This window comes from Streptomyces sp. NPDC001415 (assembly GCF_053597395.1).
The window spans coordinates 227,311-340,798 of the sequence record NZ_JBSFIE010000007.1 but is presented as its reverse complement, the minus strand read 5'-3'; the positions used below and the strand labels follow the sequence as shown (position 1 = coordinate 340,798).

Genomic DNA, 113,488 nt, shown 5'->3' with positions numbered 1-113,488 from the left:
CGGGGCCGGCGGTGGCGGCCTCGCAGCGTATGAGCTCGGCCAACACCTCTTCGTCCCGGGGCAGTTCGCGGGCGAGCTGAGCCAGGGGCCTGACCGCGTCCGCCCGCCTGCCGACCCGGGCGAGGGCGAGCGCCCGGGCCCGCACGAGCGTGCGGTGCGCTCCGGCCCGGGCGAGGCACAGGGCGGCGACAGGATCCCGCAGGTCCTCCCCGTCCCCGCTCGCGACGGCTCCGTCCCACAGCGCGAGCCCGGCCTCGGCCTCGGCCAGCGCCTCGCCGTGCTCACCGGCCCGGGCCCGCGCCTCGCTCGCCGCGGCGTGCAGCAGCAGGGCGGAACTGTCGACCTGGTCCTCGGCGAGCGCGAGCCGGTACCCGGCCGGGGTGCTGGCGATCACGTCCGCGCCGAGCTGCGCCCGCGCCCGCGACACCAGGACCTGCACCGCCTTGCCCGGCCGCTCGGGCTGCTCCTCGGGCCACAGCCCCTCAACCAGCCGCCCGGTGCTGCAGCCCGCCCGCAGATCTTCGGCAAGCAGCGCGAGGAGGCCGCGCAGCCGGGGCGCGGTCACTTCCTGGCCCCGGTAGGCGACGCGCGTAAGCAAGGTCAACTCGGTGGTCACCCGTGCAGAGTAGCCACCGGCGGGGTTTTGAGCCCCCACCCCACCCCTTCCCGCTGTGACACTCTGCGGCTCCGCCACGTGGCCTCCGGGGGTGGGGAGGGGTGAAGCCGGATCTCCTGGGGCTCCGCCCCAGACCCGGTGCGGGCCAGCATCGACGCTGTTAGGGGCGCGGGGAACTGCGCGACCAGCCGACCACGGCCCGAGGCCGAAAGCGGGTTAAGGGGCGCGGGGAACTGCGCGAAGTGGCCGTGCTCGGCATGGGCGGCACTCGGGGACCCGATCGGGGCGGGCACAGAATGTCGGGTCGGGCAGGGTGGGCCGCTCCTAGCGTGGAGCGCGTAAGGAAGGAAGGGGGCCGGGATGCTGAAGCGGCTCAACCAGGCCATGGAGCACATCGAGGACCGGCTCGACGGGGACATCGACGTGGGCGAACTCGCCCGCATCGCGATGACGTCGGAGTATCACCTCCGGCGGCTGTTCTCCGCGCTCGCCGGGATGCCGCTGTCGGAGTACGTGCGGCGCAGGCGGCTGACCGTCGCGGGCGCCGAGGTGCTCGCCGGGCAGCGCACGCTGCTCGATGTCGCGGTGCGGTACGGCTACACGTCGGGGGAGGCGTTCGCGCGGGCCTTCCGTGCCGTGCACGGCGTCGGCCCGGGCGAGGCCCGCCGCACCGGCGCGGCCCTGCGGTCCCAGCCCCGGATGTCCTTCCGCCTCGTCGTCGAAGGGAGTACCAGCATGCGGTACCAGGTCGTGGAGAAGGAAGCGTTCTACCTGGTGGGGAGGAAGGCGCGGGTTCCGCTCGTGCACGCGGGGGTCAACCCGTCCATCGCCGAGTTCATCCGGAGCATCGGGCCGGAGACGGCGCGGCGCATCCACCAGCTGTCCGACCAGGAGCCGGAGGGCATCGTCTCGGCCTGCGACGACCTCGACCCCAGCCGGGCCGAGGGCACCGAACTCGACTACTGGCACGCCGCGTTGACCCAGGAGGCCCCGCCCGAGGACCTCGACTCGCTCCTCGTGCCCGCGGGCACCTGGGCCGTCTTCGAGAACACCGGCCCGTTCCCGGAGGCGCTCCAGCACCTGTGGCGGGACGTGTTCACGGAGTGGTTCCCGTCCAACCCGTACCAGAGCCGCCCGGGCCCGGAGATCCTGCGCACCCGGCCGACGGAGGTGGGCGACACCACGGACGCGGTGCTGTGGATCCCGATCGAGCGGACCGGATCCTAGGACTCGTGACGGGACCGAGAGCGGGACCCATCAGCGAGACGGGCTCAGCGGCTCGCGCCCAGGCGGCGCTTCGGCTTCGGCTCCGCGGCCTCGCTCCGCGCCCACAGGGAGCGGACGTGGCCGAGGTGGCGGGTCATGCACTTCTCGGCGGCCCGGGCGTCGCCGGCCAGCATGAGGTCGAGGAGTTCGACGTGCTCCTCGGCGGAGGGGATGAGCTCGTCGCGCTGGTCGAGGGCGGTCAGACCGTACAGGCGGGAACGCTTGCGCAGGTCGCCGACGGTTTCCACCAGGCGCTCGTTGCCGCCCAGGGCGAGCAGCGAGAGATGGAACTGCCGGTCTGCCTCCAGGTAGCCGATGAGGTCGTGGTCGCGGGCGGCCCGCACGATCTCCTCGGCGACCGGCCGCAGGGCTTCGAGGTCGGCGCGCTCCGCGCTGCGGGTGATGCGGCCGACCATGGGGACCTCGATCAGTGCCCGGATCTCGGTGTACTGGTCGAGGTCGCGCTCGTTGACCTCGGTGACCCGGAAGCCCTTGTTGCGGACCGGCTCCACCAGGCCCTCGCGCGCGAGGTCGAGCATGGCCTCGCGCACGGGGGTCGCGGAGATCCCGAAGTCCTCGGCGAGGCCGGGCGCCGAGTAGACCTGGCCGGGGCGGAGCTCGCCGGAGATCAGGGCGGCACGCAGCGCGTGGGCGACCTGGTCGCGCAGGCGCTCGGTGGTGGTGATGACCTTGCTCTGCTTCAGGTGACCCATGCTGCTGTTCCTCCGTACCGAGCGGAGACCCAGAGTACAATGTCACGTTGCTTTTTAGAGCCTGTGTCTGCCCCGCACTCCGCCGGGGGGGGCCGGCACAACCCCCGCACTTACCCGTCGGCCCCCTCCTGATCGGCATCCGGCGCCATCGCCGCCAGCACGCCCAACGGGACCGGCGTCGCGAACGGGCGGCGTTCCGCCGGGGGTTCGGCGCCGCCCGCCAGGCAGGACACCGCCGTTCCGCACGTGCGGCCCTGGCACCAGCCCATGCCGGCCCGGGTCAGCAGTTTGACCGTACGGGCATCCCGGGCGCCGTAGTCCTGGACCGCCTCGCGGATGCGGCCCGCGGTCACCTCTTCGCAGCGGCACACCTCGGTGTCGTCGGGGAGCCAGTCGGTCCAGCCGGGGCCCGGCGCGTGCGTGGCTGCCATGGCTTCGGCGAAGGTGCGCAGTCTCGTGCGGCGGGACTTCAACTGCCGCACGCGCCCGCCCGGTCCGGGCTTCCTGCCGAGCCGCGCCGCGATCGCTCGCGCCGCCAACTCGCCTTCCGTGCAGGCGAGTTGGGCGCCGCCGATGCCACCGGGTTCACCCGCCGCCCAGAGTCCGCGTACGGAGGTTTCCTGGCGGGCGTCCAGGACCAGCGCGAGGGCGCCGTCGGGGGTGCGGCGGGTGGCGCAGCCGAGGGTGGTGGCGAGTTCGATGCCGGGGACGAGGCCATGGCCGACGGCCAGCGCGTCGCAGGCGATCCTGCGCCCCGTGCCCGGCACCGGCCGCCACTGGCCGTCAAGCCGCGCGACGGTGACGGCCTCGACGCGCTCGGCGCCGTGCACCTCGGTCACCGCGCTGCGGGTGTGCAGCGCGACGCGGTGGCGCAGCAGTACCGAGCCATGCGTCACGGCCTCGGCGAGCTTGTGCGGGTTGGCGGCGAGCGCGCGGGGATGGTGGGCGTACCCCAGATATCCGGACGCCTCGATCACGGCCGGCACCTCGGCGCCGGCCTCGGCGAGCGAGGAGGCGGCGGCCAGGAGCAGCGGCCCGCTCCCCGCGACGACCACCCGCTTCCCGGGCAGCACGAGCCCACCCTTGAGCATGGCCTGCGCCCCGCCCGCTCCGACCACGCCGGGCAACGTCCAGCCGGGAAAGGGAAGTTGACGCTCGTAGGCCCCGGTGGCGAGCAGCACGGCCCGCGCCCGGACCCGCACCGGCCGCCCCTCCCCGCCGTCGGCCCCGGTCAGGGCGTGCACCGCCCACTCCGCACCGTCGCCCCCTCGCTCGACGGTCCACACGTGGTGCCCGGCGAGGTGCGCGACCTCGCTCGCCTCCAGGCGCCCGCGCAGGTCCGCGAACGCCTTCCAGTCGTGGTGCAGCCGCTCGGGGTGCGCGGCACGCAGCGCGGGCGCGGGCTGCCGGTAGAACTGCCCGCCGATCCGGTCGGAGAGGTCCAACAGGGCGACGCGCAGGCCGAGTTCCGATGCGGTGACGGCCCCGGCGAGCCCGGCGGGCCCGGCTCCGATGACGGCGAGGTCGTACGGTTCGGCCGGCTCCGCCGAGCGCGCTCCGGGCCCCGCGGGGTTGTCCTGCGGCTCCGCCGTCGAAGCGGACGGTTCAGACGCCAAGTCCGCCACGGCCGTGCCCTCCCTGCGTGCTGATCTCGTCGCCGGGGCCCGCCGGCACCAGGCAGGCCCGCCGGTTGGGCACCCCGTTGATCACCGCGAGGCACTCGTAGCACTGCCCGATCCCGCAGAACGCGCCCCTGGGCCGGCCCTCCTCGCGGGTCGTCCGCCAGGCCAGGATGCCCGCGGCCCACAGCGCGGCGGCGACGGACTGGCCGGGCAGCGCGGACACCGGGCGGCCGTCGAGCGTGATCTCGAACGCCGGGCCTGGCGGCGCCCCGGCCAGTTCCCTGGGGGTTCGGGCCACCGTGGGCCTCCTCTCGTAAAACTCGTAAAAGTCGTAACAGGTCAGGTCAAGTGCCGGTGTCGAACCGCGCCGGGTCGAACGATGCGATTTCCAAAGGGAGTTGGCCATCCGTCAGACACTCCGCGATGATCCGGCCCGTCGCCGGGGCGAGCCCGATCCCCGCCCCCTCGTGCCCGCACGCGTGCAGGAGTCCGGGCACGCGCGGGTCGGGCCCGATCGCCGGGAGGTGGTCCGGCAGATACGGGCGGAAGCCCGCGTACGTACGCATCGTCCGGACGTCGGCCAGTGCGGGGAAGAGTGCTGTCGCCCCGGCCGCCAGACGGCGCAGGACCTCGACGGACAGGGTGCGGTCGAAGCCGACGCGTTCGCGGCTCGCGCCGATCAGGACCGGGCCCGCCGGGGTGCCCTCGACCACCGCCGAGGTCTGGAGCGCGGCCGAACCGCTGGCCACGTCGGCGACGTAGTCCGCCGCGTACACCTTGTGCCGCACCACCCGCGGCAGCGGCTCGGTGACCAGGACGAAGCCGCGCCGGGGCAGCACGGGCAGCAACACCCCGGCCAGGCGGGCGAGTTCACCGCCCCAGGTGCCGGCCGCGTTCACCACGTGCGGGGCGTACAGCGCACCGGAAGCGGTCCGCACCCCCCGCACCGCGCCGCCGGGCCCGGTGAGCAGACCGGTGACCTCCTCGCCGGGCCCGAGCCGGACCTCGGCGCCCGACGCGCGCAGCAGATGGGCGGCGGCGAGGGCGGGCATGACCTGGGCGTCCTGCGGATAGTGGAAGCCCCCCGCGAGACCCGACGCCAGGTGCGGCTCCAGGTCGTGCAGCCGGTCGGCCGCCACCTCGCGTACGGTCACGCCCGCCTTCTCCTGGCCCGCCGCGAAGGTACGCAGCGCGGCCAGCCCCGCCTCGTCGGAGGCGACCACGAGCCCGCCCTTGGGCTCGTACTCGACCCCGCGCGGCAGCAGCTCGGCGAGCTCCTGCCACAACTGGGCGGAGAACAGGGCGAGTTCGAGCTCGGGTCCCGGTTCCTTGTCGGAGACGAGGAGGTTGCCCTCGCCCGATCCCGTGGTGCCGCCCGCCACCGGGCCCCGGTCGAGCACGGTGACGCTCAGACCGGCCCGGGCCGCGTAGTAGGCACAGGCGGCCCCCACGACCCCCGCCCCGACGACGATGACGTCCGAGGCGCTCCTCGTGAAGCTCGCGCTGCTCGCGCTGCTCGCGCTGCTCGCGCTGCTCGTGGAGGTCGTGGAGCCGGCAGATCTGGCCGGTCCCGTCGCTCTAGCCGATCTCTTGGAACTCATGGATCCCGTGGGCACCTCGGTAATATTTCACATGGCACTGCCTCTGCCAAGGAGTCGCCCGGATCGGATACCGGATCGGGTACGCATCGGATAAAAGAGTCCCCGACACCTTGTCAGTGCAATTTCACATTACTATGTTACGGGTCACATTCCAGCCGCTTCAGGCTGCCGAACGCTCACGGAGTGACCGCCAATGAACAAGCGCACCTGCACCGCCCTCGCCATCGCCCTCACGGCGACGCTCACCCTCGGAGCGGCCGGCTGTTCCGGGGGAAAGCACACCGGCGCGGGCGCGGGGGGCGGCAAGAACCCGGCCGTCGCGAACGTGGGCAAGGTCGTCGGCGGCACCCCGGTCAAGGGCGGCACCCTCACCGTCCTGTCCAACCAGGACTTCACCCACCTCGACCCGGCCCGCAACTGGGTCATGAGCGACATGGACTTCGGCACCCGGCTGCTCTACCGCACCCTGGTGACCTACAAGGCGGTCCCCGGCGTCGGCGGCGGCGAGCTGACGCCCGACCTCGCCACCGACCTCGGCACCCCCTCCAACGGAGCCCGCACCTGGACGTTCCACCTCAAACAGGGCCTCACCTACGAGGACGGCTCGCCCATCACCGCGCAGGACGTCAAGTACAACGTCGAGCGGTCCTTCTCCCCCGACCTGCCCGGCGGCTCCGACTACGCGGCCCGCTACCTCACCGGCGCCGAGGGCTACCAGGGCCCCGCCCAGGGCAAGCACCTCGACTCCGTCAAGACGCCCGACGACCACACGATCGTCTTCGAACTCCGCAAGCCCTTCGCCGAGTTCCCCAACGCCACCGTCATGCCGACCTTCGCGCCCGTGCCCAAGGCGCAGGACAACGGCCCCAAGTACGACAACAGACCGTTCTCGTCAGGCCCGTACAAGGTCGAGTCGTACCAGCGGAACAAGCAGCTCACCCTGGTCCGCAACACCCACTGGGACCCCGGCAGCGACCAGGTCCGCAAGGCCTACCCGGACCGCATCGTCGTGACGATGGGGCTCAAGGCCACCCAGATCGACGACCGCCTCATCGCCAGCCAGGGCGCCGACGCCTCCGCCGTCTCCTGGGGTGCGCTGCGCCCCGAGAGCGCGCCCAAGGTCCTGACGAACACAGCCGTACGCGAGCGCCTCCTCGCCGAGTCCACCAACTGCACGGACATGATCCAGATGCACACCGGACGCGCCCCGTTCACCGATGTGAAGGTGCGTCAGGCGGTGATGTACGCGCTCGACAAGGACGCGGTACTCACCTCGTCCGGCGGGCCCGCGTTCAACGACCTGTCCACCGCGTACATGCCGGCCACCCTCTTCGACGGCAAGCAGCCCGACACCCTCAAGATCCCCACCACCGGAGACGTCGCCAAGGCCAAGGAGCTCCTCAAGGAGGCGGGCAAGCCCGGCGGGTTCGAGACCAAGATGACCGTCTCCACCGGCGACAAGGGCCGCGCCGAGGCCATCCAGGAATCCCTCGCCAAGGCCGGGATCAAGGTCACCATCGAGACCGTCGACCCGTCCGCGTTCTACGCCACCATCGGCGACGTCAAGAACCGCACCGACATCCTCTACACGGGCTGGTGCCCGGACTACCCGTCCGGCTCCACGTTCCTGCCGTTCGTCTTCGACGGCCGCTACATCAAGGAGAAGGGCAACCAGGGCAACCACTCCGTCTTCCGCGACGACGCGACCATGAAGCGGATCGACGAGATCTCCGCCATGACCGACGTCAAGGCCGCGGCCCAGGCCTGGCAGCAGCTCGACGGCGAGATCCTCGCCAAGGCCCCCGCCGTGCCCGTCCTGGTCCGGCGCTGGCCGCTGGTGCTCGGCACCAACATCGCGGGCGGCTACGGCCAGACGTCCTTCGGCGGCCAGCTCGACTACGCCACCGTCGGGCTCAAGAACCCCGCCCAGAGCGGGAACTGAGGCCCGCCCGACCATGACCACTCCCCTGACCGCTCCGGCGAAACCACCGGTAGCAGTGACCGGCCGCGGGCCCTGGCAGCTCGCCCGCGCGGAACTGCGCCGCCGTACCTCCGTGAAGATCTCCCTCGCCGTCGTCGTCCTCTTCCTGTTCATGGCGGCCGGCGCCCCGCTGCTCGGCGCGCTCGGCGGCTGGTCCCCCGAAGAGTTCGACAAGACCGCCATCGACCCCTACCTCGGCGGCCAGCCGCTCGGCCCGCTCGGCGGGATCTCCGCCGACCACTGGCTCGGCGTCGAACCCGTCACCGGCCGCGACCTGTTCGCCCGCGTCGTGTACGGCGCCCAGGTCTCGCTGCTCATCGCCCTGACCGCGACCGCCATCGTCGTGGTCGCGGGCACGGCGGCCGGGATCGCGGCCGGCTACTTCGGCGGCCGCACCGACACGGTCCTGTCCCGGCTGATGGACCTCACCATGTCCTTCCCGTCCCTCATCTTCATGATCGCGATGATGTCGGTGGCCAAGGACGTCAACCGCATCCTGCTGATGACCGCCGTCATCGGCCTGTTCGGCTGGCCCGGAATCGCCCGCGTCGTACGCGGCCAGACCCTCTCGCTCAAACACCGCGAGTACGTGGACGCCGCCCGCGTCGGCGGCTCAGGCCCCTGGCGCATCCTGACCCGCGACATCCTGCCCGGGGTCGCCGGTCCCGTCATCGCGTACACCACGCTCATCGTCCCCGGCATGATCGCCACCGAGGCCGCACTCAGCTACCTCGGCGTCGGCGTGCGCCCGCCCACCCCGTCCTGGGGTCAGATGATCGCCGAGAGCGTGTCGTTCTACGACACCGACCCGATGTACTTCATCATCCCGAGCACCTGCCTCTTCCTCACCGTGCTCGCGTTCACCCTGCTCGGCGACGCGCTGCGCGACGTCCTCGACCCGAGGGGCAGCCGCACATGACCCGCTACCTCGCCCGCCGGATCCTCGGCGTGATCGGCGTGCTCATCGCGATCGCCGCGGTCACCTTCACCATCTTCTACGTCCTGCCGTCCGACCCGGCCGCCGCAGCCTGCGGCAAGTCGTGCAGCACCGAACGCCTGGAGGCGATCCGCGCCCACATGGGCCTGGACCAGCCGCTGTGGCGCCAGTTCTGGGACTTCGCCTCCGGGATCTTCACCGGCCGCACCATGGGCACCGGCCAGTACGCGCTGCACTGCGACTTCCCGTGCCTGGGCTACTCGTACGAGAACAGCGAGTCGGTCTGGGCCCTCCTCATGGACCGCCTCCCCGTCTCCGCCTCCCTGGCCCTCGGCGCGGCGGTGCTGTGGCTGGCGCTCGGCCTGACCGCCGGCGTCGCCGCCGCCCTGCGCAAGGACACCTTCACCGACCGCGCCCTGATGGTCGGCGCGGTCGCGGCGGCCTCCATGCCGGTCTACTTCACGTCGGTGATGCTGATCTACGGCCTGATCCGGGTGGCGGGCCTGCTCCCCTACCCCCAGTACGTCGCGTTCGGCTCCGACCCCGTGCACTGGGCGTCCAACCTGCTGCTCCCCTGGATCGCGCTCGCCATCCTGTACGCCGCCATGTACGCCCGCCAGAGCCGCAGTTCCATGATCGAGACCATGGCGGAGCCGTACATCCGCACCGCCCGCGCCAAGGGCCTGCCGCGCCGCACGGTCGTCGTCAAACACGGCCTGCGCTCCGCGATGACCCCGATCCTGACCCTGTTCGGCATGGATCTGGGCGGGCTGCTCGCGGGCGCGGTCATCACCGAGTCCATCTTCGGCCTGCCCGGCATCGGCCGGCTCTTCTACGGCGCCCTGTCCACCGGCGACCAGCCCGTCATCCTCGGCGTGACCCTGCTCGCCGCCGCTTTCATCGTCGTCGCCAACCTGGCGGTCGACCTTCTGTACGCGGTGGTCGACCCGCGGGTGAGGCTGTGATGACCGAGATGACTAAGGATCAACTCCTGTTGTCCGTACGTGACTTGAGCGTCACCTTCCCCACGGAGCGAGGTCCGGTACGGGCCGTGGACACGCTCTCCTTCGACGTACACCGGGGCCGCACCCTGGGCATCGTCGGCGAATCCGGGTCCGGCAAGTCCGTCACCTCGATGGCCGTGCTCGGCCTGCACACCGGCGCCGAGGTCACCGGCTCCATCACCCTGGACGGGCAGGAACTGGTGGGCCTGCCCGAACGCGCCCTGAACCGGGTGCGCGGCCGCCGCATCGCGATGATCTTCCAGGACCCGCTGTCCAGCCTCCACCCGTACTACACGGTCGGCGAGCAGATCGCGGAGCACCACCGGGTGCACTTCAACTCCCGGCGCGCACAAGCCCGCAAGCGGGCCGTGGAGATGCTCGCCGAGGTGGGCATCCCGGAGCCGGCGCGGCGGGCGGGCGAATACCCGCACCAGTTCTCCGGCGGCATGCGCCAGCGGGCGATGATCGCGATGGCGCTGGCCTGCGAGCCGGAGCTCCTCATAGCGGACGAGCCGACCACGGCCCTCGACGTAACCGTCCAGGCCCAGATCCTGGAACTGCTCGCCCGGTTGCAGCAGGAGCGCGGCCTGGCGGTCGTGATGATCACCCACGACCTGGGGGTGGTAGCCCGGGTCGCCCACGAGGTCCTGGTGATGTACGGGGGCCGGGCGGCCGAACAGGCCCCGGTGGACGACCTGTTCGCCATGCCCGCGCACCCCTACACCCGGGGCCTCCTCGACTCCCTGCCCCGTCTGGACGACAGCGACGACGCGCCCCTGCGGGCCATCCCGGGCAGCCCGCCCTCGCTGCTCGACCCCACCCCGGGCTGCGCGTTCGCACCCCGCTGCCCGCGCGCGGCCACCGCGAGCACCGAGCTGCGGGACCGCTGCGAGAGCGAACGCCCCTTGCTCGGCGGCCCGACGGGCCACCCGGTCGCCTGCCACCTCCCCGCGTACGAAGGCGTAGCGTCATGAGCTTTGTTCCGGCTGCCGAAGCACTCTCCGAACCCCTGTTGTCCGTACGGGAGTTGAGGATGCACTTCCCCGGCCGCGGCCACCGCTCGGCACCCGTGCGGGCCGTCGACGGCGTCAGCTTCGACGTGGCGGCGGGCGAGACGCTGGGCCTGGTCGGCGAATCCGGCTGCGGCAAGTCGACGACGGGCCGCGTGATCGTGCGCCTCCTTGAGCCCACCTCGGGGACGATCGCGTACGAGGGCCGCGACATCAGCCGCCTGAACCGGCGCGAGCTGCGACCGGTGCGCAAGGACCTCCAGATGGTCTTCCAGGACCCGCACTCCTCCCTGAACCCGCGCCAGACGGTGGCCCGCATCATCTCGGACCCGCTGCTCGCCCACGGCAGTTCGGAGTCGTCGGCGCGCGCCCGTGCGGTTGAGCTGATGGACCTGGTCGGCCTGATCCCGGAACACATAGACCGCTATCCGCACGAGTTCTCCGGCGGCCAGGCCCAGCGGATCGGCATAGCCCGCGCGCTGGCCCTCGACCCGAAGCTGGTGGTGGCGGACGAGCCGGTGTCGGCCCTTGACGTCTCCGTCCAGGCCCAGATCGTCAACCTGATGGAACGCCTACAGAAGGAGCTGGGCCTGGCCTACCTCTTCATCGCGCACGACCTGTCGGTGGTGAAGCGGGTGTGTGACCGGGTGGCGGTGATGTATCTGGGCCGGGTGGTGGAGATCGGCGCGAAGGAGCGGGTGTACGCGGCTCCGGCCCACCCGTACACCCAGGCCCTCCTGTCCGCCGTCCCCCTCCCCGACCCCGCGGCGGAACGGGCTCGCGAGCGGATCACGCTGCTGGGGGACCCTCCCAGCCCGGCGTCACCGCCGCCGGGGTGCGCGTTCCATCCGCGCTGCGCGCGGGCGGCGGAGGTCTGCCGTGTGGAGGCGCCGGTGTTGCGGGGGGTTGCGGCGGGGGAGGAGAGGCAGGTGGCGTGCCACTTCCCGGGTTGACCCGGGGTCCGCTCCCCCACCCCGCCCTTTCCCGACCCTGCGGGGGTTGAAGGACCCCTGAGGTCCCCCCTGTTCGAGCGAAGCCGAGAACTTGGGGGAGCGACCAACCACGCACGCTCCGAGGCTGAAAGCGGGGTCGGGGGCGCGGGGAACTGCGCGACCAGCCACCCACGATCCGCGGACTGACAGCCGTCGGGGGACCCGGGGCACAGCCCAGGGAAGCCCGCACCGCATCCCGCCGGGGGGCGGGGAACGCGCGACCAGCCACCCACAACGCGAGGCCGAATCCCCACCCCCGCGGAGCGTCAAAGCACGCCGCTGCCAAGCGGCCGATCAGGCAGCGCCCCCGGCAGCACATAGAACAGAGCCGAACCATAGTGCTCCGCAAAGGAGTTGAGCGCATCGCCCGCAGCCAACCGCCGCTGCACCCGCACGAAGAGCGCGGGGTCGTTCATGTAGGCCAGGAAGAGCAGCCCCCGATCAGCGGGGCTGTTCTCGTACGCGTACCCCCGCCGCAGCATGCGAGCCCCGCCATCGAGCCGAGGATTCGCAAGCCGCACATGCGCGTCCGCGGGCAGGACATAACCCCCCTCCGGACTTCCCGCCGGGCTCGCCCCCAGACTGCCCCCCGGGTTCCCTCCAGGGCTCCCCTCCGGACTCGCCCCCGCGCTCCCTCCCGGACTCCCCTCGGAACTCACCCCCGGACCCGGACCCGCCCCGGACGTACGCGCATCCAGGTCGACCTGATCACGCTCCGCCCCACCCCCCAACGGCTCACCCCCACGCTTGCGGCGCCCGATGATCTGCTCCTGCCGGGCAACGGGCAGCCGTCCGAACTCCTCGGTGCGCAGCCGTACCCGGCGTACCACGAGGAAGGTGCCGTCGGCGTACGGCCCCGGCGCGGACAGCCACACCCAGCGGGCGCACTCCTCGGCGGTGGGGTTCGCCGTGCCGTGCTTGAAGCCGAGGAGATTGCGCGGGGTCTCGCCGTCGCGCGGAGGCGTGAAGGGGGCAGTCCCCGGCCCCGGCAGCTCGGCCGGCAGGAATCCGGCCTGACGCCAGCGCGGCCGCAGCACCCCCGCGCCGGCCCCCGCGAGCAGCCAGGCGACCCGTTCGCACGCCTGCGGATCCCGCGCGGAGATCTGCACCCCGATCTCGCCCCCGCCGGCCCCCGCGTCGAGACGCTCCCCCGGGAACGGAGGCAGCTCCCGCAACCCCTCGGGCGCCCCGACACCGAGCCTCGTCGGCAGAGTGGGCCCGATCCCGACGGTCGCGCCGGCCCCCGCCTCAAGCCCGGTGAGCGACTCGCTCCACCGCGCGAGCAGCCGCCGCACGGCGTCCCGCCCGGGAGCCCCGCTCGTATTCGGCGTGAGGTCGTAGGAGACGAAGAGCGCGTACGGCGTCTGGCGCTCGGTCACCCCGACCTGCCGGGCGGGCCCGGGCGGCGGGCCCTGGGCGGGCCGCAGCGGGCGCTCGCGCGGAGGCGCGGAGTCACATCCGCTCAGCGCGAAGGCCACGGGGAGGGTGGCGAGGAGGGTGCGACGGGGGATCCTGGGAACACTCAAGTCATCGTACAAAACGGTACATTTCATGAGGAAGGTACTGCGCACGATACACCTGCGGCACCGGCCCACCGGGCTTCCTCAGCCCTGCGTGCCGTAGCCGGGGCGAGCGGCAAGCTCTGCGCCTTCCGGTTACCGCCTACCGCTCCCGAAGCGGGTTGGTCGGCGGGGGCGGCGCATCCGGATCGTCCTCGGCGACCGGGAGGGGCCGATGCCCCTCCGACCAGTGGTTGGACCAGCCGCACACCCCGCACGAATACCGGCCGTCGAGCCCGGCCAGCTCGGTACCGCACCGCTTGCACTGCGTGTACGTGATGTCCGGCGTCGGCGCGCTGCCGACCGCCGGGGGGCGTCCAGGGGTGTGGGTCACTCACGGAGCGTACCCAGCACGGAACCTCGGTTCGGGCAGTTCACAGCTGTCCGGAGGTGTTCCGGTGGGCTAGATCCTGGTCAACCTCTACGCCGGTGACGCGGTCGCTGCCGACGCGCTCACAGAGGTAGGCGGTGTTGCAGCCGGACCCGTATCCGACGTCAAGAACGGCGTGGTGCGGGCGGAGTTCAAGGTGGCTCAGCTTCTCGAAGACGACGTTCGGGGCGGACACCGATGAGCTGAAGTCGCCTCTGGGTTGGGGTCCCGGGGCGCATCCCCGCCGTGACTGGGCCGGGGGGCCAGATCAACTGACTCTGCTCTTCGCAGAGTTGGGAGCATCGAGGACTTCCAGGAACGCTCGGACCGTCCGGGCCAGCGCCCGGAGGTAGGTCCACGCGCCCAGCGGGACGGGCTCCGGGCCCCGCGCCACCAGGTCGGCCCAGTCGCGCAGGGCCGCGTCCGAGCGCGGGGTCCGGTCCGGCACGTCCGCCACCGATGCGTGCAGGCGCTCACCGTGATTCCGGATCGTCACGGTCAGGCGGCCGATCTCCAGCGGGCTCGGCTTGAACTGGAAACCGACAAGGACCCGGTCGCAGTCCAACGCGGCAAGCTCCCGCTCGGTGGGCGTCAACGGCTTCGCGTCTATCGTGCTCACGCTCCTCACTCACCCTGCCCCCTTCCGGATTCACCTCTTCCGGGCGGGGGTGCTGTGAAGAGCTAACCGCCGAGGGCGGGCCCGCGGGTACCGTTGAAGGCCTCCGGGAATGTGAAACCTGGGAAACCCCGGCAATTGGTTGGGAGTTGAGATGGCGAGGATCAGCCCCAGGACACCGAACACCGGCCTGTCGAGCCTGCTTGAACAGGCGAAATACACGCAGTCCCAGTTCGCACATGCGGTGAATCATGCGGGTCTCGCAGCCGGGCTCGAACTGCGTTATGACCATTCGGCGGTGAAACATTGGCTTGCCGGTACGCAGCCGAAACCGCAGGTCAGGGCGGTTATCGTCGAGGTCCTGGCGCGTAGGTTGAAGCGACCGGTCACGCATGCCGAGGCGGGTCTCACGCCCGTTCCGGACGTGCGCGGCGGGGCAGCGGGTGACACGGTCGAGGACCTGGTGGATCTGGGAACGGCCGACATGAACCCGTCCCGTCGGGGCGTTCTCGCCGGCGGCCTGTACTCGGCCGCGTTGGCCGTCCCCGCATTCGCCGTGGCAACGCCCGCGAAAGCCGCCGCGAAATCCCCGGCTCGTCCCACAACTCGTATCGGTCAAGGGCAGGTTGACACCGTCCGCAGGATGACGGACAAGATCGCCGACATTCTCGACGAGCTCGGCGCCGGTCACGCCCGGCCGATGGCGGCGGCGTTCCTCGTGAACACCGTCGGCCCCTACCTGAAGGCCTCGGCCACCGGGGAGGTGCACGCCGACATGCTCTCGGCCGCCTCCGACCTCACCTACCTGACCGGGTGGATGGCGATGTACGAACGCGAGCACGGCACCGGCCAGACCTACTACCTGCGCGCCCTCGACCTCGCCCGAGAGGCTGAGGACCACGTCACGTACTGCCGCACCCTGCGCGGCATGAGCCTCCAGGCCTCTAACCTCCGCTACGGCTCCAAGGCCCTCGAATACGCCGACAGCGCGGCCGAGGTGGCCCCTTCGGCCGGGCCCCGCCTGACCGCGTTCCTGCGCGGCCAGCAGGCCCACGCCGCCTCGATGGTCGGCGACAAGCGGCAGGCCATGAACCGGCTGCGCGAGACCGAGGCCGCGCTGGCCAAGGCCGACAACCACCGGGACGCCATCGGCGGATACGACCAGGCTGCCTACCAGTTCCATGTCGCCCACGTCCTGTACGAGTTCAAGGACCTGAAGGGCTCGATCAAGGCGATGCGGCACTCGCTGCGCGTGCAGCCGCCGCAGGAACGGCAGGGCCGGACCCACGCCAACGGGGTTCTCGCGCAACGGCAGTTCGAGCTCGGGCATGTCGAGGAGGCGTGCTCGACATGGGACCGGTTCCTCGACGACTACCAGGACCTGTCGACGGCGCGCGGCGACGAGCACTTCGCCACCATGCGCAAGCGTCTCGCCCCGTACACGAAGGCCCGCGCCGTGCGCGACCTGATGGCGCGGGCGCAGGACGTGGCCGCGCACAAGGCGTAGAGACGCGCACAAGGCATAGAGATGAGCCCATGACATCAGACCCGGTAATCGCCCCGGAAGTCCTGGCCTTCTACGCCGAGACGGTCGACGAATCCGTACGGCTGACGTCCAGCGCCGACGGCGCGCTCGAACTGATCCGCACCCAGGAGATCCTGCGGCGCCACCTTCCGCCCGCGCCGGCCGCCGTCCTCGATGTCGGCGGTGGGCCCGGCATCCATGCCCAGTGGCTGGCCGAGGACGGGTACACGGTGCACATCGTGGACCCCGTGCCCCGCCATATCGCGCAGGCACCCCTCGGCGTCACGGCCGAGGTCGGTGACGCGCGCAAGCTGTCCGCGCCCGACCACTCCCAGGACGTCGTCCTTCTGCTCGGCCCGCTCTACCACCTCCTGGAGCGCGAGGAGCGGGACCTGGCCATCGCCGAGGCGCTGCGCGTCGTCAAGCCGGGCGGGCTCGTCGCGGCCGCCGCGATCGGGCGCTATGCCTCGCTCTTCGAGCACGTCGCCACCACGCTGCTTGATGTCGAGCGCGTCCACGATGCCGTCTTCGACATCCTCAGGACGGGGCGCCACGACCCCGGTCGGAAGGGGTTCACCGCAGCCTACTTCCACACCGCCGAGTCGCTTGCCGAGGAGCTGACGGCGGGCGGTGTGCGGGGTGTGGAGGTGATCGGGATCGAGGGGCCGTCCTGGGGTGCGCTCAAGGCGGCCGAGGTGCACGGCAAGGAGTCGCTGCGGGATTCGGCGATGTTCCGCGCCGCGCTCGCGGCCGCCCGGCTCGCCGAGCCGTACCCCGAGCTCCTGTCGGCCAGCTCCCACATGCTGGCGGTCGGGCATGCGCCCGGGTGACCCCGGGTGGTAAGGCCCACGCCCCGCCCTTCCCCCAAGGACAGCCCTGCCAGGGGCGCGGGGAACTGCGCGAGCGGCCACGCGCGGCCCGCATCCGAGACGGGACACCCACGCGGCCCACCCCGCCCGCAAGCGTGACGAGCCCCACACCCCTCACCACCCCCGCCCCGGGCACGGCCCCCACCAGCCAGAACCTGTCAGAACCCGTCAAACGTCGGCCGATATCCATCACCAGATTTCTGTTATCCGGTCACAGCCGGGCTGTTCTCCTCTCCGTCGGGCCAGTTAGGTTCGGTCGATGCCGGGGAGAGTGGACGAGCGTGATCAGTGAACAGGAAGCCGCGGTGGTCGTCGCGGCTCGGGCCGGTGACCAGGTGGCCCGCGACGAGCTCATAGCCGGGTATCTGCCGCTCGTGTACAACATCGTCGGCCGCGCGCTGAACGGGCACGCCGACGTCGACGATGTCGTGCAGGAGAGCCTGCTGCGGATGCTCGACGGGCTCGGCTCGCTGCGCGACCCGGAGGCCTTCCGGTCCTGGCTGGTCGCCGTCACCATGAACGAGATCCGACGGTACTGGCAGGGCCATCGCCGTACCCCGGCCCCCGTCGACGGTGGGCTCCAGGACGCCTACGACATCGCCGACCCCGGTGCCGACTTCGTCGACCTCACCATCGTCCAGCTCGGGCTTTCCGGGCAGCGCAAGGAGGTCACCGAGGCCACCCGCTGGCTGGAGCCCGACGACAGCGCGCTCCTCTCGCTGTGGTGGCTGGAGGCCGCCGGCGTACTCACCCGGGGCGAGGTCGCCTCCGCGCTCGACCTGACCCCCGAGCACGCCGCCGTACGCATCCAGCGCATGAAGGGCCAGCTGGAGACCGCCCGCGTCGTCGTGCGCGCCCTCGCCGGGATCGAGCGCTGTGGCGAACTCTCCGGGTTCGCCCTCTCCTGGGACGGCGTGCCTTCCGCCCTGTGGCGCAAGCGAATAGCCCGGCACGCGCGCACCTGCGCCGTCTGCTCCGGGCACTGGAGCGGGCTCATACCCGCCGAGGGGCTTCTTGTCGGCCTCGCGCTCGTCCCTGTCGCAGCCGCCTCCGCCGGACTTCTCGCCGCCCTCCACGCAGGAGCGGGCCCGGCTCTGCAGACCGCCGCCCACGCCACCACCCAGCCCGCTCCTCAAGCCCCGAAAGCCCCCCGCGCCAGCCACGCCGCCCACAAGCGCCGCGGCCCCGCCTCCCGGCGCGACCGGCGGGACCAGCGGGCGCGGCGTCGGCGCCGGGCCGCCGCCGTCATCGCCGGGGTGGCCGCCGTCGCCGCCCTCGGCGGAGCCTTCCACTTCTTCACCGACTCCGGGCACGATGCGTCGCGCACCGTCGCCGATGCCCCCGGCACCACCACCGAGGCCGCCGCCGACGGGATGAGTACGAGCATGAAGCCCGTTCCCCCGTCCGCCTCGGCCTCCAACTCCCCTGCCAGGCCGAGCAGTTCGGCCAGTCCCAGCGCCAAGCCCCCGGCTTCGCCCGCCGCCAAGCCCTCCTCGCACCCCGTGCCGCCCAGGCCCGCCCCCAGCACCAAGCGCGCCGCCCCCAGCGCCGAATCCGGTCAGCCGGCCGCCGCGCAGGACGTGCTCGCGATCGTCAACTCCGAGCGTGCGAAGGCCGGTTGTTCGGCACTCACCAGCAACCCCAAGCTGTACGACGCCGCGCTCAAGCACTCCGAGAACATGGCCGCGCAGAACTTCTTCGACCACACCGACCCCAGCGGCGCCGGACCCGGCGAGCGCATCACCGCCGCCGGGTACAAGTGGAGTACGTACGGCGAGAACATCGCGCGGGGCCAGGCCGACGCGGCCGCCGTCATGGACACCTGGATGCACAGCCCCGGCCACCGCGCCAACATCCTGAACTGCGCGTTCAAGGAGATCGGCATCGGGGTCCACAACGGGTCCGGCGGGCCCTGGTGGACTCAGGACTTCGGCACTCAGAGTTAGAGCCTGTGTCTAAACCCGCAAAGCGAAGTGGGCCCGGGTTCTTGAACCCGGGCCCACCCCGCTCACTGAGAGCCTGTGTCTGAACCCCGCCCGGGCGGGGTTCAGACACAGGCTCTGACGCCTCAGCCCTCGTCCTCCAGGTCGCCCTCGGTCTCCAGGTACACCTGGCGAAGGGCTTCCAGGACCGCCGGGTCCGGCTTCGCCCACATGCCGCGCGACTCGGCCTCCAACAGGCGCTCCGCGATGCCGTGCAGGGCCCACGGGTTGGCGGCCTGGAGGAACTCGCGGTTGGCCGGGTCCAGGACGTACGTCTCGGTCAACTTGTCGTACATCCAGTCGGCGACCACGCCCGTCGTGGCGTCGTAGCCGAACAAGTAGTCCACCGTCGCCGCGAGTTCGAAGGCCCCCTTGTAGCCGTGGCGGCGCATCGCCTCGATCCACTTGGGGTTGACGACCCGGGCCCGGAAGACCCTGCTGGTCTCCTCGACCAGGGTGCGGGTCTTGACCGTTTCGGGGCGCGTCGAGTCGCCGATGTACGCCTCGGGGGCGGTGCCGCGCAGCGCGCGGACGGTGGCCACCATGCCGCCGTGGTACTGGAAGTAGTCGTCCGAGTCGGCGATGTCGTGCTCGCGGGTGTCGGTGTTCTTCGCCGCCACCGCGATCCGCTTGTACGCCGTCTCCATCTCGTCCCGCGCCGGACGGCCGTCCAGCTCGCGGCCGTACGCGTAGCCGCCCCACACCGTGTAGACCTCGGCGAGGTCGGCGTCGGTGCGCCAGTCGCGGGAATCGATGAGCTGGAGCAGGCCCGCGCCGTAGGTGCCGGGGCGGGAGCCGAAGATGCGGGTGGTGGCGCGGCGTTCGTCGCCGTGCTCGGCGAGGTCGGCCTGGGTGTGGGCGCGTACGTGGTTCTGGTCGGCGGGTTCGTCGAGCGATGCCGCCAGGCGTACGGCGTCGTCCAACAGGCCGATCGTGTGCGGGAAGGCGTCGCGGAAGAAGCCCGAGATGCGCAGGGTCACGTCGATGCGGGGGCGGCCCAGCTCGTCGAGCGGGATCGGCTCCAGGCCGGTGACCCGGCGCGAGGCGTCGTCCCAGACGGGTCGCACGCCGAGCAGCGCCATCGCCTCGGCCACGTCGTCGCCCGCCGTGCGCATCGCGCTCGTACCCCACAGGGAGAGCCCGACCGAGGTCGGCCAGTCGCCGTTGTCGGTGCGGTAGCGGTTGGCGAGGGACTCGGCGAGCGCCTGCCCTGTCTCCCAGGCGAGCCGCGATGGGACGGCCTTGGGGTCGACCGAGTAGAAGTTGCGGCCGGTCGGCAGGACGTTGACCAGGCCACGCAGGGGAGAGCCCGAGGGGCCCGCCGGTACGAAGCCGCCGCCCAGGGCGTGGACGGTGTGGTCGAGTTCGGCGGTGGTCGCGGCCAGGCGCGGGACGACCTCGCGGGCCGCGAACTCCAGGATGGCGCGCACCTGTTGGGTCTGGTCGGCGGGGATCGCGGCCAGGTCCCAGGCGGCGTCGTCCATCGCCTGCACCAGGGCGCGGGCCTGCCCCTCGGCCTCGTCGGCCGAGGTGCGGGTGGCCGCGGACTCGTCCAGGCCGAGGGCCTCGCGAAGGCCGGGCAGAGCGGAGGTGCCGCCCCAGATCTGACGCGCCCTCAGAATCGCGAGGACCAGGTTGACGCGGTCGGCGCCGGCCGGGGCGTTGCCGAGCACGTGCAGGCCGTCGCGGATCTGGACGTCCTTGATCTCGCAGAGCCAGCCGTCGAGATGCATGATGAACTCGTCGAAGCCCTCGTCCTCGGGGCGGTCTTCGAGCCCCAGGTCGTGGTCGAGCTTCGCGGCCTGGATCAGCGTCCAGATCTGGGCGCGGATCGCGGGGAGCTTCGCCGGGTCCATGGCCGCGATCTGGGCGTGCTCGTCGAGGAGCTGCTCCAGGCGCGCGATGTCGCCGTACGAGTCGGCGCGCGCCATCGGCGGCACCAGGTGGTCGATCAGCGTGGCGTGCACACGGCGCTTGGCCTGGGTGCCCTCGCCCGGGTCGTTGACCAGGAACGGGTACACCAGCGGGATGTCGCCGAGGGCGGCGTCCGGGCCGCAGGCGGCGGACAGGCCCGCGTTCTTGCCGGGCAGCCACTCCAGGTTGCCGTGCTTGCCGAGGTGGATCATCGCGTCGGCGCCGAAGCCGCCGTCGGCGGCGGACGCCGCGATCCAGCGGTAGGCGGCCAAGTAGTGGTGCGAGGGCGGCAGATCGGGGTCGTGGTAGATCGCGATCGGGTTCTCGCCGAAGCCGCGCGGCGGCTGGATGAGGATCAGCAGATTGCCGCGGCGCAGGGCCGCGAGGACGATGTCGCCCTCGGGGTTACGGGACCGGTCGAGGAACATCTCGCCGGGCGGCGGCCCCCAGTGCTCCTCCACATTCGTACGCAGCTCCTCGGGCAGCGTCGCGTACCAGCGCTTGTAGTCGGCGGCCGGGATGCGGACCGGGTTGGCCGCCAGCTGCTCCTCGGTGAGCCAGTCCTGGTCGTGGCCGCCCGCGTCGATCAGCGCGCGGATCAGCTCGTCGCCGTCGCCGGAGACCAGGCCCGGGATCTCGTCCTCGGGCCCGAAGTCGTAGCCCTCGGCGCGCAGTCGGCGAAGCAGCGCGACGGCGCTCGCGGGGGTGTCGAGGCCGACCGCGTTGCCGATCCGGGAGTGCTTGGTCGGGTACGCGGAGAGCACGAGAGCGAGGCGCTTGTCGGCGGCGGGGATGTGCTTCAGGCGGGCGTGGCGTACGGCGATCCCGGCGACGCGGGCCGAGCGCTCGGCGTCGGCGACGTACGCGGGCAGGCCGTCCTCGTCGATCTCCTTGAAGGAGAACGGAACGGTGATCAGGCGGCCGTCGAACTCGGGGACCGCGATCTGGCTGGCCGCGTCCAGCGGGGACACGCCCTCGTCGTTCTCCTCCCAGGCGCCGCGCGAGCCGGTGAGGCAGAGCGCCTGGAGGATCGGTACGTCCAGGCCGCTGAGCGCGCCCGCGTCCCAGGACTCGTCGTCCCCGCCCGCCGACGCGGTGGCCGGCTTGGTGCCGCCGGCTGCGAGGACGGTGGTCACGATGGCGTCGGCGGCGCGCAGTTCGTCGATGAGCTCCGGCTCGGGGGAGCGCAGCGAGGACACGTACAGCGGGAGCGCGCGGCCCCCGGCGTCCTCGATGGCGCCGCACAGGGTGTCCACGAAGGCGGTGTTGCCGCTCATGTGGTGGGCGCGGTAGTAGAGCACCGCGACGGTCGGCCCCTCGACGGGGCGGGCCGTGCGCTCAAGGGGGCCCCAGGAGGGGGCGGGCGCGGGCGGCTCGAATCCGTGGCCGGTGAGCAGCACGGTGTCGGAGAGGAATCGGGCGAGTTGGTCCAGGTTGGCGGGGCCGCCGTGCGCGAGGTAGGCGTGCGCCTCGGCGGCGATGCCGACCGGCACGGTGGAGGCGGCCATCAGCTGGGCGTCCGGGGCCTGTTCACCGCTGAGCACGACGACGGGCAGCCCGCTCGCGGTCAGCGCGTCGAGCCCGTCCTGCCAGGCGCGCACGCCGCCGAGGAGGCGTACGACGACGAGGCCGACGCCGTCGAGGAGCGCGGGCAGGGCGTCGAGCGCGAGCCGGGAGGGGTTGGCGAACCGATAGGGCACCGGGCCGTCGTTCGCGGCGCGGGCGCTGAGGAGGTCGGTGTCGGACGTCGACAGGAGCAGGATGGGGCGGGGGCGGGGGCCCTGGGGGTCCTCAAGCATGCGGCGTCAGGCCTTCCTCGGGGTGTCCGCGCCCCGGGTGGTGTCGGAATGGGTCTCCCCGAGGGGAGGGGGAGTTCCTGACTCGCCCGGCCGAGCGGGGGCTCGGGTCCGGGCTCACAGTGGCGGGACCGCGCCGGAATCACACCGGGCTTCCTCCCCTGACGCCGTCGCCGGCGCGTGGCGGGCCAGGTGGCCCGTTGCCTGCATAGTAGCGACCTCGGTGGGGGCGGGGTTTGGGCGCGGATCGCTTCCGCGGGGGTGGGGGTTCAGTGCGGGGCGCTTCCGCGGGGGGGGGGAGGGGGGGAGGTTCAGCGCGGGCCGTCTGTGGCTGGTCGCGCCCGCGCGGCGGAGCCGCAAATGTCACAGCCCCGCGCCCCTAGCAGGGTTGGTGCGGGCTTCCCTGGGCTGTGCCCCGGACCTCCCGACGCCCCTCCGCCTGCGGACCGTGCGTGGCTGGTCGCGCCCGCGCGGCGGAGCCGCAAATGTCACAGCCCCGCGCCCCTTAGCGGGGTCAGTGCGGGCACCCCCCGGCTGTGCCCCGGACCCCCGACGCCCCTCCGCCTGCGGACCGTGCGTGGTTGCTCGCGCAGTTCCCCGCGCCCCTTAGCGGGGTCAGTGCTGGCACCCCCCGGCTGTGCCCCGGACCTCCCGACGCCACTCCGCCTTCGGCCGCGGGCTGCACGTGGTTGCTCGCGCAGTTCCCCGCGCCCCTAAGCGGGGTCAGTGCTAGCCCGCACCGGAGCATTTCAGCCTGTCCGGCGGTTGAGGACGAGCGCCCTTCAGGCGCGAACGGGGTCTGGGGCGGAGCCCCAGCAGCCACGGGGCGCAGCCCGGACGGAATCCCCCGGAGGGTCTCGGGAAGGGGCGGGGTGGGGAAGACCTCCCCGGGTGGCCACCGCCTCCCTCGTGGGTATGCTCGCCGCCATGCCGCCCCCCTCCTCAACACCCCCCAACCAGGGCGAACCCCGCATAGAGGACCCCTTGGGAGCTGTCGTACGCGAGGCCCGCACCCCGGACCGGGACGCGACCGGAGAATCCGGCCGCCCGGTCCCCGTCGTACGGGACCGCACCGACGCCTGCCCCGGCGCCCTGAGGCTGCACACCGCCGAAGACGGCCGCCTGGCCCGACTCCGGCTCCCCGGCGGCATCTTGACGAACCGTCAGGTAGAGGCGCTGGCCGTCGCGGCCGAGCGGTACGGAGACGGCCACCTCGGCATCACCTCCCGCGGCAACGCCGAGTTGCGCGGCATCGGCGAGGCCTGCGGCACCGGCCTCGCCGAACTCCTGCGGCACACCGCCCTGTTGCCCTCGGAGCGGCACGAGCGGATCCGTAACGTCGTGGCCTCCCCGCTGGCCGGCCTCGACGGCCTCGGGCACGGCACCCTGCACCCTTGGCTGCGCGAACTGGACGCCCTGCTGTGCGCCCAGGACTGGACGGCCGCGCTCTCGGGCCGCTTCCTGTTCGCCCTGGACGACGGCCGCGGCGACGTCGCGGGCCTCGGCGGCGATGTGACCTTGCTCGCACAAGCGGGGGCGACGGCGGTCGTACGGGTCGGGGCGAGCGCGCTGCGCGTGGCGGCGGCCGACGCCCCCCGGGCGGCGCTGGAGGCCGCCCGCGCCTTCCTCGCCACCGCGGCCGCCGCGGGCAACGGCGCCTGGCGCGTACGCGAACTCCCCCCGGGCCACGAGGCCGACCTCGCGGACGCCCTGGCCCACGCGGGCATCGGAGCCGAGCCCGCCCCCGCACCGGACGCCCCAGCACCGGACGCCCCCGTACCGGACACGCCGGCGCCGACCGCACACTCGACCGCCCCCGCCCCCGGAATCGTGGCCGGCCCCGACGGAACGTACGCCCTGCTCGTGGCCCCCGTGCTGGGCCGGGTCACCAGCACGCAGCTACGGGCGCTCGCCGGCCCCGGCGGCGAGGTCAGGATCACCCCGTGGCGCGGATTCGTCGTCCCCGGGTTCGACGAGCGCGCGGCCCACGAGAAGCTGCGGGAGCTCGACGACGCCGGGTTCACCACCGCCCCCGACGCTCCGTGGACCGGGGTCGGCGCCTGCACCGGCCGCCCCGGCTGCGCCAAGGCGCTGGCCGACGTGCGCCGGGACGCCCTGCCGGGCCCGGGCGGGCTGCCGGTCTACTGGTCGGGCTGCGAACGCCGCTGCGGCCACCCGCACGGCGACTGGGTGGACGTGACCGCGACCCCCGACGGCCACTACACGGTGGCGGTACGAGGCGTACGGGAACACCAAGTGCCGGTAGTGGAGGGCGAGTTGGCGGCAGCTGTGGCCGCCGCGCGAACCGGCGGGAGCGGCGGGGCATGACGGCGGCACGCAAGACACCGCAAGCCGTGCCACCCACGGCATCGGGATCGGGATCGGGACGGAAAGCGGACTCGACACCGGGGCCGGGACCAGAAATCGGACTCGGGTCGGCATCGGGATCGGGGACAACGACGAGATGAGCGAGAGCACAGTGTTCGACTACGAGAAGGACGGCGCGGAGATCTACCGCCAGTCCTTTGCCACGATCCGCGCCGAGGCGGACCTCACCGGCCTGCCCGCCGACGTCAGCCAGGTCGCGGTCCGCATGATCCACGCCTGCGGCATGACGGACCTGACCCGCGACCTCGGCTGGACGCCCGGCGTCGTGGCCCGGGCCCGCGAGGCGCTGCGTGCCGGCGCGCCGATCCTGTGCGACGCGCGGATGGTGGCCAGCGGGGTGACCCGCAAGCGGCTGCCCGCCGACAACGAGGTCCTGTGCACGCTGGCCGACCCGTCGGTGCCGGAGCTGGCCGCGAAGATGGGCACGACGCGCAGCGCCGCCGCACTGGAGCTGTGGCGCGACCGCCTGGACGGCGCGGTCGTGGCCGTCGGCAACGCGCCCACCGCACTGTTCCGGCTGCTCGAAATGATCGAGGAGGGTGCGCCGCGCCCGGCCGCCGTCATCGGCGTACCGGTCGGCTTCATAGGCGCCGCCGAGTCCAAGGACGCGCTCGCCGCGCACCCTTCGGGTCTGGAACACCTGGTGGTACGGGGCCGGCGCGGCGGCAGCGCGATCGCAGCGGCCGCACTCAACGCGATCGCGAGCGAGGCGGAATGAACGAGAACGTGCACACGACCGGTCGGCTCTACGGGGTCGGGCTCGGCCCCGGCGACCCGTCCCTGATGACCGTACGCGCGGTGGAGGCCATCGCCGAGGCCGACGTGGTCGCGTACCACAGCGCGCGCCACGGCCGGTCCATAGCGCGCTCGATCGCGGCGAAGCACATCCGTGCCGACCACATCGAGGAGAAGCTGGTCTACCCGCTCACGGTGGAGACCACCGACCACCCGGGCGGCTACCGGGGCGCCCTGAACGACTTCTACGAGGAGGCGTCGGCGCGGCTCGCCGAGCACCTCGACGCGGGCCGTACGGTCGCCGTGCTCGCCGAGGGCGACCCGCTGTTCTACGGCTCGTACCAGCACATGCACAAGCGGCTCGCGCACCGCTATCCGACCGAGGTGATCCCCGGCGTGACGTCGGTGAGCGCGGCGGCCGCCCGGCTCGGGGAGCCGCTGGTGGAGGCCGAGGAGGTGCTCACGATCCTGCCCGGCACACTGCCGGAGGAGGAGCTCACCGCGCGCCTGGCCGCGACGGACTCGGCGGTGGTGATGAAGCTGGGCCGCACGTTCACCAAGGTGCGCCGGGCCCTTGAGCGTTCGGGCCGCCTGGACGAGGCGCGGTATGTGGAGCGCGCCACCATGGCGGGCGAGCGCACCGGTCAACTCGCCGACATCGACCCGGAGTCGGTGCCGTACTTTTCCGTCGCGGTGCTCCCCAGCCGCATCGACGCGACCCCGCCGGAGCGCGAGCGCGGCGAGGTCGTGGTCGTCGGCACGGGTCCGGCGGGCCCGCTGTGGCTGACCCCGGAGACGCGGGGCGCCCTCGCCGCGGCCGACGACGTGGTCGGCTACACGACGTACGTGGACCGGGTGCCGGAGCGCCCCGGGCAGCGGCGGCACGGCTCGGACAACAAGGTGGAGTCCGAGCGCGCCGAGTTCGCCCTCCAACTGGCCCTGCGGGGCAGGCGGGTCGCGGTCGTGTCGGGCGGCGACCCGGGCATCTTCGCGATGGCCACCGCCGTCCTTGAGGTGGCTTCGCAGCCGGAGTACGCGGACGTCCCCGTGCGGGTCCTGCCGGGGGTGACCGCCGCGAACGCGGCCGCCGCCCGCGCGGGCGCCCCGCTGGGCCACGACTACGCGACGATCTCGCTGTCCGACCGGCTCAAGCCCTGGGAGGTCATCGCGGAGCGGCTGCACGCGGCGGCTTCCGCCGATCTCGTACTCGCGCTCTACAACCCCGGTTCGGCGAGCCGGACTTGGCAGGTCGCCAAGGCTCGCGAGCTGCTCCTGGAGCACCGGGCTCCGGACACGCCGGTCGTGGTCGCCCGGGACGTGGGCGGGCCCACCGAGCGGGTCCGTATCGTGCGGCTGACCGACCTCGACCCGGCCGAGGTCGACATGCGGACGATCCTGCTGGTCGGCTCCTCGCAGACCCGGACCGTACGGCGCGGGAACGGCGAGGAGATCGTCTGGACGCCGCGCCGCTACCCGGAGAGCTGACCCACCCAGGCGGCCGCCTCCTCGGGGGTGGCCGCCACGGTGACCCCGTCCGGCACGGGCGGCCGCCGCACCACGACGACGGGGATCCCGGCCTCGCGGGCCGCGGTGAGCTTGGGCGAAGTGGCAGCGCCCCCGCTGTCCTTCGTGACCAGCACATCGATGGCGGCGCGGCGCAAAAGCTCCCGCTCCCCCTCCAGGGTGAAGGGCCCGCGATCGAGCAGCACCTCCATGCGAGCCGGGCAGGGCGGCTCGGGCGCGTCCACGGATCGCATCAGGAACCACAACTCGTCGAGGTGGGCGAAGGCGGCGAGGCCCATGCGTCCGGTGGTGAGGAACACTCGGCGGCCCAGCGCCGGGAGCAGCGCGGCGGCCTCGTCGAGGGAGTCCGCCGGGTGCCAGCGGTCCCCTTCGCCGGGGACCCAGCCGGGCCGGCGCAGCGCGAGCAGAGGAACATGGGCTGCGGCTGCGGCCGCCGCAGCGTTGAAACTGATGGTCCGGGCGAAAGGGTGGGTGGCGTCGATGAGCGCGTCCACCTCGTGCGTACGCAGCCACTGGGCGAGCCCCTCGGCCCCGCCGAACCCGCCGACGCGGACCTCGCCGTCCGGCATCCGGGGCGCGGCGACCCGCCCCGCGAGCGAGCTGGTCACGCGCAGTCCGGCGACCTCGGCGCCGTGCAGCAGCCCCGCCAGCCGACGGGCCTCGCCCGTACCCCCCAGAATCAAGACGTGCACAGGATCGGATTCCGTTCGTGAGTGAGGCCGAAGGTCATGAGTTCCGTGAGTGAGGCCGAGGGCGTGAGCAGGGCGAGTGGGGCGGCGTGTGATGAGTGAGCCGAAGGGCGGGCGCAGCGCCCAACTCAAGCACACCGGGCTGCGCCCCGGCTGGACGACCGGTGCCTGCGCGACGGCGGCGACGACGGCCGCGTACACCGCGCTGCTGACCGGCGAGTTCCCCGACCCGGTGACGATCACGCTGCCACGCGGCCAGACCCCGGCGTTCGCGCTGGCCGCGGAGGAGCTGGCGGCCGGGCACGCCATGGCGGCGGTGGTGAAGGACGCGGGCGACGACCCGGACGTGACCCACGGAGCGCTGATCCGCGCGACGGTACGGCTGCTTCCGCCGGGCTCGGGCGTGGTGTTCCGGGCGGGCGAGGGCGTGGGCACGATCACCCTGCCCGGCCTGCCGCTGCCGGTGGGCGAGCCGGCGATCAACCCGGTCCCGCGGCAGATGATGCGGGACCACGTGGCGCTGGTGGCGGGCCGGCACGGCGCGGCGGGCGATGTCGAGGTGACCGTCTCCGTGGACCACGGCGCCGAGATCGCCCGCTCGACGTGGAACCCGCGCCTGGGAATCCTGGGCGGCCTGTCGATCCTGGGCACGACGGGCATCGTCGTCCCGTACTCCTGCTCGGCGTGGATCGACTCGATCCGGCGCGGGGTGGACGTGGCGAGGGCGGGGGGCCGTACGCATGTGGCGGGATGCACGGGCTCGACGTCGGAGAAGACGGTGATGACGGAGTACGGCCTGCCGGAGGACGCGCTGCTCGACATGGGCGACTTCGCGGGCGCGGTCCTGAAGTACGTGCGCCGCCATCCGGTGGACCGCCTGACGATCTGCGGCGGCTTCGCCAAACTGTCGAAACTGGCGGCGGGCCACCTGGACCTCCACTCCGCCCGCTCCCAGGTGAACAAGCCGTTCCTGGCGGAACTGGCCCGCGAGGGCGGCGCGAGCGAGGTCCTGGCGGCGGAGGTCGAGGAGGCCAACACGGGCCTCGCGGCACTCCAGTTGTGCACGGCGGCGGGAGTCCCCCTGGGCAACCTGGTGGCATCCCGCGCCCGGGACGAGGCGCTGTCCGTACTGCGCGGCGCCCCGGTGACGGTGGACGTGATCTGCATCGACCGAGCGGGACATGTGGTGGGCCGAAGCGAGCCGGCGGGGCCGTGACGCCGGGGGCAGTACCGGGTGCCCTACAGGGGCGCGGGGGTCGGGGGCGGAGCCCCCAACACCCCCGGGGCGCCCCCTAGCAGCGGTGCCGGTCAGCCGAATACAGGTGGCTGTCCCGGAACTCGGACGCCCCCAGCACCCGCCCCACCAGAATCACAGCCGTACGCACCACACCCGCCTCCTTCACCTGCCCCGCGATGTCGGCGAGCGTGCCGCGCAGGACGAGTTCCTCGGGCCGGGAGGCGAAGGCAACCACCGCGGTGGGGCAATCCGCACCGTAATGCGGGAGCAGTTCCTCGACGACCCGGTCGACGTACCCCGCAGCCAGGTGCAGGACAAGAAGCGCCCCGCTGCGCCCCAGCGTCGCGAGGTCCTCGCCCTCCGGCATGGCCGTGGCGCGCTGGGCGATGCGGGTCAGGATGACGGTCTGGCCGACCGTCGGCACGGTGAGCTCCCGCTTGAGGGCAGCCGCGGCCGCGGCGAACGCGGGCACCCCCGGCACGACCTCGTAGGGCACCCCGGCCGCATCGAGCCGCCGCATCTGCTCGGCGACGGCGCTGAACACCGAAGGGTCGCCGGAGTGCAGCCGGGCCACGTCCTGCCCGGCCTCGTGGGCGCGTACCAACTCCCCGACGATCTCATCGAGGTTGAGCTGCGCCGTGTCCACGAGGCGGGCGCCCTCGGGGCATTCGGCGAGGAGTTCGCGCGGGACGAGGCTGCCCGCGTACAGGCAGACCTGGCAGGAGGCGAGCGTACGGGCGCCGCGCACCGTGATCAGGTCGGCGGCGCCGGGCCCCGCGCCGATGAAGTACACGGTCATGTGGCTGCTCCAGATGAGGGGTTGATCGGGTCGATCGAGTGGATCGGGTTGCTCGGGCCGGCCGGGCGGATCGGATCGAGGTCGGCCTTGACCACGGCCCACTGCGTGACGGGCATGGCCTGCCGCCACCCGGTGAACCCGCCGACCGGCACGGCGTGGGCGACCGCGAGCCGTACGAGTTCGCCGCCGTGGCGCCGGTACCACTCGGCGAGCAGCGCCTCGGACTCCAGGGTGACGGTGTTGGCGACGAGCCGTCCGCCGACGGGAAGCGCGTCCCAGCAGGCCGCGAGGAGCCCGGGTGCGGTGAGCCCGCCACCGATGAACACGGCGTCGGGGGTGGGGAGTTGGGCCAGCGCGGCGGGTGCGGCACCGGTGACGACACGAAGCCCGGGCACGCCGAGCCGGTCGGCGTTGCGGGCGATGCGGTCGGCCCGTACCGGATCGCGCTCGACGGTGAAGGCACGGCAGGAGGGGTGCGTACGCATCCACTCGACCGCGATCGAGCCGGAGCCGCCGCCGATGTCCCAGAGCAGTTCGCCGGGCGCGGGCGCGAGCGCGCCGAGGGTGGCGGCGCGGATGTGCCGCTTGGTGAGCTGGCCGTCGTGCTCGTACGCCGAGTCGGGCAGCCCCGGTACGGCGCCGAGGCGGAGGGTGCCGGGGGCGCGGCGGCAGTCGACGGCGACGACATTGAGGGCGTCGCCAGGGCCGGCGTGCCATTCGTCGGCCACCCCGTCCACGCACCGCTCGTCCTCCGACCCGAGCTGTTCGAGCACCCGCATCCGACTGGGCCCGAACCCGCGGTCGCGCAGCAGGGCGGCGACCTGGGCGGGGGTGTCGGCCCCGGCACTGAGTACGAGCACCCGGCGCCGGTCGTGCAGCGCGGCAGCGATCCGCTCGACGGGCCGCCCGACGACGGTGACGACGTCGGTCTCCTCGACGGCCCAGCCGAGCCGGGCGCAGGCGTAGGAGAGGGAGGAGGGGTGCGGCAGCACGCGGGGCGGGGCACCGAGCACCTCCGTGAGGGTGCGCCCGATCCCGTAGAACATGGGGTCACCGCTGGCCAGCACGGCGATGCGGCGGCCGTGGTGCGCTTCGAGCAGCGCGGGGACGGCGGGGCGGAGAGGGGTGGGCCAGGGGACCCGTTCCGCGCCGCATCCGTCGGGCAGCAGCGTGAGCTGGCGGGGCCCGCCGATGATGACGTCGGCACGGCCGAGCGCGTCCCGCGAGCGGGGGGCGAGCCCGTCCCACCCGTCGGCCCCGATTCCGACGACGGTGACGTCGGGGAGGGAGGTGGCGGGCTGGGTCACGGTGTGGCTACCTCGGTGTGCGCGCGTGGGGGACGGAGCCGCACTCTACTGTCCCTGCCGTCCGACCCCGGCTCCCGGGTCTTGCCCGTGCCGGGCCGGCCCGGCCCGCGGGGTTGCCCACCCTGAACAGGGGGCCGGGGGCGGAGTCCCGCGGGGAGTGCAAGGGGCGAAGCCCCGAAAGGGGTGCAGGGAGCGGAGCCACCGCAGGGGTGCAGGGGACGCAGTCCCCGCGGGGGTTCGAGGGGCGCAGCCCCTCAGGGGGTCTGGGGCGCAGCCCCAGGGCTCAGAGCCTGTGTCTGAACCCCGCCCGGATCAGGCCGGGGCGTCTGGTGCGTGCGATCGCAAGGCGCCGGAGCGTCCTCGATGGGGGTCCCCCCTGGTCTTCAAGACCTTGGGGGAGGAGCTACTAGGGCGTTTCGGCAACGCGGCGAGCGTGCGTGCCAGACGTCACGGGCCCGGGCGGGGTTCAGACACAGGCTCTCAGCTGTCCAACCCCCTGCACGAGCGGGAGGGTGGGAAACCCCCCGGGGTCTGGGGCACAGCCCCAGGAGCCCAGCCCGTCCAGGGCTGCCCGAGCCCAGGGCGGCCCCGCACCCGACAGGTAGCCGCAGACCCCTTGCGACTTGGTCCAGACCAATGCCAGTCTCTCAACTGCCGCCACCGCGGGGCGACTTGGCGCGCCACCAGTCGGGCCAAAGCCGCCCTGCCCACCCCACGATCAAGGAGCACTCGCATGTCCGCACGGCGTACCGCAGCGTCCCTGAGTGTCCTCGGGGCGACCTCCCTCACACTCCTCACGCTCACCCCGACGCCCGCCTCCGCGCACGGAGCCATGTTCAACCCGGTCAGCCGGATCGCCGCCTGTTACGCCGAGGGCCCGGAGCATCCGGTGTCGCAGGTGTGCAAGGACCTCGTCGCGGACTCGGGCACCCAGCCGCTGTACGACTGGAACGAGGTGAACATCGCCAACGCCAACGGCCAGTCCCGCCAGCTGATCCCGGACGGCAAGCTGTGCTCGGCGAACCGGGACAAGTACCGGGCACTGGACTGGGCCCGTACCGACTGGCCGTCCACCGGCGTCGCGGCGGGCCGGTTCGACTTCAAGTTCCGGGTGACGGCGGCGCATTCGGGCACGATGACGGTGTACATCACCAAGGAGGGCTTCGACCCGACGAAGCCGCTGAAGTGGTCCGACCTGGACGACACCCCCGTCGCCACCTACCAGACCTCCAGAACGGCGACGGACGGCTACTACAACTTCACCGGTACGCTGCCCGCCCGCACCGGCCGCCACATCGTCTACAAGGTCTGGCAGCGCGACGACAGCCCGGAGGCCTTCTACAGCTGCTCCGACGTGGTGTACGGCAGCACCGCACACGCCGCCGCGGCGCCGTCGGAGCAGAGGATCACCGCAGGCGCCCCCCACTCCACAGTGAGCCACCACGGCCACGGCGGCGACCCGACACCCCCCGCCGCCACCCCGTCGAAGCCGTCACCGCCCACCAACAACTCCGCCGCCCCCCAGGCCCTGGCCGCGGTGTCCACCGCAGGCGTCGCAGCGGGCGGCTTCCTCCTCCTGCGCCGCCGCCGCAGCTGACCGGAGCCGCCGTCCGGCGTGTCCGGCAGGGCACTTGGCCCCACCGGACACGCCTCAACGCACCCCCTGCAACCTCGGCAGATGCAGATCACGGAAGATCGCCGTCAGCCGCAGCGACAGGACGACCCCGGCGGCGGCGACCGTCGTCAGGGTCGGGCCCGCCTCCAGCCAGTGCAGGACCTGGTAGCAGACCGCACCGGCCAGAGCCGCGGTCGCGTACACCTCCTCGCGGAGCAGCAGCGGCGGGAACTGGCCGCACAGTACGTCGCGTACGACCTCGCCCGTGACGCCAGTCAGGACGGCGAGGATCACCACCGCGGCCGGGGTGACCCGGGCGTCCAGCGCGGCGTGGGCGCCCATCACCGTGACCACGGCGAGACCGACCGCGTCCACCACCATCAGCGACCGCTGCGGAAGTTCCCGGCGCCGCAGATACAGCATCGTGCCGACGGCGGCGCAGGTGATGACGGTCAGCAGGACCCAGTCGTGCGTCCAGTACAGGGGGTGCCGGTCGAGGATCAGGTCGCGCAGGGTCCCACCGGACACCGAAGCGGCGAAGGCCAGGACCAGCCCGCCGAAGGGATCCATGTTCGCCCGGTGCGCGGCCAGCACCCCACTGGCCGCGAACGCGGCGACACCGATCAGGTACAGCACGTGCAGCATGAGGACACCCCCGGGCAGAGCAACAGAAGCAGAGCAGACAGGCAGAGGGAGAGCGAGGATCAGCGCGAACCGCGGCGGGCGATGAGCAGCCCGCCGGCTGAGACAAGAGCGGTGATCGCGACGGCCGCGACGTCGAGGGCGAAGTCCATTCCCCGATGGTGCCGGGCGGCACGCGTCCCGCGGATCGGCCGTTGGGCCGGGACCGGGCCCGCCGAAAGCATGAGCTCAGGGCCGGGAGCGGCTACCCAGCACTCCAGGTCCGGCAATGGCCGAGTCGTAGCGATGGCCGGGCTACCTCGTTGCCGGCCTCGCCGCCTCCCCCTTCCGCGCCGACCGGAGCCGGTACGGCACATCGATCACGGTCACGCCCGGCATGAACAGCAGCCGGGCCTTGAGCCGTAGCGCGTTCTGGTTGTGCAGCGGCTGCTCCCACCAGTGGCCCACGACCGTCTCGGGGATCACCACCGACACCATCGCGCCCGGGTCCGAGTCCGCCGTCTCCTTCACATGGGCGAGGACCGGGCCGACGACCTCCCGGTACGGCGAGTCGATGACGGTCAGCGGCACGCCCAGGTCGTGCGTGGCCCACTGTTCGCGCAGCTTGACCGCGTCCTCGTCGGCGGCGGCCGTGAGCGCGGTCAGGGTGTCGGGCCGCAGCGCCTGGGCGAACCCGAGGGCCTTCAGGGTCGGCGCGTGCACACTGGAGACGAGTACGAACGCGTGGTGGCGGGACGGCCTGCGCGGCTTGGCGTCCGGCTCGACGGCGACCTCCCCGGCCACCTGGTCGTAGTGGCGCCGTACGCCCTTCATGCCGAAGAACAGGATCGGCATCGCGATGATGACCAGCCACGCCCCGTGCGTGAACTTGGTGATCAGGACGATGACGAGGACGATCGCGGTCATGGTCGCGCCGACCGAGTTGATGGCGAGCGAGCGGTGGATGTGCCGCCGGTTCTCCCGCCCCGCCGGCGTCGCGAGCTCCTTGCGCCAGTGCTTGACCATGCCGGCCTGCGACAGCGTGAACGAGACGAAGACGCCGATGATGTACAGCTGGATCAGCCGCGACAGCTCCGCGTCGAACGCCACGATCAGCGCGATCGCGGCGAGCGCGAGCAGCACGACACCGTTGGAGTAGACGAGCCGGTCACCCCGGTTGTAGAGCTGGCGCGGCGCGTACCGGTCGCGGGCCAGGATCGAGGCGAGCATCGGGAAGCCGTTGAACGCGGTGTTCGCGGCGAGGATCAGGACCCCCGCCGTGAAGGCCTGCACCAGGTAGAACATGATGTCCACGTGCCCGAACGTGGCCCGCGCGATCTGCGCGAGCGCAGTGGACATGGCGGTACCGGCGGGAAGCCCCAACTCCGTCGGATCGGCGGCCACATGGACCTTGTAGACCATGGCGAGCGCGGTGATCCCGGCGAACATGGTGACCGACAACAACCCCATCGCGGCAAGGGTGTTGGCGGCATTCCGGCTCTTCGGCTTCTGAAATGCCGGTACGCCGTTGCTGATCGCCTCCACGCCCGTCAGGGCCGTACACCCCGAGGCGAAGGCCCGCATCGCGAGCAGCACGACGGCGATCCCCGCGTACGCCCCGGCCGCGTGGATGGGCAGCGCGGCGGACTCGGCACGGATGGTGGCCCCGGCGGCGAGCCGCACACCGGCGAACACGAACATCACGTAGATCACGAACACGAAGCCGTACGTGGGAATCGCGAACACCCGCCCCGACTCCCTCACCCCGCGCAGATTCATGACGGTGAGGATCACCACGAAGCCGACGGACAGGGCGACTTGATGGTCGGCGAGGGACGGAATCGCGGACGTAATGGCGGCAACACCGGAGACCACGGACACGGCAACGGTGAGTACGTAGTCGACGAGCAGCGCGCTGGCCGCGGTGAGCGCTGCGGTGGGCCCGAGGTTCTCGGCACTGACGACGTAAGCACCGCCGCCCCCCGGATAGGCGTAACAAGTCTGCCGGTACGAGGCCACCACAACCACCAGCAGGAAGACGATGGCCGCCGCCGCGTACCAGGTCAGGTGCAGCAGGGTGGCTCCGCCGAGCGCGAGGATCAGCAGGATCTCCTCGGTGGCGTACGCGACCGAGGAGAGCGGGTCACTGCAGAAGATCGGCAGCGCGAGCCGCTTGGGCAGCAGCGTCTCACCGAGCCGACTGGTATCCAGCGGCCGCCCGACCAACATCCGCTTCGCGGAACTCGAAACTCCCATAGCTGAGGAAAGTATCCGCAATGCTGCATATCTAATGGTTTGCCGCACCGGCTGGGGCCGTACGGGTGATTTCACATTCTGTGCATGCGAGGTGACCGTACGCAGCTACCCTCGTGGGGCGGAATGCCGTTTCCCGCCAACAGGGCTTGCAATCAAGGGAGTTGACGATGACGCGACCCAAGGACCTCAACCCGTGGGACTCACCCCGCGCCTTCTACGGCACCGAGCTGCGCCGCAAACGCGAGGAGGCGGGACTCTCCCAGGAGGAGCTGGGCGCGCTGGTCTTCTGCTCCGGGGCGTACATCGGCCTGATGGAGTCGGCCACCCGCCGCCCGACGAAGGAAATGGCCAAGCTGCTCGACGCCGCGCTGCATACGGACGGCATCCTGACCCGCATGTGCGAGGCGATGGAGCAGGCGTCGCAGCATGCGGAGTACTTCCGCTTGGCGGCGGAGCTTGAGGCGATGGCTTCCGCGATCTTCCACTGGACGCCCATGGTGGTGCCGGGCCTCCTACAGACTCCGGCGTACACCCGCGCCCTGACCCGTGCGGGTCGGCCTTTCGCGTCCGAGGAGGACGTCGAGCTCAATGTGTCGACCCGCAGGGAACGGGCCAAGCTGCTCGATGGGGACTCGCCCCCTGAGTTGTGGTGCATCCTGCACGAGTCGGTGCTGAGGATCCGGGTGGGCAGCCCTGGGGTGATGCATGAACAGCTCGCCCACATCTGCAAGTTGGTAGAAGCTGGCCAGGTCGTGGTCCAGATCCTGCCCTTCGAAGCTGGGGCGCTTCCGTTGATGCATGGCTCGGTCAAGGTGATGACCTTCACCGATGCGCCGCCCGTCATCTACCTCGAAGCAGCACGTTCGGGCCAGCTGCTCGACTCTCCAGCCCTAGTGGCGAGTTACATCAAGACCTACGATCTCGCCAGGGCCGTCGCACTGTCGCCGACGGCGTCCCTGGCCATGATCCGGGCGGCGATGGAGGACTTGGCATCATGAACATAACGCGCTCCCTGGCCGCTGCCCGCTGGAGGAAGTCCTCGTACAGCAACGACGAAGGGGGCGACTGCCTCGAAGTGGCGGAGGGGGCGTGGCGCAGGTCGTCGTACAGCAACGCTGAAGGCGGGGACTGCGTGGAGGTGGCCGACGGCGCTTGGCGCAAGTCCTCACACAGCAACGCCGACGGCGGGAACTGCGTCGAGGTGGCGGACGGGTTCGGGGAGGTCGTCCCGGTGCGGGACAGCAAGCTGCCGGAGGGGCCCGTCCTGGTGGTGGCGACCGGCGCGTGGTCGCGGTTCGTGGGGGCGGTCAAGGCGTCCTGAGGGGCCCGTCCGTAGGATCCGGCCATGGCGATACCGCACCTTCCCCCCGTGGCCCCGGAGTCATGTCCTTTGTGCGGCGGGGGGCTTGAGACCGTCGAGCTGTACATGACCCACGCCACCAGTTCCAACTTCATGGCCAGGTTCTACCGGCCGGACAAGATGTTCGCGAGGAAGAGCTACGTGGCGTCGCTGGCCTGTCGTGAGTGCGGGCACGTGCTGATGTTCCTGGAGAACCGGGGAATCCTGGCGCCGGGGAAGTAGCGCGGGGGTGGGGTCAGGCGGTCTTGAGCTGGGTGGCCTGGGCAGCCTCGGCGGCCTGGGCGTGCTTGAGGGTGCGCAGGATGAGCCACTGGTCGCCCCACGCCATCGCCGTACCGATGACCGCCATCACGATGCCGAGCGTGAGCTGCCCGGTCGCCGCGCCGAGCGCCAACCCGGCGACACCGAGCCCGTACCGGATGACGAACCGGACGGCCAGGAGACCGATCGCCAGGAACCGGGTCCGCTTGTTCTTCCACAGTGCCTTCATGGAGCGGATCCGGGCCTTGAGCACCGTGAACGCCAGCACGATCTGCACAATCGCGACCACCGGAATCAGCGCATACAGAACCGGATAGGCGCGGGCGATGTCGAAGATCCCGGCGAAGAGCCCCACCAGCGGGAAGTACCAGTTCGGCAGACCCTTGAGGCCCACTCCCTCGGCCTGGACCGGGGTCTCGACCTCGGTGTTGATCTGAACCGGCTTCTCCATCACGACCGTGGCGCTCATGGCGTTCCCCTCACCCTTTTCCCAGCGACCGCCGGCCCTTGCCGACACCACTGATACTCCCGGCTGGGGCATGCTGAGCGGCAGAGCGAAGAATCCCGACTCCCGCAGGACAAATGTCATCGGCGCCGCCCCGACCTCCGAGCGCCGCGACCAACGGGCACCAAAGGACCCACCGCCGACGCCATGACAGCGACGGCGACGGCGGCAGACCCACCGGTTTCATCTCGGCGCGCTATGGGCCGCGATCAGGAGAAGACTGCCGAGCGAAGCTTCAGGCGCTCGGATGCTTTTCCGCCAGGCTTGAGGGTGTAGTACGCACCATCACAGTCTTCGCCGGTGAAGACCACAACCGTGGACGTGGTGCGGTTGTCCGGCGAGAAGGCAGGTTCGGATGCGTCCGGGTCGGCCACCTCGGGAATCGTGACGCACTCACGGCTGGGCGGGTCGATCAGCTTGGCGGTGGCCGGCTTGCCGTCCAGTCCGATGTACGTGTACCCGAACTCACCGTCAGCCGCGTAGGCAGACGTGGACAGAGTGACCGTGAGGGCAAGGGCGCCGAAAGCAGCCGCAGCCGCATGGCGAAGTCGCATCGGGAAACTCCCTGTGTGGTGGGTGAGTTGACCGTCTTCAACTGTCCGGGGCAGCTGGCTGACGAGCGACCGGCATCACTCGAATGCAGCAAGCAGAGTCGTTCCTGCTTTCACTCACCCGAGCGCCGAGGCAGACCCTAAACCGTGTCGCCGGCCCCGCCCCCCGATTTCCCGAGGCCCGCACGCTCAGCGACTCCACACGCCGCCCGTCATACGTGACTCATGTGCGCCTCATACGCGACCCGTACCCGATCCGTCGGACGGGCCGCTCCTGGGCCGCTCGGTGAGCAACTCCGCGAGCTGGTCCACGAATTGGGTGAGCCAGTCCAGTCGCGGTCCGCTGCGAGCGATCCGGAATCCGTGGCGCCGGCCCCAGAACGCGGCCTGGACCGCATGGAACAGGGCCCAGCACCGCACCCGTTCGCGGTCGAGTTCCGCGGAGTCGGCGAACACGTCCAGGATGCGATGAACGGCCTTGCGCGGCTCGTCCGCCTCAAGGAGCGTCAGCGCGCGCGACTTGAGCAGGGTGCCACCGTCGTAGGCAGGGTCGCCCGCGTACCCCTTGGGGTCGACGGCCAGCCACGGCTCGCGGTCGGCGCGCAGGATGTTCCGGGCGTGGAGGTCGCCATGGATGAGGATGTCCGGCTGGACGCGGCCCAGCTCGCGGACGGTCGCCACCGCGGCGTCCACCACCCGCGGCGACAGAGAATGCGCCAACTCATCGGCGTCCTTACGCAGTTGCTCCTCCCAGGCGTCGGCCTGCTCGCGCAGCCGGGGAATGCCCGGAGGTGCGGGAATGGCCAGACGGCGATTGAGCCGCCCGGCGACCGTCACCACCTCGTCGCCGTCCTCGATCTCCGCCAGGGTCGACGTGTGAGCCCGCTCAAGCAGCATCGCGAACCGCTCGTCGTCGCGCTCGTACAGCAGAACGGCGCCGCGTCCGCCCCACGCCGCGAACGCGTCGGGTTCGTGGACGTTGCCGGGATGCGGAAACGACACTTTCAGTGCGGCGGTCCCCCCGCCCCGCCGACGCACCGGGACGATGACGCCGACGCCCCCGTGCATGACCTCCCCGTCAGGCACACACTCCCAGCGTTCCATCAACTCCCTTACGATCAAGGGGAGTTGCCGGGCCCATTCCGCCCCAACATCCCCCTCCCGCTCAACCGTGCTCCGTACGAACTCCTCCGGCACCGCGACCATCCCGGCACCTTACGCGCCGCCCCGCCACATGCCACTGCCCCCGTCCTCCTGGGGTCTGGAGGAGCGGGGGCGGGCACCTGGCGCCGGGGAAGTAGCCCGGGGGTTGGAGTCAGGCGGTCTTGAGCTGGGTGGCCTGGGCGTGCTTGAGGGTGCGCAGGATCAGCCACTGGTCGCCCCACGCCATCGCCGTACCGATGACCGCCATCACGATGCCGAGCGTGAGCTGCCCGGTCGCCGCACCGAGCGCCAACCCGGCGACACCGAGCCCGTACCGGATGACAAACCGGACGGCCAGGAGACCGATCGCCAGGAACCGGGTCCGCTTGTTCTTCCACAGCGCCTTCATGTACCGAATCCGGGCCCGAAGCACCGTGAACGCCAGCACGATCTGCACGATCGCCACCACCGGAATCAGCGCGTACAGAACCGGATAGGCGCGGGCGATGTCGAAGATCCCCGCGAAGAGCCCCACCAGCGGGAAGTACCAGTTCGGCAGACCCTTGAGGCCCACTCCCTCGGCCTGGACCGGAGTCTCGACCTCGGTGTTGATCTGAACCGGCTTCTCCATCACAACCGTGGCACTCATGGCGTTCCCCTCACCCTTTTCCCAGCGACCGCCGGCCCTTGCCGACACCACCGATACTCCCGGCTGGGGCATGCTGAGCGGCAGAGCGAAGAATCCCGACTCCCGCAGGACAAATGTCATCGGCGCCGGCTACGGCGGTGCCATTGGGTGACGGTGACCATCGAGGCAGCCCTGGTCTGCCGAGTCCGGCCGATCGCCGAGCAGTCGGGACGCTCACATATGTACGGCGCCCTCCGACGGTCCCACCGCCGGCCGCGGCGGACCCTTTCGGTACAGGACCACCGACACCACCAGACCCAGCGCGAAGAACGCCGCCGACCACCAGTACGCCGTCGAATAGCTGTGCAGCTGGGCCTGGACTCTCGCCTCGGGGGTGGGCTGACGGCCCACCAGATAGTTGGTGGCCGCGCTTGTCGCCAACGTGTTGAGCAGTGCCGTACCGATCGAACCGCCCACCTGCTGGCTGGTGTTGACCATCGCCGAGGCGACGCCCGCATCGTGTGCGGCGACGCCCGCCGTGGCCATGCTCATCGCGGGGGCGAAGATCAGGCCCATGCCGACGCCCATCACGAGCAGCGGGGGCAGGACGTGTCCGGCGTATCCGCTGGTCGCGTCCAGGGCCGTCATCCAGGCGAGGCCCGCCGCGCCGAGCCCCATGCCCAGCGGCACGATGGGCTTCGCGCCCAGCCTGGGGACGAGTTTGTTCTGTGCGACGACCGAGCTCACGATCATCGCGAACACCATCGGCAGGAAGGCGAGGCCGGTCTTGACCGGGGAGTACCGCAGGATCTGCTGGAGGTAGTACGTCAGGAACAGGAACACCCCGAACATGCCCGCGCCCGAGATGAACATGGCCAGGTACGAAGCGCCGCGGTCCCGGTCCAGTACGACGCGGAGGGGGAGGAGCGGGTGCCTCGCTCTCGTCTGCCACGCGGCGAATGCCATCAGCAGGACGCCGCCGACCGCCAGGAATCCCCACGTCTGCACCGAGCTCCACGCGTGCGTCTCCGCGTTGGAGAAGCCGTACACGATGCAGAACAGTCCGGCCGAGACGAGGATCGTGCCCGGGATGTCCAGCTTCGGGCGGTCCTGCGGGGCTCCCGGGTGCAGCAGGCGCAGCGCGCCGAGGAAGGCGAGGGCTGCGAAAAGGAGGTTGACGTACAGGCACCAGCGCCAGTCGAGGTACTCGGTGAGTACTCCGCCGAGCAGCAGTCCCACCGCGCCGCCCGTACCCGCGACCGCACCGTAGATGCCGAACGCCTTGGCGCGTTCCTTCGGATCGGTGAATGTCGTGGTCAGGAGTGAGAGGGCCGCCGGTGCCAGCAGCGCGCCGAACACGCCCTGCAGTGCGCGGGCGGTGACCAGGACCTCGAAGTTGGGCGCGGCGCCGCCGATCGCGGAGGCGAGTGCGAAGCCGACGAGGCCGGTCAGGAAGACGACCTTGCGTCCGACGAGGTCGGCGATCCGTCCGCCGAGCAGCAGCAGGGAGCCGAAGGCGAGTGCGTACGCCGTGACGATCCACTGGCGGTTTCCGTCGGTGAAGCCGAGATCGTGCTGCGCGGAGGGCAGCGCGATGTTCACGATGGTCGCGTCGAGGACGACCATGAGCTGGGCGAGCGCGATCACACCGAGGACGAGCCAGCGGTGCTCGTGCCTGGCCCCGGTGTGCGGGGCCTCGGGCGGCGGCACGCCTTCCCCGGCGTACGCGACGGCCGGGGGCGGGGCGGGCAGCGGGGGCGACTCCCCGACTGTCGGCAAGTGATCGGACGCGGCTGACAACTGGTCGGACGCGGCCGCTATGCGCTCGGCGCGCCCTACCTCGACAGAGTCCTTGGTGTGACGGCCCATGTGCCGGTCTCCTCGGTGATCTCCCGTGGCCGCCTCCCGCACGGAGAACGGCAACCGGTCGGCGATCGCCCCTCCCTCACGCTAAGTGAGGCTCAGGCGTTCCGCCACGCGAGTGAACGCGGGCGAACGCCGGTGACGGCACGGGGCTCCAGTAACGGCCCGCGCCCCAGCGGCCCCGTCCCTATTCGTCCCAGGCACGGCTGGGACGAATTACGGCGTCGCTCCCCGGACACATTTGCTGACACAGGGTCACTTACTCGGGGACCCCGCACCTTGGAGAAGACACACATGAACCGAAGCACCGTGCGTAGCGGAGTCGTCGCTGTCGCCGCCCTGCTCGCCCTGTTCCCGGCCACCGCGATGGCGGCGACCCCCACGGCCGCACCGGCCCCACCGGCCCCACCGGCCGCATCGGCGAAGACGAGCGTCACCCCCGCCCACCACCACAAGATCCATACGCAGGGCGTGGTGGTCACCGGACACGGCCGCATGCTGCACGTCCGCACCGGCGCGGGCATCACCTACAAGAGCACGTCCACCCTGAGCTCGGGGCACAAGGTGTACGTACTCTGCAAGAAGACCGGCACCATGGTGCACGGCAACCACATCTGGTACCGCCTCGCCGGCCACACCGGCTACGTCTCCGCGCGCTACATCCGGGTCTCGCCCGGGGCCTCCGTGCCGTGGTGCTGACACCCCGACCCGACCATCCCGACCTGACAGGCCGGACCTGACCAGCCATCAGGTCCTGACCGCCGGGGCCTGCCGGTCAGGACCTGATCCACAATTTCGCCCGTTCGCGCGGAGGGGCCGGAGCTTGACTTCGGCCCCTCCGGGGTACAGATGCCACCAGAACAGGACGTTGTGGACTTTTGGGAGGGACCGCGTGGCCCAGTGGCGACCGCTGCCCGAGTCGACCCGACCCGAAACCCGACTCCTCATTGAGGAGTTGCGGCACCTCAAACAGGCCTCGGGCCTGAGCCTGGCCGGTCTGGCCACCCGTACCGCGTACAGCAAATCCGCCTGGCACCGCTATCTCAATGGGGACAACTTTCCGCCCCGCGCCGCGGTCGACGCCTTCGGCGCCCTGGGCGGCGCCGAGCGCCACGCGCGGCTGCTCGAACTCTGGGACAGCTCGGTACGGCCGCCGCAGCCCACGGCCACGCCCGAACCCCCGCCGCAACAGGCGCAGCAACCGGAGCTGCCCCAAGAGGCCCCGCCCGCCCGCCGCCCCCACCGGCGCAGGATCACCGTCGCCGCCGCGCTCGCGCTGGTCGGAAGCGCCGCCTGGGCCGCCCTCCCACACCCGCCGGAGGCAACCCCCACCGCCCCCGCGCCGACCGCCTGCCGGGGTGCGAGCTGCCAGGGCGACGCCCCCTCCGCCTCCCCCTGCCGCACCGACGCCCGCACCCAGAGCGCCCTGACCACGGCCTCGTACGCGGTGAAGCTCCGCTACAGCCCGTCCTGCGACACCGTCTGGTCCGAGGTGCGCAACAGCTCGACCGGCGCCGCCACCGAGAGCCCGATGCTGGTGGCCCCCGACCCGCAGGAGGCCGAGGCGTGCGCGGAGGTCAACCACAAAATGCTGTGCACGGGCCACGTGCCTCCCGGTTGAGACGTGCCGTCCGGTTGAGGTGTGCCGTCCGGTTAAGACGTACCCCCTGGTCAACCGGCGACCGCCGCCCCGGCCTTCTTCCAGTTGTCCCGCAGCCGCGTCAGATAGTCCGACGCCTGGCTCCCCATCTTCGCGCCCCGCGCGAACGCCGCCATGTTGCCGCCGCCCGCGTTGTACCCGAGCGCCATCAGCTCCTCCCGGGTGTACGAACCCGCCCAGTGCGAGGGAAGCTGCGCGGACATGTCGTGCAGGTACCAGGCCGCCGCCTCCACCGCGAGCGCGCGGTCGTCCGGCAGTTCCTCCCACTTCCGGGACGCGAAATCCCGCCCCCGCTTGGTCTGGTCGAACGCGGCCCGGTGCATGTTCGCTATGCCGAACGCCGCGTCCGGCTTGTACTTCTGCCAGCTCCGCTCGAAGGCCGCGTCGTGCGGTTTGTAGTCCTCGTTGTAGAGGATCGCCATCAGGAGCTGCGCGCTGACCCCGGCCTTCTTCGCGTACGTACGGACCTGGGGTGCGTAGCCCGCGGGGTCGTACGCGCCGCTCGCCGATGACGGGGTGGCCGACGGCTGCGCGGACGAGGACGCCCCGGCCGACGGCGTACGCGCCGGGCCTCCCGAATCCGAGGACGAGCCCCCGCCGCGTACGCATCCCCAGGCGACCAGCGCGACCACCGGCAGCACCAGCCACCGCGCACGAACGCCCCGCCTGCCCTGTTCAGCCATCGCCACCCTGTCCGTCGGGTCCGGGTCCGTCGTACCCGGTCCGGGAAAGCCCAGTCTAGGAAAGCGCCTTTCGAAGCGGCCCAACTGCGTGACGGTAATTACTCACGCGCGTGCGTGCCGGGTGCACCCGTGGTGCGGCATTCTGAGAGAGCGCACCCTTCTTCCGGTGCGACGGTGTAGGCACGGTGGGAGACCGTGGACTTCTCTTGGGCGTTGACGCTGCCCCGAGAACAGATCAGCACTCTGCTGGCGGGCAGGCTGGCGGGTGCCATGGTGATGGGGCTGGGCCTTGGGCCGAGCGCCGCCGGAGCCATGCGGTCGAACGTGCAGGTCGCCGGGGGCTATCTCGTCATGCACAGCCATGCCCCCGCCTTCCGGGTGGTGCTCGTCGAGTCCGGCGTCCGATGCCAGGTCGACGTCACCGACCAGGCTTTCAGCCATTCCGGCCAGTACACGAGGTTCCCAGCGCGAGCGGGTGCGAGAGGCACCGACCTTCACGTCGAACGCACCATCGTTCACAAACAACTGGCCAGCAATGCCGACGCAGTTGAGATCCATCACAGCCAAATCGACGGCATTCTGCTGCGTTTTCAGATTCCCCTCCTCCAGTCCAGTGCCCAACCTCGGCCCGAGGCATAGGCTGAGGGCAAACAGCGGATGACCAGTACCTTCCCGTACCTTCCCGGCATCGATGGCCGTTGCCGGCCTCCTGGTCTTCACCGCACCCCTGAGGGATTGCCAAGGGTGGGGCAGGCACAACATCAACCGCCGGCCGCCAGACCGGGAGCCCGCCCACAGGGCGCACCACACAGGCGGAGACCTTCATGTCCCACCGATCGCCCACCCCGAACGACGGCACACCGTCCCGCGAGGGCGACGCCGCACTGCCCGTCGGCCTCCTCGCCCAACGCCTCGCCATGCTGTCCGACTTCGTCGACCAGGCCTGCTCCGACTTCAAGCAGCGCCCGGCCCAGTCACGGCGCATGCTGCTCGTCTTCACCGCGGTACTGGGCGGCCTCACCCAGGACCTCCAGACGATCCTGACCCCCGACCTCACCCAGCGCGCCGACGACGCCATCAACGAACTCGGCGCGGCCCGCCGCATCGGCGTCACCGACTACGACCGCGAAAGCGCCGCGCGGCTGCTCGCGGGGATCTGGGGCACCGGGGCGACCGAGGGCGTAGCTGCCGAAACCTGGCAGTACGCCGCCCCCGGTCTGTCCGACACGTGCCTCCAAGTGGCCTGCTTCACCGGCCAGTACGCCCAGTAGAACCACCAGCGCCCCGACCCGACTCGCCTCGCGGCCCCGCGTCGTATCCGACGGCCCGGATCAGCCGAACATGCCCTTACGGGCAGCCGTCACGAACGCCCCGAACGCGGCGGGGGTGGTGGCGAAGGCCGCGCCTTCCGGATCCTTGGAGTCCCGGATGGCTATGCGGCAGAGGTGGGTTGCTATTTCGATGCAGTCGCCGCCGGTGTCACCGCTGTACGACGACTTCTGCCAGGTGGCTCCGCCGAGGGGGGCACATTCGATGCACTGCCCTCCGGTGTCACCGCTGTAGGACGACTTACGCCAGGTGGCACCGCCCAGCGGGGCGCACTCAATGCAGTTGCCACCCGTGTCGCCGCTGTACGACGACTTACGCCACTGCGCGCCCGTCAGGTTCTGGTCGGTCCCCATAGCGCTCCTCCATTACTCGGGCGATCAACGCCGTCGAGTCCTCCACAGAGAGCGCGGCGGCCTGCAAATGATCGTAACGGAGTGAACCCTCCTTGAAAGCTGTTGGGTTGGCGGTCATATGGCCCTGGACGAAGTCCTCGGTGTAGACGATTTCAGGATCGTCCTCGAAGCGGAGAAGGTTGAACTCGCCCATCAACCCGGCGTGCGCGCCGACCTCGAACGGCAGGATCTGCAGGTTCACCCACTCCCGCGTGCTCAATTCCAACAGGTGGGCCAGTTGGTTCCGCATGACCTCGCGGCCGCCGATCTCCTGATGCAGCACCGCCTCGCTCATCACCACCCACATCAAGGGTGGGTTGGCCCGTTCCAGGATGCGCTGGCGCTCCATACGAGCCGCCACTCGCGCATCGAGGTCGCTCTCAGTCCGTACGCTCAGTACGGCACGTGCGTACTCGGGTGTCTGGAGCAAGCCGTACACCAACTGGGGCTGGAACGTGTAGATGTATGTGGCTCGCGCCTCCAGGTCCGCGTAGGGCTGGAACCACGTCGGCAGCTGGCTGCGCAGCACCATCCCCACCAGCCGCGAGAACATCCCATCCGTCCCCAGCCCCGCATCAACTCGCTCTGAGAAGTCACGCGTTGGAACCTTGTGGGCCGTCTCGATCTGGCCCACGAGGGAGCCGGTGACGAAGATGATGCCGCCCAGCGCCTCCTGCGTCAGACCGGCGGCCTCCCGCAGCCGCCGGAGTTCGGAACCGTAGTAGTCCAGCGGCGAGGCGCTGGGGTCGAGGTGTCGGATGTTGGTCATGGCGGGCACCTCCGGGCTCACGCGGCTTCGCGTACGTTCGGTTGATTGCCGAGCGTAGTGGCGCCATAGACCCAGCGTGACTGAAATTGCTCAACTTGTCTTCCCCCAGGCCTTGTTGGAGTGGGGGAGGCGTGAGGCGCGAGTGGCGGCGGCATTGGCCCTGTGGGCCAGTGTCGCCGCCACTCCCCCGTCCGCTCCCCCGTGCCATTTCAGGTTCTCGCACGGCACGGCCCGTTCCATCCCCCGAGCGAACCATCCGTCTCCCCCGAGCGGGGGATCCGTTCCGGCGGCGGCTCGAATACCGTTCAGGACAAGGTGAGTACGGCATTTCCGCGCACCTTGCGTGCCCGCAGGTCGGCGATGACCTCGGCCGTGCGGGACCAGTCGCGGACCGAGCCGATCTCGGGGTGCAGCCGCCCGGCTTCGACCAGGCGGACGAGCGTGGCCAGGTCGGAGGCGTACGACGTGTCGGAGGAGGTGTAGTCGAAATGAGCGATGCGGGCCTGCTTCGGCCCCTTGAAGAAGTCGAAGAAGTCGAGGGTCACGGGGGTACGGCTGGCCTGGCCGAACCAGACGAGCAGTCCGCCGGGGGCGAGGCGGGCGAGGGCGGCGGGGAGCGACTCGCCGCCGACCGATTCGAGGACGATGTCGTACGGGCCCTCGGCCTCGGCCACGGACGTGACCAGCTCGTTTGCGCCCAACTCGGCCAACCGGGCACCTCGTTCGGGGGTCGCGGCGACGGCGGTGACGGCCGCGCCGGACGATGCGGCGAGCTCGGTCACATAGTGGCCGACTCCGCCGCTCGCGCCGGTGATCAGGATGCGGCGGCCGGCGACGGGCCCGGCCGCGCGGAGCAGCCGCAGTGCGGTGATGCCCGCGAGCGGCAGAGCTGCGGCGGTCACGGCATCGACGCTGTCGGGGAGTCGGGCGACATTCGCGCTCGCCACCGCGACCCGCTCGGCCCATCCGAACGCGGGCGGGTGCGCCACCACCCGGGTGCCCACGGCGGGGCCGCTCCCGTCGGCGGCGGGGCGCATGACCGTACCGGCCACGTCCTTGCCGGGCCGCCAGCCCGGCCACGTACGGTCGAGCTGTCCGTCGAGCTGGAAGGTCTCGCCCCGGTTGACCGAATACGCCTCGACGGCGATCACCAACTCGTCGTCGGCGGGGGTGGGTTCGGGTGCCTCGCCGAGGACGACGGGCTTGTCGGCGTCGTCGGGGGAGCCGGGCAGTAGGGCCTTCATGACGTTTCCCTCTCGGGGGCTCAGGGGTGGGGGTAGGGGGCGGGGGGGTGGGGCCCCGGGCTTCAGACGAAGACGACGTTCTTGGCGTGCAGGGTGTCGAAGTACTCGCGCACCTCGGCGATCCGCCCGTCCCGGACGGTGAAGACGGCCAGGCAGTGCTGGTCGTAGGGCAGGCCCGACTTGGCCATGGCCCGGGTGTTCCACTCGGCGAAGACTCGCTCGCCGTCGGCGATGACGCCCTCGAATTCGAGCTCCATCGTCCCGGGGACGAAGTGCTCCACCATCGCCGGGACGAACTCGTCGAGGATCGCGCTGGGTCCGACCCAGGTCCGCGACAGGGGCAGGTCACCGGCGAGCGTCCAGGTCGCATCCGGGGTGAAGAACTCCCGCAGGGCGTCGAAGTCGCCGGTGGTGAGGGTGTCCATGTAGGTGAGGATCACGGCGCGGCTGGCTTCGGTGGTGCTGGTGGGGGCGGTGGTCGGGGTGGTCATTTTCTGCTCCTCGGGGTGGGTTTCGCCGGGGCCCCCGGGGGGTCCGGGGTGTCTCGTTCCGACACCTGAACCCTAGGAAGGGGGCGTGTGCGGAGGGAAAGACCTGTTCGGGACCGCCCCATGCCGTACCGGCATAACGGCTGCTCACGTACGGTCGTAAGCTGCTCGGCATGTCCGAACTCCGTCGCCTGCGCTACTTCCTGGCCGTCGCCGAGGAGCGGAACTTCACGCGCGCCGCCGAACGTCTGCACATCGCCCAGCCCGCGCTCAGCCGCCAGATCCGCCAGCTGGAACAGGAACTCGGGGTGCGGCTCCTGGACCGCACGACGCACTCCGTCGAACCGACCGAAGCGGGGCGGCTGTTGATGGAACGCGGGGCGGAGCTCTGCGAATCGGCGGACCGGCTGTGGCGTGACGTGCGCGGCTTCGCCGAGTCCGAGCAGGACGCGCTGACGCTGGGGTACAGCACGAGTACGGGGTACGGGACCGCGCCCGCCCTGCTCGCGGCCCTCGCCTCGGCGCACCCTCACCTCGCGGTGACCACGCGGCTCCTGCCCACCGCCGACATCGTGTCCGGGGTGACCGACGGCACGCTGGACGCGGGTCTGGTCAGGTGCCCGCCCCCGACCCCGGAGCTGGTGCGCACGGTCGTACGCCTCGAACCGCAGGGGGTGCTGCTGCCTTCCTCGCATGCGCTGGCCGCGCGGGATTTCGTCTCGGTGTCCTCGCTGGCGGGTGAGCGGCTCCTCGTCCACCCGCGTGAGGCGAACCCGGGGCACTTCGATGCGATTCTGGGGATCTTCGAGGGGGTGGGGTTCGCGCCCCAACTCCTGCTCCGCCAGCTCTCGTTCGATGCGGCGCATACTCCGGTGGCCCGGGGTGAGGCGGTGTCCATTCTGGGGGAGTCGGCGGTGGACGGCCTCCCTGCCACGCTGGTGTGGCGCCCCCTGCACCCCTCGACCACGATCGAGCTCCATCTCCTGACCCGGGGGCGGGGTCGCCGGCCGGCCGTCGCCCATCTCCTGCGGACGGCGTCGGAGACGGCCCGGAGTGAGGGGTGGCTGCACTCTCCGGCGTAGCCGGGTATCGCTTCCGCGTCTTGCGCTTCGAGTGCGGGCCGTCGATGGCTGGTCGCGCCCACGCGGCGGGGCCGCAAATTGTCACAGCCCCGCGCCCCTTGGATGCCGGCCAGCGCTGCCAAGGCGGGAGGCTCGTCGCATTCGCGCGGCTTCCGCCCAGCGGTACCGGGTGCCCTGCAGGGGCGCGGGGAACCGCACGAGCAACCACGCACGGTCCGCAGCCGAAAGCCATGTCGCGGGCTCCAGCAATGCGGCGGTGGCCAGCAATTGAGGGGCGCGGGGAACTGCGCGGCCAGCCCCCACCGGGCCGCGGCCGAACCCCATGCCTAGGGCATCCGGAAGGTGCCCATCGCCTTCCTCACCTCGTCCAGGGTGGTCTCGGCGATCTCGTTCGCCCGCTCGTTGCCCTCGGCGATCAGCTTCCGTACGTAGGCCATGTCCTCCGCGTACTCGGCGCGCCGGGCCCGCAGCGGTGCGAAGTGGGTGTTGACGGCCTCCGTCACCGTCGCCTTCAACGCCGCCGAGCCGCCGTCGCCGAGCTCGGCGGCGACCTCGTGCGGGTCGCGGCCCTGGCAGAGGGCTGCCAGCAGGACCAGGTTGCTCACCTCTGGGCGGTGTTCCGGATCGTAGGAGATCGCGCGGACCGCGTCCGTCTTGGCGCCTCGGATCAGGCGGGCCGTTTCGTCCGAACTCGCCTTGAGGGCAACGGAGTTGGAGCGGCTCTTGCTCATTTTCGTGCCGTCCGTTCCGAGGAGGAGCGGCGCCTCCGAGAGCAGGGTGCGCGGTTCCGGGAAGACCGGGCCGTACCGCTCGTTGAAGCGGCGGGCGATCGTGCGGGTCAGTTCCAGGTGCGGGACCTGGTCCTTGCCGACCGGGACCAGGTTCGCCTTGCAGAACAGGATGTCGGCGGCCTGATGGGCGGGGTAGGTGAACATCAGGCCCGAGACGGCCGCCTGGCGGGAGTGCGCGATCTCGTCCTTGACGGTGGGGTTGCGGCTCAGCTCCGCCACCGACACCAGACTCAGGAAGGGGAGCAGGAGTTGGTTCAGGGCCGGGATCGCGCTGTGGGTGAAGATCGTCGATCGCGTCGGGTCCACGCCCGCTCCCAGGTAGTCCAGGACCACGTCCTCCACGTTTTCCGTCAGGCGCTCCGCCACGTCTCTGTCCGTCAGCACCTGGTAGTCCGGGATGACCAGGAAGAGGTCCGCTCCCTCGTTCTGCAGGCGGACCCGGTTCTGGAGCGTGCCGAAGTAGTGGCCCAGGTGCAGGGGGCCGGTGGGGCGGTCGCCGGTCAGGATGCGGTCCTGGGGAGTGATGGCAGTGCTCATGGTGGGCTCCTCGTGGGCAGTGGGGTGGGGCGGGCCTGGACGGCACCCACTGCGGGATCCAGCGAGGGCAACAAAAAGGGCCGTCCAGTGATGAACGGCCCGCTGACGATGTCGCGCGTGTGAGTCGTGGCCGCTCCTAGGAGGAGCGCCACCAGCAGAGGTGAGTACGGCACTGCGACACGGACGGCATGGGTTCACCATAGCCCGGCGCCACGGCGCGTGCCCAGGGGCTTTCGGCACGCGCCGCGCGGGGCCGGGGCTCAGTACAGGTTCTGGTACGTCTGCCAGCCGCCGCCGATCCTCACGCGGTCGGTGTACGCACCGGCGCCGTTGCCGGGGTAGCGCCACAGCACGCCGTCGGTGTCGCGGGTCACCAGGTCGGGCTTGCCGTCGCCGGTGATGTCGCCGACCCCGGCGAGCGCGTTGTAGATGCCCCAGCCCGCGCCCATGCGGACCCGGTCGCCGAAGGTGCCCTTGCCGTTGCCGTCGTAGCGCCACAGCACCCCGGACGCGTCCCGCGCGAGCAGGTCGCCGAAACCGTCGCCGCCCAGGTCACCGGCGCCGATGACCGTGTTGTAGATCCCCCAGCCGAAGCCGATCTTGACAGGGTCCTTGAAGGCCCCCGCGCCGTTGTCGGCGTACATGTAGAGGTCGCCCGAGGGGGTGCGGGCCAGGAGGTCGGGGCGGCCGTCGCCGGTCAGGTCGCCGGGGACGGTGAGCTGGTCGTACGCGTTCCAGCCGGCGCCCAGCGCGAGGTGCGGGCCGCTGGGTGCGAAGGGCTTGTTCACGGCGCCGTCGTAGCGGGTGAGCTGCCCGGAGGCGTCGCGTACGAGGAGCTCGTTGTTGCCGTCGTTGGTGAGGTCGCCCGCCGGGACGTAGCGGGAGGTGGTCGGCCAGCCCGGCGCGGAGGGGCCGGGGGTGACGTCGCCGCTGCCGGTGCCGGTGCGGATGGCGAGGGTGCCGCCGGGGGTGAGGGCGAGGAGGTCGCCCCTGCCGTCGCCGTTGTAGTCGCGCCAAGTGGCGGGGCCCGGCGCGGTGGTGGCGGTCATCACGCGGGTCGTGTAGGTGCCGGTGGGGTCCTCCCACAGGGCGGTCGGGCGGCTGTCCGGACCGCCCACGGATATGCCGCCCCGCGCGTATCCGGTCGTGTTGGCGCTGAGCTCCTTGGGTGTGCTCCAGGCGCCGGCCATGCGGGTGGCCACCGTGAAGCGGTCGGAGTTGCCGTCGTCGGCGGGCTGGCTCCACCCGGCGTGCACGGTGCCGTCGGCCGCGATGTCCGCGCCGAAGGGCGTCATGCCCGCGTACTGCGTCGACAGGGTCTGCACCGGCGACCAGGTGCCGGTGGTGGCGGCCCGGGTCGAGGTGCGGATGTAGAAGCCGTCCGTATCCGACTGGTAGTCGGACCAGACGAGGGTGACGTCGCCGTCGGGGCCGGTGAGCGGGGACGGCACGGCGTCGCCGAAGCTGTCCGTCTTCGCCGCGCTCTCGACGGGGCCCCAGGTGCTGCTCGCGGCCGGTCTCCGCGCGTAGTTGAGGGCGCCGCCCGCGAGCCACGTCATGGCGAGGGTTCCGTCCGAGCCCGCGGCCAGCCTGGCCTCGGCGGCCGGTACCGGGGTGGCGAACGTGTCGTGCGGGGCGCTCCAGGTGGCGGTCGACGCGCCCTGCTCGGCCGATTTGAAGGCCGCGCCCGCGGACCCGTACTCCGTCCACACCACCGACACCGAGCCGTCCGCGGCGACCGCGACCCTCGGGTACGCGTCCTGCGCCCCCGCGCCCGTGTTGTCGAGCCGGGCCGGCGCCGACCAGGCCCCGCCCGCCCCCGTGCGCTCGGCCGCGTACACCTCGTACTGCGGGTCGACGCTGTGCGCCCACACGACGACGGTGCGGCCGGAGGGGGTGCCCGCGAGCTGGATGTCCTGGATGCGGTCGGCCGCGGCTATCTGCACCGGGGGCGACCAGAACGTGGCTCCGGCGGACAGCGCCGAGGTGCGCAGCACGGCCCCGGTGGCGGCCACGTCGACCCAGGCGACGGTCACCGAGCCGTCCGACGCCGCAAGGAGGTGCGCGTCCACGGTCGAGGACGTGTCGTACGTGGAGCTCGCCAGCGTCCGCACGGGCCCCCACGTGGTGGTGCCCGCCGGGCGCACCGCCACCAGCAGATCGCGCTGCGAGCGGTTGGCCGCGAGTCTGGACCAGAGGGCGACTACCGTGCCGTCCTTGGCCGTTCGGGTGTCGATCAGCGTCTGGATCGTCGTACCGTCGGTGAGTGCGTACGGTGCGCCCCACTGGTCGGTCTGGATGGCCGGACGGGGCCCGGGGCCGGCCTCGGCGCCCCTCGCGGCGAGGGGGCCGAGGGCGTCGAGAGCCAGTGCGGACGTCAGCGCCGTGGTCAACACCCGCCGCAGCAGCGTGCTCCGCCGGCCGTGCCTGTTCTTCGTCACAAGTACTCCGCGTGATGCGTGGGAAGCATGCGGGGTACGCGAAGCCGCGCGTGCATGCCGCGCGAGGATAAGGAAGCCGTCCGGCTCGGGCTCGGCATGCGAGTGGCCAGGAAGTTAACAGCGGATTCGTAACCCGAACTCCCCTGTGGGGATTGGTTGTTGACGGTATTTCCATCTCCAGGCCATCCCAAGCGCCGAGCGGGGCGGGATCTCGCCCGGTGGAGCGTGGGCCGGGCCCGGCGGGGCGGGGGCTCGGGCGGCCGGCCTTGGAGCGGCGTCCTAGCGCGGCACGATCTCCGCCAGCAAGCCGCGGACCCGGGTCTCGATCTCGTCCCGGATCGGGCGGACGGCTTCGACGCCCTGGCCCGCCGGGTCCTTCAGCTTCCAGTCCAGGTACGTCTTGCCGGGGAAGACCGGGCAGGCGTCGCCGCAGCCCATGGTGATCACGACGTCGGATGCGCGCACCGCCTCGGCGGTCAGCAGCTTCGGCGTCTCGGCGGCGATGTCGACACCGGCCTCCGCCATGGCTTCGACGACGGCCGCGTTGACGCTGTCGGCGGGCGCGGATCCCGCCGAGCGGACCTCGATGCGTCCTTCGCCGAGGTGGGTGAGAAACGCGGCGGCCATCTGGGACCGGCCCGCGTTGTGGACGCACACGAACAGCACGGACGGCTTGGCGAAGGCCGACGGGTTCAGGGAGTCGGACGGCTTGATGGAGTTGGCCTCAGACACGGGTGGCGCCTTCCGGATGGGCGGCGGCCTGACCGGCCGACGGGGCAACGGAGTTGTCGACGGGGTGGGGGAAGAAGCGGCGGGCGGCCAGCGCGACGTACACCAGGCCGATCAGCACGGGCACCTCGATGAGCGGGCCGACGACCCCGGCCAGGGCCTGCCCGGACGTCGCGCCGAACGTCGCGATGGCGACCGCGATGGCGAGCTCGAAGTTGTTGCCCGCCGCGGTGAACGCGAGTGTTGTCGTCCTGGGGTAGTCCAGCCCCACAACCTTGCCCAGAACCATGGATCCGGCCCACATGGCGGCGAAGTACACAAGGAGCGGCAGCGCGATCCTGGCGACGTCCAGGGGCTGGGAGGTGATGGCATCGCCCTGAAGGGCGAACAGCACGACGATCGTGAAGAGGAGCCCGTACAGGGCGAACGGCCCGATCCGCGGGATCAGTCGGGCTTCGTACCAGGCCCGTCCCTTGGCCTTCTCGCCGAGCTTGCGGGTGAGGAAACCGGCCAGCAGGGGGATGCCGAGGAAGATCAGTACGCTGCGGGCGATCTCCTGGACGGACACGTCGAGCGCGGTCTGTTCCAGGCCCAGCCAGCCGGGCAGGACCGACAGGTAGAACCAGCCGAGGAGGCTGAACGCCAGTACCTGGAACACGGAGTTGAGGGCGACAAGGACGGCGGCGGCCTCGCGGTCGCCGCAGGCCAGGTCGTTCCAGATGACGACCATCGCGATGCACCGGGCCAGGCCGACGATGATCAGGCCGGTGCGGTACTGCGGCAGGTCGGGCAGGAAGATCCAGGCGAGCGCGAACATGAGCGCCGGGCCGAGGACCCAGTTCAGTACCAGGGACGGGATCAGCAGGCGCTTGTCACGGGTGACGGTGTCCAGGCGGTCGTAGCGGACCTTCGCGAGGACGGGGTACATCATCACGAGCAGGCCGAGCGCGATCGGCAGCGAGACCCCGGTGACCGTCACCTTCGCCAGCGCGTCCCCGAGCCCCGGGACCAGACGCCCGAGGCCGAGGCCGGCGGCCATCGCGACCAGGATCCACACCGCGAGGAACCGGTCCAGGAACGACAGCCGGGCCGCCACCGGCCCCGCCGCTACGGGCCCGCTCACGAGGTGGCCGCGTCGGCGGGGCGCGTGAGGATCCCGGCGAGCTTGTCGGTCGTCTCGGGCAGCAGCCAGTAGTAGACCCAGGTTCCGCGGCGTTCGCAGTCGATGAGGCCGGCCTGGCGCAGGAGCTTGAGGTGGTGGGAGATCGTCGGCTGCGACAGGTCGAAGGCCGGGGTGAGGTCGCAGACGCAGATCTCCCCGCCGTCCCGCGAGGCGATCATCGAAAGCAGCCGCAGCCGGACCGGGTCGCCCAGGGCCTTGAACACCTTCGCCAGCTCGACCGCCTCTTCCTCCCCCAGCGGGGCCGTCAGCAGGGTCGGGCAGCACGCGTTGGCGTTGGCGTTGGCGTTGACGGTGGCGTCAGCACCGGTGCCGGTGCCGGTGCTGACGCCGTCCTGGCCGAGCACCACAAGCTCTTGTTTCGACATGCTTCTATGTTGACGTTTTTCGATTCAGGGCGCAACCTTGAATCGAGAAACATCAATACAACCCGATCCGAGCGGCGCCAGGCCCTGTCATCGAGGAGTCATCGTCATGAGCGAGCAGAACAGCACGCAGCACAGCGAGCGGAACAGCAAGCGGGACGGCGAGCGGCACGGCAGGCAGAACGGCGAGCAGAACAGCACGCAGCACAGCGACCTGCGCGAGACTGTCCGGCGGCGGTACGCCGCGGCGGCCGTCCAGGTCACCGAGGGCGGCAGCACCTGTTGCGGGCCGCAGGCCATCGAGATCGACGACAACTTCGGCTCCACCCTGTACGCCGCCGACGACCGCGAGGCCCTGCCGGTCGAGGCCGTGGCCGCGTCGCTCGGCTGCGGCAACCCCACCGCCGTCGCCGACCTCCGCGAAGGCGAGCGAGTGCTGGATCTCGGCTCCGGGGGCGGCATCGACGTACTGCTGTCCGCGCGCCGCGTCGGGCCCACGGGCAGGGCCTTCGGGCTCGACATGACCGACGAAATGCTCGCCCTCGCGCTGGCCAACCGGGAGAAGGCCGGGGCCACGAACGTCGAGTTCCTCAAGGGGACGATCGAGGCGATCCCGCTGCCCGCGAACTCCATCGACGTCGTGATCTCCAACTGCGTCATCAACCTGTCCACCGACAAGGCCGCCGTGTTCGCGGAGGCCTTCCGCGTACTGGCCCCGGGCGGCCGGATCGGCGTCTCCGACGTGGTCGCCGACGACGCACTCAGCCCTCAACAGCGGGCCGAACGCGGCGACTTCGCCGGCTGCATCGCCGGGGCCCTCTCCTTCGCGGAGTACCGGGAAGGGCTGGCGGCTGCCGGGTTCACCGACATCGGGATCACCCCCACCCACGCGGTCGCGGACGGGATGCACTCCGCGATCGTCCGCGCGACCAAGCCCGTCTCCGCGTGCTGCGGGGTGACCGCCTGCTGTACGCCCGCCGAGCAGGCCGCCCAGCCCGGCACGACCGTGGCCGAGGCCAAGAGCGCGGCCGGGTGCGGCTGCCAGGGCTGAGCTGAGGCATCAACTCGTCGTTGCTGCCCGGCTGTTGGGGCTACTTGGGGGCGTGACCCGCGGCGTGGTCATTCCTCGTGTGCGCGGCCAGCCCCCCATGTGCGTGGCCAGCCCCCATGTGTGTGGTCAGCCCCCATCTGTGTGGTCAGTCCTCGTGTGTGTAGAACACATAGAACGACACCAGGAACATCGCGCCGCCGAAGATCGCCCCCATGCCGGACGACCTGAACACGCTGTGGCCCGACAGGCTGTACAGGAAGCCCATCGCGGCGCCGAACAGCGTGCCGTACGCCGCCGCGCGCAGTTCGCGGGGCAGGGCGGACTGGATGCTGAGGAGGCCGATGCCCAGGGCCATCACGGCCAGACCGGACACGATGCCGAGGACGATGTCGCCGCCCGTGACCGCGCCGCCGCCGCGCTGATTGGCGAAGACGTACAACCCGTACGCCACGCCCAGGACGACGGGGACCGCGAGGACGGCCCTGCTCAGATGGTGAACCGTGCGGTGGCTCGTGGCGGGTACCGAAGCGTGTGCGGCCATGGCAGCACTCCTTCCGCTTGCCCGGGGCGCGGGTCTGTCCTGCCCGGGGCGTGGGTGCGTTCCCCCATATAGCCCACACCCGCGCGCGCCGATGGGCAACCCGGGATTTCGTGGACGGGTGCGCAGCTTCCTGTCGGCGGTGCTGATCGCCCTGGCGGCCGTACTCGTCCCGCTCGGCGCGATCGCGACCTGGGCCAGGGTGGAGGTCGCCGACCGCGACCGGTACGTCGCCGTCATGGCTCCGCTCGCCGGGAACCGGGCCGTGCGCGACGAGGTGGCCGCCAAGGTCACCGACGCGATCATGAAGAACATCGACGTGGGGCCGCTCCATGCCTCGGTGGCCTCGCTGATCGGCGGGGCCGTGCGGTCCTTCACCACCACCTCCGCCTTCCGGAGCGTGTGGAACACCGCCAACCGGGCCGCCCACGCGAGCGTCGTCTCCGCCCTCACCCACAACGGCGGCGGCAACGACGTACGCATCGACCTGGCCCCGGCGATCCAGCAGATCAAGACCGGACTGGAGGCACAGGGCGTGCCGTTCGCGAACGAGATTCCCGTGGAAGAGACCGACCTGACCGTCGTCGAGTCGACGAAACTGGGGCCGGTCCGGACCGCCTTCCGGTGGCTCCAGCGCATCGGCGTGTGGGGTGCGGGCGCCTGTCTGGCGGCGGCGGGCGGGGCGGTGCTGGCCGCGGTACGCCGCCGCCGCGCCCTCGTCTGGGTGGGGATCGGGCTTGCCGGGGGCGCGGCGGCCCTGCACGTTCTGGTCGCCATCGGCAGGTCGCTCACGTTGGACGGGCTTCCCGCGGACTCCGATCCGTCGGCAGCGGGGGCGGTCTACGACGCGCTCACCGACTTCCTCAGCACGGCGGCGTGGGGCGTGCTCGCGTTCGGGCTCGCGCTCGCGCTCGGGGCCTGGCTCATGAGCCGGCCGTGGAAGCGGGAGCCTCCAGCCGACGAAGGGGCCTCGCCAGGACCGGCACCGGCGGGGCCGCGTGACCGAACCTGACCGCGCCGGACACCGGGCCGCCCACCGCGAACCCTGACCGCGCCGGACACCGGGCCGCCCACCGCGAACGGCTCGGCCGGGTCGCGGCGCGGGCAAAGGGTTGAGCAACCGTGCCGTGTGGGGGGCCGTCTTTGAGGGAGGATGCGAGCGCTGTGACCAGCTAGCGGGAGGCAGACCGCCTTGGACACCTTGGGCACCGGGACCGTACCGGCCTTGGCGGCGGCTTCGGACGTACGGCGCAGGCATCCCTGGCGGGTGGTGTCCGCGCTGGCCGGGGCGCTCCTGCTGGCCGGGGTCAGTGTGGTGGTGGGGTGCCGGGCCGCCGACTCGGACGGGGTCACGCCCGTGCCGCAGGCCCTCGCCTTCCTGCCCTGGCTGCTCGTGCCCGGCGGCGCGGGGCTCGCGCTCGCGGCGCTCGGGCGGTGGCGTACCGGCATGGTGTGGGGCGTCGCGGTGCTCGCGGTCACCGGCTGGTACACCCAGCCGTACGGCGACGCCACGACCAAGCCGAAGGGCCCGGTCCTGGCGGAGTTCACAGTCCTCACGTCCAACACCGAGTTCGGCTGGGCGACGGACGATCTGATCGCCACCGTCAAGCGCGAGAAGCCCGACCTCGTGTTCGTCGAGGAGTGCGGCTTCCGCTGCTCCGACGCGCTCGCCGCCGACCTGCCCAAGGCCGACTACCCGTACCGCGATGTCGTACGCGAGGACGGCTCGGCGGGCTCCGCGATCCTCAGCCGGTTTCCACTGAAGCCCGCCGAGCCCATCGATTCGGTGATGGCGATGCCCGGCGCGGTCGTCACCATCGGCGGCCGCGACGTACGGCTCCAGCTCGCGCACCCCTCGCCGCCGCTCCCCGGCGACGACGGAAAATGGCGTCAAGAGCTGGGCAGGATAAGGGAGTTCGCGAAGTCGGCGAAGGGGCAGCCCGTCATCCTGGCCGGGGACTTCAACGCCACCCAGGACCACGCCCTGTTCCGCTCCGTGCTCGACGAGGGCGCCCTGCACGACAGCGCCCGCCTCAACGGCCAGTCCCACACCTACTCCTGGCCCGCCGACCGCACCACCCCGCTGCGCACCCAGATCGACCACGTCCTGGTGAGCGGCCACTCCTTCAAGGCGACGTCCGCGCGCTTCCTCGAACTGCGCGACACCGACCACCGCGCACTGCTCGTGGGGCTCAGCCTGTACGGCGGGTAGCGCGGATTCGTAAAAATTATCCACAGGCTGTGGACAACATTTACGGTTTCCTTGAGCGCCCCGTTTGCACCAAGTGATCTTTTTACGGTGTCGTGTGGTCATGGCTGATCAGAAGCGGGCGGGGGACGGCGTGCGGCACGGGCGGCTCACGCCGCCGGAATGGCTCATCGGGGGGCTGCGGCCCGCCCCCACCCCCATCCCCTGGCCGGCCGTCGCCCGCGCCGCGATCGCGATGGCCGCGCCGCTGGCCGTGGGCATGGCGACCGGACAGAGCGCATACGGGGCGCTCGCCTCCATGGGCGCGCTCAGCGGGGTCATCGGCGACACCGCCGACGCGTACCGGATGCGGATCTTCAACATCGCCGTGCCGCAACTGTTCGGCGCGCTCGGCGTGACCGTCGGCAGCCTCGTCTTCGGGCACGGGTGGCTCGCGGTCGCCGCGCTCACCCTCGTCGCACTGGCCTCCGGAATGATCTCCACGATCGGCGCGGTCGCCTCGGTGTCCGGACTGCTGCTCCTCCTCAACGCCGTCGTCGGCGCGGGCCTGCCCATGCCCGGCCCGTGGTGGAAGGCGCCGCTGCTGCTCAGCCTCGGCGGCCTGTTCGTGCTGCTCCTGAGCCTGCTCGGCTGGCCCCTGCGGCGTACCGAACCCGAACGGGCCGCCGTCGCCGGGACCTATCGCGCGGCCGCCGAAGCGATCGAGGCCGCGACGACGGACGCGTACGACACCCGGCGCCAGGCCGTCACCCAGGCCCTCAACACCGCCTACGACCTGATCCTCGCCCGCCGGGCCCGCGAACACGGCCGCCGCGAGGAACTGGTGCGCCTCCTCGCCCAGCTCAACGTCGTCATCCCGATCGTGGAGGCGGCGCCCGCCGTGCACCTGCGCGGCTGGGGCGTCGATCCCGCGATCCCGGACGCCGTACGGCAGTTGGCGGACGCGGTCGACGAAGGCCGCACGGGCTCCGTCGAACCGGACCTGCCCGCGCCCGCGACGCCGGCCGAGCGCGCCCTGGACACCGCGCTGCGGCACGCCTTCGCCGTGGTGCACAACCCCGACGTCGACCACTCCAACATCGACGACCGCCTCGGCCGCCCCGCCGCCCTGCGCATCCGCTTCCGCCGCGCGGCCCGCAACGTCCTGCTCTCCGGCGCGTCCTGGCGCTACGGACTGCGCCTCGCCCTGTGCATCGGCCTCGCCCAGGTGCTGGTCTCCGTCGTCCCGGTGGAACGCTCGTACTGGGTCGCCCTGACCATCGTCTTCGTCCTCAAGCCCGACTTCGGCTCGGTCTTCGCGCGCGCCCTGATGCGGGCGATCGGCACCGCCGGCGGGCTCGTCATCGCGGCCGCCGTCCTCGCGGAGGTGCCGCTGAGCTGGTGGGACGTGCCGGTGATGATGCTGCTCGCGGCACTGATCCCGGCGTTCTCGGCGAAGGGGTACGCCTTCCAGACGGCAGCCATCACGCCGGTGATCCTTCTGCTCTCCGACGTCCTCAACCACCAGGGCTTCAACCTGGTCATGCCCCGCCTGTGGGACAGCCTCATCGGCTGCGCGATCGCGCTGGTCGCGGGCTATCTGCTGTGGCCCGAAAGCTGGCACACCCGCATCGGGACCCGGCTCGCGGACGCGGTGGCGGCGACGGCGGAGTACGTGGAGTACGCGTTCGGCTCCGAGGACGACCGGACCGAACGGGTGCGCCGTCGGCGCCGCCTCTACCGCGACCTTTCGACCGTACGGAGCGAATTCCAGCGGGCGTTGACGGAGCCGCCGCCCACGGGGGCCCGGGCCGCGGCGTGGTGGCCGCTGGTCGTCGCGGTCGAGCGGATCGTCGACGCGACGACGGCGGCGCGGGTGCGGGTGAACCACGGCGCGGATGCGCCTGCGGCGGGCGAGGCCGCGGAGATCGCTTCCGAGCTGCGGGGGCTGGCGGAGGGGTTGCGGTCGAGTGTGACCCTGGTGGAGGTGCGGGCGGAGCTCTCGGGGGACGAGGAGTCCGTCCTCGCTCCGCTGAGGCAGGAGGTCCGAGCGGCCCGAGCCATCGCCTCACCGGGCGCTTGAACCCCACCCCGCGCCTTAGCAGCCGAAGGAGCCGCGCCGGCCCAGCCAAACGCTCGGCACCCTCAGAACAGCGGCAACTGCCCAGGGAACGGCGGGAGTTCGAAGCCGTCCAGGGTTCGTTGGGAGGCGTCCGCGGGGGCCCGGCGCTTCGAGCCCGGGCAGAGCGTCAGCTCGCCGGACAGCTCCCGCGTGCGGGGATCGTGGCGCACGAACTTGCCCGCCACCACGGCGACAGCACGACCGCAGGACGGGCAAGATCGGCGGGGAGAGACGCTGGGCATCCCCCCATGCTGCCAGAGGCCTACGCGGCCGGCTTGACCGCCGAGGCGAGCCCGTTGGCCCACAGGCTGTTCACGCGGGACTTCTCCGTGCTGTTCGGGTACGCGTTGCGGCACGACGTGCCGGGCCCGCCGCCGGACATGAGCTCACTGCACGGCCCCGAGTAGTGGTCGGGCAGCCCGAGCACGTGACCGGTCTCGTGCGCGACGACCCGCACCGAGTAGTACTGCTGGTTCTGGCTGTAGTCCAGGAAGATGTAGCCGCTGCCGTGCCCGTCGGTCGAGGCGTACGAGCCGTTCTGCGGGTCGTCGCCCTCGCGGTACTCGAAGTCCGCGCCGGAGTTGCTCTCGGCGAGGTGGACGTTCTGGACGGAGGAGTTCCAGATCTGCGCGGCCTGCGATATCTGGGAGCGGAAGCTGGGGGCGCTGGCGGCGCTATACGTCACGGTCACGGCCGACGCGAGCGGGTTGGCGGCGCGCTTCTTGGCGACCGACTTCATGACCGCGTCGTAGAACGCCCGGTCGTTGGCCGCCGAGTGCTTGCTCGCGGCGGTGTAGTGCGCGGCCGCGGTGGGGGCGGCGGCCGGGGTGGCGGCGGTGGCGGGGATCGCGCCGAAGCCCGCGAGGGCCAGTCCCAGCGCGGCGGTCACGACAAAGGTGCGGGAGTGTCTCATGGGGGGTTACCAATCCGTGGGGGATCCGTGCCCGGCTGGGTGGGCCGGGCGCGGGTGGGGGCTGATCGGTGGCCGGGTGACGCGCGGCGGCGCCGTCCGGTGTCTGGTGATTGTGGAGGCCACAGTGACGTACGGGATGATGTCGATCTGCGATAACTCCCGCGTATCAGTGTGGTTTTAGTCATCTGGTGCGACGACTTAGTACGCCCTAACCTCAGTTCATGGAGCTGGAGGTGAGACATCTGCGGGTGCTGTGCGCCATCGCCGACGCCGGCAGTCTGCACGGCGCCGCGCGCGCTCTGGGCACGAGCCAGCCCGCCCTGACGACCCAACTGCGGCGCATCGAGAACACGTTGGGCGGGCGGCTCTTCTCGCGCGAGCGAACCGGCTGTGTGCCCACGGTTCTGGGGCGGGGCGTGGTCGGCCGGGCCCGTCCGCTGCTCGCCTCGCTGAGCGCGCTGGTCACCGAGACCCGGGCCGCCGCGGCCCGCACCGACGGAGGCGACCGACTGCGCATCGGCTCCACCGCGAGCCGCGCCATCCCCGGCTGGCTGCGCCGCCTGCGGGAGCGGCTGCCGGATACGGAGACGGAACTCCAGGTGGCGGTTTCGGCCACCGCGTTGCTCCGCCAAGTCGCGGCGGGCGAGCTGGACGTGGCGTTCGTACACGAAGTGGAGGGCTGCCCGCTGCGGATCCCGCCGGGCCTCGACATCCGTACGCTCGTGGAGCGCGAGCCCCAGTTCGTGTGCCTGGCGGTCGACCATCCGGCAGCTCACAAGACCCTCGTGGACCTCGCCGACCTGGCCGGCGACCAGTGGATGGTCGACCCCAGCGTGGACGGCGAATGGGAGGGCCTGCGCCGCGTCCTCAACGCCGCCGGACTCAACCCCCGCGTCCTGCACGGCGATTACCTGACGGCGGCGGGCCTGGTCGCGACGGGCGAGGTCGTCACCCTCTGCCAGCCCACCTCCCGCCCCCGCTCCGACATGGCCGTACGCCCCCTGCGGGACGATCCGCTGGGCGTACGACTGCTCCTGGCGGTCCGCAGCGGGGCGTACGGGGGTGAACTGGCCGGGGTGGCAACGGACTTGGAGTCCGCGTACTGGGAGGCCGCCTCCCATTCACCCCCGTACCGGGCGTGGCTGGAGGAGCGGGCCCCGGCCTCAGGGCCTTTCCGGCCCTAGCAACGTGAGGTCCACGTGTGCGACCCGCCATGGTCGTTGGCGCTCTGGCTGTAGCCGACCTCCTGCCCGGGTGCGAGACAGATGGTGACCCGTCCGAGCAGCTCACGCCCCTCGTACACCTTGACGTGGTCCTTGACCCCGGGCCCGGAGACCCCGTGGTTCGCCCACGACGAGTCGTGCTTGAACATGTCGCCCTCCCACCAGTGGTCGTCGCCGCTGTGCTCGATCTTCATGCCCTGGAAGTTGGCGTCGGTCCAGACGCAGAAGAAGCCACTGCGGCAGGGTGCGGCCTGGGCGGCGGAGGAGGTGGCGAAGACGGCTCCGGCGGAGATGAGGGTGGCGGCGAGGAGGGTGGCGAATCGCTTCACGGGGACGGTTCTCCTGTCGTCGTTGAGTTGCTGAGCAGGGCGGTGGCCTGGGACAGCGCGTGGGCGCGCAGCCGATCGAAGTCGGCGATCTCGGCGGGGTGCCGAGCGCGGACCTCGGCGAGGCTCTGGTGGTTGTGGTCGGCCTCGGGCTTGAGGTTGTTGACGATCGCCGACGCCCGGAACCAGCCCGGCTGATCCCCGTAGAGCCGCTGCTGCGCGGCGGCGAGACAGCCGTCGGTGTGGGCGCGTACGACGTATCCGGTGGGAAGGTCGACGGACAGCTGGGCCGGCCCCGCACCGAAGAGCGCGGCACTGACCTTCTGCTGCTGCTCGGGCGTCGGACTCTGCCCCGGCCGAGGCGGGACGAACCCCTGACGGCTGAGGCAGTGGTCGGTGAGCCGCTGGGTGGCGGCCTTGATGACGTCGTCGGGGTCAGGGTGATTCTCCGGCGGAGCCGGCCCGGAGCAGCCCACGGCAAGGAACAGGGGCACGGCGAGGAGCCACGAGCCCCTCGTACGAACGGAACTCATCGACGGATCAGCCAACAGCGCCGGCTTCAGGGGCGGACGTCGAGGCGGCACGGGCGACCGGGACGACCCGGGCGCCAGGAACCGGTGCGGCGGCGGGTGCGGATGCCAACAAGGCGGATTTGCCTGCGAGTTGACGCATACGGGAGATCCTCCGGGCGACGAAGAACAATGCGAGCGCGCTCACACTCCCCCACGGTTTGCGCACCTATGCCCGCTATCACCCGGACGAGTGCTGTGGGACCGCCGGGAGTTGCCGGCGTCGGCCCGCCGGGAGTTGCCGACGTCGGCCCGCCGGGAGCTGGAGGGCGTCCGGTACGCAATCCGCTCGACTCCGCTCGAACAGGAGGGGGACCCCCTATCCCGGCAGAGCCACAAATGTCACAGCCTCTCGCCTCTTCAGGGCGCTGAACCGGCCCCTTCCGGGAAACGGTCGCCCGGGTCGCTAACCTTACGTGTCCGTGCTGGCCAGGGATCTGATCCCGGAAACTGGCCCAGTGCGGTACTTATCGCACCCAACTCATGCGAAAGGCCTCGCCCATGGGCATTCGGAGCTTGCTGCGCAAGGTGTTCGGACGCGATCGCGCGGAGCGTGCCGAGCCGACGGCGGCTTCCGTACCGCCCCAGTCGGAACGCACCCCTGAGGCCGTCGAAGCACCGGTCACCACCGAGGAGGCACCGGTCACCACCGAGGCTGCCGCGCCTTCCGTTCCGGCCCCGGCGGGGGAAGCCGTCCTGACCTCGGCGGAAGCGCTCGTCGCCGCCGCCTTCGACGGACCGCGCCCGCCCGCGTCCTCGTCCGATTCCGACTCTGGCTCCGGCGCCGATTCCGGCTCCGGCCTCGCTGGTTCTTCCGGCTCCCCGGAACCGGTCGCCGAGGTGCCTCAGCCCCGTACGGAGGCGAAGCCCGAGCCGGTGGCTGACCCCGAGCCGGTGGCTGACCCCGAGCCGGTCGTCGAGCCCGTGCTCGCGGAGGAGCCGGAGGCCACCACCCCCGAGCCCGAGCCCGTTCAGGCAGAGCCCCTCGTCGAGCCCGAGCCCGTACAGGTGGAGCCCGAACCCGAGCCGGAGCCCGAACCCGCCCAGGTTGAGGCAGAGCCCATCCCCGAGCCCGTACAGGTGGAAGCCGAACCCAAGCCCGAACCCACCCCCATCGACGCGGCCGTCCCCAAGCCCGCCCTCTCCGCCGCCAAGGTCAAGTCCCGGGCGCCCGGGCTCTCCGGGGCCTACAAGGCCGCCGGGGGCGCGCTCAAGAAGGCGGGGCTCAGTGGCGCCCGCGCCAAGGTGTACCTCGTGCTCGACCGGTCCGGGTCCATGCGGCCGTACTACAAGGACGGCAGTGCGCAGGGGCTCGCCGAGCAGGTGCTCGCGCTGGCCGCGCATCTCGACGAGGACGCCACCGTGCACACGGTGTTCTTCTCGACCGACATCGACGGCTCCGTCGACCTCACCCTCGACTCGTACGAAGGGGTCGTCGACGAGACTCACGCCGGGCTCGGGCGGCTCGGGCGGACCAGTTATCACCGGGGTGTCGAGGAGGTCGTCGAGCACGTCGAGAAGGCGGGGCACGAGGGGCCGGTGCTCGTCGTGTTCCAGACCGACGGCGCGCCCGACGCCAAGCTGCCCGCCCGCCAGGCGCTCGCGGACGTCGCCGGCAAGCCGCTGTACTGGCAGTTCGTCGCGTTCGGCGAGGACGACTCCAAGGCGTTTGATTTTCTGCGTACCGCCGAAGCCGACAACGACCACGTCGGGTTCTTCCACGCCGGGCCCGCTCCTCGCGAGCTGAGCGACGCCGAGGTCTATCAGGGGCTGCTCGGCTCGTTCCGGCCCTAGCCCCTAGCCCCTGGCACGCGGCCGGGACGGCTCCTTCGGGAGCGAGACGGTCACGGTCAGCCCGCCTTCGGCGCCGGGCTCGGCCGTGGCCGTCCCGCCGTGCGCCACCGCGATGGAGCGCACGATGGACAGGCCCAGGCCCGCCCCCGGGCCCATCCGATCGCGGCCCTCGCCCCGCCGGAAGGGCTCGAACAGGGCCGGGATCTCCTCCTCGGCGACCACCGGGCCGGTGGGGTTGGCCACCACGAGACGGCCGCCGTACACGGTGACCTCCACCGCCCCGCCCGGTTCGTTGTAGGTGACCGCGTTGGCGAGGAGGTTCGCGGTGAGGCGGGCGAGGAGCGCCCGGTTGCCCCGCACCGCGGCGGGGGCCGCATCGACCTTCACGGAGTCGTAGCGCGCCGCCTCCTCCCGTACGACCTCCGCGAGGTCCACCTCCTCGCGCCGCTCCAGGCCCCGCTCGCTGCGGGCCAGCATCAGAAGCCCCTCGATGAGCTGCTCGCTGCGCCGGTTGTTGTCGAGCAGGGTGCTGCGGGTGCGCTCGATCTCGGCCGGGCCCGGCTCGCCGTCGAGGCCGATCTGGATCGCGGCGCGCTGGGTGGCGAGCGGGGTGCGTAGTTCGTGCGAGGCGTTGGCGATGAAGCGGCGCTGGCTGTCGAAGGCGGCTTCGAGCCGGCCGAGCAGGTCGTCGATGGTGTCGCCGAGTTCCTTCAGCTCGTCGTCGGGTCCGGCGGCGCCCACTCTCTCGTGCAGATTGCTCGCGGTCAGCTTGCGGGCCCGCGCCGTCATGACGTGTACGGGGCGAAGCAGACGGCCCGCCGTCCACCAGCCCACCACGACCGCGAGCAGCGCGATCGCGACCAGCGCGAGCGTCGACCACAGGGCGGTCTGGCTGGACGCGGCCTCGCTGACGTCGGCGCTCAGCCGGTACACGGTGAGCGGCTCCAGTGGCGTGGTCCGGCCCTCGTAGGCGGACGCGCCGGGCACTTGGAGGGTGGTCGCGCGGGTCGCGATGGCGGTCGCCTGCTCTTCGGTGCCGGCCCGCGAGAGCAGGTTGACGACGGCGAGCAGCGCCGCCCCGAGCACCAGGAAGACGCCGCCGAAGATCAGCGCTATACGGGTTCGGATCACCGGACGTGGCCCCTCACAGCGCGTACCCCACGCCCTGGACGGTACGGATCAGCGCGGGCTCGCCGAGTTTGCCGCGCAACTTGCTCATCGCGACGCGCACCGCGCCCGTGAAGGGGTCGGCGTTGGCGTCCCAGGCGCGCTCCAGGAGTTCTTCGGCGGATACGGTCGCGCCGTCGGCCTCCAGGAGGATCTGGAGCACCGCGAACTCCTTCGGCGAGAGGTCGAGCTGCCGGCCGTCGCGGTGCGCGGTGCGCCGCACGGTGTCCAGGCGCAGGCCGTGCCGCTCCAGGACCGGCGGGACCGGCCGTGCGCTGCGGCGCCTGAGCGCGCGCACCCGCGAGACCAGCTCGGGGAACTCGAAGGGCTTGCCGAGATAGTCGTCCGCGCCCAGGTCGAGGCCCTCGACCCGGTCCTCCATGGACGCCGACGCGGTCAGCATGAGGATGCGGGTGCGGGAGGCGTCCGCGACCAGGCGGCGGGCCACCTCGTCGCCGTGCACGCGCGGCAGGTCCCGGTCGAGTACGACCACGTCGTAGTCGTGCAGCCCGAGGTACGCGAGCGCCGCGTCCCCGCTGTAGACCGTGTCCACGGCGAAGCCGGCCCGCCGCAGGCCGGTGGCGACGAGCTCGGCGAGGACCTCCTCGTCCTCGGCGACCAGTACCCGCATGTTCTCGTCCTTCGTGTGCACGTGCCCCCTTCCGTCCCAGGATGCGTCCTTGCTACGACAACGGGTGTTTCGCAAACCTCTCCGCGCGCCCGCGCCGCGCCCTCCCTCCTGGCCTGACCGGCGTCCGCGCCACGTCCTCGCCGGCGTCCGCCATCCGGACATCCCGGGCGGGCGCGGCTACGACGGCCGATAGGATTCCGCGCATGCCTTCGCCGACGTACTACGTTTCGACGCCCATCTACTACGTCAACGACGCCCCGCACCTGGGCCACGCCTACACCACCGTCGCCGGTGACGTGCTCACCCGCTGGCACCGCCAGCGCGGCGAGAAGGTCTGGTACCTGACGGGCACGGACGAGCACGGCCAGAAGATCATGCGGACGGCCGAGGCGAACGGCGTCACCCCGCAGGAGTGGTGCGACAAGCTCGTCGGCGAGGCGTGGCAGCCTTTGTGGGAGCACCTGAACATCAGGAACGACGACTTCATCCGCACCACCCAGAAGCGGCACACCGACCGGGTGCAGGAGTTCGTCCAGGACCTGTACGACAAGGGCGAGATCTACAAGGGCGGGTACGAGGGCCCGTACTGCGTGGGCTGCGAGGAGTACAAGCTCCCCGGCGACCTGATCAAATCCGACGACGGCACCGACACCACCTTGCTGTGCGCCATCCACAAGAAGCCGGTGGAGCTCCTCAAGGAGGAGAACTACTTCTTCAAGCTGAGCGAGTACGGTCCGAAGCTCCTGGAGTTCTACGAGGCGAACCCGGGCTTCATCCAGCCGGAGTCGGCCCGCAACGAGGTCCTGAACTTCGTGCGGAAGGGGCTTCAGGACCTGTCGATCTCGCGGTCGACGTTCGACTGGGGCGTGCCGGTGCCGTGGGACACCGAGCACGTCATCTACGTGTGGGTGGACGCGCTGCTCAACTACGCGACGGCCGTCGGGTACGGCGCCGACCAGGCCCGGTTCGAGGAGATCTTCCCGGCCGACGTGCACCTCGTCGGCAAGGACATCCTGCGCTTCCACGCGATCATCTGGCCCGCGATGCTGATGGCCAACGGTCTGCCGGTGCCGGGCAGGGTCGCCGCCAACGGCTGGCTGATGGTCGGCGGCGAGAAGATGTCGAAGTCCAACCTGACCGGCATCAAGCCGCAGGACCTCACCTCGCACTTCGGCGTGGACGCCTACCGCTGGTACTTCCTGCGGGCCATCGCCTTCGGCCAGGACGGCTCGTTCTCCTGGGAGGACTTCAGCGCCCGCTACACCTCCGAACTCGCCAACGACTACGGCAACTTGGCGTCCCGGGTGGCCGCGATGGTCGGCAAGTACTTCGGCGGCGAGCTGCCCGCGGCCATCGCCGCCGGTGACGCCGAGAAGGCCGTCCAGGACGGTCTGGCGAAGGCCGTCGCCGAGGCCGACCGGCGCATCGGCGACGAACTCGACTTCCAGGGCGGCATCCTGGCCGTCTTCGACTTCGTCAAGCAGGTCAACGGCTACCTCACGGAGCAGGAGCCGTGGAAGGTCGCCAAGGACGAATCGCCCGAGGGCAGGGCCCGGCTCGCGACGATCCTGTACACCGCCGCGGAATCGCTGCGCGGGGTCGCGGTCCTGCTCAACCCGGTGATGCCGGACACCTCGCAGAAGCTGTGGGACTCGCTCGGCGCGGAGGCCCCGCTCGGCTCGCTCGCCGAACAGCGCGTCCAGGACGCGGGCACGTGGGGCGCGCTGCCCGCCGGTGCGAAGGTCACCAAGGGCGCGGTGCTCTTCCCCCGCCTGGAGGAGAAGCCCGCGTAAGGGATTTCGCGGTACGAGGTGCGGGGCCCGGGGTCGTCGATCCCGGGCCCCGCACCTCTTTTCCTGACGACTTCGATCCTTCTTGGCCGGATTGGTGGCTCATTCAACGGTTGTTGATTCGCTGTTGATCGGGCCCGACCAGAGTGGGCCGGTCGGTACGCACGGGGAGAGGGAAAGGACAGGGAAATGCCATTGCTCGCGAATCGTGTCACGGTGACCGTTCACGCCTCCGATCCGCTGAGCCGGGCCGGGGTGATCAGCCACCTGCAGCACCAGCCCACCGTCGAAGTCCTGCGCGACACCCGGGAGACCCGCGAGACGGACGGCCGCCCGGCCGACCCCGCGGTCGCCGTCATGCTCGTCGACCAGGTCGACGACTCGGCCTCCGCGGAACTGCGCCGCGTCGTGCGCGGCGGGGAGCAGCGCGTGGTGCTCATAGCGCGCGAACTGCGGGAACCCGATCTGCTCACCGTGGTCGAGTACGGGGTACGCGCCATCCTGTGGCGCCATCAGGCCACCGAGCAGCGCCTGTTGAAGGCCGTGCACAGTGCGGCGCGCGGCGAGGGCGAGCTGCCGCCGGACCTGATCAGCAGGCTCCTCGTGCAGGTCGGCCGACTGCGCCGCTCGGAGACCACCTCCACCTCCGCCGGGTCCTCCTCCACCGCGCCGCTCTTCGGCATGGCGCCGCGCGAGGTCGACGTACTGCGCCTCGTCGCCGAGGGTCTGGACACCCGGCAGATCTCCGAGAAGCTCGCCTATTCGGAGCGGACCGTCAAGAACATCCTGCACGCCCTCATGACCCGCCTCCAGCTCACCAACCGCGCGCATGCGGTGGCGTACGCGCTCCGCGAGGGCTACATCTAGCCGGTCCGGGCTCACCTGTCGGCCCTGACCGCTCAACAGCCGCCGGTGCGACCTGACTTCGACGGCATCCGATCACTCCGGAAATTGGCTCAATGATCCACGAAATCGACGAGGCGCTACGGCGCATCCTGCGCGGCGGGGCGCTGCCCGAGGGAACGGGGGACGTCGTCTTCGAGGCGCCCACCCGCGACTGGGCGGCCCGCCGCAACACGCCCACCCTGAACGCCTACCTGTACGACATCCGCGAGGACGTGGCCCGCCGCGAGCGCGGCTCGTACGCGGAACGGGACGCCAACGGCATCGTCCTGCGCAGGCGCCAGCCGCCCCGCTGGTACCGCCTCTCCTACCTCCTGACGGCCTGGACCAGCCGCCCCGAAGACGAACACCGGCTGCTTTCAGGGGCGTTGGCATGCCTGCTGCCGCACGAGATGCTGCCGGAGGAGCACGTACCGCAGGCCCTTGAGGCGTACAAGGTGTCCCTCCCCCTGACGGTCGCGGTGCCGCCGGCCGAGTCGCGCTCGCTGGCCGACATCTGGTCGGCGCTCGGCGGCGAACTGAAGCCCTCGCTCGACGTGGTGATCACGACGCCGTTCCCGGTCACCCCGGTGTACGACGTGGCGCCGCCGGTCACCGAGGGCGTGATCACCGTGCGCGGCCGGGACGGGGTGCCGGACGACGCGAAGCCGCGGCTGATGCGGGGCTCGGTGGGTGCTGCCAAGGGCGGTGCCGCTCAGGACGGTGGCGGTCGGTGAACGAGGCCGCACGTGCCCTGCTGCTCCGGCTCGACCAGCTGCGGACCACGGTCGCGGCACTGGTCGAGGCCCGTTCCGCCGACGATCCGACGGCTCAGGACCCGCTGCGGGGCCTGTACGTCTCGGCGGAGACCGCGGCCCGGCTGGCCAGTGCGGGCGGTGGCGTGCCCGAACCGCCACCCGCCGTCGGCCCGTTCACCCCGGAGCCGGGCGACCGGCTCACCGCGCTGGCGCGGGACTTCGGGCTCGGCCCGGTCGACGAACTGCTCCTCGTCGCGGCGCTCGCCCCCGACGTGGACCGGCGCTTCGAGCCGCTGTACGGCTACCTCAACGACGACGTGGGCCGCCGCCGGGCGTCGGTCGCCCTCGCCCTGGAACTCGCCGGGACCGGGCCGTACGACCCCGACGCGCGCGGCCGGCTCCATCCGGCGGCTCCGCTGATCACCGGGGGTCTGGTGACCCTGGAGGACGAGGACCGGCCGCTGCCGGGCCGCGCGCTGCGGGTCCCGGAGCGGGTGGTGGCGCACCTGTTGGGCGATGACGCCCTGGACGGCCGGCTCATGGGCGCACACGTCGAGTTGCTGCCGCCGGGCGGGAGCGCCCCGGGCGAGGGCCTCGCCGCGCGGATCGCGCTCGCGCCGGACCCGGTCGCCGTCCATCTGCGCGAGCGCAGGGCCGGAAGCGGGGCGGACGCGGTGACGGCCGCCCTGCGCGGCGCCGGGCGGGCCGTGCTGCGCCACCGCCCCGAAGCCACCGACCGGGCCGCCGCCCGCGCCTTGCTGCGCGAGGCGCGGCTGCGCGGCAACGGATGCGCCGTGGTCGTCGAGCTGCCGGACGACCAACCCGGGGCCCTGGTAAGGGAGTTGGCGGTAGCGGACGTGACCGTCGTGTTCGCCGGGACCGACCCGTACGACCCCACCTGGGCGCCCGGCGCGGCGCTCCTCGCCCTGGAGGACACGGCCGCCGAGACCGACCCGCTGACCGCCTGGAGCGAGGAACTCCCCGCGTACGAGGGCGATCTGGCGGAGGCTGTCGGGCCCTACCGGCTCGGCGCCGGACAGGTACGGCGGGCCGCGCGGGGGGCGCTCGCCCTCGCCGGGTTCGAAGGGGTGCCGGTGGGGCTCGGACACGTACAGAAGAGTGCCCGGCAGCTCTCGGCGCCGCTGCTCGACCGGCATGCGCGCCGGGTGCGGCCCGCCGTCGGGTTCGCGGACCTCGTCCTGCCCGAGGAGCCGCTCGCCATGCTGCACGAGCTCGCGGGGCGGGCCAGGCACCGGGACCGGGTGCTCGGGGAGTGGCGGCTGCGTACGGGCGGCGGACGCGGGCGGGGGGTGGTCGCGCTGTTCGCGGGGGACTCCGGCACGGGCAAGACGCTGGCGGCGGAGGTCGTGGCGGGTGAACTGGGCCTCGACATGTACGTGGTGGACCTCTCCTCGGTGGTCGACAAGTACGTCGGCGAGACCGAGAAGAACCTGGAGAAGATCTTCGTCGAGGCGGACCGTACCGACTCGGTGCTGCTCTTCGACGAGGCGGACGCGGTGTTCGGCAAGAGGTCGGAGGTGAAGAGCTCGCACGACCGGTACGCGAACCTGGAGAGCGCGTACCTGTTGCAGCGCCTTGAGGCCTTCGACGGAATCGCGGTCCTCACGACCAACCTGCGGGCGAACATCGACGAGGCCTTCACGCGACGGCTCGACCTGGTGGTGGACTTCCCGTTCCCGGACGTGTCGCTGCGCGCGACCCTGTGGCGCAGCTGCCTGGCCGGGGTGCCCCAGGAGGAGGGGCTCGCCTCCGAACTCGACGCGTGTGCGAAGGAGTTCGAGCTGGCGGGGGGTTCCATTCGGTCGGCCGCGGTGACCGCGGGGTATCTCGCGGCGGGGCGGGGAACTCCGGTGACCGCGGAGGATGTCCGTGCCGGTGCGCGGCGGGAGTACGTGAAGTCCGGGCGGCTTGTGCCGGGGGCGGGGGCGGCTTGGGCGCCGTAGCCCCTGCCGGGGGGCGGGGTGCTTCGACTGCGGGCCGTCGGTGGCCGGTCGCGCAGTTCCCCGCGCCCCTGGCGGGGCTGCCCTTGGCAGGGCACCCCGCCGCACCCGGCGTCGTCCCTACGGGACGATCTTCCAGCGTTGCTGGTCCGCCGGGAGGGCTCCGCAGGGACGGACCTCCGCGACCTGGAGCTTCGTGTCGTTGGGGGACAGGTCTGACAGGCACCAGCCCCCGTCCTTGCTGACCAGGCGGACAAAGCCGTCCGCACCGTCGATCGGCTGGATCGACCACTTCTGGTTGCTGGTCATCTGACCGTTCGTCAGGCTGGCTTTGCCCCCGGACGCGCCCCACATCTGGATCTGGTTGCCCTCCTTGGTGTTGTCCGCCACGGCCCAGTCCTCGGAGGACGACGAGAACGCGAACTCGTTGTTCGGCAGCGGGCGGACGTACCAGTACTGGTCCCACGTGGGATTGTTGCGGATCTCGCGCGCGGTGTAGACGTAGCGGCCCTCCGGCTTCTGGTCGGTGGCCGTCGTCATGTACCACCCGAGCCCGGACTGGATCCGCACCAGCTTGTTCGGGTCGTACTGGGGCGGCTTCGGCTTGTCGCCTCCGGGCTTGTCGCCGCCGGGGCCCTTCGGCTTCGGCTGGTCGCCGGCGGGGGCGGGCGGCGCGGGTACGGAGGGAGGCGGCGGCTGCTTCGAGGGCGCCGGCGGGGCGGACGGCAGCGGGGTGTTGGAGCCCTGCGGAAGCGGCTCTTCCTTGGAGGGCGCCTTCTCGGACGCCTGGCTCTTGACGCCCACGTCGTGCTGGAACCAGATCAGCGCGAACGCCACGGCCGCCGCGACGAGCACCGACCCGACCGCGAGCACCCAGCGCGGGAACACCGAGGGCTGCACATAGGTGCCGCGCAGCTCCTGCGGGGCGGGCTCGCCCGACCTCAACACCGAGACGGTGAACTGCTGTTGGCGTATCCCGCCGAACCAGCTCACGTTCGCCGCGGTGAGCTGCACCTCGGCGAACCCGGCCCGGCCCGGGTCGACCTGGACCGCGTTGGGGTTGGCCTCGACGGTGAAGGTGTCGCCGTTGTCCCGGGTGGAGAAGGAGGCGGTCAGCGGCTGGTTGCCCAGGTTGTCGACGGCCACCCGGCCCTTGGCCACGCGCCGGCCCTTCACCGTGCGCGGGACCAGCTCGGCGCGCATCTCGGCGAACGGGCTGATGGTGAGCCGGCCCTCGACGACATTGGCCTCGCCCGGATGCTCGCGCGGCTCGACCCGGATGCCGAAGGGGCTCGGGCCCGCCAGGGCGTCCGGGGTGCGCGGCGGCGCGAAGGTGACCTCGGCAGTCCCCTCCGCCCCCGGGTAGAGGCGCAGCACGGCCGGTTCGACGCTCGCCCAGCCGGCGGCGTCCCCGACCGGCGAGAGCCGGTACTCCTCGACGGTGTCCCCCGTATTGCGCACCCGCAGCCGTACGACGGCGCTGTCACCGGGGGCGACGGTGGTGGCGGGGGGCTCCAGGGCAGTCCACATACTCACCCCCCGAGTTAATTCCGGCGGGGGCCGAAGTACAGGGACGGAAGGGGCAGTTCCGGGGGCAGGACCGACTGCCCGAGCGACCATCGCCCCTAGTCGGGTGGGCCCCGGCGGGGGCGGCGCGAGGTGTTGGACCCGGGCGGTCGCGGGGGAACAACCGCCCGGGAATCTGTGGAGGCGAGCAGCCTGTCAGGCCGCGATCAGCAGCGCCTAACGTCCGCTAACGCCCGCGCTAACGGCCCGGCTTTCCGGTGTCCTTGACCGCGCCGCCGATCAGCCAGTTGATGGTCTGCGCGTCCGCGACACCGCTCTGCGGGAGGTTGACGGACGCCTGGTACGCCTTGATCGCCTTCGCGAGACCGGCCTCCGACTTCGTCGGCATGCCGGTCTTCTGTCCGGACCGGAAGTACTCGATGCCCTTGTTGGCGAAGTAGCGGTCGCGGGTGAGGTCGTCGTTCGAGATGGAGGACTGGGTGGCCCACCACAGCGCCGCGGTCAGCTTCGTGACCTGGAAGTTGTTCGCGCCGCTCTTCACGTCGTCCACCCTGATGCCCTGCGCCCACAGCGAGGTGAGCGTGGCCCGGCCCAGAGTGCCGGGCGTCTTGTCGGTGAGCGTCAGCTGGCGGCTGCTGTTCTTGTCCCGCATGACGGCGCCCTGGTAGCAGCGCAGCGAGGTCTCGGTGAGCTGGTCGATGACCCCGGCGGTCCAGCCGGCCTTCAGCTGGCAGGGGTTGCTGCTGCCGAGGGTGGCCAGGCGGTACTGCGCGAACGTGACGATGTCGTCCGGCTTGAAGCCCATCTCCCAGACCGGGCCCGACTTGGCGTTCGCCTTCGGCGCGGGCGGCGCCTTCGGGGGCGCGGGGACGACGGGCGGGCCGCCGTCGGGCGCCGCGTTGTCTCCGCCGCCACCGCCTGCACCGCCGCCCGAGCCGTCACCGGCCGGGGGCGGCGCGTTCACCGGGGGCGGCGGCGGGGCGGACGGAGGCGCGGAGGGCAGCGGGGATTCGGCGCCCTGCGGCACCGGCTGTGCGCTGGGACCGGCCTGGAGCTCACCGGAGGCCGTGTTCACCTTCGGCTGGAAGGCCAGCCACAGCACGACGAACGCCACGGCCGCCGTGACCATCGCACTGCCCACGACCATCAGCCAGCGCGGCAGCACCGGACGCTGGTCGAAGGTGCCGATGAGTTCGCGACCGGTGTCGTCGCCGGAGCGGCGTACCGCGACGGTGAGGCGGTGCTGTTCGGCCTGGCCGGTCCAACGGACCTGCTGCGGACGGACGTTGAGCTTCGCGAACGCGGCACGGCCGGGCGCGACCTGCACCGAGTTCGGCGCCATGTCGTAGGTGAGCCGGTTGGTCTCGTCGCGCAGGGTGAGTGACGCCGTGAGCGGGGTGTTGCCGAGGTTGTCGACAGCCACCGAGGCCCGCCCGCGGAACCGGCCCACCAGGCTCGACGGCAGCAGTTCGGCGCGCACCTCGGTGAAGGGCGCGACCGTGACCTGCCCTTCGAGCACGTCCCGCACGTCGGGGTGCTCGCGGGGCTCCACGCGGATGCCGTACGGGGCCGGGCCCGCCAGGGCGTCGGGCGAGCGGGGCGGCGCGAAGGAGATCTCCGCGGTGCCCTCGCTGCCGGGATAGAGGCGCAGGGTGTCGGGTTCCACGCGGGCCCAGCCCGCCGGGGTGCCGACCACCGAGAGGCGGTATTCCTCGACCGTGTCCCCGGTATTGCGTACCCGCAGCCGTGCGGTGGCCCGCCCACCGGGATCTACGGCGACGGCGGCCGGGTCCAGAGACGTCCACATGGTCATGATCGAAGGCTAGGGGGCGCGCCGGGCGGTCCCCTGCCCGAAAGGCTCTGTCAGAGGGCAGCCCTGGCTGCACCCGCAGCCCCGCCGACCGGGCTGCCCGGCGGGCCGGTCGGCCGGCCCGCCGCCGGGGGCGCGGTCCACGGCGGGGACGTCAGCTCGTCGGCCTCCGCCGCGCCCCGCGCGCTGAGCAGCCGGTGCGCGGTGCGCAGCGAGGCAAGCGCGGACAGCGCCGGTGTCTCGCCGAGCACGAGCAGCGCCCGGCCGCGTGCCGCGAGGGCGAGGCCCCGGCAGAACGGGTCGCCGAGGTCGTCCTCGATGGACAGCGCCTGCGTCGCACAGGCCGCGGCCTCCCCGGGCCGGTCCCGGGCGAGCGCGCAGTGCGCGAGGCGCGCCCAGGCCAGCGCCTCCCAGCGCAGGTCGCCGACCCACTGGTGGTGCTGGCGCGACTCCCGCAGATGGGCGGCGGCCCGGACCGGCCGGCCGCCCGCGAGCAGGGCGCAGCCGATCTGGTACAGCACATGCCCGAGCGTGCCCCGGTCCCCCAACTCCCTTGCCGCACGCAGGACTTCATCGGCCGCGGTCTCGGCGCGTTCCTTGTGGCCGAGCAGCATGTGGGCGCGTACGACATGGGCGAGGACGCGCACCGCGTCGCCCCGGCTGTCCAGCTCGACGAAGCGCGCGTACGCCTGCTCGAACAGGGGCAGCGCCTCGGCGGGGCGGCCCATCGCGGCCAGGATCATGGCGAGTTCGTGCGCCGCCTCGGACTCGGTCAGCGGGTCCGAGGCGAGGGCCGCGAACCGGAGCGCCTGGCGAAGGGTGCGTTCCGTACGCCGCAACGTGTCGGCGTTCTGCCGCGGTACGGCGGCGATCAGGCGCAGCGCCCGGCCCGCCGAGCGGGAGTCGCCGTGACGGTTCGCCGCGGACAGGGCGAGGCGGGCCGGGCCCTGGAGTTCGCGGCGCCGGCCGGTGCCGATGATCAGGTGCGCCCAGCCGGTGAGGAGGTCGACGGCGAGCCGCACCGCCTCCGCCCCCGGGTCCTCCCAGGGCCCCTTGCCGAGTGCCTGCTCGGCGGTGGCGCGGATCAGCTGGTGCGATTCCTGGAGCCAGGCCCGGGCGGCCTCGGCGTCGGCCGGGCGGTACCCGGGCGCCTGCGGCGCGTACAGCAGGGCGGGTACGCCGCTGAGCGGGCGCAGGCGGCGGATCGCGTGGCGGACGGTGGCCAGGACGTGGTCGAGCAGCCTGCGCTGGGCGGCGGGCCGCTCGGCCGCGTCGGGCGAGTCTTCGAGGACCCGGCGGGCGAAGATCCGTACGAGGTCGTGGAACCGGTAGCGGTCCACGCCGCGGGCCTCGACGAGACCGGCGTCGACGAGCGCCTCCAGGGCGTCCTCGGCCGTGTACTCGTCGGTGCCGAGCAGCGCGGCCGCGGTGGCCCGGCCGAAGACCGGCACGGCGGCGGCGGACGTCAGGCGGAAGGCGCGGGCGGCCGCCGCGTCCAGCCCTTCGTAGCTGAGCCGGAACGCGGCGTCGACGCCGAGGCCGTCCGCCTCCAGCTCGTCAAGCCGGTGCCGCTCGTCGCGCAGCCGGTCCGTGAGGTCGGCCAGCGCCCAGTCGGAGCGGGCGGTGAGACGGGCCGCGGCGATGCGTACGGCGAGCGGCAACCTGCCGCAGACCGCGACGAGTTGGCGGGCGGCTTCGGGTTCCGCCTGTACGCGCTCGCCGCCCACGATCGTTTCGAGCATGGCCAGCGCGTCCTGCTCGGTCATCGCCTCCACGTCGAGGAGGCGGGCCCCGGGCAGGCCGACGATCCTGGTGCGGCTCGTGACGAGTACCGCGCTGCCGGGGGTGCCGGGCAGCAGGGGGCGGATCTGGGCGGTGCCGTGGGCGTTGTCCAGCAGGACGAGTACGCGTTTGCCCGCGAGCAGGGAGCGGTAGAGCGCCCCGCGCTGGCCCGCGTCGTCGGGGATCGCGCCCTCGGCCACGCCCATCGCGCGCAGGAGGTGGGTCAGGACGTCCGCGCTGTCCGCGGGGTCCGGGTCCTGGCCGCGGAGGTCCGCGTACAGCTGGCCGTCGGGGAAGGCGTGCCGCATGCGGTGCGCGGCGGTGACGGCCAGGGCGGTCTTGCCCGCGCCGCCGAGGCCGGTGAGGACCGCTACGCCCATGGCCTGGGCGTCCGCGGCCTCTTGCAGGAGGGTGGTCAGCTCCTTGAGGGGGGCCTCTCGGCCCGTGAAGTCGCTTATGGGGAGCGGGAGTTGGGCGGGGCGGGGGGTGGTTGTGCGGCTCGGCCGGGGCGGGGTGCCGGGCTGGGCTCCGTCGACCCGTTGCGCGGAGGCGGCCCGCTGCGCGGTGTTGGGCGCGGGGGCCGGCTGCGGCTGGGTGGGGGCGGATAGCGGGATTCCGGCGGGTGCGGCCACGGCGTGAGTGGAGGGGCTGGTATCCACGCGGGGTGAGGCGGGGCGCATGTCCGCGGGGCGGCGTGCGGCCGGGGACGTCGTCGAGGGGGTCTCTGTCGGGCGGGCCAGCAGTCTCGTGTGCAGAGCGGTCAGTTCGGGGCCCGGGGGGACTCCCAGTTCCGTGTCCAGGGTTCGGCGCGTGTCCTCGTACACCGCGAACGCTTCCGCTTGGCGGCCTGCTCTGTGGAGGGCCAGCATCAGCAGGGCCTGGGTTCGCTCGCGCAGGGGGTGTTCGGCCGCGAAGGCCCGGAGGGAGGCGATCGTGGCCGCGTGGCGGTCCAGGGCCAGGGCGCCGTGGAAGTGGTCCTCGCGGGCGGACAGCCACAGCTCGGTGAGGCGGTCGCGCTGGCGCTCGGCGTGCGGGCCGGGCAGGCCGGCGAGGGGGCTGCCGCCCCACAGGGCGAGCGCTCCGGTCAGTTCGCGGTGGGCGGCCGCGGTGTCCCCCGCGCCGCGCAGCCGGGCGGCCTCGGCGAGGCGCGCCTCGAAGACCGCGGTGTCGAGCGCGGCGGAGGGCACCCGCAGGGCGTACCCGTCGTCGGCCGACACCAGGAGCCTGGCCGGGGTGCGCGCGGGGCGGGACGGCTCAAGCAGGGTGCGCAGCCGCGACACGTAGGTGCGCAGCGTGCCGACGCCGCGCGGGGGCAGCCGTTCGCCCCAGATCGCGTCGAGGAGCTCCGGCATGGAGACTGGCCGGCCCTCGCGCAGGAGCAGTACGGCGAGCAGGGCCCGTTGCTGGGGCGGTCCAAGGCGCAGGGGCCGGCCGTCGAGGTCGCCCTCGACGGGCCCGAGCATCCGGAACCGCAGTCCGTCGGGTATGCCGCCGGTTGTGCCGCCATCGCCCGTTCCGCCGGATACCGTCACGCGCTGCCGCCTCTTCCTCTCACTCGCCCGGCCGATGCGTCCCCCGACGTTTGCCCTTTCGGCCCTCCGGATCTTGTTCTTCCGGTCCACCGAAACGCTACGCCAGGACCTCCCACGGGCCCGCACCACCAGATGTATCGCACAAGGAGTTGGCTTGAACTGGCCCTGTACCCCGTGGGTAACCGGTCGAAAGGGCACCCTCCCTGCCCCCAAGACGGGCCTTTCGCCTCCTGCGTTCCGCATCGGAGGCGTCAAGAATCGCGAGGCAACGACCGAGGGGAGTGCACCCATCGTGCGGGTCACGCAGGAACAGCAGGCCGAGCGACGCCCGAGCACCCCGGTGGCCGGCTCGACGCGGCGCGAATCCGCACTCGCCCGGCTTCACCGCACCGCCGGGAACGCGGCGGTGGCCCAGCTGTTGGCTCCGTCCGCCGAACGCGGCCGGGAGCCCGCGTCGATCCAGCGGATCACCGATCATCCGGGCGGCACGTACGACGCGACGCCCCAACCCGGCGAGCGCGGGCCGTACTTCGTCGCGCAGGGTCCGGAGCCGGTGGTCGCGATGGGTGGCGGCGGCGAACCACGCGACATCCGGGAACGGCTGCGGTACGAGCTCGCCGAGGTCGGCCCCGCCGACGCCCCGCTCCGGGTGGCCGACGACGGCACGCTCGCCGTCCACGGGGTGGACGAGCCCAAGGAGTTCTACGCGGTGCAGGCCGTCGTCGACACGGCCAACGCGGCGCTGCGCGCGGTCAACAGCACCGTCGAGCTGGTCACCGGCGGCCGGAGCATCGGCGTCGGCGCCCAGCGGTTGCTCCGCGTACAGCCCGCCGTCGTCAGGGACGCCACGCCCGAGAGCCAACTGGGGCCGTTCGTCTCGCTGTTGCGCTCCACCTGCATCTCGGTCGCGTGCTCCCTGATCGGCTCCGAGCACTCCAAGCGGGCGCAGGCGGTGCTCGGCGGCGGCGACGGGAACTTCCTGCTCACCCCCAGCTCCGACAGCGACGCCCGCGCGAACCGCCTGGCCGGCGCGGTCGCCCAGGACACCACCAACACCCTCGACGTGCCCGGCGCGGTCGCCGCCGCCCAGGGCGACCAGGCCCCGGCCGGGGACCTCGGCCGCAGCTACGGCGAGGCCGTCCGCGACGGCGGCCGGGACGACACCGAGGCCCGCCTGGGCATCAACAAGTACGCCTCGCCCGGCCCCGGCGAGGGCTTCGGGATCTTCAGCATGCTGGCGCAGGACGGCCGCGACCATTCGGTGTCGCCCGCCGTGGAGCGCGGCGAGAACGTGTGGGGCTACCACTTCGCGGCGGTCGTCGCGCGCTCCCTGGACGGCACCTGCCAGGTCACCCTGGAGAACTACGCGCGCAACGAGTTCGACGCCAGGGCCCGCTCCGAGCTGTACGAGCTCCTCTACCAGCGGGCCAAGAGCGGCGGCGGCTGGTTCAGCCAGCTCAAGCCGCTCCTGGAGAGCGACGACCAGCAGGCTTTCAAGAAGAAGTTCGACGACGTGCTGGCCGCCCTGGTCAAGGACCCCGCCGTGAAGAGGAACCGGGGCCTGCCGCGCATCCAGCTGCAGAACGACTTCGAGGACCACACCTGCCGCTCCTGGTTCTTCCGCGTCTACGGCGGTGGCCCCGGCGAGAGCTTCCACGAGCAGCAGGCGGCCTCGGGCTACTTCAACAACCCCATGACGCTGCGGGTCGGCCGCCCGCCGGCCGGGCCCAACACGGCCGCGCAGTAGGGGAGTTCAGGCTTTGACCCCCTCGATGAACGCCGTCCAGGCCCGCGCCGGAAAGAACAGGGCCGGGCCGCCCGGCCGCTTGCTGTCGCGTACGGGGACGAGGAGGCGGGAGGCGAAGCCCGACTCGGCGACCTCCAGGCAGCTGCCGTTGTCACCCGCGCTGTGGCTCGACTTCCGCCAGCCGGTGGGACCGGGGGCGGCCGGGGCCGGGTCCGGGGTGCGCTCAGTGCTCATGGTCGTATTCCTCCGCCGCCGTTTCGAGCAGAGCCAGGGACGCCTCCGGCGGCAACGCGGCGGCCCGTGCCAGATCGTAGGCATACCGGCAGCGGCCGACCACCGCCGGATCGTCGTGCAGGACCCCGGTGTGGATGCCCTCGACATAGGCGAGGTCCGGTTCGTCCGCGAACCGCATCAGGCTGAGCATGCTGCCCATCGCCCCGTGCGCGCCCTCCGCACGCGGTACGACCTGCGTCAGGACCCGGCCCGAGCGCCCCAGGGCGGCCACGTGCCTCAGCTGTTCGGCCATCACGGCCGGGCCGCCGACCGCCGTGCCCAGAACGTTTTCGCCAAGGATCACCCACACGTGGGGGCTGTCGTGGTCGGCCAGGATATTGGCCCGGCGCAGCCGGTTCACGACCTTGGTCTCCAGCTCGTCGGGGTGCGCCTGCGGCTGGTAGGCGCGGAACACGGCCCGCGCGTACGCCTCGGTCTGGAGGATGCCGGGCACCAGAATCGGGGCGTACTCCTCGATGACGGTGGCCAGTTGCTCGGCGTCGGCGGCGGCCGCGAAGTGATCGGCGAAGCGGAACGTGTCCAGGGTGCGCAGCATCCGCACGAAGAAGCCCTCCGTGCCGAGCGCCGCGTCGAGCCGCTCCGCGAGGTCCGGGCGCGGCTTGCGCCGGCCCGCCTCGAAGTGCGCGATGAGCGAGCCCGAGCAGATGACCCGCTCGCCGAGCTCGCTCTGGGTCAGGCCCGCCGCCTCGCGCCGCAGCCGCAGCTCCTCGCCGTAGAACTCGCGCGGCGACTGCACCTGCTCGGCACGTCCGCGACCGGCCATCGACAGCACACCCTTCCGCACACACTCGCCCAACCATGCTTCCGTACAAAGGAGTTGGAGAGCCGCGCCCACTGTTCAGGCTAGCCGTCGGGGGAGCACGCTGCTGGGAGTACGGACAGCTACTGCACGATCACGGACAGGGGCGGCGTGAACGGGAGTCGGCATACGTGCCTAGGGGGTGCGCGCCAATGGGTGACAGCAGTGCGGAACAGCAGGCGGCCGAGGACGCCCGACGGAGGGAGGAACTACTGGAGAAGGTGCGCGAGGCGAACCGGCTGAGCAACGGCCGGCCCTGCCCGCCACCGGGGCCGATCTCGCTGACCGAGGACGAGGACGAGGCCTGACCTGGTCCGACCTGACCCGCCCTCTTCCGGATTGTCCGCTTTCGGGCCCCCGGGCCCCACCCGTACCCGATCCGGCCGGACGAACCCGCGCCGATGACCGGAAGGGCACCTTGTGCTGCCCTCGTCCACGCACCTTCTCCCCTCCCCGCGCGGGCCGGGCCGCGCGAGGCTTGAGGGGTAATTGGCCGGTAGCAGCGTTTCGGGGGGCGGGGGACAACCGCATGCAGCTCGGATTCGGAGTGAGCCGTCCGCCCCGCGCTCAGCTGGGCCCCAAAGTCTTCGGGCGCTAGCCCGCACCCTCCGTACACCCAGTAACAAGGAGCAGCTTCCCGTGCCCAACTACCTGTCCCCCGGCGTCTACGTCGAGGAAGTCGCCAGCGGATCCCGCCCCATCGAAGGGGTCGGCACCTCCGTTGCCGCCTTCGTCGGGCTCGCGCCCGTGGGGCCGCTGAACGAGCCGACGCTGGTGACGAACTGGTCCCAGTACGTCGCCGAGTTCGGCGAGTTCACGGACGGGTACTACCTGGCGCACTCCGTCTACGGCTTCTTCAACAACGGCGGTACGGCCGCCTACGTCGTGCGTGTCGGCGGGTCCGACAACGGCGCCGGGCAGGCCGCCCCGCAGGCCGCGGCCGCCGCCGCGCCGCAGGCGATCACCGCCGGCGAGGCCGTGGCGCTCGGCACGTTCAAGGTCTCCGCGATCACGGCGGGCTCCAACGGCGGCGCGCTGACCGTCGAGGTGCAGGACGCCGAGGAGAAGGACGCGGACCGCTTCAAGCTGGTCGTCAAGGACGGCGACACCGTCGTCGAGAACTTCGACGTCAGCGCGAAGAAGTCGGCTCGCAACTTCGTCGTCACGCAGGTCAAGCAGCGCTCCAAGACGATCACCGTCGAGGAGGCCGCGGCCGGTGGCCAGCTGGCCAAGCCGGACGCGCAGGCCGTCACCCTGGCCCCGCCGGTCGCCGCTCCCGCGCCGGCCCCCGCCGGTGGCACCCTCGCCCGGATCGAGACCGGCCAGTTCATCGGCGACTCCGCCGACCGCACCGGCTTCGGCGGCCTGGAGGCCTTCGACGAGATCAACATGGTCGCGGTGCCGGACCTGATGGCCGCCTACCAGCAGGGTCTGATCGACCTGGAGCAGGTCAAGGCCGTCCAGCTGGGCCTGGTCGCGCACTGCGAGCTGATGGGCGACCGCATGGCCGTCCTCGACCCGCCGCCCGGCCTCAACGCCCGCGACATCCGCAAGTGGCGGATGGAGGGCGCCGGTTACGACTCCCGGTACGCCGCCCTCTACTACCCGTGGATCAAGTCCTTCGACCCCTCCACCGGTCAGACCAAGATCGTGCCGCCGTCCGGGCACATGGCCGGCATCTGGGCCCGCAACGACGCCGAGCGCGGCGTGCACAAGGCCCCGGCGAACGAGATCGTGCGCGGCGCGGTCGACCTGGAACTCCAGATCACCCGCGGCGAGCAGGACCTCCTGAACCCGGTCGGCGTCAACTGCATCCGCGCCTTCCCGGGCCGCGGCATCCGCGTCTGGGGCGCCCGCACCCTTGCCTCGGACCCGGCCTGGCGCTACCTGAACGTGCGCCGGTACTTCAACTACCTGGAAGAGTCGATCCTGATCGGCACCCAGTGGGTCGTGTTCGAGCCGAACGACCAGGCGCTGTGGGCCCGGATCCGCCGCAACATCTCCGCCTTCCTGGTCAACGAGTGGCGCAACGGCGCCCTGTTCGGCGCGCGCCCCGAGGACGCCTTCTACGTGAAGTGCGACGAGGAGACCAACCCGGTGGAGTCGGTCGACCTGGGCCGCGTGGTCTGCGAGATCGGCATCGCGCCCGTCAAGCCCGCCGAGTTCGTCGTGTTCCGGCTCGCCCAGTTCTCGGGCGGCGGCGGCGAGCTGGAGGAGTAGGCGCACCTCGACCCGCTCGTATTTTTGCCGATTTCGCCCGAACAGGAGTAACCCAGCATGTCGCTTCAGCCTGGTGATGCGCTCACCACACACAACTTCGGCCTGCAGATCGACGGCATCATGGTCGAGTACCTGCAGGAGGTCAGCAGCCTCTCGATGGAGCAGGACGTCATCGAGTACCAGCAGGTCTCGGCCGACGGCAAGCCGATCATCAAGAAGCTGCCCGGCGTCAAGAAGGCCGGCGAGTGCACGGTGACGCGCGGCGCCACGCAGTCCGCCACGTTCTCCGAGTGGATCAAGCAGTCCATCGACGGGAACATGGGCTCGGCCCGCAAGAACGCGTCCATCATCATGATGGACTACATGGACAACCCGGTGAAGCGCTACCACCTGCGCAACGCCTGGTGCAACAAGGTCGAGATCAGCGCGGTCAAGGCCGGCGACGCCTCGGCCATGACCGAGCAGGTCTCCATCACCTTCGAAGAGCTGGTCATCGAGTAATGCGCCGCGAAGGTCCTGGAGTCGTCGGAGTTCCCGGAGTTGCCGGTCTCGCCGGAACTCCCGGCGCGGAGGCCACGTCCGCCTCCGGCGGGGGTGCGCGGGACACCCTGCGCACCGAGTTCGAGTTCGAGTTGCCGCGCGGATACGTGGACGAGGCGGGCACCGTGCACCGGCGCGGCGCGATGCGGCTCGCCACGGCCCGCGACGAGCTGGTCCCGCTGCGGGACGTGCGGGTCCGCGAGAACCCGGCGTACCTGTCGGTGGTCCTGCTCGGCCGGGTCATCACCCGGCTCGGCACGCTCGGTGACGTCCACGACGGCACGGTGGAGAACATGTTCGCCTCCGACCTGGCCTTCCTCCAGGACTTCTACCGGCAGATCAACGCCGAGGGCCACACCCGGGCGGCCGTGGCCTGCCCGCACTGCGAGCAGTCCTTCGAGGTCGAGCTGGCCGGGAGCCGCCTGGGGGAATCGTGACGTACGCGGCCGACCGGATCGAGGAGGAGACCGCGTACCTCGCCTACCACTTCCACTGGGACATGGACTCCATCCTCGACCTGGAGCATGCGGACCGGCGGGCGTACGTACGGCGGGTGGCGGCACTGGTGGAACAAGGCGAAGGGGAGCGGTGACGGGGGATGGGCCTGTTCAAGCGCCGGCGTAACCGGCCGGCGGGGATCGAAGGGGCCCCGTCCCCGGCTTCCGAGCCGATCCCTGCCCCCTCGCCCGTCCAGGGCGACGGGGGCTGGGCGGCCGCGCCGTTGATGCAGCGCGCCCTGGCGGCCCCCCGCCTCACGGCGGAGCCGTCCTTCGGCTCCACCCTGGCCGCCCACCAGGACCTCTCGGTGGTCCGCCCCCTGACCCACGCGGTCTCCCCCACGGCCCCCCACGGAGTCCTCCACAACGCCCTGACCCCGGTAGCGGGTTCACCGTCGTCCCTTCCGCTTCCGGTACTGCGGTTGCCGGTGGCGGGGAGGAGCGAGCTTCCGGGTGCGGGGGAGGCGAGTGCGGGGGAGGCGGGTGCCGCTTCGGCCCTCGCGCCGACACCGGTGCGGCGGGCGGCTTCCGGGTCGGGTCCGGCTGCGGGGACAGTTCAGCCGTCGGCTTCCTCATCGGCCCCGGTTACGGGTCCGGTGCAGCGGGCGGTTGCTCGTGCGAGCGGGCCGGATGCGACGCCCGTACAGCGGGCAGCTTCTACGTCGGCCTCGGCCACGGCGCCGGGCGCCGTTGGTGAGCCCCCGGCAGGCTCAACTCCCGCTGTACAGCGTGCTGTTGAGGCTCAGGCGAGCCCGGTCCTGCCTGGGGCTGCTCCTGCTGTGCAGCGGGCGGCCAAGGCTACGGGTGACTCGGGTTCGGCGGACCCGGCCGGCCCCCGCGGGGCTCATACCGTGCAGCGGGCGGCCAAGCCCGCGACCGGCCCGGCGGACAACCCGGGAGCGGCTCCGGGACCAACTGCCTCGGCTCCGGCCGGCACGGCCCATACCGTGCAGCGGGCGGCCAAGCCCGCAGTCGGCTCCACGAACAAGCCCGGCGCCGCGCCCGCACCGGCCTCGCCCGCCGCGGCCGGCTCAACTGACGCTGTGCAGCGGGCAGTCAAGCCTGCGGCCGGCGCGGAACCGACAAGCCCCGCCACCCCCAGCGCGACCACCCCCGTGCAGCGGGCGCAGCCCACGGGTGGGCACAACGGACCCCGCCCGCCGGAGCCGACTCCGTCACCCGCGCCCGGTACGGCTCCCGCCGTGCGGCGTGCAGTCAAGCCTGCGGCAGACCCGGGGGCCACGAGCCCGGCACCCTCCGGTACGGCTCCCGCAGTACAGCGGGCAGTCAAGCCTGCGACCAGCTCGGGGCCGACAAGCCCCGCCACGCCCAGCGCAGCCACCCCCGCGCAGCGGGCGGTCACGCCCGAACCGCCCGCCGCCGTGCGGCGACCCGCCATGCCCGTGCGTGGCGAGTCGAACAACCCCGGCCCCGTGGCGGAGCCAGCCACGCCCGCGACACCGGCGCCCCCGGTGCAGCGCGCAGCCACAACACCCGCCGCCCCGGCCGACACCTCCCGTACCACGCAGGCCTCTTCGGCGCAGGAGCCCGCCGTCCCCGCCCCGGGCGCGACGCCCAGCCCCGTCCAGGGCGCGCCCAAGCCCGCGAGCACCCCCGGCGCTTCGTCCACCGCGGCTCCCGCGATACAGCGATGGGCCGCACCCGCGCAGAGCGGCCCGGCTCCCACCCCCAGCGCGACTCCCACCCCGGCCGGTCCGGCCCGGCCTGCCTCAACTCCCCCCGTCCAGCGGGCCGTCACCCCCACGCCCCCGTCCGCTCCCGACGCCCCCTCCGCCATGCCCGTACGCGGCGAGACCGCCAACCCCGCCAAGACTTCGCAGGGCGCGGCGGACAACTCCCGCACGGCTCCGACGCTCCCTGCGCCTTCGGCTCCGCAGGCCACCCCCGCGCCCACCCCCGCGCCCACCCCTGCGACGGCCCCCGCCCCGCCCGCACCCCGCCGCGCGGACAAGCCCGTACCGGCAAACCCCATCGGCCCCCCGGTCCAGCGGGCCCTCACGACCCCGCCCAGCGCGACGACGCCCCCCGGCCCGGACGTCGTACAGCGGGCCTCGACGCCCCGTCCGTCCGACTCGCCCGCCCCCGCGCAGCGGACCGCCGCGATGCCGACGCCGATGCCGATACCGGGTGACGACTCAACTCCCCTGGTTCAGCGGGCAGTTGGTCCGGACGACACCCGGTCGAGCACCAGGCAGAGTGCCCAGCCAACCGCGCCGCCGAGCACGCAGCCGAGCGCCGAGCGGAACGCCCCGTCGGGCAACCCCGCTCAGGCCGCGCCCGGGGTGGCTCGGCGTGCCGGCGAGGCGGCGTCCGGCCCGGCGGGACCCCGCTCGGCGGAGACCCCCCGCACCGCGTCCGGGGCGACTCCCGTCGTCCAGCGGGTCGTTACGGCCGCGCCGAGCCGCCCCGGTCCGGGCGCGGCTCCCCGGGTCCCGATGCCGGTTCAGCGGGCAGCCGCCCCCTCCGAGCGGCGTTCGCTCACGTCCGCGCCCCGGCCGGTCCGCCCCTCCCACCACCTCGACCCCGTCGGCGTGGTGCGGCCCGCCCCCAAGGCGCCCGCACCCGCGCCCACCCCTGCCGTCACTCCCGCCGTCGCTCCCGACGGCCCCTCCAACGTCCCCGCATCGGTTCCCCCCACCGATGCGGGGGCCACCACCCCGCCCCCGGCGGCACCCCCCGTACAACGCAAGCCGATGGTCCGCCGGGTCACCCGCGTCCAGAACAACACCACCACCCCGGACGCCCCCCGCCGACGCCCCCTGATCGGCGCCCCCATCACGCCGAACACCCCGAACACCCCGCCCAAGGCCGGCCCGAGCATCTCCCGCAGCGCCATCCCGGGCATGCCTGCGAGCGCGCCCCCTGGCCTCGCTCCCGGCATCACGCCGGGCGCCACCTCGCCCAGCCCCGCCTCACCCGCCCCGGCCACGCCCACCTCCGCACAACCCGCCATCCAGCGCGCCGCCACCCCTCCCGCCGACCCGGCCACACCCCTCCGTAAGGTCCGCCTCCCCGCGCCAACTCCCCTTCAGCGTGCGGCAGTTGCCGGTCCCCCGCTCGCCTCCGCCCGCCCCCTCACCACCCGGCACCAAGCGGCTCCGGGCAACCCGGTCAGCCCTGCCGGCACGGCAACCAGCCCGGCCCGCACAGCCAGTACGGCAACCGGCGCGCCCACCGGCGCAGCCGCGCCCGCCGCCGTACCGCTCAGGCAGGCGCCCCCCACCACCGACACCCGCCCCGTCGTCGTCCCCCTCCACCGTCCCGCCGCGCCCGCCGCATCCCGGGGCATGGCGCAACCCTCCGTACAGCGGGCCGCGGAGCCGACCCCGGCGCCCGTCATCCCCGTACGACGGAGCAGCCCGCCCCCCGCGCCCGCCCCGCAGCAGCCCTTCGTACAACGGCAGCCCGAGCCCCCCGTACAACGGAAAGCCGCATCACAGGCCCCACCCGCCACCGCGCCCGCGCCGGCCACCGAACCGCCGGCGGCAGCGGGGGCCGGCGAACAGGCCCCCGACATCGACGCGTTGGCCAGACGCCTGGTCGCCCCGCTCTCCCGTCTGCTCCGCGCCGAGCTCCGCGGGGACCGGGAGCGGATCGGCCGCCTGCGCGACCGCTGACCGCCACCACCCGCCCGTGACCAGCCCCCTGAAAACTCCTACCGACGGAAGACCACCCCATGCCCACCACCCTTGACCCCGGCTCCACCGTCTTCTTCAAGCTGACCATCGACGGCCAGAACCTCGGCCTGTTCAACGGCTGCGACGGTCTCGCGTCCGAGGTCGAGGTGGAGCAGCGCCAGGAGGGCGGCAACAACGGGTTCGTGTGGCAGTTGCCCACCCGGGTCACGTTCTCCACGATCCGGCTGACCCGCCCGCTGACCGCCGACACCTCCAAGGTGGCGTCCTGGATCTCCTCGCTCGCCACCGGCATCACCCGGCCCACCGCGCAGATCGCGGCCCTGCGCGCCGACGGTTCGATCGTCGCGCAGTGGGGCCTCGTCGAGGTCCTTCCCGTGCGCTGGACGGGGCCGAGCCTCGACCCGGCCAGCCCGAGCGTGGCCACCGAGACGCTGGAGATCGCCCACCACGGCTTCACCGACGCGGGGGGTGCGTGAGCATGGCCGCTCCCACCGGAGGAAAGGCAGCGGGTCTGTCCCGCGCCACCCTCGCCATCCACCAGCCGCCCACCGACCTCGGTGGCGCGGTCGGCGGGCTCATGGGCGAGGTCAAGTTCCAGTTCAACCCGTCGCAGGTGCAGCTCGGCCGGTCCTCCACCTGGGTCGTCATGCCGGCCATCGCCTACACCCGGGGCGCGCCCGCCAAGTTCACCGGCGCGCAGCCCGCGGCCCTCCAGCTGGAGGTGTTCCTCGACGCGTCGGGCACGCCGAGCTCCAACACCGTGCAGAAGCAGGTCGACCTGCTGCTCTCGTGCTGCGAGGTGACCCCGCAGAGCGTGGCCTCCAAGGCGCCGTCGCCGCCGTTCGTGAAGTTCAGCTGGGGCTCGTTCTCGACCGTCGAGTTCACGGCGTACGTCACCAGCGTGAACGCCAACTACACGCTGTTCAGCCCCAACGGCACGCCCCTGCGCGCCACTTGCAACCTCTCGCTCACCGAGGTCGCGACCAACACCAAGGGCCAGAACCCGACCTCGGGCGCCCTCTCCGCGCGCCGGGTGCACCGCACGGTCGCCGGGGACACCCTGGCCTCGCTCGCCTGGCGCGAGTACGGCGACGCCACCCGCTGGCGGGTGATCGCCGAGGCGAACGAGATCGACGACCCGATGCGGCTGCGCCCCGGCACCGAGCTGCTCCTGCCCGCTTCCTCGGAGGGCGCCGTATGAGCGAGAAGACCTTCACCACCGTCCTGCACGTCCAGATCAACGGGACGGTCCTGCCCGACCCGCTGGCCGTGCGCCTCATCGAGGGCTGGGTCGACGCCTCCGTCAACGTGCCCTCCGCCTTCCAGCTGACCTTCAGCGACAAGGACGGCGTCGTCACCACCAAGTACCCGATGCTGAAGATCGGCGCGAAGGTGGTGCTGAGCCCGTTCACCGACAGCCGGCGCGGCGACCCGATGCTGACCGGCGAGGTCACCGCCCTGGAGATCGACGCCGAGCCCGGCACCGGCCGCCAGCTCGTCGTGCGCGGCTACGACCCCGGCCACCGGCTGCTGCGCAACCGCCGCGTCGCCGGCTACCCGAGCATGACCGCGTCCGACATCGTGCGCCGCGTCGCAGGCCTCAACGGCCTCTCGCTCGGCAAGATCGATTCGACGCCCACGGTGTACGACCTGGCGACCCAGCCCAACATCACCGACTGGGACTTCCTGTCGCGCCTCGCGGCCGAGAACGACGTCCGGCTGTCCTTCGACAACATGGGCAAGCTCAACTTCTCCGAGCTGAAGCCCGCCTCCGGCGCGCCGTCCGACACGACCCCGGCCGCCCAGAGCCCGTACGTCCTCGACTTCGGCACGAACACCCTGCACAGCCGGATCGCGATGACGTCGGCCGGGCAGGTCAAGAAGGTCAACGTGCGCGGCTGGGACATGCGCACCAAGCGGCAGCTCGCCGCCCCCGCCCCCGCGGTCACCAGCAAGGACATCGTCGCCGACATCACCCCGGCCACGGTGACCACCCCGTTCGGCGCGGCCGAGCTCACCGCCACGCAGGTCCCGTACACCACCCTGTCCGAGGTCACCCATGCCGCGAAGGCGCTGGCCGACGACGTCACCGGCGCGTTCGCCGAGCTTGAGGTCGCCGTCACCGGCAACCCCGACCTCAAGCCCGGCACCCCCATCGCCGTGAAGGGCGCCGGCTTCCCCTTCGAGGGCAAGTACACGGCCACCGGCGTACGCCACGTCTTCGCGTCCGGCGAGCAGTACACGACCTGGCTGACCGTCTCGGGCCGCCAGTTCCGTTCGCTGTACGGGCTCGCCGCGGGCGGCACCGACCAGGCGCCCCCCATGCCGGGCGTGGCCGTCGCCCTGGTCACCAACACCAAGGACCCGCTGCGGCTCGGCCGGGTCCGGCTGCGCTTCCCGTGGCTGTCCGAGACGTACGAGAGCGACTGGTGCCGGGTCGCCCAGTTCGGCGGCAAGGGCGGCGGCGGGCTGCTCCTTCCCGACGTCAACGACGAGGTGCTCTGCGCCTTCGACCGGGGCTCCCTTGAGCACCCGTACGTCATCGCCGGGCTCTACAACGGCATCGACAAGCACACCCGCGAACCCGACAACATCCCCGTGGTCGACCCGACCAGCGGGCAGATCAACTGGCGTTCCCTGACCGCCCGCAGCGGCCACACCGTCGAGCTGCTCGAAGAGGGCGGGGCGGCCCGCCTCTCCAGCGGCATCCGGCTGCGCACCGGCAAGGGCAGGCTGCACATCCAGATGAACGAGGCCCGCACCTCCCTCACCATCAACAGCGACGGCACCGTCGAGATCAAGGGCATGCGGGGCGTCGACATCGAGGCGGGCGGCAACCTGTCCCTGAAGGCCGGCGGCCTCCTCAGCATGAAGGCGGGCGCCGGCATCGAGATCGACGCCGGCATGGCCGTCAACGTCAAGGCGGGCCTCGCCTTCGACGTGAAGGCCGGTGGCGAGGCGTCCGTCGTCGCGGGAGGCGCGGTGTCGCTCAACGCGGCCGGTGAGGCGGCCATCACCGCGATCGCCAACGCCAGCATCACCGCGGCCACTGTCGCCATCAGCGGAGCGGCCGCCATCGAGCTGACGTCTCCGGCCCCGCTGTCCAACGGCATGCCGATCATCTAGGAGAGTTGAGATGAGCGAACACTTCGTCGGGGCCGGCTGGGCGTTCCCGATGCGCACCGACCCGGGCGGCGGCATCGCCCTGGCCCGGCGCGACCGCGAGATCGAGGAGTCCATGCGCCTGGTGCTGGCCACCGCGCCGGGCGAGCGCCCCATGCGTCCCGAGTTCGGCTGCGCGGTGCACGACCTGGTGTTCGCGCCCGTCAACGACGCCACCGCGGGGCGCATCCGCTACGAGGTGCGCACCTCGCTCGACCGCTGGGAGCCCAGGATCGAGGTCGAGGAGGTCACGGTGACCCCGGCGCCCGACGAGCCGACCGTGCTGCACATCGACGTGCGGTACTCGGTGCGCGGCACCAACAACCCGCGCAGCCTCGTCTTCCCCTTCTATGTGATTCCCTCCGAGGGCGGCGACCAGCCAGGCCCGACGGCCGGCGAAAGCGAACGACACTGATGGCCCTGCCCGCACCTCATCTCGACGACCGCCGCTTCCAGCAGTTCGTCGACGACGCCAAGCGCTACATCCAGCAGCGCTGCCCCGAGTGGAGCGACCACAACGTCTCCGACCCGGGTGTCACCCTCATCGAAGCCGTCGCGCACATGGCCGACCAGCTCGTGTACCGGCTCAACCGGGTCCCCGAGAAGAACCAGCTGGCCTTCCTCGACCTGCTCGGCGTGACCCTGTTCCCGCCGTCGGCGGCCAGGGCGTCGGTGACGTTCTGGCTGTCCGCGCCGCAGTCGGAGCCGGTCCTGCTGCCCCGGGGCACCGAGGTCGCCACCGGCCGCACCGAGACCGAGGAGGCGGTGGTCTTCGCGACCGACGACGATCTGACGATCGTGCCCTGCCACCTCGACCACGTACTGCGCCAGCCCGTCGGCTCCGCACCCGAGGACTGCTCGCAGGACGTGCTCGGCGGCACCGACGTCTCGGTGTTCAGCTCCGGCCCGCTCCCCGGCGACGTGCTGCTCTTCGGCCTGTCGGCGGCCCTGCCGAACTGCACGGCCGCGGTGCGCATGGAGAGCCGCGTCGACGGCGTCGGCGTCGACCCGCGCCAGCCGCCCCTGGTGTGGGAGGCGTGGACGGCCGACGGCTGGACCGAGTGCGAGGTCGCCGAGGACAGCACGGGCGGTCTCAACCGCCCCGGCGAGGTCGTCCTGCACATGCCGGCCGGGCACGCGGTGTCCCGGATGGGCCGCCTGGACGCGGGCTGGCTGCGCTGCCGCGTCGTGGAGGCCGCCCCCGGCCAGCCGTTCTACAGCGTCTCGCCGACGGTGCGCAGCGCCTCCGCGTTCACCATCGGCGGCACCACGCGGGTCTCGCACGCCGAGACGGTACGGGACGAGTCCCTCGGCGACTCCGAGGGCGTCCCGGGCCAGCGCCTGATGCTGGCGAACGCGCCGGTCGTCGGCGGCGTACGCCTGGAGATCTCGGCGGGCGAGGGCTGGGAGGAGTGGGAGTCGGTGGACGACTTCGCCGCGTCCGGCCCCTTCGACCGCCACTTCACCCTCGACGCGGCGACGGGCGAGATCGCCTTCGGCCCGTCCGTGCGCCAACCGGACGGCACGGTACGGCAGTTCGGCGCCGTACCGATCAAGGGCGCGGCCATCCGTGCCTCCCGCTACGGCACCGGCGGCGGCCGCGCCGGCAACGTCGCCCGGGGTTCGATCCAGGTCCTGCGCAGCTCGATTCCGTACATCTCCCGCGTGGAGAACCGGGAGGCGGCGCGTGGCGGGGTCGACGGCGAGACCGTCGAGGAGGCCAAGACGCGCGCGCCGATCGCGCTGCGCGCCCAGGAGCGCGCGGTGACCGCCCGCGACTACGAGGAGCTGGCCCGCCGCGCCGCCCCCGAGACCGCCCGCATCGCGTGCCTGGCGGCGGACGCGGCCGAGTCGGGCGACAACGCGGTACGCGTCCTGGTCGTCCCGCAGGCCGTCCCCGACCGGGGTGGACGGCTGCGCTTCGAGCAACTGGTCCCGGGCGACGAGCTGTTGGGCCGCGTGACGACCTTCCTGGACGACCGCCGCCCGCTGGGCACCCGCCTGGCGGTGGGCCCGCCGTTCTACCAGGGCGTGACGGTAGTGGCCACCTTGCACTCGTTCCGCGCGGCGAAGGCGGACCACGTACGCGACGAGGCGCTGAACGCCCTCTACTCCTACCTGGACCCGCTGACGGGCGGCGCCCACGGCACGGGCTGGCCGTTCGGCCGCCCGCTGCGGGCAGGAGAGATCTTCGCGGCGTTGCAGAGGGTCCCGGGTGTGGAACTGGTGGACGAGGTGTTGTTGCACCCGGCGGACCCCCTGACCGGCCGCCGAGGCGACGCGACGGACCGCATCGAACTCTCCCCCTCGGCACTCCTCTTCCCCTTCGACCACCGCGTGCGCGTGATCGAGGCGCGATGAGCGCGCGGGGATCGGTGGAGGGGCTCGGCTCGTCGCACCCGCTGGGCGGCGAGCTGCCCGCGGTGTACGCGGACGACGACTTCGCCCAGCGCTTCGTCGAGGGCCTGGACGTGGTCCTGGCCCCGCTGTTCAACGTCCTGGACTGCCTGGAGGCGTACTTCGACCCGGCCCTTGCCCCGGAGGACTTCGTGGACTGGCTGACGGGCTGGGTGGGCGCGGAGCTCGACGGCACGGAGCCGCTGGAGATCCGCCGCCATGCCGTGGCGACGGCGGTCTCCCTGCACCGGGTCCGGGGCACGGCCCAGGGCCTGGCGCAGGCGGTCCAACTGGCCTTCGGGGTACGCCCCGAGATCACCGAGAGCGGCGGAGCGACCTGGTCGGCCCGCCCCCTCGGCCCGTTCCCGGGTGCCCCGAGGCCCTCCCTCCGGGTGACCCTCCGAGTCCCCGACCCGTCCTCCGTCGACCCTCACCGCCTCCAGGCGGTGGTGGCGGCGGCCCGCCCCGCCCACCTCCCTTTCACGGCCGAGGTATCCGCGAAAACCCTTACCCACGAAGGGAATTGACCTTTCATGTCCACCCCGGCCATGGTCCCCTGCCCCGACTGCGGCACCCCGGCCCGAGCCACGGGCCAATCGTTCTGCGACTCCTGCGGAGCCTTCCTCCGCTGGACCGCCCCGACGACCCCGCCGAGCCCGTCGGCAGACCGGACCCCTTCGGGGGATGCGACCCCGGGTGCGCCTTCAGGCGCTGCGACCCCGGGCACGCCTTCGGGCAACGCCGCGCCCAAGCCGTCGGGGGATGCCGCCCCGGCCGCCTCCGCAGCGGGCGCGGCTCCCTCGGGTGATGCCCCCGCTGCGGGCGCAACCGCGCCGCATGACACCCCCGCTGCCGGAACCCCGGACACCGCGCCCGGCCCCGCCGCACCGGAAGCGAACCCCGCCCCGGCCGCGGCCCCGGAAGCCGCGACAACCCCCATCCCCGCCGTGGCGGCCGACGAGGGCAACACCACCCCCCTCCCCGAGGCAAGGGCAACTTCGGCGACAGACGCGGCAAGGGCCCTCCTCGTCCCCGTACAGGAACCAAGCGCAGCCCAGCCCCCCGGCGCCCCGGGAACGGTCCTCCCCGGCCGCCCCGAGGCAGCCCGCCCCAAGGTCCGCACGGCCACCCCCACCCCCGCCCCGGAAAACGGCACCCCGTGCCCGGCCTGCGGCACCCCGAACCACCAGCACCGCAACTTCTGCCGAAGCTGCGCGACCCAGCTGACCCCGCGCCGCGAGGACAACGCGACGGGCCCGTACGCGGGCCAGCGTCCCCCGCTGCACAGGGACAGGAAGCGCTGGATAGCAAGGGCGCTGATAGCAACGGCGGTTGTGGCGGTAGTGGTTGGAGGGGTCATAGGCGGCCCGCCGGCGGCACGGGCGGTCCAGGACCACTTCGCCAAGCGGGTGGCCGTACACCCGACGGCATGGGCGGCATCCCACTCGGACCCACAGCACAAGGCGGAACTGGCGGGCGACAGCTACTCCAACACGTGGTGGGGCACGGGCTACGCGAACGACGCGGCGGGCACGTACCTGGAAGCGACGTTCGGCCAGCCGACCGACCTCCTCGCCCTGCTGATCACCCCGGGCACGTCGAAGCGCCAGGGCCAGCAGTCGGAACAGGCCCGCCCCCAGGAGTTCGACCTGGTGGTGACCGACTCCAGCGGCAAGCAGCACACGTCGCACCGCTCCATCAACGACGGCGGAGTGCAACGCATAGACGTCCGCGTACGAGACGCGGCCTCGGTCCGCATCATCCTGCGCTCGGCGTTCGGCGCGGCGAAGGACAAGCAGGTGGCGATAGCAGAGGTGGAGTTCTTCGCCCGCTCGAAGAACTGAGGGCACGAACTCAGCGGCCCGGGAGGCCATGACCTCCGCAGCGCCCCCGGGCTCCCTACACCCGGGGGCGCTGCTGTACAGGGAGCGCACGAAGCACATCCCCCTACATGGAGGCGATCGCCGCATGGGGGCCGCACCAGGGCCAAGCTCGAAGCGGGAAGCCCCAAGGCAGGGGTACAGGCGCAGCCCCCCGCCGGGTCCGGGGCGGAGCCCCGGGAAGCCCCCTCCCCCTCACCCCCTGAGGGTCTCGGGAAGGGGCGGGGTGGGGAAACAAACCAACCCCCCGAGCCGAAGCCCAGGGGGTTGGGAAGGGGCAACGCCCCTTATGGAAATGCCTACTTCTCCGACACCGGCTTGCGCAGCGCGATGTTCAGCTCGCGCAGGCGCGACTCGTCCAGCTCCGTCGGCGCGCCCATCATCAGGTCCTGCGCGTTGCCGTTCAGCGGGAACGCGATGGTCTCCCGGATGTTCGGCTCGTCCGCGAGCAGCATCACCATGCGGTCGACGCCCGGCGCGATGCCGCCGTGCGGCGGGGCGCCGAGGCGGAACGCCTTGAGCATGCCGCCGAACTCGCGCTCCACGGTCTCCCGGTCGTACCCCGCGATCTCGAACGCCTTGAACATGATGTCGGGCTCGTGGTTACGGATCGCGCCCGACGACAGCTCGATGCCGTTGCAGACGATGTCGTACTGCCAGCCCAGGACGTCCAGCGGGTCCTGGGTCTCCAGGGCCTCCAGACCGCCCTGCGGCATGGAGAAGGGGTTGTGCGAGAAGTCGATCTTGCCGGTCTCCTCGTCCTTCTCGTACATCGGGAAGTCGACGATCCAGCAGAAGCGGAACACGCCCTCCTCGAAGTGCCCGGCCCGCTTGGCGGCCTCGACGCGTACGCCCGACATGATCTTGGAGACCTCGTCGAACTCACCCGCGCCGAAGAACACCGCGTGCCCGGGGACGAGGCCGAGGCGCTCGGTGAGCACCTTGACGTTCTCGTCGGTCAGGAACTTCGCGATCGGACCGGACAGCGAACCGTCCTCGCCGACCCGCACCCATGCCAGGCCCTGCGCGCCGAGCGAGACGGCGTACTCGCCGAGCCCGTCGAAGAACTTCCGGGACTGGCCGGCCACGTCCGGCACCGGGAGCGCCCGCACGTGCTTGCCGGCGAACGCCTTGAACTCCGAGCCCTCGAACACGTCGGTGATGTCGGCGAGTTCGAGCTTGGCGCGCAGGTCGGGCTTGTCGTTGCCGTACTTGAGCATCGACTCGCGGAACGGGATGCGGGGGAAGGGGGAGGTGACGTGACGGCCGCCGCCGAACTCCTCGAAGAGTTCCGTCATCAGCTTCTCGATGGGCTGGAAGACGTCCTCCTGCTCCACGAAGCTCATCTCGACGTCGAGCTGGTAGAACTCGCCCGGCGAGCGGTCCGCACGGGCGTCCTCGTCGCGGAAGCAGGGCGCGATCTGGAAGTACCGGTCGAAGCCGGAGATCATCAGGAGCTGCTTGAACTGCTGCGGGGCCTGCGGCAGCGCGTAGAACTTGCCCGGGTTCAGACGGGACGGGACCACGAAGTCACGCGCACCCTCGGGGGAGGTCGCCGCCAGGATCGGGGTGGCCATCTCGTTGAAGCCCAGCGCGACCATCTTCGAGCGGATCGAGGCGATCACGGCGCTGCGCAGCATGATGTTGCGGTGCATGCGCTCGCGGCGCAGGTCCAGGAAGCGGTACTCCAGGCGCCGCTCCTCGTTCACGCCGTCCTCGGCGTTGATCGTGAAGGGCAGCGGGGCGGCGGCGCCGAGCACCTCGACCTCGCCGACCTCGATCTCGATCTCGCCGGTCGCCAGCTCACCGTTCACGTTCTCGGCGCCGCGCGAGACGACCTTGCCGTCGACGCGTACGACGGTCTCCTTGGACAGCTTGTCCAGGGCCTCCGCGCCGGCCGTGCCGGGCCTGGCGACCAGCTGCGTGATGCCGTAGTGGTCCCGCAGGTCGATGAAGAGAATGCCGCCCAGGTCTCGGCGATTGTGCAGCCAGCCGCTCAGCCGGACGTCGCTGCCGACGTCGGAGGCGCGGAGCTCACCGCAGGTGTGGGACCGGTACCGGTGCATCATTCATCCAATTCTTCGCGAACCGTGGCCGCGATCTTCGCGAGATTCTTCGCGAGACAGGCGGGAATCAACCAGTCCAGGTTACCGCCCGGTGCTGGGGCCCATTTCTCCGTGGCGACCGAGACTCCTACCGGTGCGACCGGTCGTCTTCTCAGTGCGGCCCCATCCTCTTCACGGTGGCGGCCGGTCCTCGGATCTTCTTAAATAGGGGCAATGCGCACAGAGGACGTCCTGGCCGCGATCGCGACTGGCCTGTGGCGCTGGGACAACGCATCCGGGACGGTCACCCTCGACGCGGAGGCCGCCCGGCTACTCGGTCTGCCCGCGCAGCCGGCCACCCTGAGCGAGTCGGCCGTACGCTCCCGCTTCCACCCCGTCGACTGGAACGAGGTCGACGGCATCGTGAACCTCGCCCTGGCCGAGGGCACCCTCGCCGAGGTCCGGCTGCGGATCATGGACGAGCACGGGCACGTCCTGCGCACCGTACGCAGCCGCTCCAAGCCCATGATCAGCGGCGACGACTTCCTCCTGATCGGCACCATCCAGGAGGTCGCCGAGCCGCAGCCCGGCACCACCGCCGCCCACCCCTCCATCACCGGCGACTGGCGGCGCTCGCGCGAGGCCTTCCTCCTCGACGCCGGCCGTGCGCTCGCCGAGGCCCGCTCCACCGCCGAGGTGCTCAGGGTCGCCGCCTCGCTCTCCATGCCGGGCTTCTCGCCGGACGGCCTCGCCGTCTTCGGGGTGGCCGGCGAGCGGCTGACGATCATCGGGCACCACGGGCACAACCCCGGGGACGACGGGCCGTTCGCGGACATGGCGCTCGACATGGACTATCCGGCCGCCGACGTCGTACGCAACGGACGGGCGATCTATCTGCCCACCCCGCAGGAGTACCGGCGCCGCTTCCCCGCCACCTGGCCGCTGGCCCAGCGCTTCGACCGCCAGTCGTGGGCGTTCGTCCCGCTGATCGTCGCGGGGCGCACGATCGGCGCCTGGATGGCGGCGTTCAAGAACCCCGTCGCCTTCACCCCCGACGAGCGCTCGGTCCTCACCACCGTCGCCCGCATGCTGGCGCAGGCCCTGGCCAGGGCGGGCGAGGCCGAGAACGAGCGCGAGCTCTCGCTCGGCCTCCAGCGCTCGATGATGCCGACGCTCGGCCCGGAGATCCCCGGCATGACGGTGGCCGCCCGCTACGTCCCGACCGGCGGCGGCCTCCAGGTCGGCGGCGACTGGTACGACATGATCCCGCTGCCCGGCTCCCGTACGGGGACCGGCGCAGGCCGGTTCGCCCTGGTCATCGGCGACGTGCAGGGCCACGACGTGCGGGCCGCGGGCCTGATGGGCCAGTTGCGCATCGCGCTCAGGGCGTACGCGAGCGAGGGCCACAGCCCCGACGCGGTCCTCTCCCGCGCCTCCCGCTTCCTGTACGGGATCACCGAGTCGTACGGGGTGCCCGACCCCCACGGCGACGGGTACGAGGACTACGCGCCGCGCTTCGCCACCTGCCTGTACATCGAGGTCGACCCGGCCACCGGCACCCTCGACATCGCCCGGGCCGGCCACCCCGACCCGGTGATCCGCACCGCCGACGGCACCGCCCTGATCCGCCCCACCGCGGGCGGCCTCCCGCTGGGCATCGAGGCCGACTCCGACTACCCCACGACCCGGCTCGTCCTCGACCCCGACGAGACGATCATGATCTGTACGGACGGCCTGATCGAGACCGGCGGCCACGACATGGCCAGCGGCTGGACACGGCTGCGGCCGGTCCTGGAGAAGCACACCGGCGACAGCCTGGAACAGCTCGCCGACGAACTCGTCCAGGCCGTGCACGGCCCCTCCTCGCACCACACCACGGGCCCTCTGGTCGACCGCCGCGAGGACGACATCGCGCTGCTGCTGCTCCGCCGCAACGTCACGGGTGGCGCCGGGGCGGCCCCGCCCACCCCGGTCCGCCGCACCGCGCTGACCGTCGCCCAGACCGAACCGGAGCGGATCGCGGGCGCCCGCAAGCAACTGCGCGAGCTCCTGCACGACTGGGCGGACGAGGAGCAGGTCGACTCGGCGGTCCTGATGATCTCCGAGATGGTCACCAACGTCCTGGTCCACACCGACGGCGACGCACTGCTCGTGGCGGAGGCGAGGGGCCCGCTCGGCACCCGCCGCCTGCGCGTCGAGGTGGCCGACGCCAGCGACGAACTCCCGCACCGGCGCCGCCCCGGCGAGATGGCCTCCAGTGGCCGCGGCCTGATCCTGATGGAGATGCTGGCGGACGCGTGGGGGGTCGACCCGAGGGGCGACGGGAAGTCGATCTGGTTCGAGCTCTACGAGACGGGTGGGGAGGGTGCGGCGGGCGGCCCGGCGGGCTCCGGCGGCCCGTCCGCGGAGTAGCGCTTCCGCAGCTCCCCGAGCACCGCGAAGGCCGCCGCCGCGACCGGCACCGCGAGCAGCATCCCGATCAGCCCCGCGACACTGGCGCCCGCGGTCAGCGCGATCATGATCATCGCGGGGTGCATCTGGACGGTGCGGCTCTGGATGACGGGCTGCAGGATGTGCCCTTCGAGCTGCTGCACGGCGAGGACGATCCCGAGCGTCCACAGCGCGATGCCGAACCCGCGGTCGGCGAGCGCGACGAGCACGGCGACGGCCCCGGAGACGAAGGCGCCGAGGTAGGGGATGTACGCCCCGATGAAGACGAGCGCGCCGAGCCCGATGGCGCCGGGCACCCGCAGAATCACCAGCCCCGACGTGATGCATACGGCATCGATGAACGCGATGATCGTGGTCCCCCGCATGAACCCTTCGACCGCCTCGAAGGCGCGGCGGGCCATGGCCTCGACGGTGTCGCCGGCGCCGCGCGGGGCGAGGGAGTGGGCGAGGCCGACGGCCCGGTCGGAGTCCTTGAGGAAGAAGAAGGTGAGCAGGAGCGCGAGCACGCTGGTGGCGAGGAGCGAGCCGAGCAGGCTGAGCCCTTCGAGCAGCCCGCTGGCCGCGCCCGCCCCGAACTTGGAAAGCAGCCGCTTGGCGTTGTCGGCGAGGTTGGTGACGCCGTCCCCGCCGGCCACCCCGAAGTGATCGGCCACCCACTGCCCGGCCTGCTTGAGCGAGGCGACGATCTGGTCCCCGGTGTCGATGAGCGCACTGACCACGACGTACCCGGCCCCGCCGACGACCCCCACCAGCGCCACGCAGGTGATCGCGGCGGCGAGCGACCGCTTCAGCTTCATCCGGATCAGCCACCGGTGCACGGGCCCGAGCAGCGCGGTCCCGAGCAGGGCGAGCAGCACGGGGGTGACGGCGGTCTTGAACACGATGCAGAGCCAGGCGCCGACGCCCACGACCCCGGCGACGAGCAGCACGAGCACGCACCACGCGCCGAGCCGCCGGGCAGGTTCGGGGAGCAGGGTGCGTGTGTCCACCCTGCCAGCGGACCACGGGACGTCCGGGGTCGCGCGGGGTACGGTCCGCCCGGGTGACGCGGCGTCAGTTACACCAGCCGCACCGGCGCACCGGGGTGCGCCGGGACCGGGGTTACATGCCGTGGACCGCCGGGATCGTGCCGAGCCGGCCCTTCTGGAAGTCCTCGAAGGCCTGCTCCAGTTCGGCCCGCGTGTTCATGACGAACGGGCCGTAGTGGGCCATCGGCTCGCGGATCGGGCGGCCGCCGAGCAGCACGACCTCCAGGTCGGGCGCGTGGGAGTCCTGGCGGGAGTCGGCCCGTACGGTCAGCGAGCCACCGTCCCCGAACACCGCGGTCTGGCCCATGTGGACGGGCCTCCCCTCGGTCCCCACGGAGCCGCGCCCGGCCAGCACGTAAGCGAGCCCGTTGAAGTCGGAGCGCCACGGCAGCGTGACGGACGCGCCCGGCCGCAGCGTGGCGTGCACCATCGTGATCGGGGTGTGCGTGATGCCCGGCCCCTCGTGCCCGTCGAGCGAGCCCGCGATGACCCGGAGCAGCGCGCCCCCGTCCTCGGAGGTGAGCAGCTGGACCTGGCCGCCCCGGATGTCCTGGTAGCGGGGGTCCTTCATCTTGTCGGCGGCCGGCAGGTTGACCCACAGCTGGAGCCCGTGGAAGAGCCCGCCGGACATGACGAGCGACTCCGGCGGCGCCTCGATGTGCAGCAGCCCGGAGCCCGCCGTCATCCACTGGGTGTCGCCGTCGGTGATGGTGCCGCCGCCACCGTTGGAGTCCTGGTGCACGAAAGTGCCGTCGAGCAGGTACGTGACCGTCTCGAAGCCGCGGTGCGGGTGCCACGGGGTGCCCTTGGGCTCGCCCGGCGCGTACTCCACCTCACCCATCTGGTCCATCATGATGAACGGGTCGAGGTACTTGTAGTTGATCCCGGCGAACGCGCGGCGCACCGGGAATCCCTCCCCCTCGAACCCCTGGGGCGCGGTGGTCACGGCAAGAACGGGCCGCGCCGAGGCTCCCTCCGGCGCGGATACGCGCGGCAGGGTCAGCGGGTTTTCGACGGTCACAGCAGGCATGGGACGGCCCTCCTTGCGGGGATGCTCTGCATCCAAAGTAGTTGAATGGTGAACATCCTGCAAGGCGGTCCCATTCCCGCCCGGCCCCGGACGCACTTCGGGCCCGCACCCCAAGGGGTACGGGCCCGAAAGCGAGGCCGTTCAGTCGTTCAAAGGGCGGGCTATCCGTACATCCGCCGCATCGCGAAGTCGACCATCTGCTCCACGGCCTTCGCGTCGAAGACCATCCGGTGGTCGCCCTCCATGTCGAGCACGAAGCCGTACCCGGTGGGCAGCAGGTCGATGACCTCGGCGCCGGTGATGACGAAGTACTTCGACTCCTTGCCCGCGTACCGGCGCAGCTCCTTGAGCGAGGTGAACATCGGGATGACCGGCTGCTGGGTGTTGTGCAGCGCCAGGAACCCGGGGTTGTCGCCGCGCGGGCAGTACACCTTGGACGAGGCGAAGATCTGCTGGAAGTCCTCGGCCGAGAGCGACCCGGTCGTGAACGCCCGCACCGCGTCGGCCAGCGAGGGCGGCGACGGCTCGGGGTACAGCGGCTGCTCCCCGTACCCACCCTGCATCTGCTGCTGGGGCGGGGCGTACTGCTGCTGGGCGCCGGGTCCGCCTGCGTGCTGGTCGTAGCCGTACATGGCGCCCAGCCTACCGACGCGGGGTGCCGCCGAACACCGCGTCTCAGGCGCGAAGCGCCGCGCCCTTGACCGCCTCGACGAAGGGCGCCCAGGCGCTGGCTGCGATGATCAGCGCGGGCCCGCCCGTGACCTTGCTGTCCCGGACGGGGACAACTCCGGGGAGGTTGTCGGCGACCTCGACGCAGTCACCGCCGGTGGCGTTGCTGTACGTGCTCTTGCGCCAGCGGGCCGCGCCAAGGAAACCCTCGGCCACCTCGACGCACTCGCCGCCTGTGCCGTTGCTGTAGCTGCTCTTGCGCCAGAACGCCCCGGTCAAATCAACATCGCTGCTTGCCATTTCGGAAGTCCTCTGCCGTCTTTTCGATCATGGCGAGGGACGCCTGGGGGGACAGAGCGGCGGCCCTGAGCAGATCGTACGACCTCCGGTATTGCTTCACGAGGGCCGGATAGTCGACGAGTTGACCGCTGTGCAGGCCCTCCATGTAGGCAACGGGGGGCGCATCAGGGAAAGTCATCACCCTGGCAGTCCCCATCATGAACGGATGGGAAGCGACTGTTTCCGGCACGATCTGCAAAATGCCGCGCGTAGCGTGGATCACCTCGGCGATGTGCTCCAGCAGTTCGGCCATCTGCAACGGCGGCAGCACCCGCCGCCGGACCACCGACTCATCGAGGATCGCCCAGAACTCCGGAGGCTGGTCCTGCTCGAAGAGCGAGACCCGTGCCATGCGGGCCGACACCTTCTCCTCGACCTCATCGCCAGCGGCGCGGGGCATCGCCGCCCGCACGATCGCCCTTGCGTACTCCGGGGTTTGCAACAGCCCCGGCACCAGCATGGGCGCCCACTCCTCAATGGTCTCCGACCCTCGCTCCATCTCCGCAACATCAGCGAAGTACTCCGCATGTCCGGACTGCTTCGCCCGGCGGGCGTCTTCACAGCGGCGCTGGAAAAAGCCGTCCGTGCCGAGGCGCTCGTCCACGTGCTTCGCCAGATCCAGCGGCATACGGCGCTCGCCGCGCTCGATCTGGCTCAGGAACGGCACGCCGCGGAAGCTGCCCTCGGCCAGTTGCTCAAGCGTGAGGCCCGCCGCCTCGCGCTTGTAGCGCAGCTCCGCACCGTAGAAGGACGGCACGTTCGCCGACGCGTCCGTGTCCTTGCGAGGGGGCACAACTCACCACCGCCATTTGCCAGTTGCCGGGTGTAACGCGAACCACTTCCGAAGGTAAAGGACTCGGCGCCACTCTGTGAGGAGTTCGTCACACACCGCACTCACAGGAGGCGTCCATGACCGCGTCCACCCCCCTCCCCTCCCGCCAGGACGACACGTACAAGGTCGTCATGGAGCTGCGGGCCGCGCTCGCCGGGCACGGGATCACGCTGCCCTCGCTCGGGCGGGACTTCGGCACGCCCCCGCTCGTGCTGCTCGGGAACTGCAATACGGCCACCGCGCGGGCGCTCACGGCGGCGCTGGGGGGCTCGCCCCACCGGGAGCACCCGGCCCAGCGGAGTTTCTCTGCCTGACGCGTCACAGTTCTCGGCCAAAGGTTGCGCGTTATTACCGGTGGGTAGCATCATCGGAGGTACTGACCTACTTGCTGGTAGATGTAACCGACACCCTGCTTACGGAGCCGTCGCCATGGGGCACTACAAGTCGAATCTCCGCGACATCGAGTTCAACCTCTTCGAGGTGCTCGGACGCGACAAGCTGTACGGCACCGGCCCGTTCGGGGAGATGGACGTCGACACCGCCAAGTCGATCCTGGAGGAGATAGCCCGTCTCGCCGAGAACGAGCTGGCCGACTCCTTCGCGGACGCCGACCGCAACCCGCCGGTCTTCGACCCGGCGACCAACACCGCGCCGGTCCCGGAGTCCTTCAAGAGCTCGTACAAGGCGTTCATGGACTCCGAGTACTGGCGCCTGGGCCTGCCCGAGGAGATCGGCGGCACCGTTTCGCCGCGCTCCCTGATCTGGGCGTACGCGGAGCTGCTCCTCGGCTCGAACCCGGCGATCTGGATGTACTCCTCGGGCCCGGCGTTCGCCGGCATCCTCTTCGCCGAGGGCAACGAGGCGCAGAAGAAGGTCGCCGAGATCGCGGTCGAGAAGCGCTGGGGCTCCACGATGGTGCTGACCGAGCCGGACGCCGGTTCGGACGTCGGCGCCGGCCGCACCAAGGCCGTCGAGCAGCCGGACGGCTCCTGGCACATCGAGGGCGTGAAGCGCTTCATCACGTCCGGTGAGCACGACATGGAGGAGAACATCCTCCACTACGTCCTCGCCCGCCCCGAGGGCCACGGCCCGGGCACCAAGGGCCTGTCGCTCTTCCTGGTCCCCAAGTTCCACTTCGACTGGGAGACCGGCGAGCTGGGCGAGCGCAACGGCGTGTACGCGACGAACGTCGAGCACAAGATGGGCCTGAAGGCGTCCAACACGTGCGAGATGACGTTCGGCGACCAGCACCCCGCCAAGGGCTGGCTGATCGGCGACAAGCACGACGGCATCCGCCAGATGTTCATGATCATCGAGTTCGCCCGCATGATGGTCGGCACGAAGGCCATCGCGACGCTGTCGACGGGCTACCTGAACGCGCTTGAGTACGCCAAGGAGCGCGTCCAGGGCAGCGACCTCTCGCAGTTCATGGACAAGACCGCGCCGAAGGTGACGATCACTCACCACCCGGACGTACGGCGTTCGTTGATGACGCAGAAGGCGTACGCGGAGGGCATGCGCTCGCTCGTCCTCTACACCGCCGCCGTCCAGGACGCGATCCAGGTGAAGGAGGCGGCGGGCGAGGACGCGAAGTCCCTGATCGGCCTGAACGACCTCCTGCTGCCCATCGTGAAGGGCTACGGCTCGGAGAAGTCGTACGAGAAGCTGTCGTCCGAGTCGCTGCAGACCTTCGGCGGCTCCGGGTACCTCCAGGAGTACCCGATCGAGCAGTACATCCGTGACGCCAAGATCGACACGCTGTACGAGGGCACGACGGCGATCCAGGGCCAGGACTTCTTCTTCCGGAAGATCGTCCGTGACCAGGGTGCCGCGCTGAACACCCTCTCCGAGGAGATCAAGAAGTTCCTCGCCGAGCAGAACGGCAACGAGGCGCTGGGCGGCGCGCTCGACGCCCTCGCCAAGGCGGCCGTCGACCTGGAGGCGATCGTCGGCACGATGATCACCGACCTGACGGCGACCGGTGAGGACGTCAAGAACATCTACAAGGTGGGCCTCAACACGACCCGCCTGCTGATGGCTTCGGGCGACGTGGTGGTCGGCTACCTGCTCCTCAAGGGTGCGGCTGTCGCGGCCGAGAAGCTGTCCTCGGCGTCCGTCTCGGCGAAGGACGTCCCCTTCTACACCGGCAAGGTCGCGGCCGCGAAGTTCTTCGCCGCGAACGTTCTGCCGGGTGTCGGTACGGCGCGTGCGCTGGCCGAGACGGTGGACGGCTCGCTGATGGAGCTGGACGAGGCGGCGTTCTAGCCCACGCGGTACCGGGGGCTCGGGGTGGTCGGACCCCGGGCCCCTTTCCGCATGCCCGGAAGGGGCCCCCTTCCCGTGCCCGGAAGCCTCTGTTCCGCGTGTGCGGGGGAGCAGGGTTTTCCGTACGGGGAGGCACGGGTTCGGCTGCGGACCGTACGTGGTGCTCGCGCAGTTCCCCGCGCCCCTAACTGCCTCTGTGCTGGCCAGCACAGAGGCATTTCAGCCCGTCCGGCGTTTGAGGACGAGCGCCCTTGAGGCGCGAACGGGGTCTGGGGCGCAGCCCCAGGGGCGGACCCCAACTCCTTGCACGGGCGGGTGGGTGGGCAAGCCCCCTGGGGGTCCGGGGCGGAGCCCCGGGGAGCGGGGGTGCGGCGCCGCTAGGGTGGCCGCATGAGCACACCGCCCCGCTTCGACCGCGGCCACACCGACGACCTGATGACCTTCCTCGCGGCGAGCCCGTCGCAGTACCACGCCGTGGCCAACGCGGCCGCACGCCTGGAGAAGGCCGGGTTCCGGCAGGTCCAGGAGACGGACGCCTGGGACGGCACGCACGGCGGGAAGTACGTGCTGCGCGGCGGCGCCATCGTGGCCTGGTACGTCCCCGAGGACGCCCAGCCCCACACCCCGTACCGGATCGTCGGCGCCCACACCGACTCCCCGAACCTGCGCGTGAAGCCGCAGCCCGACTCGGGGGCGTACGGCTGGCGGCAGGTCGCCGTCGAGGTCTATGGCGGGACGCTGCTCAACACCTGGCTCGACCGCGACCTCGGCATCGCCGGCCGCCTCACCCTGAGGGACGGCAGCCACCGCCTGGTCAACGTGGACCGCCCCCTCCTGCGCGTACCGCAGCTGGCCGTGCACCTGGACCGCTCGGTCAACACCGACGGGCTCAAGCTCGACCGCCAGCGCCACCTCCAGCCGATCTGGGGCCTCGGCGACGACGTACAGGAAGGCGACCTGATCCGCTTCCTGGAGCAGGAGGCCGAGCTCGACGAGGGCGAGGTGGCCGGCTGGGACCTGATGCTGCACTCCGTCGAGCCGCCCGCCTACCTGGGCCGCGACCGGGAGCTGGTGGCCGGGCCCCGCATGGACAACCTGCTCTCCGTGCACGCCGGGGCGGCCGCCCTCGCCGCGGTGTCCGGCTCCGAAGACCTCCCCTTCATCCCCGTGTTCGCCGCCTTCGACCACGAGGAGGACGGCTCACAGGCCGACACCGGAGCCGACGGCCCGCTGCTCGGCAACGTCATGGAACGCTCGGTGTTCGCCCGCGGCGGCACCTACGAGGACCGCGCCCGCGCCTTCGCGGGAACGATCTGCCTCTCCTCCGACACCGGCCACGCCGTGCACCCCAACTACGCCGAGCGGCACGACCCCACGCACCACCCGCGCGCCAACGGCGGCCCCATCCTCAAGGTCAACGTGAACGCCCGGTACGCCACCGACGGCGCCGGCCGCGCCGTGTTCGCGGCGGCCTGCGAGCGCGCCGGGGTGCCGTGGCAGACCTTCGTCTCCAACAACGCGATGCCCTGCGGCACGACGATCGGCCCGATCACCGCGGCCCGGCACGGTATCCAGACCGTCGACATCGGTGTGGCCATCCTGTCGATGCACAGCGCCCGCGAACTGTGCGGCGCCGACGACCCGCACCTGCTCGCGAACGCCCTGACCGCCTTCCTGGCAGCCTGAACCACCGCACCGCACAAGCTGAACCACCGCCCCGTACAAGGGGGTTGACCCTCCCGGGCCCGGGTACCCGGCCAGTCAACCCCCTTGTACGGAGGCGAGCTTCATGGGACTGGGCGGATGCATCATCCTCATCGCGGTGGGGGCGATCCTCACGTTCGCGACGGACTGGCACGCCAGGGGTGTGAACCTCGACGTCGTGGGCCTGATCCTGATGGCGGTCGGCATCATCGGCGTGGCCGTCTTCACCAGCGTGCTGCGCAGGCGGCGCTTCCTGCCGCCGGCCACCACCATCGTGGAGGAGGACCGCCGCGACCACCTGACCTGAGCTGACCCGACCCGGCCCGACCGGCGCGGGCAGCTGTGTCGACCACCTCACGTGACCCGCGCCACCTGCGCCCCGGGACGTGAACCTCACCCCCTCGACCCCGCGTATCCTCGACTGTCCGGGCCCTGACCAGGCCCGGAGGAAACCGGGAACGGGGAGCAAGGGGGTACCGCCACCGTGGAGTTCCGCGTCCTGGGAACGGTGGCCGTGGCGGCGGAGGACGGCGCGTTCCTCGCGCTCGGCCCCGCCAAGCGCCGCACCCTGCTGGCCATGCTGCTGCTCCAGCCCAACACCGCCGTACCCGTGGAACGCCTCACCGAGGCCCTGTGGGACGAAGAGCCGCCCCTGCACTCCCGCACCGTCCTTCAGGGCCACATATCGCGGCTGCGCGCCCTGCTCGCCGAGCACGGTGCCGAGGCGTACGGCATCGAACTGGCCACACAGGGCCCCGCGTACGTCCTCCGGCTTCCCGAGACCCTCATCGACGCGCACCGCTTCGAGGAGCTCGTCACGCTCGCCCGCGGCCAGCGCCGCCCCGGCGACGCGGTGCTCATGCTGCGCGAGGCGCTCGCCCTGTGGCAGGGCCCCGCCCTCACCGGCACCGTCACCAGCCCGCCCCTGCAAGCCGCGTCCCACACCCTCGAAGAGCTCAGGCTCGCCTCGGTGGAGGCCCTCGCCGAGGCGTACGGGGAGCTCGGCGAGCACGGCCGGGCCGCCGCCGTGCTCCGCACCGAAGCCGTAGCCCACCCCCTGCGCGAGCCCATCTCGGCCGCGCTGATGCTGGCCCTGAGCCGCTCGGGCCGCCAATCCGACGCCCTCGAATGGTTCCACCGCACCCGCCGGCTGCTCGCCGACGAGCTCGGCGTCGACCCGGGCCCCGCCCTCTCCGAGGCGTACGCCGAGATCCTGCGCACCGGCACCCCCGTCATCCCCCCGTCCGAGCCGGCCGCCGCCGAGCCCGAACCGGCCGCCTCCATACCGGAGTTGCTGCCGCGCAGGCCCCGCGGCTTCACCGGTCGCCAGGCCGAGCTCACCGCGCTCGGTCTGGCCGCCGCCGGACAGTACGGCGCGGTCGCGGTGGTCACCGGCGGCGCCGGGGTCGGCAAGACCGCGCTCGCCGTGCACTGGGCCCACGAGCGCCAGGGCGACTTCCCCGACGGCCGCCTCTTCGCCGACCTGTGCGGCTACAGCGACACCCCGGCCCGCCAAGTCACCGTCGTACTGAGGGAGTTCCTGCTGGCGCTCGGCGTGCCCGTCCAGCGCATACCCGAGACCGAGGCGGGCATGGGGGCGCTGTACCGCTCGATGACCGCCGACCGCCGGATGCTCATCGTGCTCGACAACGCCCGCGACTCCGAGCAGGTCCGCCCGCTGCTGCCCGGCGGCGACCACTGCGTCACCCTGGTCACCAGCCGCGACCGGCTGGGCGGCCTCGTCGCCTCCGACGCGGCCCGCCCCGTCCGCCTCGACGAACTGCCCGCCGCCGACTGCACCGCGCTGCTCGCCGCCGTCCTCGGCGAGGACCGCGTCGCCGCCGAACCCGAGGCCGCCGCCCGTCTCGCCGCGCTCTGCGACGGCCTACCGCTCGCCCTGCGGGTCACCGCCGCCCGCCTCGCCGCCCGCCCCCAGTGGACACTCGCCGCCCTCGCCGGTGAACTCGCCGACGAACAGCGCCGCCTTGGGCTGCTCCGCGTCGAGGACACCGGGGTCGCCGCCGCCCTGCGCCTGACCGTGCAGCAACTGCCCGAGCAGGCCCGCCGGATGTTCCGCGCGCTCGGCCTGCACACCGGCTCCGAACTCGACCGCTACACCGCCGCCGCCCTCGCCGGCTGCACCCCCGACCAGGCCGCCGCCGCCCTCGACCGCCTCGCCGCCGCCCACCTCGTCGTCGAATCGGGCCCGCACGGCCACGACCCGCGCACCCGGCCGGACTCGTACACCCTCCACGACCTGGTACGCCTCTACGCCCGCGCGCTCGCCCCCGAGGCCGACCCCGACGGCCTCGCCCGCCTCCTGGACCACTACCTGCACACCGGCCTCGTCGCGACCGCCACCGCCGAGCCCGGCAGCCAGCCCTGCTTCGTACCGCCGCCCGGAGCCCGTCGCCCGGCGGCGGTGCGCGAGTTCGAGGACCGCCAGGCCGCGCTCGCCTGGTACGAGGCCGAACGGGCCACCCTGCGCGGGGCCATCGCCGCCGCCGTCGCCGCCGGCATGCACGACCGCGCCTGGCGGCTCGTGCTCCTCCAGTGGCCGCTGATCCTGTGGCGGGTCCGCGACGGCTGGGTCCCGCTCCTCGAACAGGCCCTGGAATCAGCCGAGTTGGAGCAGGAGCTCGACGCGCAGTCCCGCACCCGCGCCCTGCTCGGCTGGGTCCTGCACGAGGAGGGCCGCTACGACGAGGCACTCGCCCAGCTGGAGAAGGCCCCCGACCTCGCCCGCCAGGCCGGCGACATCACCAGCGAGGCCATCGCCCGCATCAACCTCGCCCTCATCCTCGCCCAGTACGGCGAGGCCGACCGGGCCGGCGACCTGCTCGGGCACGCGCTGACCCTCGCGGGCCGGTCCCGCGACCGCTCCACCGAGATGCTCGCCCACCAGCACCTGGCCCGGCACTTCCTCACCGCCGGCGCCTACCACCTGGCCCTGGAACACTCCCAGCGCGGCCTCGAACTCGGCCCCTCCCCCGAGGCGATCCCGCGCCGGGTGCTGCTGCGCACCAGCTACGGCGAGGCCCTGGCCGGCCTCGGCCGCACCGAGGAGGCCCGCCGCCAACTCACCGACGCGGCCCGCGAGGCCGACGACCACGGCTACGAGGAGGGCGCGACCGCGGCCCGCGCCAACCTGGCGGCACTGCCGCCCGCGTAGCCCCGCCCGGCCCCCGTGACCTTGCCCGGCCTCGGCCCGCGTACCCTTGCGCCGTCCGCGTACGTCCGCGGGCCGCGCGACGACGCGCCGCCTCGTGCCGAACGTCTTGCCTTCACGGGCACGTTAGCCAAACGATAGGCACACCCACGAGGCTGGTGCGGCACATGTGCTCGGCGCACATACGCGGTACTCGTACGCGGTACACGGCACATGTACTTGATCAGTTGATTGCTTGATTCGGAGCGGGGGCGCGATGCGCGGGGCAAGGGGCAGGGGAACGGCCGTCGTCGGCCTCGCCGTGCTGCTCGCCGCGCTGACGGCCTGCACGGACCGCGTACCCGCCGCCGCTCCCGGCACCGGTACGACAACGGTGTCACACAGCTCCGGCGCACCCCGGTCCGGCTCTTCGCGGGACGAGCCGCCCGCCCCGTCCGTATCGGCACCCGGCCAGAGCACCGCCGCGAAGAGCCCGCAGCCCGGCGCCAGTTCGGCGACCCCGCCCGTATCACCCTCCGCAAGCCCGGCGCCGTCCATACCCGGCACGGACACCCGCACGGGCCAGCCCGGCGACGGCGGTGAGGACGCCCGCGTCTTCTGCTCGCCCAGCGCGCTGTCCCTGACGTTCCGCACCGCGGGCGACCTCCGCGGC

General features: G+C 72.0%; 101 protein-coding genes and 1 riboswitch (2 of these 102 running past the window's edge). Of the genes, 53 read left to right on the top strand and 48 right to left on the bottom strand.

Translation table 11 applies throughout. From position 1 onward, the window contains the following. Window positions 1–616: the start of an ATP-binding protein gene (locus tag ACWC2B_RS12785; protein ID WP_450716486.1), read on the bottom strand. The gene continues 2,546 nt to the left of window position 1, outside the view; only the first 616 of its 3,162 coding nucleotides appear in the window; it begins with the start codon at window positions 614–616; its stop codon lies off the left edge, out of view. 360 nt (window positions 617–976) lie between these two features. On the opposite strand from ACWC2B_RS12785, the gene ACWC2B_RS12780 reads away from it, so the two are divergent. Then, a complete protein-coding gene (locus ACWC2B_RS12780; RefSeq protein ID WP_450716485.1) occupies window positions 977–1,843 on the top strand; it encodes an AraC family transcriptional regulator in 867 nt (288 codons plus the stop codon). Between the two features lie 44 nt (window positions 1,844–1,887). Here ACWC2B_RS12780 and ACWC2B_RS12775 read toward each other — a convergent pair whose 3' ends face one another. From ACWC2B_RS12775 to ACWC2B_RS12760, 4 genes are all read right to left on the bottom strand, one after another. Then, window positions 1,888–2,595 carry a GntR family transcriptional regulator gene (locus ACWC2B_RS12775; RefSeq protein ID WP_450716484.1) on the bottom strand — a complete coding sequence of 236 codons (708 nt, stop codon included), beginning with the start codon at window positions 2,593–2,595 and terminating at the stop codon, window positions 1,888–1,890. A gap of 110 nt (window positions 2,596–2,705) precedes the next feature. After that, a complete protein-coding gene (locus ACWC2B_RS12770) occupies window positions 2,706–4,109 on the bottom strand; it encodes an FAD-dependent oxidoreductase (RefSeq protein ID WP_450716497.1) in 1,404 nt (467 codons plus the stop codon). A 91-nt stretch (window positions 4,110–4,200) separates the two neighbouring features. Next, on the bottom strand, window positions 4,201–4,515 hold the full coding sequence (locus ACWC2B_RS12765; RefSeq protein WP_450716483.1) for a (2Fe-2S)-binding protein: 315 nt from the start codon (window positions 4,513–4,515) through the stop codon (window positions 4,201–4,203). Window positions 4,516–4,561: 46 nt separating this feature from the next. Next, complete coding sequence (locus ACWC2B_RS12760) at window positions 4,562–5,818, bottom strand: NAD(P)/FAD-dependent oxidoreductase (RefSeq protein ID WP_450716482.1); 1,257 nt, start codon at window positions 5,816–5,818, stop codon at window positions 4,562–4,564. A gap of 193 nt (window positions 5,819–6,011) precedes the next feature. Between ACWC2B_RS12760 and ACWC2B_RS12755 the strand changes: the two genes are divergently transcribed. Genes ACWC2B_RS12755 through ACWC2B_RS12735 form a run of 5 tightly spaced genes read left to right on the top strand, consistent with a single transcriptional unit; the run spans window position 6,012 to window position 11,703 of the window. Then, window positions 6,012–7,760, top strand: a complete 1,749-nt coding sequence (locus ACWC2B_RS12755; protein ID WP_450716481.1) for an ABC transporter substrate-binding protein — start codon at window positions 6,012–6,014, stop codon at window positions 7,758–7,760. 13 nt (window positions 7,761–7,773) lie between these two features. After that, window positions 7,774–8,718: an ABC transporter permease gene (locus ACWC2B_RS12750; RefSeq protein WP_450716480.1), complete on the top strand. Its 945-nt coding sequence runs from the start codon at window positions 7,774–7,776 to the stop codon at window positions 8,716–8,718. Then, window positions 8,715–9,701, top strand: coding sequence for an ABC transporter permease (locus ACWC2B_RS12745; RefSeq protein WP_450716479.1), 987 nt, complete (start codon window positions 8,715–8,717; stop codon window positions 9,699–9,701). Before ACWC2B_RS12750 ends, ACWC2B_RS12745 begins: the two co-directional genes overlap by 4 nt. A gap of 8 nt (window positions 9,702–9,709) precedes the next feature. Further along, entirely contained in the window at window positions 9,710–10,714 is a 1,005-nt protein-coding gene (locus ACWC2B_RS12740) for an ABC transporter ATP-binding protein (protein WP_450716496.1), read from the top strand. Next, window positions 10,711–11,703: an ABC transporter ATP-binding protein gene (locus tag ACWC2B_RS12735; protein WP_450716478.1), complete on the top strand. Its 993-nt coding sequence runs from the start codon at window positions 10,711–10,713 to the stop codon at window positions 11,701–11,703. The genes ACWC2B_RS12740 and ACWC2B_RS12735 overlap by 4 nt, the downstream gene beginning before the upstream one ends. Window positions 11,704–12,008: 305 nt before the next feature. Here ACWC2B_RS12735 and ACWC2B_RS12730 read toward each other — a convergent pair whose 3' ends face one another. From ACWC2B_RS12730 to ACWC2B_RS12715, 4 genes are all read right to left on the bottom strand, one after another. Further along, window positions 12,009–13,268, bottom strand: a complete 1,260-nt coding sequence (locus tag ACWC2B_RS12730; RefSeq protein WP_450716477.1) for a Dyp-type peroxidase — start codon at window positions 13,266–13,268, stop codon at window positions 12,009–12,011. A gap of 136 nt (window positions 13,269–13,404) precedes the next feature. Further along, window positions 13,405–13,635, bottom strand: coding sequence for a hypothetical protein (locus ACWC2B_RS12725; protein WP_450716476.1), 231 nt, complete (start codon window positions 13,633–13,635; stop codon window positions 13,405–13,407). 40 nt (window positions 13,636–13,675) lie between these two features. Next, on the bottom strand, window positions 13,676–13,867 hold the full coding sequence (locus ACWC2B_RS12720) for an rRNA adenine N-6-methyltransferase family protein (protein WP_450716475.1): 192 nt from the start codon (window positions 13,865–13,867) through the stop codon (window positions 13,676–13,678). A gap of 72 nt (window positions 13,868–13,939) precedes the next feature. After that, window positions 13,940–14,290 carry a DUF6415 family natural product biosynthesis protein gene (locus tag ACWC2B_RS12715; RefSeq protein WP_450716474.1) on the bottom strand — a complete coding sequence of 117 codons (351 nt, stop codon included), beginning with the start codon at window positions 14,288–14,290 and terminating at the stop codon, window positions 13,940–13,942. A 151-nt stretch (window positions 14,291–14,441) separates the two neighbouring features. On the opposite strand from ACWC2B_RS12715, the gene ACWC2B_RS12710 reads away from it, so the two are divergent. The 3 genes from ACWC2B_RS12710 (at window position 14,442) to ACWC2B_RS12700 (ending at window position 18,627) form a co-directional block, all read left to right on the top strand. Next, window positions 14,442–15,794, top strand: coding sequence for a hypothetical protein (locus ACWC2B_RS12710; protein ID WP_450716473.1), 1,353 nt, complete (start codon window positions 14,442–14,444; stop codon window positions 15,792–15,794). 29 nt (window positions 15,795–15,823) lie between these two features. Then, the gene (locus ACWC2B_RS12705) at window positions 15,824–16,642 is read left to right on the top strand and encodes a class I SAM-dependent methyltransferase (protein ID WP_450716472.1); all 819 of its coding nucleotides are present in this window, start codon (window positions 15,824–15,826) and stop codon (window positions 16,640–16,642) included. Between the two features lie 320 nt (window positions 16,643–16,962). Further along, the gene (locus ACWC2B_RS12700) at window positions 16,963–18,627 is read left to right on the top strand and encodes a sigma-70 family RNA polymerase sigma factor (RefSeq protein WP_450716471.1); all 1,665 of its coding nucleotides are present in this window, start codon (window positions 16,963–16,965) and stop codon (window positions 18,625–18,627) included. 122 nt (window positions 18,628–18,749) lie between these two features. Here the strand turns inward: ACWC2B_RS12700 and cobN are convergent, their stop codons facing one another. Further along, window positions 18,750–22,376, bottom strand: a complete 3,627-nt coding sequence (gene cobN / locus ACWC2B_RS12695) for a cobaltochelatase subunit CobN (RefSeq protein ID WP_450716470.1) — start codon at window positions 22,374–22,376, stop codon at window positions 18,750–18,752. Between the two features lie 71 nt (window positions 22,377–22,447). Further along, window positions 22,448–22,532: riboswitch (cobalamin riboswitch) on the bottom strand. Window positions 22,533–23,300: 768 nt separating this feature from the next. Between cobN and ACWC2B_RS12690 the strand changes: the two genes are divergently transcribed. The 3 genes from ACWC2B_RS12690 (at window position 23,301) to ACWC2B_RS12680 (ending at window position 26,981) form a co-directional block, all read left to right on the top strand. Continuing rightward, window positions 23,301–24,701, top strand: a complete 1,401-nt coding sequence (locus ACWC2B_RS12690) for a cobalamin biosynthesis protein CobG (RefSeq protein WP_450716469.1) — start codon at window positions 23,301–23,303, stop codon at window positions 24,699–24,701. A 136-nt stretch (window positions 24,702–24,837) separates the two neighbouring features. Then, the gene (locus tag ACWC2B_RS12685; RefSeq protein WP_406507868.1) at window positions 24,838–25,479 is read left to right on the top strand and encodes a precorrin-8X methylmutase; all 642 of its coding nucleotides are present in this window, start codon (window positions 24,838–24,840) and stop codon (window positions 25,477–25,479) included. Further along, entirely contained in the window at window positions 25,476–26,981 is a 1,506-nt protein-coding gene (locus tag ACWC2B_RS12680; protein WP_450716468.1) for a precorrin-2 C(20)-methyltransferase, read from the top strand. Before ACWC2B_RS12685 ends, ACWC2B_RS12680 begins: the two co-directional genes overlap by 4 nt. On the opposite strand, the gene ACWC2B_RS12675 is transcribed toward ACWC2B_RS12680, so the two are convergent. Continuing rightward, window positions 26,966–27,712 (bottom strand): cobalt-precorrin-6A reductase, encoded by a 747-nt coding sequence (locus tag ACWC2B_RS12675; RefSeq protein WP_450716467.1) that lies wholly within the window; start codon window positions 27,710–27,712, stop codon window positions 26,966–26,968. The two genes, ACWC2B_RS12680 and ACWC2B_RS12675, sit on opposite strands and share 16 nt — an antisense overlap. A gap of 91 nt (window positions 27,713–27,803) precedes the next feature. On the opposite strand from ACWC2B_RS12675, the gene ACWC2B_RS12670 reads away from it, so the two are divergent. After that, window positions 27,804–28,925, top strand: a complete 1,122-nt coding sequence (locus ACWC2B_RS12670) for a cobalt-precorrin-5B (C(1))-methyltransferase (RefSeq protein WP_450716466.1) — start codon at window positions 27,804–27,806, stop codon at window positions 28,923–28,925. 76 nt (window positions 28,926–29,001) lie between these two features. On the opposite strand, the gene cobM is transcribed toward ACWC2B_RS12670, so the two are convergent. Both cobM and cbiE read right to left on the bottom strand, forming a co-directional pair. Beyond that, window positions 29,002–29,745, bottom strand: coding sequence for a precorrin-4 C(11)-methyltransferase (gene cobM, locus ACWC2B_RS12665; protein ID WP_450716465.1), 744 nt, complete (start codon window positions 29,743–29,745; stop codon window positions 29,002–29,004). Beyond that, the gene (gene cbiE / locus ACWC2B_RS12660) at window positions 29,742–31,052 is read right to left on the bottom strand and encodes a precorrin-6y C5,15-methyltransferase (decarboxylating) subunit CbiE (RefSeq protein ID WP_450716464.1); all 1,311 of its coding nucleotides are present in this window, start codon (window positions 31,050–31,052) and stop codon (window positions 29,742–29,744) included. The genes cobM and cbiE overlap by 4 nt, the downstream gene beginning before the upstream one ends. Before the next feature lie 733 nt (window positions 31,053–31,785). Between cbiE and ACWC2B_RS12655 the strand changes: the two genes are divergently transcribed. Continuing rightward, window positions 31,786–32,649 (top strand): lytic polysaccharide monooxygenase auxiliary activity family 9 protein, encoded by an 864-nt coding sequence (locus ACWC2B_RS12655; protein WP_450716463.1) that lies wholly within the window; start codon window positions 31,786–31,788, stop codon window positions 32,647–32,649. Window positions 32,650–32,703: 54 nt separating this feature from the next. On the opposite strand, the gene ACWC2B_RS12650 is transcribed toward ACWC2B_RS12655, so the two are convergent. Beyond that, complete coding sequence (locus tag ACWC2B_RS12650) at window positions 32,704–33,312, bottom strand: trimeric intracellular cation channel family protein (RefSeq protein WP_450716462.1); 609 nt, start codon at window positions 33,310–33,312, stop codon at window positions 32,704–32,706. A gap of 291 nt (window positions 33,313–33,603) precedes the next feature. Next, window positions 33,604–35,544, bottom strand: coding sequence for an APC family permease (locus ACWC2B_RS12645; protein ID WP_450716461.1), 1,941 nt, complete (start codon window positions 35,542–35,544; stop codon window positions 33,604–33,606). Window positions 35,545–35,711: 167 nt separating this feature from the next. Between ACWC2B_RS12645 and ACWC2B_RS12640 the strand changes: the two genes are divergently transcribed. The 3 genes from ACWC2B_RS12640 to ACWC2B_RS12630 are packed head-to-tail and all read left to right on the top strand — an operon-like array spanning window position 35,712 to window position 37,126. Beyond that, window positions 35,712–36,542 carry a helix-turn-helix domain-containing protein gene (locus tag ACWC2B_RS12640; protein WP_450716460.1) on the top strand — a complete coding sequence of 277 codons (831 nt, stop codon included), beginning with the start codon at window positions 35,712–35,714 and terminating at the stop codon, window positions 36,540–36,542. Next, window positions 36,539–36,865, top strand: coding sequence for a DUF397 domain-containing protein (locus ACWC2B_RS12635; protein WP_450716459.1), 327 nt, complete (start codon window positions 36,539–36,541; stop codon window positions 36,863–36,865). Before ACWC2B_RS12640 ends, ACWC2B_RS12635 begins: the two co-directional genes overlap by 4 nt. A gap of 24 nt (window positions 36,866–36,889) precedes the next feature. Then, window positions 36,890–37,126, top strand: coding sequence for a hypothetical protein (locus tag ACWC2B_RS12630; protein WP_450716458.1), 237 nt, complete (start codon window positions 36,890–36,892; stop codon window positions 37,124–37,126). Between the two features lie 13 nt (window positions 37,127–37,139). Here the strand turns inward: ACWC2B_RS12630 and ACWC2B_RS12625 are convergent, their stop codons facing one another. From ACWC2B_RS12625 to ACWC2B_RS12605, 5 genes are all read right to left on the bottom strand, one after another. Continuing rightward, window positions 37,140–37,634 carry a hypothetical protein gene (locus tag ACWC2B_RS12625; RefSeq protein WP_450716457.1) on the bottom strand — a complete coding sequence of 165 codons (495 nt, stop codon included), beginning with the start codon at window positions 37,632–37,634 and terminating at the stop codon, window positions 37,140–37,142. 245 nt (window positions 37,635–37,879) lie between these two features. After that, on the bottom strand, window positions 37,880–38,224 hold the full coding sequence (locus ACWC2B_RS12620; RefSeq protein WP_450716456.1) for a hypothetical protein: 345 nt from the start codon (window positions 38,222–38,224) through the stop codon (window positions 37,880–37,882). Window positions 38,225–38,455: 231 nt separating this feature from the next. Beyond that, on the bottom strand, window positions 38,456–39,427 hold the full coding sequence (locus tag ACWC2B_RS12615) for an aminoglycoside phosphotransferase family protein (protein WP_450716455.1): 972 nt from the start codon (window positions 39,425–39,427) through the stop codon (window positions 38,456–38,458). Window positions 39,428–39,536: 109 nt separating this feature from the next. Further along, a complete protein-coding gene (locus tag ACWC2B_RS12610) occupies window positions 39,537–40,013 on the bottom strand; it encodes a hypothetical protein (RefSeq protein ID WP_450716454.1) in 477 nt (158 codons plus the stop codon). Window positions 40,014–40,226: 213 nt separating this feature from the next. Continuing rightward, a complete protein-coding gene (locus ACWC2B_RS12605; RefSeq protein WP_450716453.1) occupies window positions 40,227–41,861 on the bottom strand; it encodes an MFS transporter in 1,635 nt (544 codons plus the stop codon). A 288-nt stretch (window positions 41,862–42,149) separates the two neighbouring features. Between ACWC2B_RS12605 and ACWC2B_RS12600 the strand changes: the two genes are divergently transcribed. Both ACWC2B_RS12600 and ACWC2B_RS12595 read left to right on the top strand, forming a co-directional pair. Further along, window positions 42,150–42,554, top strand: coding sequence for an SH3 domain-containing protein (locus ACWC2B_RS12600; protein ID WP_450716452.1), 405 nt, complete (start codon window positions 42,150–42,152; stop codon window positions 42,552–42,554). Between the two features lie 193 nt (window positions 42,555–42,747). Further along, window positions 42,748–43,476, top strand: a complete 729-nt coding sequence (locus ACWC2B_RS12595; protein WP_450716451.1) for a helix-turn-helix domain-containing protein — start codon at window positions 42,748–42,750, stop codon at window positions 43,474–43,476. 50 nt (window positions 43,477–43,526) lie between these two features. Here the strand turns inward: ACWC2B_RS12595 and ACWC2B_RS12590 are convergent, their stop codons facing one another. Next, window positions 43,527–44,198, bottom strand: a complete 672-nt coding sequence (locus ACWC2B_RS12590) for a transglycosylase SLT domain-containing protein (RefSeq protein WP_450716450.1) — start codon at window positions 44,196–44,198, stop codon at window positions 43,527–43,529. A 195-nt stretch (window positions 44,199–44,393) separates the two neighbouring features. On the opposite strand from ACWC2B_RS12590, the gene ACWC2B_RS12585 reads away from it, so the two are divergent. Both ACWC2B_RS12585 and ACWC2B_RS12580 read left to right on the top strand, forming a co-directional pair. Further along, window positions 44,394–44,837 carry a hypothetical protein gene (locus ACWC2B_RS12585; protein WP_450716449.1) on the top strand — a complete coding sequence of 148 codons (444 nt, stop codon included), beginning with the start codon at window positions 44,394–44,396 and terminating at the stop codon, window positions 44,835–44,837. Window positions 44,838–45,022: 185 nt separating this feature from the next. Next, window positions 45,023–45,469 carry a hypothetical protein gene (locus ACWC2B_RS12580; RefSeq protein ID WP_450716448.1) on the top strand — a complete coding sequence of 149 codons (447 nt, stop codon included), beginning with the start codon at window positions 45,023–45,025 and terminating at the stop codon, window positions 45,467–45,469. A gap of 60 nt (window positions 45,470–45,529) precedes the next feature. On the opposite strand, the gene ACWC2B_RS12575 is transcribed toward ACWC2B_RS12580, so the two are convergent. The 4 genes from ACWC2B_RS12575 to ACWC2B_RS12560 all read right to left on the bottom strand — a co-directional run bounded on the left by ACWC2B_RS12575 (window position 45,530) and on the right by ACWC2B_RS12560 (window position 48,423). After that, window positions 45,530–45,880: a DUF397 domain-containing protein gene (locus ACWC2B_RS12575; RefSeq protein ID WP_450716447.1), complete on the bottom strand. Its 351-nt coding sequence runs from the start codon at window positions 45,878–45,880 to the stop codon at window positions 45,530–45,532. Beyond that, window positions 45,840–46,688 carry a helix-turn-helix domain-containing protein gene (locus ACWC2B_RS12570; RefSeq protein ID WP_450716446.1) on the bottom strand — a complete coding sequence of 283 codons (849 nt, stop codon included), beginning with the start codon at window positions 46,686–46,688 and terminating at the stop codon, window positions 45,840–45,842. Before ACWC2B_RS12570 ends, ACWC2B_RS12575 begins: the two co-directional genes overlap by 41 nt. Before the next feature lie 305 nt (window positions 46,689–46,993). After that, on the bottom strand, window positions 46,994–47,932 hold the full coding sequence (locus ACWC2B_RS12565) for a zinc-binding dehydrogenase (protein WP_386150867.1): 939 nt from the start codon (window positions 47,930–47,932) through the stop codon (window positions 46,994–46,996). A 62-nt stretch (window positions 47,933–47,994) separates the two neighbouring features. Beyond that, entirely contained in the window at window positions 47,995–48,423 is a 429-nt protein-coding gene (locus ACWC2B_RS12560; protein ID WP_386150866.1) for a nuclear transport factor 2 family protein, read from the bottom strand. A gap of 170 nt (window positions 48,424–48,593) precedes the next feature. Here ACWC2B_RS12560 and ACWC2B_RS12555 point away from each other — a divergent pair, with 170 nt between their 5' ends. Continuing rightward, window positions 48,594–49,502: a LysR family transcriptional regulator gene (locus ACWC2B_RS12555; RefSeq protein ID WP_450716445.1), complete on the top strand. Its 909-nt coding sequence runs from the start codon at window positions 48,594–48,596 to the stop codon at window positions 49,500–49,502. A 326-nt stretch (window positions 49,503–49,828) separates the two neighbouring features. On the opposite strand, the gene trpS is transcribed toward ACWC2B_RS12555, so the two are convergent. The 5 genes from trpS to ACWC2B_RS12530 all read right to left on the bottom strand — a co-directional run bounded on the left by trpS (window position 49,829) and on the right by ACWC2B_RS12530 (window position 55,548). Then, a complete protein-coding gene (trpS, locus tag ACWC2B_RS12550; RefSeq protein WP_386150864.1) occupies window positions 49,829–50,830 on the bottom strand; it encodes a tryptophan--tRNA ligase in 1,002 nt (333 codons plus the stop codon). Between the two features lie 260 nt (window positions 50,831–51,090). Beyond that, window positions 51,091–53,271, bottom strand: a complete 2,181-nt coding sequence (locus ACWC2B_RS12545; RefSeq protein WP_450716444.1) for an FG-GAP repeat domain-containing protein — start codon at window positions 53,269–53,271, stop codon at window positions 51,091–51,093. A gap of 279 nt (window positions 53,272–53,550) precedes the next feature. Further along, on the bottom strand, window positions 53,551–54,003 hold the full coding sequence (locus ACWC2B_RS12540; RefSeq protein WP_450716443.1) for an arsenate reductase ArsC: 453 nt from the start codon (window positions 54,001–54,003) through the stop codon (window positions 53,551–53,553). Then, the gene (gene arsB, locus ACWC2B_RS12535; RefSeq protein ID WP_450716442.1) at window positions 53,996–55,123 is read right to left on the bottom strand and encodes an ACR3 family arsenite efflux transporter; all 1,128 of its coding nucleotides are present in this window, start codon (window positions 55,121–55,123) and stop codon (window positions 53,996–53,998) included. Before arsB ends, ACWC2B_RS12540 begins: the two co-directional genes overlap by 8 nt. Continuing rightward, window positions 55,120–55,548 carry an ArsR/SmtB family transcription factor gene (locus ACWC2B_RS12530; RefSeq protein ID WP_450716441.1) on the bottom strand — a complete coding sequence of 143 codons (429 nt, stop codon included), beginning with the start codon at window positions 55,546–55,548 and terminating at the stop codon, window positions 55,120–55,122. The genes arsB and ACWC2B_RS12530 overlap by 4 nt, the downstream gene beginning before the upstream one ends. Window positions 55,549–55,654: 106 nt before the next feature. Here ACWC2B_RS12530 and arsM point away from each other — a divergent pair, with 106 nt between their 5' ends. Then, window positions 55,655–56,596 carry an arsenite methyltransferase gene (gene arsM / locus ACWC2B_RS12525; protein WP_450716440.1) on the top strand — a complete coding sequence of 314 codons (942 nt, stop codon included), beginning with the start codon at window positions 55,655–55,657 and terminating at the stop codon, window positions 56,594–56,596. Between the two features lie 145 nt (window positions 56,597–56,741). Here arsM and ACWC2B_RS12520 read toward each other — a convergent pair whose 3' ends face one another. Next, a complete protein-coding gene (locus tag ACWC2B_RS12520) occupies window positions 56,742–57,137 on the bottom strand; it encodes a hypothetical protein (protein ID WP_450716439.1) in 396 nt (131 codons plus the stop codon). A 118-nt stretch (window positions 57,138–57,255) separates the two neighbouring features. On the opposite strand from ACWC2B_RS12520, the gene ACWC2B_RS12515 reads away from it, so the two are divergent. From ACWC2B_RS12515 to ACWC2B_RS12505, 3 genes are all read left to right on the top strand, one after another. After that, a complete protein-coding gene (locus ACWC2B_RS12515; protein WP_450716438.1) occupies window positions 57,256–58,146 on the top strand; it encodes a hypothetical protein in 891 nt (296 codons plus the stop codon). Window positions 58,147–58,326: 180 nt separating this feature from the next. Then, complete coding sequence (locus tag ACWC2B_RS12510) at window positions 58,327–59,346, top strand: endonuclease/exonuclease/phosphatase family protein (RefSeq protein WP_450716437.1); 1,020 nt, start codon at window positions 58,327–58,329, stop codon at window positions 59,344–59,346. Between the two features lie 100 nt (window positions 59,347–59,446). Continuing rightward, entirely contained in the window at window positions 59,447–61,405 is a 1,959-nt protein-coding gene (locus tag ACWC2B_RS12505) for an FUSC family protein (RefSeq protein ID WP_450716436.1), read from the top strand. Between the two features lie 62 nt (window positions 61,406–61,467). Here the strand turns inward: ACWC2B_RS12505 and ACWC2B_RS12500 are convergent, their stop codons facing one another. Beyond that, complete coding sequence (locus ACWC2B_RS12500; protein ID WP_078967027.1) at window positions 61,468–61,686, bottom strand: hypothetical protein; 219 nt, start codon at window positions 61,684–61,686, stop codon at window positions 61,468–61,470. A 20-nt stretch (window positions 61,687–61,706) separates the two neighbouring features. Beyond that, window positions 61,707–62,357 (bottom strand): snapalysin, encoded by a 651-nt coding sequence (gene snpA / locus ACWC2B_RS12495; protein WP_450716435.1) that lies wholly within the window; start codon window positions 62,355–62,357, stop codon window positions 61,707–61,709. Window positions 62,358–62,578: 221 nt separating this feature from the next. Between snpA and ACWC2B_RS12490 the strand changes: the two genes are divergently transcribed. Continuing rightward, the gene (locus ACWC2B_RS12490; protein WP_450716434.1) at window positions 62,579–63,541 is read left to right on the top strand and encodes a LysR family transcriptional regulator; all 963 of its coding nucleotides are present in this window, start codon (window positions 62,579–62,581) and stop codon (window positions 63,539–63,541) included. On the opposite strand, the gene ACWC2B_RS12485 is transcribed toward ACWC2B_RS12490, so the two are convergent. Together ACWC2B_RS12485 and ACWC2B_RS12480 are read right to left on the bottom strand one after the other, a co-directional pair. Beyond that, entirely contained in the window at window positions 63,538–63,909 is a 372-nt protein-coding gene (locus ACWC2B_RS12485) for a peptidase inhibitor family I36 protein (RefSeq protein WP_450716433.1), read from the bottom strand. The genes ACWC2B_RS12490 and ACWC2B_RS12485 overlap by 4 nt on opposite strands. Next, window positions 63,906–64,439, bottom strand: coding sequence for a hypothetical protein (locus tag ACWC2B_RS12480; protein ID WP_450716432.1), 534 nt, complete (start codon window positions 64,437–64,439; stop codon window positions 63,906–63,908). Before ACWC2B_RS12480 ends, ACWC2B_RS12485 begins: the two co-directional genes overlap by 4 nt. Before the next feature lie 537 nt (window positions 64,440–64,976). Between ACWC2B_RS12480 and ACWC2B_RS12475 the strand changes: the two genes are divergently transcribed. Beyond that, window positions 64,977–66,269, top strand: coding sequence for a VWA domain-containing protein (locus tag ACWC2B_RS12475; RefSeq protein ID WP_450716431.1), 1,293 nt, complete (start codon window positions 64,977–64,979; stop codon window positions 66,267–66,269). Window positions 66,270–66,272: 3 nt separating this feature from the next. Here the strand turns inward: ACWC2B_RS12475 and ACWC2B_RS12470 are convergent, their stop codons facing one another. Continuing rightward, complete coding sequence (locus tag ACWC2B_RS12470; protein WP_450716430.1) at window positions 66,273–67,400, bottom strand: sensor histidine kinase; 1,128 nt, start codon at window positions 67,398–67,400, stop codon at window positions 66,273–66,275. 13 nt (window positions 67,401–67,413) lie between these two features. Continuing rightward, window positions 67,414–68,067: a response regulator transcription factor gene (locus ACWC2B_RS12465; protein ID WP_450716495.1), complete on the bottom strand. Its 654-nt coding sequence runs from the start codon at window positions 68,065–68,067 to the stop codon at window positions 67,414–67,416. Between the two features lie 203 nt (window positions 68,068–68,270). Here ACWC2B_RS12465 and metG point away from each other — a divergent pair, with 203 nt between their 5' ends. The 4 genes from metG (at window position 68,271) to ACWC2B_RS12445 (ending at window position 73,461) form a co-directional block, all read left to right on the top strand. Beyond that, window positions 68,271–69,860, top strand: a complete 1,590-nt coding sequence (gene metG / locus ACWC2B_RS12460; protein ID WP_450716429.1) for a methionine--tRNA ligase — start codon at window positions 68,271–68,273, stop codon at window positions 69,858–69,860. A 186-nt stretch (window positions 69,861–70,046) separates the two neighbouring features. Then, complete coding sequence (locus tag ACWC2B_RS12455) at window positions 70,047–70,724, top strand: helix-turn-helix transcriptional regulator (RefSeq protein WP_450716428.1); 678 nt, start codon at window positions 70,047–70,049, stop codon at window positions 70,722–70,724. A gap of 92 nt (window positions 70,725–70,816) precedes the next feature. Then, the gene (locus tag ACWC2B_RS12450) at window positions 70,817–71,476 is read left to right on the top strand and encodes a DUF4255 domain-containing protein (protein WP_450716427.1); all 660 of its coding nucleotides are present in this window, start codon (window positions 70,817–70,819) and stop codon (window positions 71,474–71,476) included. Next, a complete protein-coding gene (locus ACWC2B_RS12445) occupies window positions 71,473–73,461 on the top strand; it encodes an ATP-binding protein (protein WP_450716426.1) in 1,989 nt (662 codons plus the stop codon). Before ACWC2B_RS12450 ends, ACWC2B_RS12445 begins: the two co-directional genes overlap by 4 nt. Before the next feature lie 117 nt (window positions 73,462–73,578). Here ACWC2B_RS12445 and ACWC2B_RS12440 read toward each other — a convergent pair whose 3' ends face one another. The 3 genes from ACWC2B_RS12440 to ACWC2B_RS12430 form a co-directional block, all read right to left on the bottom strand. Continuing rightward, complete coding sequence (locus tag ACWC2B_RS12440; protein ID WP_450716425.1) at window positions 73,579–74,994, bottom strand: RICIN domain-containing protein; 1,416 nt, start codon at window positions 74,992–74,994, stop codon at window positions 73,579–73,581. Window positions 74,995–75,223: 229 nt separating this feature from the next. Further along, on the bottom strand, window positions 75,224–76,798 hold the full coding sequence (locus ACWC2B_RS12435) for a hydrolase (RefSeq protein ID WP_450716424.1): 1,575 nt from the start codon (window positions 76,796–76,798) through the stop codon (window positions 75,224–75,226). A 50-nt stretch (window positions 76,799–76,848) separates the two neighbouring features. After that, window positions 76,849–80,109: an AfsR/SARP family transcriptional regulator gene (locus ACWC2B_RS12430; protein WP_450716423.1), complete on the bottom strand. Its 3,261-nt coding sequence runs from the start codon at window positions 80,107–80,109 to the stop codon at window positions 76,849–76,851. Between the two features lie 292 nt (window positions 80,110–80,401). Between ACWC2B_RS12430 and ACWC2B_RS12425 the strand changes: the two genes are divergently transcribed. Next, a complete protein-coding gene (locus ACWC2B_RS12425; RefSeq protein ID WP_450716422.1) occupies window positions 80,402–81,856 on the top strand; it encodes a hypothetical protein in 1,455 nt (484 codons plus the stop codon). Between the two features lie 6 nt (window positions 81,857–81,862). On the opposite strand, the gene ACWC2B_RS12420 is transcribed toward ACWC2B_RS12425, so the two are convergent. Continuing rightward, a complete protein-coding gene (locus tag ACWC2B_RS12420) occupies window positions 81,863–82,090 on the bottom strand; it encodes a DUF397 domain-containing protein (protein ID WP_450716421.1) in 228 nt (75 codons plus the stop codon). Continuing rightward, window positions 82,080–82,913, bottom strand: coding sequence for a helix-turn-helix domain-containing protein (locus ACWC2B_RS12415; protein WP_450716420.1), 834 nt, complete (start codon window positions 82,911–82,913; stop codon window positions 82,080–82,082). The genes ACWC2B_RS12420 and ACWC2B_RS12415 overlap by 11 nt, the downstream gene beginning before the upstream one ends. Before the next feature lie 188 nt (window positions 82,914–83,101). Here ACWC2B_RS12415 and ACWC2B_RS12410 point away from each other — a divergent pair, with 188 nt between their 5' ends. From ACWC2B_RS12410 to ACWC2B_RS12350, 13 genes are all read left to right on the top strand, one after another. After that, window positions 83,102–83,257, top strand: coding sequence for a hypothetical protein (locus ACWC2B_RS12410; protein WP_450716419.1), 156 nt, complete (start codon window positions 83,102–83,104; stop codon window positions 83,255–83,257). A 331-nt stretch (window positions 83,258–83,588) separates the two neighbouring features. Further along, a complete protein-coding gene (locus tag ACWC2B_RS12405; protein ID WP_450716418.1) occupies window positions 83,589–85,169 on the top strand; it encodes a phage tail sheath family protein in 1,581 nt (526 codons plus the stop codon). A 57-nt stretch (window positions 85,170–85,226) separates the two neighbouring features. Beyond that, window positions 85,227–85,670 carry a phage tail protein gene (locus ACWC2B_RS12400; RefSeq protein ID WP_450716417.1) on the top strand — a complete coding sequence of 148 codons (444 nt, stop codon included), beginning with the start codon at window positions 85,227–85,229 and terminating at the stop codon, window positions 85,668–85,670. Beyond that, the gene (locus ACWC2B_RS12395; RefSeq protein WP_450716416.1) at window positions 85,670–86,146 is read left to right on the top strand and encodes a hypothetical protein; all 477 of its coding nucleotides are present in this window, start codon (window positions 85,670–85,672) and stop codon (window positions 86,144–86,146) included. The genes ACWC2B_RS12400 and ACWC2B_RS12395 overlap by 1 nt, the downstream gene beginning before the upstream one ends. Next, window positions 86,143–86,301: a DUF6760 family protein gene (locus ACWC2B_RS12390; protein WP_162952566.1), complete on the top strand. Its 159-nt coding sequence runs from the start codon at window positions 86,143–86,145 to the stop codon at window positions 86,299–86,301. Before ACWC2B_RS12395 ends, ACWC2B_RS12390 begins: the two co-directional genes overlap by 4 nt. Window positions 86,302–87,639: 1,338 nt before the next feature. Next, window positions 87,640–89,844, top strand: a complete 2,205-nt coding sequence (locus ACWC2B_RS12385; protein ID WP_450716415.1) for a hypothetical protein — start codon at window positions 87,640–87,642, stop codon at window positions 89,842–89,844. A gap of 59 nt (window positions 89,845–89,903) precedes the next feature. Continuing rightward, entirely contained in the window at window positions 89,904–90,341 is a 438-nt protein-coding gene (locus ACWC2B_RS12380; RefSeq protein ID WP_267058993.1) for a phage tail protein, read from the top strand. 2 nt (window positions 90,342–90,343) lie between these two features. Continuing rightward, window positions 90,344–91,066, top strand: coding sequence for a CIS tube protein (locus ACWC2B_RS12375; RefSeq protein ID WP_450716414.1), 723 nt, complete (start codon window positions 90,344–90,346; stop codon window positions 91,064–91,066). Beyond that, on the top strand, window positions 91,063–92,991 hold the full coding sequence (locus ACWC2B_RS12370) for a VgrG-related protein (protein ID WP_450716413.1): 1,929 nt from the start codon (window positions 91,063–91,065) through the stop codon (window positions 92,989–92,991). Before ACWC2B_RS12375 ends, ACWC2B_RS12370 begins: the two co-directional genes overlap by 4 nt. Window positions 92,992–93,001: 10 nt before the next feature. After that, window positions 93,002–93,442: a GPW/gp25 family protein gene (locus ACWC2B_RS12365; RefSeq protein WP_053724991.1), complete on the top strand. Its 441-nt coding sequence runs from the start codon at window positions 93,002–93,004 to the stop codon at window positions 93,440–93,442. Next, window positions 93,442–95,388, top strand: coding sequence for a putative baseplate assembly protein (locus ACWC2B_RS12360; RefSeq protein ID WP_450716412.1), 1,947 nt, complete (start codon window positions 93,442–93,444; stop codon window positions 95,386–95,388). The genes ACWC2B_RS12365 and ACWC2B_RS12360 overlap by 1 nt, the downstream gene beginning before the upstream one ends. Continuing rightward, window positions 95,385–95,951: a phage tail protein gene (locus ACWC2B_RS12355; RefSeq protein WP_450716411.1), complete on the top strand. Its 567-nt coding sequence runs from the start codon at window positions 95,385–95,387 to the stop codon at window positions 95,949–95,951. The genes ACWC2B_RS12360 and ACWC2B_RS12355 overlap by 4 nt, the downstream gene beginning before the upstream one ends. 420 nt (window positions 95,952–96,371) lie before the next feature. Then, the gene (locus tag ACWC2B_RS12350) at window positions 96,372–97,268 is read left to right on the top strand and encodes an NADase-type glycan-binding domain-containing protein (protein WP_450716410.1); all 897 of its coding nucleotides are present in this window, start codon (window positions 96,372–96,374) and stop codon (window positions 97,266–97,268) included. Between the two features lie 335 nt (window positions 97,269–97,603). On the opposite strand, the gene aspS is transcribed toward ACWC2B_RS12350, so the two are convergent. Next, window positions 97,604–99,370 carry an aspartate--tRNA ligase gene (aspS, locus tag ACWC2B_RS12345; protein ID WP_399484915.1) on the bottom strand — a complete coding sequence of 589 codons (1,767 nt, stop codon included), beginning with the start codon at window positions 99,368–99,370 and terminating at the stop codon, window positions 97,604–97,606. A gap of 213 nt (window positions 99,371–99,583) precedes the next feature. Between aspS and ACWC2B_RS12340 the strand changes: the two genes are divergently transcribed. After that, window positions 99,584–101,761: an ATP-binding SpoIIE family protein phosphatase gene (locus ACWC2B_RS12340; RefSeq protein WP_450716409.1), complete on the top strand. Its 2,178-nt coding sequence runs from the start codon at window positions 99,584–99,586 to the stop codon at window positions 101,759–101,761. On the opposite strand, the gene ACWC2B_RS12335 is transcribed toward ACWC2B_RS12340, so the two are convergent. From ACWC2B_RS12335 to ACWC2B_RS12315, 5 genes are all read right to left on the bottom strand, one after another. Then, a complete protein-coding gene (locus tag ACWC2B_RS12335; RefSeq protein ID WP_450716408.1) occupies window positions 101,695–102,789 on the bottom strand; it encodes an AI-2E family transporter in 1,095 nt (364 codons plus the stop codon). The genes ACWC2B_RS12340 and ACWC2B_RS12335 overlap by 67 nt on opposite strands. A gap of 112 nt (window positions 102,790–102,901) precedes the next feature. Further along, window positions 102,902–103,858: a pirin family protein gene (locus ACWC2B_RS12330; protein WP_450716407.1), complete on the bottom strand. Its 957-nt coding sequence runs from the start codon at window positions 103,856–103,858 to the stop codon at window positions 102,902–102,904. A gap of 161 nt (window positions 103,859–104,019) precedes the next feature. Then, the gene (locus ACWC2B_RS12325; protein WP_450716406.1) at window positions 104,020–104,490 is read right to left on the bottom strand and encodes an SseB family protein; all 471 of its coding nucleotides are present in this window, start codon (window positions 104,488–104,490) and stop codon (window positions 104,020–104,022) included. A gap of 43 nt (window positions 104,491–104,533) precedes the next feature. Continuing rightward, complete coding sequence (locus tag ACWC2B_RS12320) at window positions 104,534–104,827, bottom strand: DUF397 domain-containing protein (protein WP_450716405.1); 294 nt, start codon at window positions 104,825–104,827, stop codon at window positions 104,534–104,536. Beyond that, the gene (locus ACWC2B_RS12315; RefSeq protein WP_450716404.1) at window positions 104,808–105,659 is read right to left on the bottom strand and encodes a helix-turn-helix domain-containing protein; all 852 of its coding nucleotides are present in this window, start codon (window positions 105,657–105,659) and stop codon (window positions 104,808–104,810) included. The genes ACWC2B_RS12320 and ACWC2B_RS12315 overlap by 20 nt, the downstream gene beginning before the upstream one ends. 116 nt (window positions 105,660–105,775) lie before the next feature. Here ACWC2B_RS12315 and ACWC2B_RS12310 point away from each other — a divergent pair, with 116 nt between their 5' ends. The 6 genes from ACWC2B_RS12310 to ACWC2B_RS12285 all read left to right on the top strand — a co-directional run. Continuing rightward, window positions 105,776–106,012, top strand: a complete 237-nt coding sequence (locus tag ACWC2B_RS12310; protein WP_450716403.1) for a hypothetical protein — start codon at window positions 105,776–105,778, stop codon at window positions 106,010–106,012. Between the two features lie 115 nt (window positions 106,013–106,127). Continuing rightward, entirely contained in the window at window positions 106,128–107,963 is a 1,836-nt protein-coding gene (locus ACWC2B_RS12305) for an acyl-CoA dehydrogenase (protein ID WP_450716402.1), read from the top strand. A gap of 390 nt (window positions 107,964–108,353) precedes the next feature. Further along, a complete protein-coding gene (locus ACWC2B_RS12300) occupies window positions 108,354–109,649 on the top strand; it encodes a M18 family aminopeptidase (RefSeq protein WP_450716401.1) in 1,296 nt (431 codons plus the stop codon). A gap of 103 nt (window positions 109,650–109,752) precedes the next feature. Next, entirely contained in the window at window positions 109,753–109,974 is a 222-nt protein-coding gene (locus ACWC2B_RS12295) for a DUF6458 family protein (protein ID WP_450716400.1), read from the top strand. Window positions 109,975–110,151: 177 nt separating this feature from the next. Further along, window positions 110,152–112,839: a BTAD domain-containing putative transcriptional regulator gene (locus tag ACWC2B_RS12290; RefSeq protein ID WP_450716399.1), complete on the top strand. Its 2,688-nt coding sequence runs from the start codon at window positions 110,152–110,154 to the stop codon at window positions 112,837–112,839. Between the two features lie 253 nt (window positions 112,840–113,092). Beyond that, window positions 113,093–113,488, top strand: partial view of a DUF4232 domain-containing protein gene (locus ACWC2B_RS12285; RefSeq protein WP_450716398.1) — the 5' portion only. The gene runs 390 nt beyond the window's last position; only the first 396 of its 786 coding nucleotides appear in the window; the start codon lies at window positions 113,093–113,095; the stop codon falls past the right edge of the window.

What these genes read in the sequence shown, in the direction of transcription:
- ACWC2B_RS12780 (WP_450716485.1), top strand. Translation starts at nt 977, where the DNA reads ATGCTGAAGCGGCTCAACCAGGCCATGGAGCACATCGAGGACCGGCTC.
- ACWC2B_RS12775 (WP_450716484.1), bottom strand. Translation starts at nt 2,595, where the DNA reads ATGGGTCACCTGAAGCAGAGCAAGGTCATCACCACCACCGAGCGCCTG.
- ACWC2B_RS12760 (WP_450716482.1), bottom strand. Translation starts at nt 5,818, where the DNA reads ATGAGTTCCAAGAGATCGGCTAGAGCGACGGGACCGGCCAGATCTGCC.
- ACWC2B_RS12755 (WP_450716481.1), top strand. Translation starts at nt 6,012, where the DNA reads ATGAACAAGCGCACCTGCACCGCCCTCGCCATCGCCCTCACGGCGACG.
- ACWC2B_RS12750 (WP_450716480.1), top strand. Translation starts at nt 7,774, where the DNA reads ATGACCACTCCCCTGACCGCTCCGGCGAAACCACCGGTAGCAGTGACC.
- ACWC2B_RS12745 (WP_450716479.1), top strand. Translation starts at nt 8,715, where the DNA reads ATGACCCGCTACCTCGCCCGCCGGATCCTCGGCGTGATCGGCGTGCTC.
- ACWC2B_RS12740 (WP_450716496.1), top strand. Translation starts at nt 9,710, where the DNA reads ATGACTAAGGATCAACTCCTGTTGTCCGTACGTGACTTGAGCGTCACC.
- ACWC2B_RS12735 (WP_450716478.1), top strand. Translation starts at nt 10,711, where the DNA reads ATGAGCTTTGTTCCGGCTGCCGAAGCACTCTCCGAACCCCTGTTGTCC.
- ACWC2B_RS12710 (WP_450716473.1), top strand. Translation starts at nt 14,442, where the DNA reads ATGGCGAGGATCAGCCCCAGGACACCGAACACCGGCCTGTCGAGCCTG.
- ACWC2B_RS12705 (WP_450716472.1), top strand. Translation starts at nt 15,824, where the DNA reads ATGACATCAGACCCGGTAATCGCCCCGGAAGTCCTGGCCTTCTACGCC.
- cobN (WP_450716470.1), bottom strand. Translation starts at nt 22,376, where the DNA reads ATGCTTGAGGACCCCCAGGGCCCCCGCCCCCGCCCCATCCTGCTCCTG.
- ACWC2B_RS12690 (WP_450716469.1), top strand. Translation starts at nt 23,301, where the DNA reads ATGCCGCCCCCCTCCTCAACACCCCCCAACCAGGGCGAACCCCGCATA.
- ACWC2B_RS12685 (WP_406507868.1), top strand. Translation starts at nt 24,838, where the DNA reads ATGAGCGAGAGCACAGTGTTCGACTACGAGAAGGACGGCGCGGAGATC.
- ACWC2B_RS12680 (WP_450716468.1), top strand. Translation starts at nt 25,476, where the DNA reads ATGAACGAGAACGTGCACACGACCGGTCGGCTCTACGGGGTCGGGCTC.
- ACWC2B_RS12670 (WP_450716466.1), top strand. Translation starts at nt 27,804, where the DNA reads ATGAGTGAGCCGAAGGGCGGGCGCAGCGCCCAACTCAAGCACACCGGG.
- cobM (WP_450716465.1), bottom strand. Translation starts at nt 29,745, where the DNA reads ATGACCGTGTACTTCATCGGCGCGGGGCCCGGCGCCGCCGACCTGATC.
- ACWC2B_RS12655 (WP_450716463.1), top strand. Translation starts at nt 31,786, where the DNA reads ATGTCCGCACGGCGTACCGCAGCGTCCCTGAGTGTCCTCGGGGCGACC.
- ACWC2B_RS12650 (WP_450716462.1), bottom strand. Translation starts at nt 33,312, where the DNA reads ATGCTGCACGTGCTGTACCTGATCGGTGTCGCCGCGTTCGCGGCCAGT.
- ACWC2B_RS12645 (WP_450716461.1), bottom strand. Translation starts at nt 35,544, where the DNA reads ATGGGAGTTTCGAGTTCCGCGAAGCGGATGTTGGTCGGGCGGCCGCTG.
- ACWC2B_RS12640 (WP_450716460.1), top strand. Translation starts at nt 35,712, where the DNA reads ATGACGCGACCCAAGGACCTCAACCCGTGGGACTCACCCCGCGCCTTC.
- ACWC2B_RS12635 (WP_450716459.1), top strand. Translation starts at nt 36,539, where the DNA reads ATGAACATAACGCGCTCCCTGGCCGCTGCCCGCTGGAGGAAGTCCTCG.
- ACWC2B_RS12630 (WP_450716458.1), top strand. Translation starts at nt 36,890, where the DNA reads ATGGCGATACCGCACCTTCCCCCCGTGGCCCCGGAGTCATGTCCTTTG.
- ACWC2B_RS12625 (WP_450716457.1), bottom strand. Translation starts at nt 37,634, where the DNA reads ATGAGCGCCACGGTCGTGATGGAGAAGCCGGTTCAGATCAACACCGAG.
- ACWC2B_RS12620 (WP_450716456.1), bottom strand. Translation starts at nt 38,224, where the DNA reads ATGCGACTTCGCCATGCGGCTGCGGCTGCTTTCGGCGCCCTTGCCCTC.
- ACWC2B_RS12615 (WP_450716455.1), bottom strand. Translation starts at nt 39,427, where the DNA reads ATGGTCGCGGTGCCGGAGGAGTTCGTACGGAGCACGGTTGAGCGGGAG.
- ACWC2B_RS12610 (WP_450716454.1), bottom strand. Translation starts at nt 40,013, where the DNA reads ATGAGTGCCACGGTTGTGATGGAGAAGCCGGTTCAGATCAACACCGAG.
- ACWC2B_RS12605 (WP_450716453.1), bottom strand. Translation starts at nt 41,861, where the DNA reads ATGGGCCGTCACACCAAGGACTCTGTCGAGGTAGGGCGCGCCGAGCGC.
- ACWC2B_RS12600 (WP_450716452.1), top strand. Translation starts at nt 42,150, where the DNA reads ATGAACCGAAGCACCGTGCGTAGCGGAGTCGTCGCTGTCGCCGCCCTG.
- ACWC2B_RS12590 (WP_450716450.1), bottom strand. Translation starts at nt 44,198, where the DNA reads ATGGCTGAACAGGGCAGGCGGGGCGTTCGTGCGCGGTGGCTGGTGCTG.
- ACWC2B_RS12580 (WP_450716448.1), top strand. Translation starts at nt 45,023, where the DNA reads ATGTCCCACCGATCGCCCACCCCGAACGACGGCACACCGTCCCGCGAG.
- ACWC2B_RS12575 (WP_450716447.1), bottom strand. Translation starts at nt 45,880, where the DNA reads ATGGGGACCGACCAGAACCTGACGGGCGCGCAGTGGCGTAAGTCGTCG.
- ACWC2B_RS12570 (WP_450716446.1), bottom strand. Translation starts at nt 46,688, where the DNA reads ATGACCAACATCCGACACCTCGACCCCAGCGCCTCGCCGCTGGACTAC.
- ACWC2B_RS12565 (WP_386150867.1), bottom strand. Translation starts at nt 47,932, where the DNA reads ATGAAGGCCCTACTGCCCGGCTCCCCCGACGACGCCGACAAGCCCGTC.
- ACWC2B_RS12560 (WP_386150866.1), bottom strand. Translation starts at nt 48,423, where the DNA reads ATGACCACCCCGACCACCGCCCCCACCAGCACCACCGAAGCCAGCCGC.
- ACWC2B_RS12555 (WP_450716445.1), top strand. Translation starts at nt 48,594, where the DNA reads ATGTCCGAACTCCGTCGCCTGCGCTACTTCCTGGCCGTCGCCGAGGAG.
- trpS (WP_386150864.1), bottom strand. Translation starts at nt 50,830, where the DNA reads ATGAGCACTGCCATCACTCCCCAGGACCGCATCCTGACCGGCGACCGC.
- ACWC2B_RS12530 (WP_450716441.1), bottom strand. Translation starts at nt 55,548, where the DNA reads ATGTCGAAACAAGAGCTTGTGGTGCTCGGCCAGGACGGCGTCAGCACC.
- arsM (WP_450716440.1), top strand. Translation starts at nt 55,655, where the DNA reads ATGAGCGAGCAGAACAGCACGCAGCACAGCGAGCGGAACAGCAAGCGG.
- ACWC2B_RS12520 (WP_450716439.1), bottom strand. Translation starts at nt 57,137, where the DNA reads ATGGCCGCACACGCTTCGGTACCCGCCACGAGCCACCGCACGGTTCAC.
- ACWC2B_RS12505 (WP_450716436.1), top strand. Translation starts at nt 59,447, where the DNA reads ATGGCTGATCAGAAGCGGGCGGGGGACGGCGTGCGGCACGGGCGGCTC.
- ACWC2B_RS12500 (WP_078967027.1), bottom strand. Translation starts at nt 61,686, where the DNA reads ATGCCCAGCGTCTCTCCCCGCCGATCTTGCCCGTCCTGCGGTCGTGCT.
- snpA (WP_450716435.1), bottom strand. Translation starts at nt 62,357, where the DNA reads ATGAGACACTCCCGCACCTTTGTCGTGACCGCCGCGCTGGGACTGGCC.
- ACWC2B_RS12490 (WP_450716434.1), top strand. Translation starts at nt 62,579, where the DNA reads ATGGAGCTGGAGGTGAGACATCTGCGGGTGCTGTGCGCCATCGCCGAC.
- ACWC2B_RS12480 (WP_450716432.1), bottom strand. Translation starts at nt 64,439, where the DNA reads ATGAGTTCCGTTCGTACGAGGGGCTCGTGGCTCCTCGCCGTGCCCCTG.
- ACWC2B_RS12475 (WP_450716431.1), top strand. Translation starts at nt 64,977, where the DNA reads ATGGGCATTCGGAGCTTGCTGCGCAAGGTGTTCGGACGCGATCGCGCG.
- ACWC2B_RS12465 (WP_450716495.1), bottom strand. Translation starts at nt 68,067, where the DNA reads ATGCGGGTACTGGTCGCCGAGGACGAGGAGGTCCTCGCCGAGCTCGTC.
- metG (WP_450716429.1), top strand. Translation starts at nt 68,271, where the DNA reads ATGCCTTCGCCGACGTACTACGTTTCGACGCCCATCTACTACGTCAAC.
- ACWC2B_RS12455 (WP_450716428.1), top strand. Translation starts at nt 70,047, where the DNA reads ATGCCATTGCTCGCGAATCGTGTCACGGTGACCGTTCACGCCTCCGAT.
- ACWC2B_RS12450 (WP_450716427.1), top strand. Translation starts at nt 70,817, where the DNA reads ATGATCCACGAAATCGACGAGGCGCTACGGCGCATCCTGCGCGGCGGG.
- ACWC2B_RS12435 (WP_450716424.1), bottom strand. Translation starts at nt 76,798, where the DNA reads ATGACCATGTGGACGTCTCTGGACCCGGCCGCCGTCGCCGTAGATCCC.
- ACWC2B_RS12420 (WP_450716421.1), bottom strand. Translation starts at nt 82,090, where the DNA reads ATGAGCACTGAGCGCACCCCGGACCCGGCCCCGGCCGCCCCCGGTCCC.
- ACWC2B_RS12415 (WP_450716420.1), bottom strand. Translation starts at nt 82,913, where the DNA reads ATGGCCGGTCGCGGACGTGCCGAGCAGGTGCAGTCGCCGCGCGAGTTC.
- ACWC2B_RS12410 (WP_450716419.1), top strand. Translation starts at nt 83,102, where the DNA reads ATGGGTGACAGCAGTGCGGAACAGCAGGCGGCCGAGGACGCCCGACGG.
- ACWC2B_RS12400 (WP_450716417.1), top strand. Translation starts at nt 85,227, where the DNA reads ATGTCGCTTCAGCCTGGTGATGCGCTCACCACACACAACTTCGGCCTG.
- ACWC2B_RS12395 (WP_450716416.1), top strand. Translation starts at nt 85,670, where the DNA reads ATGCGCCGCGAAGGTCCTGGAGTCGTCGGAGTTCCCGGAGTTGCCGGT.
- ACWC2B_RS12380 (WP_267058993.1), top strand. Translation starts at nt 89,904, where the DNA reads ATGCCCACCACCCTTGACCCCGGCTCCACCGTCTTCTTCAAGCTGACC.
- ACWC2B_RS12375 (WP_450716414.1), top strand. Translation starts at nt 90,344, where the DNA reads ATGGCCGCTCCCACCGGAGGAAAGGCAGCGGGTCTGTCCCGCGCCACC.
- ACWC2B_RS12370 (WP_450716413.1), top strand. Translation starts at nt 91,063, where the DNA reads ATGAGCGAGAAGACCTTCACCACCGTCCTGCACGTCCAGATCAACGGG.
- ACWC2B_RS12365 (WP_053724991.1), top strand. Translation starts at nt 93,002, where the DNA reads ATGAGCGAACACTTCGTCGGGGCCGGCTGGGCGTTCCCGATGCGCACC.
- ACWC2B_RS12360 (WP_450716412.1), top strand. Translation starts at nt 93,442, where the DNA reads ATGGCCCTGCCCGCACCTCATCTCGACGACCGCCGCTTCCAGCAGTTC.
- ACWC2B_RS12355 (WP_450716411.1), top strand. Translation starts at nt 95,385, where the DNA reads ATGAGCGCGCGGGGATCGGTGGAGGGGCTCGGCTCGTCGCACCCGCTG.
- aspS (WP_399484915.1), bottom strand. Translation starts at nt 99,370, where the DNA reads ATGCACCGGTACCGGTCCCACACCTGCGGTGAGCTCCGCGCCTCCGAC.
- ACWC2B_RS12340 (WP_450716409.1), top strand. Translation starts at nt 99,584, where the DNA reads ATGCGCACAGAGGACGTCCTGGCCGCGATCGCGACTGGCCTGTGGCGC.
- ACWC2B_RS12330 (WP_450716407.1), bottom strand. Translation starts at nt 103,858, where the DNA reads ATGCCTGCTGTGACCGTCGAAAACCCGCTGACCCTGCCGCGCGTATCC.
- ACWC2B_RS12325 (WP_450716406.1), bottom strand. Translation starts at nt 104,490, where the DNA reads ATGTACGGCTACGACCAGCACGCAGGCGGACCCGGCGCCCAGCAGCAG.
- ACWC2B_RS12320 (WP_450716405.1), bottom strand. Translation starts at nt 104,827, where the DNA reads ATGGCAAGCAGCGATGTTGATTTGACCGGGGCGTTCTGGCGCAAGAGC.
- ACWC2B_RS12310 (WP_450716403.1), top strand. Translation starts at nt 105,776, where the DNA reads ATGACCGCGTCCACCCCCCTCCCCTCCCGCCAGGACGACACGTACAAG.
- ACWC2B_RS12305 (WP_450716402.1), top strand. Translation starts at nt 106,128, where the DNA reads ATGGGGCACTACAAGTCGAATCTCCGCGACATCGAGTTCAACCTCTTC.
- ACWC2B_RS12300 (WP_450716401.1), top strand. Translation starts at nt 108,354, where the DNA reads ATGAGCACACCGCCCCGCTTCGACCGCGGCCACACCGACGACCTGATG.
- ACWC2B_RS12295 (WP_450716400.1), top strand. Translation starts at nt 109,753, where the DNA reads ATGGGACTGGGCGGATGCATCATCCTCATCGCGGTGGGGGCGATCCTC.